Below are 113109 nucleotides of genomic sequence, written 5' to 3' on the forward strand. Positions count from 1 at the left end.
TCGCGTCCACCTCGGGTGCCGCGTTCGCGTCCGAGCACCACGACGGCGGCCACGAGAAGGCCTCGTCCGGCTGCTCCAACCTCGTCAAGGCCGACAACTCGAACGGCACCGGCAAGGTGACCCTCGGCGGCGTCCTCGGCGGCAGCCAGAACGTGTCCCCGAGCAACGTCTGCGACAACTTCTCGGGCAACTCGTTCCTCAACGGCAACAACCTGGCCGGTGGGGACATCACCAACGGCGACACCGAGTCGGTGAGCATCAACAAGGCGGAGTCCACGAGCATCGTCAAGACGATCACCGCGAGCATCCTCTAGAGCTCCCGCCGCGGCGACGTCGGCCGCCGGCCCGCTCCGACTCCCCCCGAGCGCCGGAGCGTCGATGGCCCCACGTCTCCGGCCCGGCCGGGCTCAGCCCCGGTCGGGCTGTCGCACGTTCCCGATCCGATGCCCGTCGGCAGCCGACTCCCATACGGCGCCCGGACACCCGTGATCGACCCACTTCACTTCGCTCACCAGGAAGAGTGACCATGTCGATGCTCCGCAAGACCGTCCTGACGACCGCCATCATCGGTGCGGGCCTCGCCTCCACCACGGGCGCCGCCTTCGCCGGCGACTGCCCGACCGACAGCGGCAAGAGCCACTCGTCGCACGACTCGCACGGCAAGTCCCACGAGGGCTCGAAGGGCGGCTGCTCCAACGCCGTCGACGCCCACAACTCGAACGGCTCCGGCGACATCCTCGGCGGCATCGTCACCGGCGGCTCGCAGAACGTCTCGCCGAGCAACGTGTGCGGGAACTTCAGCAACAACCAGTTCCTCAGCAACAACAACGTGTCCCTCTTCGGGAACGTGCACAACGGCGACACCAAGGAAGTCTCGAAGACCGACTCGAAGGTCAAGATCATCGACATCGCGAAGTCGTTCTAGGCTGACGCCTGCACGACACCCTCGACGGCCGGTCCGGAGTCACGCGCTCCGGGCCGGCCGTTCGTCGTCTCAGGCGAAGATCCTGTTCCGCCGAGCGAGGTGGGGCGGGGACCGATCGGTCCGCTCCCCCTCGTCGGGATCTTGGGCCGCGGGGACACCTCGAGCGGGCCCTGGGGGCTGCCGCAGGGCCCGCCGAATAGCTCTGGGTGCCCGTTCGCCCGTGGGACCTCCCGTTGTCAGTGGCATCGCGCGCTCTCGTGGCTGCGCGATGCCACTGACGTCAGCGCCCGCCGGTGAGCCGCCGGCCGATCGACGGTGGCGTTCCACTCCCACCGCATGCGTGCAGGGCGCCATCGTCACCTCGCGAGCGGCGAGTGACCGGACGCTTCATTAGGACGCCCCGTCAGCAAGCCGCCGGGCCGGATCGACGATGGCGTTCCACTCCCACCGCATGCGTGCAGGGCGCCATCGTGATCTCGCGAGCGGCGAGTGAGGGACCGGACGCTTCACCTGAAGATCCCGGACGAGTGACGCAGTGTCATCGCCGCCACGATCGCCCCGCCGGGCCACCAGGGCAGACGAGGAACATCGTCGCAGGTCAGCGATTCGTTGCTCCACGAACGGGCGAAGGTCGTGACGGAGCCGTGACCTCGCTTCGTCCCCCCGCGTTGAGCGGACTGTGACCGACCGGCGCACAGCGTCTCGCTGCGGCCGGACCGAGAGCTCCACGATTCGGGGGAATCCTGAGATGCAGATGTTCCGCAAGGCCGCCGTCGCCACCGTCATCCTGGGCGCCGGGCTCGCCTCCACCGCGGGTGTCGCGATGGCCCACGAGCACCACGGCGACGCCGGCAAGAGCTGCTCCAACGCCGCCGCGGCCAAGAGCAGCAACGGTGCCGACAAGACGCTGGGCGACACCACCGGTGGGGACCAGGACTTCGCCCTGGACAACACCTGCGACATCCTCAACGGCAACGAGATCCTGAGCGACAACAACGCCGCCACCGCTGGCACGATCACCAACGGCGACACCACGACGGTGGACGAGACCTCGACCGACACCTCCTCCTCCAGCATCGTCACGACCCTCACGGGCCTGCTGGGCTGAGCGAGCCTCCTCTCGTCGGGCCGGACCACCACGCACTGCCCCGGGTGCCCCCGGGGCTCAGCTCCCCAGCTGCGTGAGGGTCCGGCCCTTCGTCCGTCCGTCACTCTTTCGGCGGGCCTTGCAAAAATCGCGTACAACGCCGCCGTGATGCGGCGATACCCCTCACGAGACCGGAACGCGATCTGCTTTCCGGGCAGAGCCGGAACTCGTGGGGGAACAGTCATGCAGAACATCCTCGGTCGTGCCGCCGTCGCCGCCGCCGTGGTCGGTGTGGGAATCGCCTCGACCGCCGGAATCGCGAGCGCGGCGCCGTCGGGATCGTGCTCGAACTCGGTCAAGGCCGTCTCGAAGACGTCGGTCGGTCGCACGCTGGGCAACGTCACCGGCGGGTCGCAGACCATCAACGTCTCGAACTCGTGCCACAACGGGAACGGCAACGTCTACGGCAGCGGGAACAACACCGCGTCCGGGGGCGGGACGATCCGCAACGGCGACCAGACCACGATCAACCGCACCATCACCCGGACCACGTCCATCGACGCGTTCTTCGGGCCGGGCTTCCCGTTCAACTGACCCACTGCACGACGATGGCCGGTACCCGCACTCGCGGGTGCCGGCCATTTCTCGTTCGGGCGAAACGCGCTCGGACTTCGTGACGGCGGGCGGCGCGGTCCCGTTGGGCCGGACGATCCCGCCGTCCGCCCGGTGCCCCCGAGCGCCGCGGAGGCGGGGACGTCCGTACCGACGACCCGGGGGTTCCACCATCATGTCCGTCTTCCGCAAGACCGTCCTGGCCAGCGCGATCCTGGGTGCCGGCCTCGCGTCGACCGCGGGCGTCGCGACCGCGCACGAGCACCACGACGCGGGCAAGAGCTGCTCCAACGCCGCCGAGGCCGCCTCGAAGAACTCCTCGGGCAAGTCGCTCGGCGACACCACGGGTGGCGACCAGGACCTCGCGGCCTCGAACACCTGCGACATCCTCAACGGCAACCAGATCCTGAGCGACAACAACGCCGCGACCGCCGGCACGATCGTCAACGGCGACACGACCGACATCACGCGCACCCGCACCAGCTCCGACACGAGCACCACGACGACGGCGAGCTGACGCAGGTCCCCACCGCGCCACCCACCGGGCCGGTGTCCGATCCCCACCGGGGGGCGGGCACCGGCCCGTCGTCGTCGCACGGGAAGGGTGTCCGAGAAAAGCGTGGAGAAATAGGCCGAAAGCGCAGAGGTCTCGACGTGGAATTCACGAACGGGCGAACGTCGTGATTGTCCCGTGACCCGGCAATGGGCCATCCGTTGACTGCGACGTGGCCGATCATGCGTCGCATGGAACGGCGCACGACGACCGACGACGACCTTCGGGGGAATACCACATGTCGATGCTGCGCAAGACCGTTCTCACCACCGCGATCATCGGGGCCGGCCTCGGTTCCATGTCCGGTGCCGCCTTCGCGTGGGACAACCACGGGCACGGCGACGCCAAGGGCTGCTCGAACGAGATCGCCGCGGCGGCCGAGAACGGCTCGGGCGACTCGCTGGGCGACACGACCGGCGGCGACCAGGCCCTCGACGCCAGCAACGTCTGCGACATCCTGAACGACAACTCGATCGGCAGCGAGAACAACGTCGCGACCGCCGGTGGCGCCATCCGCAACGGCGACCTGACCGACATCACGCGGACCTCGACGTCCACCTCGACCGAGACCACCGACACCACCGCCCCCGCGCCGGCCGCCCCGGCCGCCCCGGGCGGGCTGGACCTGGGTGGCCTGCTCGGTGGCCTGCTCGGCTGAGTCCGGGGCCCTGCCCGTCCGTCTCGCTCCCTGGGAGAACCTCATGTTCCGCAAGACCCTGATCGCCACCGCCGTCGTCGGCGCCGGCCTCGCCTCCACCGCTGGTGTCGCGATGGCCCACGAGCACCACGACGCCGGCAAGAGCTGCTCCAACGCCGCCGAGGCCGCCTCGAAGAACTCGTCGGGCGACTCGCTGGGTGACACCACCGGCGGTGCGCAGGCGCTCGACCTCAGCAACACCTGCGACATCCTCAACGGCAACAAGATCGGCAGCGGCAACAACGTCGCGTCGGCGCTCGGCACGATCGTCAACGGCGACACGACCGACATCACGCGCAGCTCGACGACCACCGACACGTCGGACGAGTCGACGACGGTGACGCCGCCGGCGCCGGCTCTCTAGTCGCACTCCCCGGACGGGTTCGCCCCGTTCGGAGCAGGAGGGTGGGCCGGCGACCGCCGGCCCACCCCGCTCCCCTCCGCCGTGGGTGCCCGCACCCACTGCTCCGTTCACTCCGCCCGGTCCCCGACCCCGGGCGCCTCACCCAGACCAGGGAGAACCCATGTCCATGCTGCGCAAGGTCGTCGTCTCGACCGCCCTCCTCGGTGCCGGCCTCGGCTCGCTCGCCGGTGTCGCCTCCGCCCACGAGTCGGCCCCGGCCCAGGGCTGCTCGAACGTCGCGAAGGCGTCCGCCGAGAACGGTGCCGGCAGCACCCTCGGCGACACCACCGGTGGCGACCAGGACCTCGGCCTGTCGAACACCTGCGACATCCTGAACGGGAACGAGATCCTCTCGGGCAACAACGTCGCGACCCTCGCGGGCGTCATCACCAACGGCGACACCGTCACCGAGACCTCCTCCGAGGAGACCACCACGGAGTCGTCGATCGTCGAGACGCTGACGGGCCTGCTCCCGCTCTGAGTCCGCCACACACCGGGCAGCCGGTGTCCCCTCCTCATCACCGGGGAGGGGGCACCGGCTGTTCGTCGTCCCGGGGTCCGTGCACCGGGAGCGCGTCGATCCACGGGTCCGTCGGGCCGTCCCAGTCCCAGCGCCGCATCTGGTCGCGGCTCCGGCGGCTCTGCAGGCCGCGGTAGAGCTCGTAGAGATCCACACTGACCACGCTGCGCACCGTGTCCGGCGCCGCGTCGTCGGGGCTGCGCCACTCGGTGCCGCCCGCGCGCACCACCAGGGTCTCCCGCCCGCGGATGCCCTTGATCACCTGGCGCACGAGGACGGACGCGGTCGACGCCCAGCCGTCCCACGGCGGCTGCGGGGCACCCAGGGACTCCGCGAGGTCGCCCTCGTGCACCAGCAGGTCGCCCAGCACGGTCACGGGTACCCGGCGGTCCTCGAGCGCGTCGGCGGTCGCGTCCACGTGCCGGTCCCACTCCGCGAGCAGGGTCGGGACGTCGACGCCGCGCCGGGCCGCCACGTGCGCGGCGGTCCAGTCCGGGCCGGCCAGGCCGGACGTGCGCCGGGCGGTCACGTCGGCGGCCGTCCCGACGAGGTGAGCGAGCAGGTCGCGCACCGTCCAGTCCGGGCACGCGGGCACGACGCGCCCCGACCGGTCGTCAGGAAGATCCTCGACGAGCTCGACGACGCGGGCACGACCGGAGCGGTAGGCGTCGGCGAGCACGGGCCCAGGCTTCCAGACGGCGGGTCGGGCCGCGGACGGGTTCCCCCGTCCGCGGGAGGAGCCGGGCCGGCGGCGTCTCGGTAGGTTCCGCACCCATGCTGCTCGTCGTCGACCACCCGCTCGCCCGCGTGCGCCTGGCCGCCCTGCGCGACGCCCGCACCGACCGCGCCGCCTTCCGCGCCGCGGTCCGGGACCTGACGACGATGCTCGTCTACGAGGCCCTGCGCGACGCCCCGGTCACCGACGTGCGGGTGACGACGCCGGTGGCCGACACGACGGGCGCCGCGCTCGTGGCCCCGCCGGTCCTGGTGCCGGTGCTGCGGGCCGGACTCGGGATGGCCGAGGCCGCGCACGCCCAGGTGCCCGGCGCGCTCATGGGCTTCGTCGGCGTCGCCCGCGACGAGGAGACCCTGCAGCCCACCCCCTACATGGAGTCGCTGCCCGCCGACCTCGCCGGCCGTCCGGTGTTCGTCCTCGACCCGATGCTCGCCACGGGCGGCTCGATGGCCCACACCATCGACCTGCTCACCGCGCGCGGCGCCGACGACGTCACCGCCGTCTGCGTCGTGGCGGCCCCGGAGGGGGTGGAACGGCTGCGCGCCGCCCACCCCGACGTGCGCGTGGTGACTGCCACCGTCGACGAGCGGCTCAACGAGTACGGCTACATCGTCCCGGGCCTCGGCGACGCGGGGGACCGGCAGTTCGGAGCGATGTGACCGCCGTGTAGCCCGATCGGAAGCGGCTCGACGTCAGCGGGACAATGGAATCATGAGCGAGTCCGTGCTGACCGCCGTCGCGTGGCCCTACGCGAACGGCCCCCGGCACATCGGCCACGTGTCCGGCTTCGGTGTGCCCTCCGACGTGTTCTCCCGCTACCAGCGGATGGTCGGCAACCGGGTGCTCATGGTGTCGGGCACCGACGAGCACGGCACCCCGATCCAGGTGCAGGCCGACGCCGAGGGCACCACGCCGCGCGAGCTCGTCGACCGGTACTCCCGGGTGATCCAGGACGACCTGGTGGGCCTCGGCCTGTCCTACGACCTGTTCACCCGCACCTCCACCGACAACCACCACCGGGTCACCCAGGAGCTGTTCACGGCCCTGTGGCGCAACGGCTACGTCCTGCCGGAGACGACGCTCGGCGCGATCAGCCCGTCGACCGGACGCACGCTGCCCGACCGGTACATCGAGGGCATCTGCCCGATCTGCAACTACCCGCAGGCCCGCGGCGACCAGTGCGACAACTGCGGCAACCAGCTCGACCCGGCCGACCTCGGCGAGCCCCGGAGCCGCATCAACGGCGAGACCCCCGAGTTCCGCGAGACCGAGCAGCTGATGCTCGACCTCCCGGCGTTCTCGCAGTCGCTGCACCGCTGGCTGGACACGCGCACGCAGTGGCGGCCGAACGTCCTGAACTTCAGCCGCAACCTCATCGACGACCTCCGGCCGCGCGCCATCAGCCGCGACATCGACTGGGGCGTGCGCATCCCGCTCGACGGGTGGCGCGACGCGCCGATGAAGCGGTTCTACGTCTGGTTCGACGCGGTCATCGGCTACCTGTCGGCCTCGGTGGAGTGGGCCGAGCGCTCCGGCGACAAGGACGCCTGGAAGCAGTGGTGGCACGACCCGGAGGCCTCCGCCTACTACTTCATGGGCAAGGACAACATCACCTTCCACTCGGTGATGTGGCCCGCGATCCTGCTGGGCAACAACGGCGCCGGCGACCGGGGCGGCAGCCCGGGCGAGCTGGGCACGCTCAACCTCCCGACGGAGGTCGTCTCGAGCGAGTTCCTGACGATGTCCGGGTCCAAGTTCTCGACGAGCCGCGGCACCGTCATCTACGTCGGGGACTTCCTGCGCGAGTTCGGTCCGGACGCGCTGCGCTACTTCATCGCCGTGGCCGGGCCGGAGAACCAGGACACCGACTTCACCTGGGAGGAGTTCGTCCGGCGCACGAACTTCGAGCTCGCGAACGAGTGGGGCAACCTGGTCAACCGCTCCGTCTCGATGGCGGCGAAGAACGTCGGATCGGTGCCGGAGCCGACCCGGCCCGAGCCGGCAGACGCCGAACTCCTGGCGCAGTCGCGCGCGGCGTTCTCCACGGTGGGCGCCCACCTGGGCCACTCGCGCTTCAAGCAGGCGATCGGCGAGGCGATGCGCGTGGTCGGCGCGGCGAACGCCTACCTCAGCCACGAGGAGCCGTGGAAGCGCAAGGACGACCCGGAGCGGCGCGACACGATCCTGCACACCGCGCTGCAGGTCGTGCAGGACGCGAACACGCTCCTGACGCCGTTCCTGCCGCACGCCGCGCAGAAGGTCCACGAGGCCCTCGGCGGCACCGGCGTGTGGGCCGCCCAGCCGCACCGCGAGGACGCGGGCGAGACCGGCATGGGCACGACGCACTCCGTGCTCACCGGCGACTACGCCGGCGAGCAGGCCCGCTGGGAGTCGACCCCGATCCCGGTCGGGCGGCCGCTGTCCCGGCCGACGCCGCTCTTCGCGAAGCTGGACACCGCGCTGGGCGAGACCGGGCCGTCCTGGGCGCCGATCAAGCCCGGTGAGTAGGAAGGACCGGGTCCCGCCGCCGGTCCCGGAGCCCATCCCGGGCGGGGTGGTGGACGCGCACACGCACCTCGACGCGTGCGGGGCGACCGATCCCGACACGTTGAGTCAGGTCCTCGACCGCGCGGGCACGGCCGGGGTCACGGCGATGGTCACGACGGCGGACGACCTCGCCTCCGCGCAGTGGGCCGCCTGGGCGGCCGGGACCGACCCGCGGGTGTTCGCGGCGGTCGGACTGCACCCGACCCGGTCGAACGACCTCGACGACACCGCTCGGGCCGAGATCGAGCGGCTGACGACGCTGCCCCGGGTGGTCGCGGTGGGGGAGTCCGGGCTGGACGACTACTGGACCACCCGCCGGGAGGACTGCGCGCCGCTGGAGGTCCAGCGCGAGGCCTTCGCGTGGCACGTCGACCTCGCCAAGCGGACCGGCCTGCCGCTGGTGGTGCACGACCGCGAGGCGCACGACGGCATCGTCGACGTCCTGCGCGCCGAGGGCGCCCCGGAGACCGTGGTGTTCCACTGCTTCTCCGGCGGCCCCGAGCTGGCGCGCGTGTGCGCCGAGCAGGGCTGGCTGATGTCGTTCTCGGGCACCGCGACGTTCCGCAACGCGAACGCCGCCGACCTCCGCGAGGCGGCCGCCCACGCCCCGGCGGAGCTCGTGCTGACCGAGACCGACGCCCCGTTCCTCACGCCGCACCCGTTCCGCGGTAGGCCGAACGAGCCGTACGTGATCCCCCATGTGGTGCGAGACCTCGCGGAGCTGCGTGACGAGGCGCCCGAGGAGCTCGCGGCGGCGGCCACCCGGAACGCCCAGCGGACCTTCCGACTGGACGAACACCCTCAGCCGTGACGCTGTGTCGACCGAAAGAGCACGCGGTGACCGCGTTCGTCGTCGCCGGGCTGCCGTTCGGCGCACCACGTTCGTGTCGCCTTGATGGTGCTGACACCCGAGTCGTTACCGTGCTGTGACTCGCCGGGATGGAACCAACCCCCGGCATCCGGGATGACCCGGAACTCTCCCCAGGGTTCCCGGTCGGGGTCCGACCCGGATGCGGTTCCTGCCCGGACGCACGGATGAAGCGGATTTCTTCTGTGGCTCTACTGTGCTCGCTCCCCAGCGGCTCCCCGTTAGCGCTGACTGCTCACCCGGCGACGGTCGCCCGATGAGCACCGACTCGACGCGTACCGCGGTCCGGGACGACGAGCAGGCCGACACCGGCTGGTTCGACGCCCTCGAGGAGCGTTGGACCGACGACGGCTGGGACGGCCTGAACGCCAGCACCGCCGAGTGGCAGGCCCGTCGCGGCGCCACCCACCAGACGGGTCCGCTCCCCACCTGGGCCGATGACATCACCGGCCCGCTGCCGGTCGCGGGGCCGGGCTGGGCAGCGCCCGGCTCCGCGGCAGGGGCGGCGACGACCGGCGCGCTGGCCGTGCCGGACCTCGACGACTGGAACGACCTCGAGTCGCGGACCGGGTTGACCGGCACGCAGGCCACCGCGACCGCCGAGCCCACGCTCGCCGCGGCACCGGCCGGGCTCGACCCCCAGACCTACCGCGAGCGCGACCTCACCGACACCGGTCGCTACTCGCTGGCCGTCAAGGGCGGCGTGGCGGCGGCCCTCATCGCCGTCGCCGCCGGTGGCAGCACCGCGGTCGCCCTGGACAAGGAGGTCACGGTCACGGTCGACGGCGTCGACCAGGTCGTGCACACCTTCTCGGGCACCGTCGCCGGCGCCCTCGAGTCCGGGGACATCGAGGTCGGCCCGGCCGACCAGATGTCGCCCTCGCCGAACGCGGAGATCCGCGACGGCGACCGGCTCGTCGTCAACCACTCGCGCCAGGTCAACCTCGTCGTCGACGGCAAGCCGCAGACCATCACGACGACCGCGGCGACCGTCGCGGAGGCCCTCGGCCAGCTCGGCATGCCGACCCAGGCCCTCGCCGCCTCGGCCCCGCTGGGCTCGCTCATCCCGTCGACCGGGATGAACCTGTCGGTCCAGCTCCCGAAGAACGTCACGTTCATCGACGGCGGCGGCGCCCCGCAGACGCTGAGCACCACGGCCGCGTCCGTGCAGGAGTTCCTCGCCCAGCGCGGTCTGCAGATGGGCCCGCTGGACACCGTGAACGCCGGCGGCCTGGCGGACGGCGCCGCCATCACGATCGTCCGCAACGCGGTCACCCAGGTCACCGAGACCAAGCCGATCGCCCCGCCGATGCAGACGATCGACGACCCGACGCTGGACGCCGGCAAGACCCGGGTCGAGCAGCCCGGTCAGGCGGGCGAGCAGGTCCAGAACTTCACCATCAACACCACCAACGGCAAGGAGACCGGGCGCGTCGCCACCGGCGCGCCGACGGTCACCAAGCAGGCCGTCGGCGGCGTGATGCGCAAGGGCACCAAGAAGGCCGAGCCCGCGATCGGCAACACCGCCAAGTGGGACCGCATCGCCAAGTGCGAGTCCGGCGGCAACTGGTCGATCAACACCGGCAACGGCTACTACGGCGGCATCCAGTTCGACAAGCAGACCTGGAACGCCTACGGCGGCGGGCAGTACGCGTCCCGCCCCGACCTGGCGTCGAAGGCCGAGCAGATCGCCGTCGCCGAGAAGGTGCGTGACGACCGCGGGGGCTACGGCGCCTGGCCGGTCTGCGGCAAGAAGTAGGCGCGCCGCCGCCACGGCGCGCGGGCGGGCCCTGGGATCATGGACGACGTGATCCCGGGGCCCGACCAGGGCGAGCGCAGCGACGGGAGAGCCGTGCGTCTGCTCGGGGCCGGTGAGATCCGGGCGCTGGCCGCGGAGCTCGACGTGCGGCCCACCAAGAAGCTCGGTCAGAACTTCGTCCACGACGCCAACACGGTGCGCCGCATCGTCCGGCTGGCCGACCTGGCCCCCGACGACGTCGTCCTCGAGGTCGGCCCCGGGCTGGGCTCACTGACCCTCGCGCTGCTCGACCGGGCCGCGTCCGTGGTGGCGGTGGAGATCGACCCCGCCCTGGCCGGTCGGCTGCCCACGACGGCGGCCGAGCACGCCCCGGACCGTGCCCTGCACGTCGTCACCGCGGACGCGCTGCGGATCACCGCGGCCGACCTGCCGCAGGCGCCCACGGCCCTCGTCGCGAACCTGCCGTACAACGTCGCCGTGCCGGTGGTGCTCCACCTGCTCGCCGAGCTGCCGGACCTGCGGCGCGGCCTGGTGATGGTGCAGTCCGAGGTCGCCGACCGGCTCGCCGCGCGGCCCGGTGACGCGGCCTACGGGGCGCCCAGCGCCAAGCTCGCCTGGTACGCCGACGCGCGCCGGGCGGGCCCGGTGCCGCGGGGCGTGTTCTGGCCCGTCCCCGGCGTCGACTCGGCCCTCGTGGCCTTCACCCGCCGCGCCACGCCGTCCGGACGGCGGGAGGACGTGTTCGCGGTCGTCGACGCGGCCTTCGCGCAGCGGCGCAAGGGCCTGCGGGCCGCGCTGGCGGGGTGGGCCGGCTCGCCCGCGGACGCCGAGCGTCGACTGCGCGCGGCCGGGATCGACCCGACCACGCGCGCCGAGCGGCTCGGGATCGAGGCGTTCGCGGCCCTCGCGGCGACCCCGCCCACCGGTTGAGCGAAGGGCCCCTTCAGTCGGATAGACGGGCCGTGGGCGCCCTTCGCCAGTGGCACGGACCCGCCGTCGGGACCGAGCGAAGGGCCCCTCCGCTCGATCTACTCGAGCGAAGGGGCCCTTCGGTCAGCACGCGACGGCCGGCGGAGGCGCCTACGCCGGCGCCGGCAGCAGCCGCTCCACGAGGTCCGAGAGCGTCAGGACGCCGAGCGTGCGCTCGTCGTCCTCGACCAGCGCCAGGTGCGCCCGGCGCTCGCGCATCGTCGAGACCGCGGTCTGCAGCGGCGTGTCCGCCGGCAGCCGCAGCAGCGGGCGCATCAGCGAGCGGGCTGCGGTCGACGGGGCCGCGGTGAGCGTGTCGCGGACGTGCACGAACCCGACGGCGCGGCCGTGCTCGGTGACGACGAGCCGGAGGTGCCCGCTCTGGCGCGCGGCCGCGCGCACGGCCGCCACGTCGGCGTCGGCGTCCACCCCGTCCGGCTCGCGGGCCAGGTCGCGCACCGGGGTGCGCTCCAGTTCGAGCGCCGCGAGGAGCTGGTCGCGCCGCTCCGGGTCGAGGGTGCCGGCCTCCGCGGAGTGGTCGATCAGCTCGCGGAGGTCCTCCGGGCCGCGCCCGGCCGCCATCTCGTCGACCGGCTCGACGCCGATCGCCCGCAGGCAGCGGTTGGCCGCCCCGTTGAGCACGACCAGCAGCGGCCGGGTGACGACCATGAACGCCCGCATCGGCAGGGCCAGCAGCACCGCCGACCGCTCCGGGTGCGCGATGGCCCACGACTTCGGTGCCATCTCCCCGACGACGAGGTGCAGGAAGGTCACCACCACCAGCGAGAGGACGAACGACGCCACGCCCGCGACGGCGGACGGCACGCCCCACCCGGTCAGCAGCGGGTTCAACGCCTCGTCGACCGCGGGCTTGGTGATCGCACCCAGCGCCAGGGTGCACACCGTGATCCCGAGCTGCGACCCGGCGAGCAGCAGTGAGAGGTCCCGCGCGCTGCGCAGGGCGGCGCGCGCCGAGGCGCTGGACGCGGCCCGCTCCTCCAACCGGTAGGTCCGCGCCGCGACCAGCGCGAACTCGACGGCCACGAAGAAGGCCGACAGCGCGATCAGGGCGATCGAGACGACGATCTCGACGAGACTCATCGGACGCTCTCCTCGCGGTCCTCGGCGTTCCAGCGCAGGTGCACCGCGGACGGCACGCGCCGCTCCACCTCGCGCACCGTGACGGTGAGCGTGCGGTCGGCGGCGTCGGGGTCGTCGTCGACGATCGTGACGACGACCGCGTCGCCCGGCTCCGGCAGCCGGGCGAGCTCGGCGACCACGAGGCCGCCGATGGTCTGGTACTCGCCCTCGGGCAGGTCGGCGTCGATCAGGCGCCCCACCTCGTCGACGTGCCGATCGCCCGGCACGAGCCACCCGTCGTCGGCGGCGCGGGCACGATCGGCGTCGGCGGGGTCGTGCTCGTCGGTGATCTCGCCGAGGAGCTCCTCCGCGATGTCCTCGACGGTGACGATGCCCGCGAGGTCGCCGTACTCGTCGAGCACGCAGGCCAGCTCCTCGCCCTCGGCGCGCAGGGTGGTGAGCACCTGCGGCAGGGGCAACGACGACGGCACGAGGACGGGTGGCCGCATCAGGGTGCTCACCGCCGCGGAGGGCTCGCCGTCGTGCGCGAGGACGTCGCGCAGGCAGACGACCCCGACGAGCTGCGGCGCGACGCCGTCCGCACCCTCGTCCTCGAGCACGGGGTGGCGGGAGTGGCCGCCGGCCATCAGGGCGACGAGGTCGGCGACGGTGTCGTCGGTCCGGACCGTGCTCACCCGAGGCCGGGGGATCATCGCGGCCCGTGCGGTGCGCTCGGAGAAGTCCACGGACCGGTCGAGCAGCGCGGCGAGCTCGGGGTGCAGGTCCCCGGAGTCCCGCGAGTCGTCGATGATGGCCTCGAGGTCGCGGGGCGTGGCGGAGTGCTCCACGTCGTGCACCGGCTCGATGCGCAGCGCCTTGAGCAGGGCGTTCGAGGCGGCGTCGAAGACCCGGATCAGCCACCCGAACAGGCCGAGATAGACCTTGGTGGACAGCGCCAGGGCCCGGGCCACCGGCTCCGGGCGGGCGATCGCGAGGTTCTTCGGGAACAGCTCGCCGAACACCATCTGCACCACGGTGGAGAGCAGCAGGGCGAACACGGTGCCGATCGCGATGCCGACCGCCGCGGGCACCCCGGCCACCCCGAGCAGCTCGCCGACCCCGTTGCCGATCAGCGGCTCGGCGACGTACCCGACCAGCAGGCCGGTGACGGTGATCCCGAGCTGGGCCCCGGAGAGCATGAACGAGGTGCGGCGGGTGATGTCGAGGGCGCGCGTGGCACCGGCGTCGCCGTCGGCGGCCCGGGCGCGTAGCCGGGCCCGGTCGACGGCCATGTAGCCGAACTCCTGCGCGACGAAGTAGCCGGTCGCGGCCGTGATCAGGACGACTACGACGATGCCGAGCAGGATGCCGAGGATCGTGGCGATCATCGGGGGGTCACCGCCCGTCGGTCGGGCCGGGCGGTGTCGGGACTGTGACTCGGGTCCATGGCTCCTTGCCTGGGGGATCTCGGGCCGTCGAGAGGGACAACGTGCGCCCGGTTCGTCGGGTTCCCGGACCCCGGGCACCACACCGGGGGGTCACACCGCCCGGGTCCGTACCCTGGACGGGTGCTCTCCGCCGTCGGGCCCCCGGTGACCGTCCGTGTCCCGGCCAAGATCAACCTCCACCTCGCGGTGGGCGACCTGCGCCCCGACGGCTACCACGACCTCGTCACCGTGTTCCAGGCGCTGAACCTGTTCGACGAGATCTCCGTGGTGTCGACGCACACCGGCCGCGGTCCGGTCGACCGGATCGGGCCCGGCGCGCCCGGCATCGAGCTGCTCGGCGACGTCACGGACGCCCAGCGCGCGGACGTCCCGCTCGACGCCTCCAACCTCGCCTGGAAGGCCGCCGTCGCCCTCGCCGAGGTGGCGGGGCGGGAGCCCGACGTGCGGATCGGCCTCCGCAAGTCGATCCCGGTCGCGGGCGGCATGGCCGGCGGCAGCGCGGACGCGGCGGGCACCCTGCTCGCCCTCGCCGCGCTCTGGCGGCTCGACCTCGGCCGCGAGGCCCTCATGGAGGTCGCGGCCGGGGTCGGCAGCGACGTCGCGTTCGCCCTGCACGGCGGCACCGCGCTGGGCACCGGCCGCGGCGAGAACCTCGTGCCCGTGCTCTCCCGGCACACCTTCCACTGGGTGGTCGCGCTGCAGGACCACGGCCTGTCCACCCCGGCGGTGTTCGGCGAGCTGGACCGGCTGCGCGCGACGTCCGCGGCCGACACCCCGGTCAAACGGGTCGGCAGCGTCGAGCCGGTGCTCGAGGCGGTGGCGTCCGGGGAGGCGCGGTCGCTCGCGCTGCTGCTGGGCAATGACCTGCAGGCGGCGGCGGTCAGCATGGACCCCGGCCTGCGCCGGACCCTGCGCGCGGGCGTGACGGCGGGTGCGCTCGCCGGGGTGGTCTCCGGATCCGGCCCGACCTGCGTGTTCCTGTGCGCCGACGGCCCGTCCGCGGTCCGCGTCGCCGCCGAGCTCTCCGGCGCCGGGGTCTGCCGCACCGTGCGGGTGGCGCACGGCCCGGTGCCCGGCGCCAAGGTGATCGACGGCGATCCCGCCCGCCCGCCCCGCGGCCCCGGCGGCCCGCCCGCGCCCGACCCCGGGCCGAACATGTACGCCTGACACCGCCCCGGCCCCGCCCCGTCGTCGAGAAAGAAGCTCGTGCCCAACCTCGTCAACCTCGAGAACGTCGCCATCGCCTTCGGTGGCCCGAAGCCCGTCCTGGACGGCGTGTCGCTCGGCGTCGACACCGGCGACCGCGTCGGTGTCGTCGGCCGCAACGGTGGCGGCAAGTCGACGCTGATCTCGATCCTGGCCGGGCGGCTCCTTCCCGACGACGGGCGCGTCAGCCCGGTGCGCGGGCTGCGGATGGCGTCGGTGACCCAGCAGTCGCAGCCCACCGGAGCGACCGTGCGGGCGTCGGTGCTCGGCGGCGAGATCCCCGACCACGAGTGGGCCGCCGACGCCCGGTCGAGGACCGTGATCGAGGGGCTGCGCCCGGGCGGCGACCGCGGCCTGGACGCCTCGGTGCAGGGCCTGTCCGGCGGCGAGCGCCAGCGGATCGCGCTCGCGGCGGCACTGGTCCAGGAACTCGACCTGCTGGTCCTCGACGAGCCCACCAACCACCTCGACGTCGAGGGGGTCCGCTGGCTCGCCGAGCACCTGCTCGCCCGCCGGACCGCGCTCGTCGTCGTCACCCACGACCGCTGGTTCCTCGACACCGTCGCCTCGCGGACGTGGGAGGTGGTCGACGGGAAGGTCGAGCAGTACGAGGGCGGCTACAACGACTGGATCTTCGCGCGGGCGGAGCGGGCGCGGCTCGCGGACGCCGCCGAGCAGCGTCGTCGCAACCTCGCTCGCAAGGAGCTGGCCTGGCTGCGCCGCGGCCCGCAGGCCCGCACCTCCAAGCCGCGCTACCGCGTCGAGGCCGCGGAGGCCCTGATCGCGGACGTGCCCGAGCCCCGCGACTCGGTCGAGCTCGTGACGATGGCCCGGCACCGCCTCGGCCGGACCGTGATCGAGCTCGAGGACGCGACCCTGCGCCTGCCCGACGGCCGCACGCTCGTCGACCGCCAGACCTGGCGGATCGGCCCGGGGGACCGGATGGGCATCGTCGGGATCAACGGCTCGGGCAAGACGACGCTGCTCAAGGCCCTGGCCGGCGAGCGGGACCTGGACGCCGGGAACCGGGTGCAGGGCACGACCGTGCGGCTCGCGCACCTCTCGCAGGACCTCTCCGACCTGCCCCTGCACCGTCGGGTCCTGCAGGCCGTCGAGGACATCGCGGAGCGGGTGTTCATCGGTGGCCGGGAGCACACGGCGTCCGCCCTCGCGGAACGCTTCGGGTTCCCGGCCGCGCGCCAGTGGACGCCGGTCTCCGACCTCTCCGGCGGCGAGCGACGCCGGCTGCAGCTGGTGCGCCTGCTGATGACCGAGCCGAACGTGCTCATGCTCGACGAGCCCACCAATGACCTCGACGTCGACACCCTCCAGCAGCTCGAGGACATCCTCGACGGCTGGGCGGGCACGCTCGTCGTCGTCAGCCACGACCGCTACCTCACCGAGCGCGTGTGCGACCGGGTGGTGGCGCTGTTCGGCGACGGGCGGATCACCGACCTCCCCGGCGGCATCGAGGAGTACCTGCGCCGGCGGGACCAGCAGCTCGAGACGTCCGCCGGGCCCCGCCCGGTGGCCTCGTCGTCGGCGTCGTCGGCGTCCGGCACGAGGGAGGCCGACAGGCGCGCGGCCCGCAAGGAGATCGCCCGCATCGAGCGACGGATCGAGAAGCTGGACTCCCGGGAGAAGCAGCTGCACACGCTGCTCGCCGACGCCGCGAACGACCCCGGCCGGCTGCTCGACCTCGACGCCGAGCTGCGGGCCCTGGTCGCGGAGCGCGAGGGCCTCGAGGAGCAGTGGCTCGAGGCGTCGGTCGACTAGCCCGTCGGGGTCAACTGGACCACCGGGATGGCGCGCTCGCCGGCCCAGGTCCGGTAGCGCAGCCAGCCGGGGTTGAGCTCGACGGCCCGTGCGAACCAGTGGTCCCGGTCGTCGCCGGTCAGCTCGACCGCGTGGTAGCGCCGTGACCGACCGTCGACCGCGACGTCGACCTCCGGGGTCGCGCGGACGTTGTGGTACCAGGCGGGGTGCGTGGTCTTCCCGAAATTCGCCGCGAGCACGATCAGCGCGGCGCCGTCCGGGATGCCCAGCACCGGGGTGGTCCGGGCGAGCCCGGTGCGGGCGCCGGTGGTGGTGAGTAGGACGACGGGCAGCCCGGAGACCCAACCGGAGAACGTGCTGCGGCCGTTCGTCGCCCGCACCACGACGCCGTCGATGCGGTGCAGGACCCGGGCCGACAACCAGGCCAACGGTCGGCTGGTCGTGGCCGTGCGGATCGCGCGCCGCACCGGGTCGGCGTCCACGTAGCGGATCATCACGCTCCTCGTCGTCCCTCCTGACGCTACGCACGTGATCGTCGAGGCGGCATCCCGGGCGCGCCTGCGCCGCGGGGCGCCCGGAGGAGGCCCGCGATCCCGTCGGACCGCCGTCACCAGCGTTCGAGCCCGCCCCGTCGGACGAGCTGCGAGGCGATGACCCCCTGCTGGATCTCGTTGGTGCCCTCCCCGACGATCATCAGCGGGGCGTCGCGGAAGTACCGCTCGACGTCGTACTCGGTCGAGTACCCGTAGCCGCCGTGGATGCGCACGGCGTCCAGGGCGACCTCCATGGCGGTCTCGGAGGCGAACAGCTTGGCCATGCCGGCCTCCATGTCGCTCCGCTTCCCTGCGTCGTAGCGCTCGGCGGCGTGCAGGATCAGCTGCCGCGCCGCCGTCAGCTTCGTGCCCATGTCGGCGAGGTGGTTGCCGACCGACTGGTGCTGCCAGATCGGCTTGCCGAAGCTCTCGCGCTCCTGGGCGTAGCGCAGGGCGTCCTCGAACGCGGCCGTCCCCACCCCGAGCGCCCGGGCGGCGACCTGGATGCGGCCGGTCTCCAACCCCTTCATCATCTGCGCGAAGCCGCGCCCCTCAGTGTCGCCGAGCAGGGCGTCGGCGGGCACGCGCATGTCGGTGAAGGCCAGCTCGCAGGTCTCGACGCCCTTGTACCCGAGCTTGTGGAGGTCCTTCGAGACCTCGAGCCCGGGACCGTGCTCGACCAGCAGGATCGACACGCCGCGGTGCCGGGGCTCGGCGTGCGGGTCGGTCTTGCACATCAGCGCGATCAGCCCGGATCGGCGGGCGTTCGAGATCCAGGTCTTCGAGCCGTTGACGACGTACCCGTCACCGTCACGGCGGGCCGTGGTCGTCATGGCCTGCAGGTCCGACCCGCCGCCGGGCTCGGTCAGCGCCATCGTGGCGCGCAGCTCGCCGGTCGCCATCCGCGGCAGGTAGCGGTCCTGCTGCTCCTGGGTCCCGAAGGCCAGGATCAACTTGGCGACGACGGTGTGGCCGCCCATGGCGCCGGCCAGCGACATCCATCCGCGGGCCAGCTCGGCGGTGACGAGCGCGTAGCAGGGCATCGAGACCGGCGCCTCGCCCCAGGGCTCCGGGACGGCCAGCCCGTAGATCCCCATCTCCTTCATCTGCTCGATGAGGTCCTCGGGGTAGGTGTCGGCGTGCTCGAGCTCGTTGACCTGCGGCTTGACCTCCTTGTCGACGAACTCGCGGACGAGGTCGACGACGGCCTGTTCCTCGGTGTCCAGCGTGGGCATGGTGACTCTCCTCAGGCCGTGGCGCGGACGTCGGTGCGTACGTCGCTCAGCGCGCGGTGTGCGGTCTCGGGCAGGACCTTGACCAGGACGAGCCCGACGACCAGGGCGATGGTGGCCAGGTAGAGCGCCGGAGCGACGGTGCTCCCGGTGCCCACGGCGAGCGCAGCCGCCACGAGCGGTGCGGTTCCCGCGATCGGGCCGACCCCGAGGCTGTAGGCGAGCGCGGCGCCGCTCGACCGGGTCCGCGCCGGGAACAGCTCGACGAGCACGATCGACGACATCACGTTGAGGCCGGCCTGCGGCACGGCGAACAGGCATATGCCGAGGAGTGCGAGCGCGGGTGACCCCGAGCCGACCAGGTACAGGACCGGGACGGCGAGCACGGCATGGCCGAGCGCGCCGCCGATGTAGACCGGTCGCCGTCCGATCCGGTCGGACAGACGCCCGGCGAGGGGACACAGCGCGACGTAGACGAGCAACGCCACGGAGGCGACCCACAGGGCGGTGGTGCGGGAGCCGCCGACGGACATCGCGTTCGCGAAGTAGGTGGCCAGGTAGTAGAAGCCGACCCCGGTGATCGAGGCGCACGCGAAGGCGATCCACATCGTGCGACGGTCGGTGCGCAGGGCCTCGCGCAGCGGCCGGGCCGGCACGTCGTCGTTGCGGCGCAACTCCTGGTAGACCGGCGTCTCGTCGAGGCGTAGCCGGAGGTAGAGCCCGACGAGACCCAGAGGTGCGGCGAGCAGGAACGGCAGCCGCCAGCCCCAGGCCTGCATCTGGGCCGGCTCGAGCAGCGCCTCGAGCGCGAGGACGGTCACCGTCCCCACGACGATGGCGAGTCCACCGGAGGCGGACACGAGGCTGGCCCGGGCGCCTCTCCGACCGGCCAGGGCGTACTCGACGAGGAACGCGGAGGCGCTGGTCCACTCCCCGCCGGCCGAGATGCCCTGGACGCAGCGCAGGAGGATGAGCAGCACGGGCGCGGCGATCCCGATCGCGGCGTAGGAGGGGAGGAGGGCGATGAGCGTGGTGGCCCCGCTGATCCCGAGGACGGCGACCGAGAGCGCGACGCGCCGGCCGAAGCGGTCCCCGATCGAGCCGAGGACGGCGCCGCCGAGCGGGCGGAACACGAACGCCACGCCGAAGACGCCCAGGGAGGCGAGCAGCGAGGCCGTCGGGTCGACGGAGGGGAAGAAGACGCGGCCGAGGGTGATGGCGACGGCGCCGTAGACGGCGAAGTCGAACCACTCGGTGAAGTTGCCGATGACGGTGGCGACGACGACCGAGCGAGGGGTGGTCGAGGACATGGGGGTGCTCACTTCTCGAAGTCCAGGACGCCGCGGATGATCTTGCCGTCGCGGAGGTCCTGGTAGCCGTCGTTGACCTGGTCGAGCGTGTAGCGCGCGGTGACCAGCTCGTCGAGCTTCAGGCGGCCGGCGTCGTAGAGGCGCAGCAGGCGGACGATGTCGTACTGCGGGTTCGAGGAGCCGAACAGCGTCCCGCGGACGGTCTTCTGGTTGTAGACCATCGCCGACCCGGACAGGTGCACGGTGAGCTTCTCGGGATTCGCCACCCCGGTGATCACGACGGTGCCGCCCTTGCCGACGACGTCGAAGGCGTCGGTGACCACCTGCTCGTCCATGACGCCGACGACGCACAGCGCCTGGTCGGCGCCCTGGCCCCACGTCAGCTCCGCCACGGTCGCCGCGGCCTCGGCGGCGTCGGCGAAGACGTGGGTGGCCCCGAACTCCAGGGCGGTCTCGCGCTTGAAGGCGACCGGGTCGACGCACACCACGTACTTGGCGCCGGCGTGCACCGCGCCCTGCACGGCGTTCATCCCGACGCCGCCGACGCCGTAGATCACCGTGGTGTCGCCGGGGCGCACCCCGCCGGCGTTGACGGCGGTGCCCCATCCGGTCGGGACGCCGCAGCCGACGAGGACCGCGGTGTCGAGCGGCAGCCAGGGGTCGACCTTGACGCAGGAGGCGTCGGAGACGGTCGCGTACTCCGAGAAGGAGCCCAGCATGCAGAAGGCCCCGACCTCGCCGAGTCGCTCGTGGCGCATCCGGAAGGTGCCGTCGGGCATGCTCCCCTCGAGGATCGTGGCGCCCATGTCGCAGAGGTTCTGCCGGCCCGTGGAGCAGTAGCGGCAGATGCCGCAGGACGGGGTGAAGCTGCAGACGACGTGATCGCCGGGGGCGACCTTGGTGACGGCCGAGCCGACCTGCTCGACGACGCCGGCGGCCTCGTGGCCCCCGACGATGGGGAACCGGACGATGTTGTCCCCGTCGATCATGTGCAGGTCCGAGTGGCACAGGCCGGACGCGGACATCTTGAGCAGGACCTCGTGGGGCCCAGGCTCGTCGAGCTCCAGCTCGACGATCTCGAACGGCGTGTGCGGTCCGGGGAGGACGGCGGCGCGGGTCTTCATCGACTCCTCCTGATCTGATCTTTGATACAAACACCGCACCAGCGAGTCGACCTTGAATGGGCGATGAAGAGGCACGACGTCCGTGCTGGTGACACCGAGCACCATCGCATGGTGACAAACTTGTATCAAGGATTTAGTTTGAGGGGAGCGTCGAGCTCGGACGCTCGAGTCAGGAGGAGCGATGTCCACTACCACCACGGTCGACCGCCCGTTCCGGGCCGACCTGCTCACCCTCGATCCACCGCGTCTGCTCGGATCGCGGTGCTCGGCGTGCGGAACCACCACGTTCCCGCCCCGCGGCTTCTGCCCGGGATGCCGGTCCGGCGCGGAGCTCGAGACGGTCCCGCTGACGACCGAGGGGCGCATCTGCTCCTTCACGGTCGTGCGGCAGGCGCCTCCGGGCGTCGAGGTGCCGTACGTCCTCGCCCAGGTGGACCTGCCCTCGGACGAGGTGCGCCTGATGGCGACCGTCGTCGGCGTCGCCCCCGAGCGGGTGGCCCTCGACCAGCCGGTGGCGCTCGAGCTCCACCCCGTCGGGACCGCCGACGACGGCACCACGCTGCTCGGTTACCGCTTCCGGGCGCACCCCGAGGAGGTGGCGGCGTGACGCTCGCGCCCGCCCACGTCGCCGGCGTCGGCATGATCCGGTTCGGCAAGTACCCCGCGGACGTCACGCTCGAGGGCATGGCGGTCCGCGCCGCCCGTGCGGCGCTGGAGGACGCCGGCGCCGGTCTCGACACGGTCGACGGCCTGTACGTGGGTCACGTCTTCGGCGGCCCGGTCGCGGGGCAGCGCATCGCCGCGCAGCTCGGGCTCGACGGCCGACCGGTGTCCAACCACGAGAACTACTGCGCCAGCGGGGCCACCGCGGTCCGGGAGGCGTGGGTGGCCCTCGCCGCCGGGCTGCACGACGTGGCCCTCGTGATCGGCGTCGAGAAGATGACCGACCGGGTCGCCGGCGGCGTCCGCCCGGACCCGGGGGACCTCGACGCCGCCGTCGGGTACGTCATGGCCGCCGGGCACGCGATGAGCGCCCGCCGGTACATGGCCGACCACGGCGCCACCCGCGACCAGATCGCGGCGGTGGCGGTGAAGAACCACGCGCACTCGGTGCACAACCCCTACGCGCAGTACCAGAAGCCGATCGACCTCGCGCAGGTCCTCGACGCCCGCCCGATCGCCGAACCCCTGGGCCTGCTCGACTGCAGCCCGATCTCCGACGGCGCGGCCGCGGTGCTCCTGTGCAGCCCCGCCGGCCTGCGCCGGCTGGGGATCACCGCGTCGACCCCGCGGGTGCTCGGCGTGGGGCTGGTCAGCGGGTCGGTCCAGGCCGGGCTCGGGGACCCGAACGCCGAGGACGTCTCCCGCCGGGCGGGCGAGCAGACGTGGGAGCTCTCCGGCGTCGGTCCGGACGACGTCGACCTGGTGGAGATGCACGACTGCTTCACCATCGCCGAGATCGTGCGCATGGAGGGCCTCGGCCTCGTCCCGCGCGGCGAGGGCGCGGCCTGGACGGCCGCCGGGCACACCGGACTCGGGGGCCGGCTGCCGGTCAACCCGTCGGGCGGCCTGCTGTCCCGCGGTCATCCGGTGGGCGCCACCGGAGCAGCACAGGTGTGCGAGCTGACCTGGCAGCTCCGCGGCGACGCGGGCGGCCGGCAGGTCGAGGGCGCCCGCACCGGGCTCGCCTACTGCAAGGGCGGCACCGTGAACGGGACGGACGGGGGCTCGGTGACCACCGTGGTGATGAGCCGATGACCGGCATGCTCGACGACCGCCGCGACCTCGTCGCCGGCGTGCTGGGCGACGGTGCCCTCGTCCCGACCGTCCGGGAGGCGCTCGGGGGCGTGAGCCCCGGCCTCGCGCGGGCGTTCTGCGTCGTCCCCCGGGTCCCGGGCCCGGCACCCCTGAGCGAGCTGGACGACGAGCGACTCGACCGCGAGGTGGGCGACGCCCTCGTCGACACCCTCGAGCAGGTGCAGGGGGCGGTGGGGGCGCTCACCGCCGGCGGGCGGCTCGTGCTCGTCCTCCCGCACGCCCCGCTGATGGGCCTCGCGCACGGGGCGGCGGCCTCGGCGGTCACGAACGGCGTGCTGTCGATGGCCCGCACGCTCGCGATCGAGCTGGCGCGCGACGGGATCACCGTCAACGTCCTCGCCGTCGACGCGGAGGCGCCGTCGGTCCGGGCACTCGCCGCCGAGCTCGACGCCCTGCTGGTCGAGGGCGGCGCGGACGTCACCGGCCAGGAGATCTCCCTGACCGCCGGCACCGACCTGGGGAGGCTGCGGCCATGAGCACCCACGCACCCGTCGCGCTGGTGACCGGAGGGGCCGGCGGCATCGGCCGGGCGATCGTCGCCCGGCTCGCCGGGAGCGGTCACCGCGTCGTCGTCGCCGACCTCGACCGGCAGGCGGTGCACGACACCGCCACGGCGGTCCCCGGCGCCGTCGGCGTCGTGCTCGACGTCGCCGACCCGGAGTCGAGAACCGCGGCGATCGGGGCCTGCGCGGACCTCGGCGGCCCGCAGGTCCTCGTGAACTGCGCGGGCGTCCTGCGCGACGCCCGGGTGGCCAAGCTCGACCCCGCCGACTTCCGGCGGCTGCAGGAGGTCAACCTCCTGGGCCCGCTGGCCCTCACCCGGGTCGCGGCCCGCGAGATGGCCCACCGGGGTGGGGGAGCGGTGGTCAACCTCGCCTCGCGGGCCTGGCTGGGCACGTTCGGATCGACGGCCTACTCCACCGCGAAGGGCGGGCTGGTGGGCGCCACCCGCAGCCTCGCCATCGAGCTCGGCCCGCAGGGGATCACCGTGAACGCGGTCGCGCCGGGCTTCGTCGAGACCCCCATGACCGACGGCCTGCCCCCCGAGATCCGGCGCCGGACCCTCGACGCCATCCCCGTCGGCCGCGCCGGGCGCCCGGACGACGTCGCGGACGCCGTCGCCTACCTGGCCGGCGCCTCCTACGTCACCGGCCAGGTGCTCCCGGTCTGCGGCGGCCGCAGCGTCGCCGACCCGTACGCCGCCTGACGCCGGCCCCAGCCGGCTCTGTCCGGCCCTATCCGAAGGAGAAGTCATGCCCGGACCCCTCGACGGGATCCGTGTCGTCGAGTTCGGCGGTCTCGGCCCGGCCCCGTTCGCCGCGATGGTGCTCGCCGACGCCGGCGCCGACGTGGTGCGGATCGACCGACCGGCCGGACCGGTCGACGGCGGCGCGCTGCTGCGCGGACGACCGTGGATCGGGCTCGACCTGAAGGCCGACGCCGGTCTCGCGACCGCCCGCGCCCTCGTCGACCGCGCCGACGTCCTCCTGGAGGGCTTCCGGCCGGGCGTGATGGAGCGGCTCGGTCTCGGACCGGAGCCCTGCCGCGCCGCGAACCCCGGGCTCGTCTACGGGCGCATGACCGGGTGGGGCCAGGACGGCCCCCGCGCCCACCAGGCGGGACACGACATCAACTACCTGGCCCTGACCGGCGCGCTGCGCTCGATCGCCCGACGGGGCGAGGCGCCGGTGCCGCCGCTCAACCTCGTCGGTGACTACGGAGGCGGCGGCATGCTGCTCGTGGTCGGGGTGCTCACGGCGCTGCTCGCCCGCGGCCGCGACGGACGGGGCCAGGTCGTCGACGCCGCGATGGTCGACGGCGTCAGCCTGCTCATGACCGGCGTCTGGAGCCGGGCCGCCCAGGGCCGGTGGCAGGGCGAGCCCGGGACCAACGACATCGACACCGGCGCCCCCTTCTACGACGTCTACGCGACCGCGGACGGGGAGTACATGGCCGTCGGCAGCATCGAGCCGGCGTTCTGGCGGGCGCTGCTCGAGGGGCTCGGGATCGACCCGGCCGAGGTCGGGGAGCAGTGGGACCGCGCGCGGTGGCCGCACACCAAGGAGCGGCTCGCCGCCGCCTTCGCGACGCGGACCCGGGCCGAGTGGACGGAGCGCTTCGATCGGGTCGACGCCTGCGTCACGCCCGTCCTGCACATGGCCGAGGCCGCACGCGACGAGCACCTGACGGCGCGGGGGACCCTCGTGCCCGACGGCGACGGCCACCCCGGGCCGGCACCGGCGCCGCGCCTCGGCGGGACACCGCTGGCTGCCGTGGAGCCGGCGGACCTCGACTCTGTGCTCCGACGGTGGGACGTCGCGACGCCGGTGGGTGCCGCGTGACCGCCGACCGGACGCCGACGATGCTGATACGTTATCCGGATCGTGGCGGGCGGGAGGCGGACGTGACGGGACGCCGGCGCGACCGACCGGTGATCCAGCGGCGGCGCAGCGGGCTCGAGGTCGCGGAGTACATCCGCAGCATGATCTTCGACGGCACCCTGGCCGGCGGTCAGCGCGTCCCCCAGGACACGATCGCCGCGGACCTGGGGGTGAGCCGCCTCCCGGTGCGGGAGGCCCTCATCGCCCTCGAGGACGACGGGCTGGTGGCCTCCGAGCCGCACCGCGGCACCTACGTGGTCCCGATCCGCGCCGAGGACATCGAGGACCACTACCGCATCTACGGCATGGCCCAGGGCCTGGCCGCGGCCGGCGCCGCGCGGCGCATCACCGCCCCGGTCCTCGAGCGACTGGACGACCTGCACGCGCAGATGGTCGCCAGCGAGGACCACGAGCTCCTGCACGACCTGAACTGGGAGTTCCACTCCCTGATCAACCACACCGGGGCGAGCCGGCGCACCCTCTCGGTCCTGCGCCACCTCTCACGGAACCTGCCCCGCGAGGTCTACAGCCTGCCCGCGGCCGCGAGCCGCCAGGCCAACGAGGAGCACGCCGCGATCGTCGCGGCCCTGCGCGCCGGGGACGCGCGCGAGGCGGACCGGGCCAATCGCGAGCACATGCAGCACGAGGGCGACCAGGTCGTGGCCGCGCTCAAGCGCTCCGGCGTCCTCAGCGACTGACCGGCGCCTCCGCGCGCCGCCCGAACCCGAGGAAGATCCATGATGACGCACGCCCGGCCGCCGGTGGTCGACACCGCGGCCCCCCACGCGACGCTCGTCGCCGCCCTCGACGCGGCTCCCGCCCACGACGAGGCCGTGGTCGGCGGGGAGGGCCGGCTCACCTACGGCGAACTGCGGGACCGGACCGCGCAGCTCGCGGCCGACCTCCTCCGGCGCGGCCTGCACCGGGGGGACCGCGTGGCGGTCCTGCTCCCCAACGGGGTGCGGTGGATCGTCGCCGCGCTCGCCGCCCACCGCGCCGGGCTGACGGTCGTCCCCCTCAACACCTGGTACCGCGCGGCCGAGCTCGAGCACGTGATCGAGGAGGCCGCGGTGTCGCTCGTCGTCACCGACCACGCCGTGTTCGGCCGGGACACCGTCGCGGAGCTGCGCGGCGCGGGCTTCCCCGTTCCCGGCCAGGACGTGCTGGTCTGGGCAGCAGAGGACCCACTCCCGGACGGCCTGCCGGGGGACGGGCCGACGGCCGACCTCTCCGGCCCGGAGCCCGGGGACCTGGCCTGGATCCTCTTCACCAGCGGCAGCACGGCCCGCCCCAAGCCGGTACCGCTCGAGCACGGCACGCTGATGGCGAACACCCGGGAGATCGCCCGCCGTCAGCACCTGCGCCGCGGCGACCGGCTCTGGCTCGGCGCCCCGCTGTTCTTCGGCTACGGGTGCTCGAACGCCCTGCCCGTCGCCCTCGGCGTCGGGGCCACCCTGTGTCTCGAGCCGCGCATCGACGGCGAGGAGTCCCTGGCGTTCATCGCCCGGGAGCGCTGCACGGTCTACTACGGCTTCGGAGCCGCCACCCGGGTGCTGCTCGCCGCCCCCTCGTTCGGCGAGCACGACCTCTCCTCGTTGCGCACCGGGACGACGGGCTTCAGCGCCGAGGAGAAACGCCTGGTCATCGACGAGCTCGGCGTCGCCGAGGTGTGCAGCGTCTACGGCCTCTCCGAGGCGTACGGACACTCGGCCATGTCCGACGCGCACGATCCGCGCGAGGTCCGGCTGCAGACCAGCGGGACCGCCCTCCCGACCCAGGAGCTCCGCGTCTGCGACGAGGCCGGGACCCCGCTGGCCGCCGGTGCGACCGGCGAGATCGAGGTCCGCGGCGCCGTCATCGGCGGCTACCTCGACCGCCCCGACCTCGACGACGGTGTGTTCCGGCCCGGCGGCTGGATGCGGACCGGCGACCTCGGCGTGCTGGACGACGACGGCCGCCTCGCGGTGGTCGGCCGGCGCAAGGAGATGCTCAAGGTGAAGGGCATCAACATCGCGCCGCTGGAGGTCGAGGACCTGCTCGTCGGCCACCCCGACGTGAGCGAGGCGTACGTGGTCGGGCTGCCGGACGCGGCGGGCGACGAGGTCATGGTGGCGGCGGTGATCGCCTCCCGGGACGTGCCCGACCTCCCGGACGCCCTGGTCGCGTGGATCCGCGGCCGGGCGGCCAGCTACAAGGTCCCGTCCCGCATCGTGCTGCTCGCGACCGGGGACGTCCCGCTGACCAGCACCGGCAAGGTCAGCAAGAAGCTCCTGCGCGAGCAGCTGGGGGGTGCGTGATGACGGTCCACACCCTCGCCGAGGGCATCGGCTTCACGGAGGGCCCCCTGGTCACCCGCGACGGGCGGCTGTTCGTGGTGTCGCTCTCCCGGGGACTCGTCGTCGAGATCGACCCCGACGGCGGCGTGCTCACCGAGACCGAGACCGGGGGCGGCCCGAACGGGCTCGCCGAGGACGCGGACGGCCGGATCTGGGTCGCGCAGAACGGCGGCGCGGTCCGCCCGAGCCGCTCGGAGCGCCCCACCCGGCCGGGCCTGCAACGCCTCGACGGACCCACCGTCGTCGACGTCCCGATCCCCGGGACCAGGGCCCCGAACGACCTCGTCGCCGGCCCGGACGGCCGCCTCTGGTTCACCGACCCCGGACCGCCGGGCGACACCGGGCATGGACGGGTGCTCGCGCACGACCCCGTGGGCGGCACCACGGAGACGTTGCTGGACGAGCAGGACTTCCCGAACGGGCTCGTCTTCGACGCCACCACGGACACCCTGCACCTGGCTCACACAGACACCGGGCTCATCACCGCCCACCACTGGGACGGCGCTCGCCTGCGCCCGACGGGCACGTCGGTGGCGCTCCCCGAGGTCGGACCGGACGGGCTCGCCCTGGACGCCCGGGGGCTGCTCTACGCCGCGGCTCCCGCCGCCAACGCCGTGTTCGTGCTCTCCGTCGACGGGCACCTGCACCGTCGGATCGACTTCGACGGGCCCACCTTCCCGACGAACCTGTGTCTGGCCGGCCCCCGTCACGACCGGCTGGTGGTCACGGCGGCCAAGGGCGGCCGGGTGCTGGCGCTCCCGGTCGACCCGGCCGGGTGAGGGCGGCGCCGGCCAGCCACGCGGTCGGAGAGCACCAACCGGGACGGCGGGTCGCGTCCAGCGCGGACCTGGACTGGGCGGCGCCCCTGGTGCAGGTCGTCGACCAGCCCGCGGCCGCGGCGGAGTTCGAGACGACCCCGACCCCCGACCTCGGTGTCGTCATGGTGCTGCGGGGCACGTTCCGGCTCGAGTCGCGGACCCGGGGGCGGTGGCGGTCGGCGCGGTACCGCCCGGGCGTCGTCGGGGTCACCGCGCCGGACCGTCGGGACGTCCTGCGCTGGCGGGACTCCGAGGGTGGGCCACGGACCACGCTCCACGTGCACGTGCCCGTCGAGCTGCTCGAGGAGATCCGCGAGGGGCTTCCCCGGCGCGCGAGCACACGCCCGGTCGCCGACCTCGACGTGCTGGCTCTGGTCGACCCGGTCGTCTCGGCCACGCTCGGGACGCTGGACACCGCGCTGCGACGCGGTGCCGGGTCGGTGGTGGCCGAGTCGCTCGCCCAGGCGCTCGGGGCCCAGCTGCTGCTCGGGTCGTCGGGCGACGCGCGCGACGTCGGCCCTCCGGGCCGTTTGTCGGCGAGGACGCTCGGGCGCGTGGTGGACCACCTGCACGCGCACCTCGGCGAGCGGGTGACGCTGGACGACATGGCGCGGCAGGCGAACCTGAGCCGGTTCCACTTCCTGCGCCTGTTCGCGGCGACGACCGGGACGACGCCTCATCGCTATCTGACGGACCTGCGCATGGAGCGGGCGGCCGAGATGCTCCGCTCCGGCCGGTACGGCGTCGCGGCCGTCGCGGCGAGCTGCGGCTACGCGAGCACCAGCCGGTTCACCGCCGTCTTCCGGGAGCGGTACGGCTGCACACCCGGGACGTTCGCGGGCTCCTGACCGGGCGCTCAGCCCGGGTCGGTCCCGCCCCGCAGCGCCAGCTCCTCGACGTCGAGCTCGCTCTGGACACGGAGCAGGACCTGGTCGTCGATCACGGCGGCGTCGCGCAACCGGAGCAGGGTGCGTCGTCGCGCCCGGACCAGGGCGAGCCGCAGGTCGTGCTCGCCGTCGGCACCGACCGGCACCGGCGGGGGCCGGCGCCTGCGCTCCTCCTCGGCGCGCAGGCGGGTCACGACGTCCTCGGGGACCCCGCGCTCCTCGGCGAGCCGGGGCAGGTCGGCCAGCGCCGCATCCGCCATGCGCTCGTACGCCAGCGCGATCTCGTCGTCGACCGCGGTGTCCGGGTCGTACCGGGCGGCGCGGACGACGGCGGGGAGGGTCAGGCCCTGTCCCACCAGGGTCACGAGGATGACGCCGAAGGTGACCACGAGCAGCAGGTCGCGGTGCGGGAACGGGGCTCCGTCGACCGTCGTGAGCGGCACGGCGAGGGCGATCGCGAGCGACACCGCGCCGCGGAACCCCGCCCACGCGAGGGGGAGGCGTTGCCGCGCTCCGATCCTCCGGCCGCGCTGGGCCGGTCGGCGGTCGAGCGCGCGCACCAGGTACGGGACGACGTTCATCCACACCAGCCGCGTCACCACGACCACGGCCGCCACGAGCGCGGCCGCCGCCAGGGCGAACCCCGGGGTGGCGGACACCGTGGCGAGCGCCGCCGGGAGCTGCAGCCCGATGAGCAGGAACAGCGTGGCGTTGAGGAGGAAGGTGACGATCTGCCAGAAGGCGTGGGCCTGCAGCCGGGTGTCCGCGCCGATGGACCGCGGGCCGAGCCGGCTGAGGGCCAGGCCACAGACGACGACGGCGAGGACCCCGGACGCGTGGACCTCCTCGGCGAGCAGGAAGGCCGCGAACGGGGTGAGCACGCTGACCACGTTCTCGGTGAGCGCGTCGGTCGCCACGCGCCGCGCGAGCATGGCGAGCCGGGCCAGGAGCACGCCGATCGCGATCCCGCCGAGGTAGGAGAGCGCGAAGTCCCCGAGCACGTTCGGCGTGGAGAACGGCTCCGCGCCGCTCGCGACGGCCACGGCCGCCGCGAAGAGCACGAACGCCGTCCCGTCGTTGACCAGGCTCTCCGCCCGCAGCATCGTCAGCTGCCGACGAGGCAGGTGGACCCCGACCGCGGCGACCGCGGTCGCGTCGGTCGGGGCGACGATCGCGCCGAGGACGAAGCCGACCGGCCAGCTCAGCCCGAGCACCACGTGCGCCGCGGCCGCCACGGTGCCCGCGGTCGCGAGCACCAGGAAGATTGACGAGAGCACGACCGACCGCAGGTCGGCGCGGATGGCCTGCAGGGACGTGGTCAGCGACTCCCAGTACAGCAGCGCCGGGAGGAAGAGCAGGACGACGAGCTCGGGCGGGACGCGGAGTGCCGCCGTTGCCGGGACGGCAGCGAGAGCGGCGCCGGCCACGAGCAGGAGGATCGGTCCGTTGATGCCGGTGCGCCGGGCGACGACCTGCGCGACCAGGATGGCGACGCCGAAGAGCACCAGGACGGTGAGCCCCGCCGGGTCGTACACGCGTGCCCTCCCCGGAGTCGTCCCGGGCGGACCCTAGGACGGCGGGGACGGGCACGGACCTCCCGATCGTGCTCAGCAGGTGCTCGCTGTTGCTGCGTCGTCCCACGACGACGACGCCCGCGGGAACCTCGACGACGTGGTGCGCAGGCGCGACCGCAATGACCACTACGCCGTGTACGTCCTCAACGCTGACCGCGCCCCGCCCGCACGCGACAGTGTTGCCGTCCCGATCGGCGGCCGATGCCGCCCGGGCTGCCAGACGGAGGGGAGTATCCCCGGAACGCCTGCGAGCGCCTCGTCAGCACGACAGCCGGAAGATGTCCGGGGTGCTCGGTACCGCCCACGTCCGCGGCGGTGGCGGGAGAGACCTCCGGTGTGTGCGCCGAACGCTCGTCACCGGAGGAGAATCCGTTGTCGTTCCCCGCTGTGTCCGTTCCGTCTGCGGCCGATCCGGCCGTCTCGCTCGCGCTGACCGACGGCGAGCCCCTCTGGGTCTGGGCCCTGACGCTGGCCGGACTCGCCGCGATCTTCGCGGTCGACCTGTGGGCCGGTCGTCGGCCGCGCGAGGTCACGATGCGTGAGGCAGGGCGTGGGGTCGCGATCTACGTCGGCCTCGCCGCGCTGTTCGCCGGCGGCCTGTTCGTCCTCGGCGGGCCGGAGAAGGGCACCGCGTTCGTCGCGGGCTACGTCACCGAGTACTCGCTGTCGGTGGACAACCTGTTCGTCTTCCTGCTGATCATGTCCGCGTTCGCGGTCCCGAAGGCCTTCCAGCACCGGGTCCTGCTCGTCGGCATCGTGATCGCTCTCGTCATGCGCGGCGGGTTCATCCTCGCCGGCGCCGCGGTCATCGAGCGCTTCTCGTGGGTGTTCTACCTGTTCGGCGCCTTCCTCGTGATCACCGCGGTCAAGGTCTGCCTGGAGACGAGCGACGACGAGGAGGAGTTCCGGGAGAACGCCGTGCTGCGCCTGGTCCGCCGGGTCGTCCCGGTCACCGACACCTACCGCGGGAGCGCGCTGACCGTCGTCGAGTACGGGAAGCGCTGGATCACCCCGATGCTCATGGTGATGATCGCGATCGGGCTCACGGACCTGCTGTTCGCCCTGGATTCCATCCCGGCGATCTTCGGGCTCACCAAGGACCCCTACATCGTCTTCACCGCCAACGCCTTCGCCCTGCTCGGGCTCCGCCAGCTCTACTTCCTGCTCGGCGGGCTGCTCTCCCGCCTCGTGTACCTGCAGTACGGCCTCGGGGTCGTTCTCGCGTTCATCGGCGCCAAGCTCGTCCTGGAGGCCCTGCACACCAACTCGCTGCCGTTCGTCAACGGCGGCGAGCCGGTCGACGTCCCGCTGATCGGCATCGAGCTGTCGCTCGGCGTCATCATCGGGGTCCTCGCCGTCACCACCGTCGCAAGCCTCGTCCGCACCCGCGCCCGGCAGGAGGACCGCGCGCTCGAGGAGATCGACTGACCCGGTCCACCGCTGCGTCCGTGCCGGAGGTGCCCACGGCGCGGGGCGTTTCCTGGCGTTCCGGCGCGGGCTACAGTGCGCGATAACGTCGTTCGGGCCGGCCGGCGGTCCCGTAGCGCAGGCGCACCTCGGCCCGCCCGGTGTCGGCGAAGAACTCCAGGTAGCGCCGGGCGCTGACCCGCGAGATGCCCACCCGCTCGGCGGTCTCCGAGGCGGAGACGTCCTCCTCGGCGGCCCGCAGCGCGGTCCGGACGAGGTCGGCGGTCTCCGCCGACAGGCCCTTGGGCAGCGACGCCCGGGGGCCGGACCGCGTCCCGGGCGCCGACGGCGCGGGCGTCGGCCGCCCGGCGCCGAACAGCTGGTCCACCGCCGACTGGTCGGCCTCCTGGTCGGCTGGGAGGGCCCGGCGTCCGGCGGCGTACTGCAGGAGCCGGTCGCGCAGGTCCTCGAACCCGAACGGCTTGATCAGGTAGTGCACCACCCCACCCCGGACGGCGGCCCGCACCGTCTCGGCGTCGCGCGCCGCGGTGACCATGAGGACGTCGACGTCGGGCAGCTCGGTCCGCAGGTCGGCGAGCACGTCCAGGCCGCCGCGGTCGGGCAGATAGAGGTCGAGCAGTACGAGGTCCGGGCGCAGCTCGACCGCACGGCTCAGCGCCTCCGCTCCGGTGTGGGCGACCCCGACCGGGCGGAAGCCGGGCGTGCGGGCGACGAATCCGCCGTGGACCTTCGCGACCATGAAGTCGTCGTCGACGACCAGCACCCGCAGGGCGCCCTCGGCCTGCGACGTGGAGCCACGGGTCATCAGGACGTCCTCTCCCTCGGCAGCCTCGCCGTGAACACGGCACCCTCCCCTGGCCGCGAGGTCACCGCCACCTCGCCGCCACGGCGAATGCACACCGCCCGGACCAGCGCCAGCCCGATCCCGCGGCCGTCGCCCTTGGTGGACACCCCGCGCCCGAACACGGCCTCGGGCGGGTCGGTGCTCACGCCCGGCCCGGTGTCGGAGACCTCGACCCCGACCGGGCCCTCCGGGTCGGGGTCGGTGACGTCGACGCCGACGGTGCCGCCTCCCCGCGTGGCGAGCACGTCGAGGGCGTTGTCGACCAGGTTGCCGACCACTGTCACCAGGTCCGCGGACAGGTCGTCGGACACGCGCCCGAGCGCGCCGGTGACCTCGAGGACGACGCCGCGCTCGCGGGCCAGCCGGGCCTTGGCCACGAGCAGCGCCGCCAGCGACGGGTCCCCGATCCGCCCGGTCACCATCGCGTCGTCCTCCGCCGAGCCCTCCAGCGTCCCGACGTAGCGCACCACCTCGTCGTACTCGCCGATCTCGATGAGCCCCGAGATCGTGTGCAGCCGGTTGGAGAACTCGTGGGCCTGCGCGCGCAGCGTCTCCGTGGTGCCCCGGGTGGTGCCGAGCTCGCGTTGCAGGGCGGCGAGCTCGGTGCGGTCGCGCAGGGTCGTGACCCATCCCCGCACCGCGCCCTCGACGACGAACGGCCGACGGTTCGCGACGACGACCGCGTCCGCACGCGGGATGATGGCGTCCTCGGCGTCGCTCGTGTCCTGCCCCGCACCGCCCAGTACGGCTCGCACCTCCGGGTCGACGCCCAGGTCGATCAGCGTGCGTCCCACCGCGGCGTCGGGCAGGTCCAGGAGCTCGCGCGCGGTGTCGTTGACCAGGACGACGCGGCCCTCGGCGTCGACGCCGAGCACACCCTCGCGGATGCCGAGCAGCATCGCCTCCCGGTGCTGGACGAGGGCGGTGATCTCCCGCGGCTCCAGGCCGAGGGTCTGGCGCTTCACCCGGCGGGCCAGCAGGAGCGACCCGAGGACGCCCAGTGCGGTCGCGAGGCACAGGTAGGTCAGCAGATCCGGTGCCGAGGCGGCGAGGCGGGTGAGGACGTCGGGCAGGTTGCTGGTGACCGCGACGGCGCCGAGCCGCCGGCCGTCGGTGGCCAGGACCGGGACCTGGGCGGCGACGGCGAGCGGGGCGTCCGGCATCAGCCGGAGGTAGCCGGTCCAGCTACGGCCCTCCGCCACCCGGCTCGGTGACCCGCCGTCGGCGTCGAGGGTGGTGAGGGTGGTGCCGACGAGGGCGAGGTCGGTGGCGGTGACGACGGTCAGGTCGGCGTCGGCGACCACCACCGCCGACGTCGACGAGACGGCTCGGGCGTTGTCGGCGACCGCCGTGACCGGGTTGCGGGTCGTGACGGCGGGCGCGCCGAGCGCCTGCCGCACGACGCCGTCGACCGCGACGTCCTCGGCCACGGCCAGCACCCGCCGGCTCTCGGTCCGCGTGAACGACGCCAGGGACTGCGTGACGCTCACGGCGGCGACCGCGACGAGGACGAGTGCGACCACGCCGAGCTGCAGCGCGAGCGCCTGCCCGGCGAGCGTGCTGCGCCGACCGGCCCACGACCACCGCCGGACCGCAGGTCGCTCCTCCGTCGGATCGGTCACCGCAGCAGTCTGGCGCCTCGATCCGTGGGATGGACCCGAGCCGGATGGGACAGTAGGCGTCGTGCGGCGAGCGGGCCTGGTCCTCGGCGTGCTGGTGGCGCTCCTCGCGAGCTGCAGTACCGGCACCGGTGACCTGCGCCTGCTCGTCCCCACCGAGGTCGGCGGCGGCTACGACCTCACCGCGCGCACCCTGGCGGCCGCGCTCGCGGAGCGGGAGGGCGAACCGGGACCCGCCGTCGTCGTCGTGCCCGGCGACGTCGGCCGGGCCGCGCTCGCGCGCCTCGCCGCAGCGAGCGCCGAGCCGGACCTGCTGATGGTGATGGGCCTCGGCCTGCTCGCGGCGGTTCCCGACGGCGGGTCGGATCCCGGTGGGCTCCGGGCGACGCCCGTGGCCCGATTGATCACCGAGCCGGAGCTCGTCGCGGTCACCGCGGACTCGCCGTACCGCACCCTCGGCGAGTTCGTGGCCACGTGGCGGGCCGATCCCGCGCGGGTGGTCGTCGGCGGGATCTCCGCCCGCGGCGGCCCGGACTGGCTGGTGGCGGCGCGGCTGGCGGCCGCGATCGGGATCGCGCCCGGTGCCCTGCGCTACGCCGCGCTGCCCGGTGACGCGCTGCTCCCCGCGCTCCTGCGCGGCGATGTCGCGGTGGCGGTCACCGGGCTCGCCGAGACGGCCCCGCAGACCGACCTCGGCACCGTCCGGACCCTCGCAGTCACCTCGGCCGCCCGGTCGCCGCGGGTGGACGCCCCGACGCTGCGCGAAGCCGGGGTCGACGTGGTGTTCGAGAACTGGCGCGGCGTGCTGGCCCCGCCCGCCTTGTCGCCGGACGATGTCGCCGGACTCGCCGCCCTCGTCGACGGGGTGCGCTCCACCGCGACGTGGCGCGCCGCCCTCGCCCGCAACGGGTGGACCGACGCGCCGCTCGCGGGTCCGGGGTTCGCCGCGTTCCTGGACGCGGAGCGCGCCCGGGTCGAGGAGGCCATGGCCGGATCCTGAGGGCTCGGTGATCGGCAGGAACGGCCTCGCAGCGTCCACCTCACGCACGAAGGGCCTCTCCGGTCGAACTGATCGACCGGAGAGGCCCTTCGCTCGGGATCGGGGTGTCCTCAGACCAGCTCGTCCTCCCGGGCGGGCTCGACCGGACGCCGGCGCCGCAGCACCAGGGGGATCACGAACAACAGCACGATCACCGTGTAGACCGTGATCGACAACGGCGTCGAGAGCAGCGTGGTGACGTCGCCGTCGGCGATCTGCAGGGCCCGGCGCAGCTGGAGCTCGGCGTCGGGACCGAGGATCACCCCGATGATCGCCGGGAGGACGGGGAGCCCGAAGCGGCGCATCAGGAAGCCGATGCCGCCGATGGCGAGCAGGACGACCAGGTCGACCGGCGAACCGGACACGGCGTAGGCCCCGACGCAGGCGAAGAACAGGATGCCGGCGTAGAGGTAGGGCCGCGGGATGCGCAGCAGCTTCGCCCACATCGGCGCGAGGGGCAGGTTCAGCGCGAGCAGCATGACCAGGCCGATGAACAGGCTCGCGATGAGCGTCCAGACCAGCGCCGGCTCGCGCTCGAAGAGCAGCGGTCCGGGCTGGATCCCGAACTGCTGGAATGCGGCGAGCATGATCGCCGCGATGGCGGTGGTCGGGAGCCCCAGCGTCAGCATCGTCGCGAGCGTGCCCGCCGACGACGCCGAGGCGGCCGACTCCGGAGCGGCCAGCCCCTCGATGGCACCCTTGCCGAAGTCCTTCCGGTTCTTCGAGAGCCGCCGCTCGGTCACGTAGGCCATGAAGGTCGACATCTCAGCGCCGCCGGCCGGGATCGAGCCGAACGTGAACCCGATGAACGGGCCTCGGAACCACGGCTTCCAGGCGCGGCGGACGTCGTCGCGGGACAGCCACGGCCGCCCGACCGGGATGACCTCGGTCGGTTTGCGGCGCAGGTGTGCAGCCACCCACAGCGCCTCGCCGACCGCGAAGAGCCCGACGGCCACGATGACGACGTCGATGCCGTCGGCGAGCTGCGGCACGCCGAAGGTCATGCGCGGCTGGCCGGAGATCGGGTCGAGGCCCACGAGGCCGATCGTCAGCCCCAGGACGAGTGCGGCGAACCCGCGGACCCGGGAGGCGCCGAGGACGCCCGTGACGGCGACGAATGCGAGGACCATGATCGCGAAGTAGTCGGGCGCGCCGATGTCGACCGCGACGGAGGCGATCAGCGGGGCCACGAGCACGAGGCCGGTGACCCCGACCATCCCGCCGACGAAGTGCCCGATGGCGGCGGTGGCGAGCGCCTGGGCGCCCCGGCCCTGCTTGGCCATCGGGTTGCCCTCGACCGCAGCCATCACCGACGCGCTCTCGCCGGGGGTGTTGAGCAGGATCGAGGTGGTCGAGCCGCCGAACATCGCACCGAAGTAGATGCCGGCGAACATGATGAAGGCGCCGGTGGGCTCGAAGGCGTAGGTGACGGGCAGCAGTAGGGCCACCGCCATCGCCGGGCCGATACCCGGCAGCACGCCGATCGCCGTGCCGAGCAGCACGCCGATCGCGGCGAAGAGCAGGTGGGTCGGGGTCAGCGCGTTGGCGAACCCGTCGAGCAGACCGAAGTCGTTCATCCCAGGACCCCCATGAGCGGACCGCCGGGCAGGTCGACGCCGAGCAGGCTGTCGAACACCACCCAGGTCGCGAGCGAGACCGTTGCGGCCACGGCGATGTCGACCTCGAGCCGCCGCGACCCGAGGGCGTGTGCGGCGCCGGCGAACAGCACGGTGCCGGCGATCGGCCACCCGAGCACGGGGATCAACGCCGCGGTGGCGATCAGGACGCCCGCGAGCATCCCGACGGTGCGCAGGTCCATCGGCGTCTCCAGGTCGACGTCCTCGCCGGCCTCGGCCTCGCCGTGTCCACCGCGCAGGACGTCGACGGTGAGCAGGGCGGCGAGCACCACCAGGGCCGCGCTCAGCACGAGCGGCACGACGCCGGGCCCGATCGGGTCGGAGTCCGAGCCCGCGGACAACGTCCCCTCCGCGACCGTGTCCACGGCCACGAGCACTCCGACGACCGCGAGGAGTGCCGCGACGCCCAGCTCCGCGTGCTCGGACCACCAGCTCCGTCGCGCCGGTTCCACACCCGTCGTCATGCCAACCCCAGTTCCCGCAGGACCCCTGCGACCCGCTCGTCCTCGGCTGCGAGGAACGCCCCGAAGGCGTCCCCGGGCAGGTAGGCGTCCTGCCAGTCGTTGCGATCGAGCGCTGCGCGCCATTCCGGGCTCGCGTGCAGCGAGTCGGCGGCCGCGACGAGCTCGATCCGCTGCTCGGGCGTGAGGCCCGGCGGCGCGACGATGCCGCGCCAGTTGGTGAACTCCACGTCGACCCCGGCCTCACGCAGGGTCGGTGCGTCCACGCCCGGCACCCGTGCTCCGGCGGTGACCGCGAGCACCCGCAGGTCGCCCGAGGCGATCTGGTCGGAGAACTCGCCGAGGCCGCTCACCCCGAGCGCGACCTTGCCGCCGAGCACGGCCGCGAGCAGGTCGCCGCCGCCGTCGTAGGGCACGTAGTTGACGGCCTTCGGGTCGATGCCGGCGCCCTTCGCGGTGAGCATCGGCGCCAGGTGGTCGGGTCCGCCGATCGAGGAGCCGCCGCCGACCGGCAGCGCGGCGGGGTTCGCGCGCCATGCGGCGAGGAGCTGGGGCAGGTCGCGATACGGCGAGTCAGCGGGGACGACGAGGATCTCCGTCTCCTCGGTCAGACGCGCGATCGGCGTGGTCTGGCGCAGGGTGACCGGGGAGTCGTTGGAGTAGACGCTGCCGACCACCCCGAGCCCCATCGACATGAGCAGCCGCGCGTCGCCCTCGTCGTTGACCAGCCGGCGCAGGCCGACCGTGCCACCGGCGCCCGGCAGGTTGAACACCTCGACGGCCCCGGTCACCCCGGCCCCCTCCGCGGCGCTCGCGGCAGCCCGGGCCGTCACGTCGTACCCGCCGCCAGGGCTGTTGGGCACCATGACCTGCAGGCCCTTGAGCTGGTTGCCGTCACCACCGCCGGCGAGCGAGCCGATGGCGGGCGGCACCAGGAGCAGCGCCGCTGCCACGGTGACCAGCACCAGGAGGGTGGCCATCCGCCGGGGCCGAGCGGGAGGGGGAGTACCGACACGAGTCGGTGGGGGATCGGTGGCAGTCGACGACACGAGGACTCCTGAGCACGTCTGTGAGCTGTATCGCTCGTCAGCGTGCGGTCCCGGTCACTGCGATCGACAGCATCCGGGCGTAGCGGACGTTGTGTGCGTTGTGGTCGAGCCGGGGCGCCGCGGGGAGCGGAGCGGTCCGGGCGCGCTCGCGGGTGAACTCGGTGACGGGGCGGACGACCGTTCTCCTCCGGTGACGGTCGAGGTGGTCAGGCGTCGTGGTTCGCGATGACGAGCTCGGCGACGAGGTCGTCGCGCAGCGCGAAACGGTAGTCGAGCTCGGCGACGCCGCCCGGGAACGTGCCCTCGAGCCGCACCGTCACCACGGCGTGGGTGTCGTCGACGCGGCGGGCGCCGATCTGCTCGGTCGTGTACCGGAACTCGGACCCGGCGTCGCGCAGGAACGCGTGGGCCTGCTCCCGGCCGCGGACGGTCTCGCCCTGGTCGACGAGCACCACGTCCTCGGCGAGGAACGAGGAGGCCGTGTCGGCGTTGCCGGCGACATGGGCGGCCATGAAGTCGCGGACGGTGGTCGGGAGCGTCTCGGACGGGAGGTCGGTGTGCTGTGTCATGAGCCCACCGTGCGAGCTCGCGGCGCGGGAGGGTCAAGCCCTCGACCCTCTCCCGGGGAGAGGGTCCAGGCTGCAGGGGTGCTGACGATCGGGGAGTTCTCGCGGCTGACCCACCTGAGCGTGCGGACCCTGCGCCGGTATCACGAGGCGTCGCTGCTGGAGCCCGCCGTGGTGGACGAGGGCACCGGGTACCGCTACTACGGCGTCGACCAGATCCCGACCGCGCAGGTCATCCACCGGCTCCGCGAACTCGACGTCCCGCTGGACGACGTGCAGCGCATCCTGCGGACCCCCGACCACGATGTCCGGGCGGCCCTGGTCGCGGACCACCTGCAACGCCTCGAGGCGCAGCTCGACCGCACCCGGACCGCGGTCGTGTCGCTGCGCCGCCTGCTCCGACCCGACCCCGCGCCGATCGACGTCGAGCTGCGCGCCGAGCCCGCCCGGACGGTCGCGGCGGTGGAGGGCGTCCTCGGGGCCCACGAGGTGGAGAGCTGGTTCGCCGGCGCGGTCGCCGAGCTGGACGCGGCCGTGGGTCCCGCCGCGGCCGGGCCCCTCGGCGGCACCTACGACAACGCCCTCTTCGAGCAGGAGCGCGGTCACGCGCTGCTCTACCTGCCGACCGACGCGCCGCCGCGCACCGGGCGTGTGCACCCCGCGACGCTGCCGGCCGTCGAACTGGCCGTCGCCACCCACGTCGGCGAGCACGACGGCGCGGACGTCACCTACGGCGAACTCGGGACCTGGGTGGTGGAGAACGCGATGGCGGTGGCCGGGCCGGTGCGCGAGCGCTATCTCGTCGGCCCCCGTGACACGCGCGATCCCGCCGCGTGGCGCACCGAGATCGGCTGGCCGGTCTTCCGGGTCGGCTGACCGGGCGCCCGCAGGGGTCGGGGTGACGGACGTCGCGACGCGCCCCGGTCATCCGCCGAAGTGACGGGCCAGGCGACGGTGACGGTGCCGGAAGAACGCGGCGATGGCGGTCCGCAGGACCGGGCCGAGGCCGACCAGGGCCGCTCGTGGAGCGAGGACGATCCGGTCCTCGACGACGGTGCCGCCGCCCGGGGCCGGGGACACGGTCCGCTCGTGGACCCACCGCCGCATGCTGAGCATGGTGGACTCCTCGCGGAACCGGCGGCCGGGCTCCAGCTCGACGATGCTCAGGTGGTCGTAGTCGACGGGCACGACACCGCCCAGTCGCAGCCATGCGCGTCCGATCGGCTCCCCGAGGCGCACGGTGTCGATGCTCAGCTGCTCCTGCCCGCGCGGTGGAGACATCGTCAGCCATGGGCGCATCTCGTCGTTGATGCCCGCCGGGCTGATCACCCGCCGCCACACGGCATCGACGTCGGCGTCCACGACGGACCGGTGGGTGAACCCCCACTCCCGGTTCACGAGCGGAGTGCGACCTCGTAGGTCTCGAGGAGCATCGACGACAGCACGGCCGCGGCTCCGTCCTCGCTCCGGATCCCGTTCGGCTGTGCCTGCGCCACCGCCTCCATCTGCTCCCGGGTGGTCCACAGCGAGATGACGACGACCTTGCCGCTGTCGGCGTCGGTGAGCACGTAGTAGCCCTCGAAGCCCGCCTGCCGGTCGGCGTCCGCGAGCTGCTCGCGGGCGAAGACCAGGAAGTCCTCGATCCCTGCGGACCCCGCCTCGCCCGTGATCACCCGTGCGTACACGGAATCCAGGTTCACGAGTGCGCCCGCCGGGCGCAAGTCCGCCCTGAGTTGCGTGGGTCCAACCCAGAGGTCACTCTGACTTGTGTCGACGCAAGTCAGATGTCGACGGCCCGCCTCCGGAGGAGCGATCATGACCCTGTCCAGCCGATGCACCGCCCCCGTCCACGACGGTGCGGCCTCCGCCCTGTCCGCGGCCCGCGACCTCGCCGGCCTCGTCACCGCCCGCGCCGAGCAGGGGGAGAAGGACGGCGCGGTCCCGGACGACGTGGTCGGTGCGCTCTCCGACGCCGGGCTCCTGCACCTGCTCGTGGCGTCGGAGCTCGGCGGCTCCGGGCTCGAGATCGACGCCTTCGGCGAGGTCGCCGAGGAGATCGGCCGTGCGGACGCGTCGACCGGCTGGTGCTACATCGCGAACGCGGTGGTCACCGGCCTCGTCGCGGGCCATCTCGACGACGAGGGCGCGAGTGCGCTCTTCGCCCGGGACGGGCGGGCCGTCGCGGCGGGGATGCTCACGCCGCGCGGCACCGTCACGGCGGTCGACGGAGGTCTGCGGGTCGGCGGCGAGTACTCCTTCGCCAGCGGCTCCCGCCACGCGCAGTGGATCGGTGCCGCGGGCCTGCTCGCCAGCGCTGAGCGGCCCACGTCGCGGGTCTTCCTCCTCCCGCGCGCCGACGTCGAGTTCCGCGGCAACTGGGCGGTCCTCGGGCTGCGTGCCACGCACAGCGTCGACTACACCGTGCCGCCCCGGTTCGTGCGGTCCGCATTCACCTTCGACCCCGCCTCGTGTCGCCCGGCGCGCGGGCAGGTGAGTCTGCGCCTGGGAACGGTGGCGTTGAGCGCCGCCGGGCACGCCGCGGTCGCCCTCGGGACCGCCCGGCGTGCGCTCGAGGAGATCGTCCGCATCGTCGGCGCGGGCAAGGTGCGTCCGCCCATGCCTCCGCTGCGCGACCAGTCCGGCTTCCGGACCGACTTCGCGGAGCTCGACGGCCGCTACCGGGCCGCGCGCGCCCGCCACCACGAGGTCCTGCGGGACGCCGTCGCCGCGGCAGCGAGCCCGGAGCCAGTGCCGGAGGTGGTGACCCAGCGCATCCGGCAGACCGCCACGATCACGGTCGACACCTGCCTGCACGTCGTGTCGCGGTGCTTCGAGTGGTCGGGGAGCACCGGGCTGCGTGACCCGCACCCCCTGCAGCGGTGCCTGCGCGACATGTACGCCCAGAAGCAGCACGTGCTGGTCGACGCCAACTCCCTCGCCCCGACGGCGCCGGCCCTGATGGAGCAGCTGCGCACGGGGTGAGGGGTCACGTCCGACGGCGGTCGATCCCGGCGCCGAGGTCGATGTCGTGGGCCGCGGCGTGCCGGCGGACGACGCTGCTGAGCAGCGCGGAGAGTCGGTTGCGGTCGCGCTCGCCGAGGTCCTCGGCGAGGGTCGTGAGCTGCTCCCCGACCGCGGCGACGAAGTCCTGCGCGATCCGCCGACCGTCGTCGGTCAGCAGCACCTGGAACGAGCGGCCGTCGCACGGCGACGCGGCGCGGCGCACCAGGCCGCGCCGCTCGGCGCGGTCGACCAGGCCGGTCGTGCTCGACTTGTCGAGGTCCAGCAGTCGGCGGACGTCGGCCATGGTCGGTTCCCGGTCCCGGAGCACGCCCAGGAGGCGCGCCTGCAGGGGTGACAGGTCGTGGGCGGCTGCGGCGTCCGCGAAGACGGCCTGGACGAGCATCGAGGTCTGGACGAGCCCGTCGACGAGGCCGAGGTCCTCGGTCCGGGCGGGCGTGCTGGCGCTCACATCCCGATCCTAACGGTGGCGTTCGGTACGTGGCACGTACTAACTTGGTACGTGCTACGTACTGAATGGAGGCTCGGATGAGCTCGCAGACGTTGACCTCCCCGCCGGGAGAACCGGTGGAGGGGCCTCCGGCGCCACCCGTGCACCGCCCGCTCGTGCTTGCGCTGACCTGCACGGGCGTGCTGCTGGTCGGGATCGACATGACCGCGGTGAACGTCGCCCTCCCCGCGATCGGGCGCGAGTTCGGCACCGGCGCCTCGGGGCTGTCGTGGACGATCGACGCCTACACGCTGGTCCTCGCCGCGACGTTGATGGCCGGGTCCTCGGCGGCCGACCGGTTCGGGCGCAAGCGGGTGTTCTGCCTCGGCCTGACCGTCTTCGCCGTCGCGTCCGCGCTGTGCGCGCTCGCCCCCGGCCTCGGGTGGCTCGTCGCGTTCCGCGCGCTCCAGGCGGTCGGCGGGTCGATGCTCAACCCGGTCGCCATGGCGATCCTGAGCTCGATCTATCCCGGACGCACGGAGCGGGCCCGGGCGCTCGGGGTGTGGGGCGGGGTCACCGGGCTCTCCCTGGCCGTCGGACCGATCGTCGGCGGGGCCCTCGTCGACTCCCCTCTGGGGTGGCGGTGGATCTTCCTGATCAACGTCCCCATCGGCCTGCTCGGCATGGCCCTCACCCGCCGCTTCGTGCCCGAGTCCCGCGCCGACCGGCCCCGTCGCTTCGATCCCGTGGGACAGGTGCTGATCGCGGTCGCCCTGACCGCGCTGACCTTCGGCGTCATCGAGGGTCCGCACCTCGGCTGGGCCTCGCCCGCCGTCGTATGCGTGTTCGTCCTCGCGGTGCTGGCGGTGGCCGTGTTCGTGGCCTACGAGCAGCGCCGTCGGGAACCACTGCTCGACCTGCGGTTCTTCCGCAGCGTGCCGTTCTCCGGCGCCAACGTTGTCGCGATGGTCGGCTTCGCGTCCCTCGGCTCGTTCCTCTACCTCTCGAGCATCTACCTCGAACAGGCCAGGCACTTCTCGCCGCTCGAGACCGGCCTGATCCTCGTCCCCCTCGCCGCGGTCAGCGTCGTGTGGGGACCGGTCAGCGGCCACGTCCTCGCCCGCTGGGGCGCGCGGCCGTGCCTCGTCGTCGGCGGGGTGTCCTACGTGGTCGCCGGGCTCCTGCTGTCCACGGTCACGACGACCACCCCGATCTGGCTGCTGCTCCTCGCGGCCGCCGCCATGGGCCTGGGCAACTCGAGCATCAGCGGCACCGTCACGAACGCCGCGGTCGCGGGGATGCCCGCCGCGCAGGCCAGCGTCGCGGCCGGGGTGGCCGCCACGACCCGGCAGATCGGTCAGACGGTCGGTGTCGCGGTCGCGGGCGTCACCATCGCGCACGTCGCGCTCGACCAGGTCGAGCAGCTCGCCGCGAGCACCCACGTCGGGTGGTGGCTGATCGCGGCCTACGGCGTCGCGATCGTCGTGCTCGGCGTCGTCAGCACCACCCGGTGGGCCCGCGCCACGGCCCGCCGCGCCACCTCCGGGAGCGCCTGATGGAACTCGGGATCTTCACCTTCGCCGACGTCGTCGCCGACCCCGTCACCGGGGACGCCCCGACCCCCGCCCGGCGTCTGCGCGACGTCGTCGACCTCGCCGTCCTCGCGGACGACGGCGGTCTGGAGGTCTTCGGGGTCGGCGAGCACCACCGGCGGGACTTCGCGGTCACCTCCCCGGCCGTCGTGCTCGGTGCGGTGGCCACCCGCACCCGCCGTCTCCGCCTGACCAGCGCCGTGACCGTCCTGAGCTCCGCCGACCCGGTCCGGGTCTTCGAGGACTTCACGACGGTGGACCTGCTCAGTGACGGGCGTGCCGAGATCCTGGCCGGCCGGGGCGCCTTCATCGAGTCCTTCCCCCTCTACGGCGCCGACCCCGCGGACTACGAGGCGCTGTTCGACGAGAAGATCGACCTCCTCCTGCGCCTGACCCGCGACGAGACGGTCACCTGGAGCGGGAGGTTCCGGCCGGCCCTGGACCACCAGCCCGTGTTCCCGCGTCCGGTCCAGCCCCGCCTGCCGGTCGGCGTCGGTGTGGGCGGGTCGCCCGCGTCGTTCCTCCGGGCGGGCCGGCTCGGGCTCCCGATCACGATCGGCATCGTCGGCGGCCGTCCCGAGGCCCTGGCGCCGCACGTCGTCGACTACCGCGCCGCCGCCGAGCGGGCCGGGCACGACGCGGCCGCCCTGCCGGTCGCGCTCACCGCGCACGCCTTCGTCGCCCGCACCTCCCAGGAGGCCGGCGACGTCTTCTACCCGCGCTACGCCGCCATGGCCGAGCTCGCGGGCCGCTCCCTGTCGCGAGAGCAGTTCGACCGGGCGCGGGGCCTCGACGGCCACCTGGTCGTCGGCAGCCCCGCCGAGGTCACCGAGAAGCTCCTCCACCAGCAGGAGATCTTCGGCCATCAGCGCTTCCTCGCGCAGATCCCGCACGGCCCCCTCCCGCACAAGGACGCCATGCGCGCGGTCGAGCTCCTGGGTGCGGACGTCGCCCCGCACCTGGCCCCCTGATCCACGAATCCCACGAATCCCACGGAAGAGAGGAACGACGTCATGAAGCTCGAGATCATCATCGCCAGCACCCGACCGGGCCGCATCGGTCCGACGGTCGCCGAGTGGATGCACCGGGAGGCGGTCGAGCACGGCGGCTTCGACGAGGTCGAACTGGTCGACCTGGCCGAGGTGGACCTGCCGTTCTTCAACGAGCCCAAGCACCCGCGTCTGGGCGACTACGTGCACGAGCACACGAAGGCGTGGAGCGCGATGGTGGCGTCGGCCGACGCGTTCGTCATCGTGATGCCCGAGTACAACTTCGGGTACAACGCCGAGCTCAAGAACGCCCTCGACTACCTGCACGCCGAGTGGAGGTACAAGCCGGTCGGGCTGGTGAGCTACGGCGGCGTCTCGGCCGGCACGCGCGCCGCCCAGATGCTCAAGCAGGTGCTGACGACCCTGCGGATGACACCGGTGTTCGAGGCGGTCTCGCTGCCCTTCGTCAACCAGATGATCGCCGACGGGGAGTTCGTCCCGAACGAGATCGCCCTCGGCGCGGCGAAGGCGATGCTCGACGAGCTCCTGCGGACCGCCGACGCGCTCGCACCCCTGCGCGCGTGACCGCACCACCACGACCACGAGAGCGTCGCCCACGGCGTGACGACGTCGATGTACTACGAGGACCCCGACGGCAACTTCGTCGAGATGCAGATCGACCTCTTCGACGACCCCGACGACGCGACCGCGTTCCTGGTCGGGGCCGAGTTCGCGAGCGACCCGGTCGGGCCGCCGTTCGACCCGGAGGCGATGGTGGCGGCGCGCCGGGCCGGGGCATCGGTCGACGAGCTGACCACGCAGGAGTGGGCGTCGCACACCGTCGGGCCCGACCCGATGACCGCGCTCGGTGGGAACTGAGGCGTGGTCATCGGCCTCCCCCGATCGACCGGCGGGCGGTCTCCAGCTCCACGGCGACCAGCGTGGCGCCGAGCCGGGGCGGGGTGAGGCTGCCGGGCCCGAGCAGGGCCTCGATCCGGTCGAGGCGCTTGTAGAGGCTCTGGCGCTGGAGGTGCAGGGCGTCGGCCGTCGCGGTCTTCCGGCCCAGGTGTCGCAGGTAGACGGTCAGGGTCTCGAGCAGGCGCCCGTCCCCGTCGTCGGCGGCGAGCAGGTCCCCGAGCTGGTCGTCGACGAACCCGGCGACCACCTCCGACCGGTCCAGCCCGACGAGCAGCCGTTCGACCGCCAACGCCCCGGCGTCGACGACGGCGGGGGTCCCGGCGGGCAGGCGCAGGTCGTGCACCCCGGAGGCGGCGACCAGCGAGCGGGCGAGGGCGGGCGCGTCGTCGGCGAGCGGCCCGACCACCAGGCGGGCGCCCTCGGGCAGGGTGACCGCGGCCAGCTCGGCGAGCAGGTCCGCGCGGGCCCCGGCGCGCGCGGGGAGCCCGACGACGGCGAGGTGCCGGCGGTCGCGGACCTGCGCGAGGACCCGTCGTCCCCGCCGGCGCAGGGCGGTCTCGACGAGCAGGGCACGCGGGGTCGCGGAGGCGAACGTGGTCACCACGGCGACGTGGGCGCCGTCGTCGAGCCCGAGGCGGTCGGCGAGCTCGAGGTAGCGCGGTGACGCGGTCTCGCCCGCGAGCGCCAGGGTCAGCAGATCGCGCTCGGCGTGGTCGAGGGCGGTCGGCGGACGGCGACGCATGAGGGCCAGCCCGATCGCCTCGGGGGCCTTCTCGACGGCGGCGTCCAGCACAGCGGCCTCGGCACGCTCGCGGGGTCGCAGCGTCAGGATCGCGATCGTCATGCCGGTCACCGTGATCGCGGCGGACCAGACCTCCCCGTCGACCGGGCGGCCGTCCCGGCTCGTGTCGCCGGGAGCCGCGGCGACGACGTCCCCGGCCAGCGACGTGACGTCGACGTCCGCCGCGGTCTCGACGGCGAGCAGCTCGAGCAGCTCGTCGAGCTCCGCCCCGGCCCCGAGCGCCTCGACCAGGGTGTGGGAGATGCGGTCGAGCAGCTGCAGCCGGCGCACCGACGCGTGCGCGAGCTGGCCGTTGACGGTGCGGCACACCTCCACGAACGGCACGACCCGGCGGAGCTCGAGCAGCGGGAGCCCGAGCCGGTCGGCCTCCTCGCGCATCTCCGTGGGGACCTCCGGCAGCGCGTCGCCGGTCTCGACGGCGAGCGCGGCCACCGCACGGGCCGCGAGGTCGCGGACGTAGCGCCGACGCGTCGCGGCGCCCGCCGTCGCGAGCACGACGCCGCCGACGAGGAGCAGCTCCCCGCCGTGCAACAGGTCGGCGATGTTGAGCACCTCGCTGGTGTGCACCCACGAGACCGGGGCGGACGCCCCGGAGCCCGTCGGGTCGCCCGCCACGACCACCGGGTCGGCCGCGGCGAGGCTCGGATCGCGAAGCACGTGTCCCAGCGGTAACGACATGACGGAACGTCACCTCATCTCCTGGCGTCGGGGACATTCTGTCCCTCCTGACGACGAGGTGGCGAGGGCCACGCTCATCGGGTCACCAGCCGTGGGAGGCCCCGATGAGTACGACCGAGCACGTCCCGCCCCTCGACCGCGAGCAGGCCCTGCACCCGATCCCGGAGAGCGAACGCACCACCGACGTCTCCGCCCAGTTCTGGATCTGGGCGGGCGCGAACATCGCCCCGATCAACTGGGTGCTCGGTGCCCTCGGGATCACCCTGGGGCTGTCGCTGGCCGACACCCTGATCGTGCTGGTGCTCGGCAACCTCGTCGGGATGGCGCTCTTCGGGGTGTTCGTGCTGATGGGTCAGCGCACCGGGGTGACCGGGATGGTGCTCTCCCGCGCGGCGTTCGGGCGGCGCGGCGCCTACCTGCCCTCGGTCGTCCAGGCGTGCCTGGCCGTCGGCTGGTGCGCGGTCAACACCTGGATCGTCCTCGACCTCGTCATGGCGCTGCTCGGACGTCTCGGGGTCGTCGACCCGGAGGCCGCGAACATCGGCTGGCGGCTCGCGGTGGCGGCGGTGATCATGGCGATCCAGGTCGCGATCTCCTGGCTGGGCTACCGCGCGATCGCCGCGTTCGAGCGGTGGACGGTCCCGCCGACGATCGTCGTCCTCGTCGCGATGTCGGTCGCCGCGTGGTTCTTCATCGGCGTCGACTGGAATTACGCCGGCCCGGCCGGAGCGGTGCTCGTCGGGGGCGAACGGATCGCCGCGATGACGGGCGTGATGACCGCGATCGGCATCGGCTGGGGCATCACGTGGTTCACCTACGCCGCGGACTACTCCCGGTTCGTGAGCCGGACGATGCCGCGGCGTCGGCTCTACCTCGCGAGCACCCTCGGACAGTTCCTGCCGGTGGTCTGGCTCGGCGTGCTCGGCGCGACCCTGGCGACCCGCAACGGCGAGGTCGACCCCGGCCAGCTGATCGTCGAGAGCTACGGCGCGCTCGCGATCCCCGTGCTGCTGCTCGTCGTCCACGGCCCGATCGCGACGAACATCCTGAACATCTACACCGTGTCGGTGGCCGTCCAGGCCCTCGACGTCAAGGTCTCGCGGCGCACCCTCTCGGTGCTGGTCGGGATCGTGGCGATGGCCGCCGTGACGTTCTTCGTGTTCCAGAGCGACTTCGCGACGGTGCTCGACACCTGGCTCGTGGGCATCGTCGCCTGGATCGCGGCGTGGGCCGGCGTGATGCTCGTCCACTACTTCCTGGTCGCCCAACGGGAGATCGACCCGGCCGACCTCGTCGCTCCCGTCGGCGCGCGCCGGCTCCCGGTGGTGAACGGCGCGGCCATGCTCGCGTTCGCCGTCGGGGTGCTCGCGACGTGGCTGTTCATGGCCGGGCAGGTCCCCGCCCTGCAGGGCCCGCTCGCGACGGCGATGGGCGGGGTCGACCTCTCGTGGCTCGCGGGCGGGCTCTCGGCCGCCGCGGTCTACGCCGCGATCGGACCGGCCGCCCGCCGTCGCTTCCTGGCACGGCGGGACGGGGCCGGGTCGCCGTCCGTCGCCCCGGCCCGCCGTCCGGACGAGGACCCGGTGGTGACGTCGTGAGCGACCTCGGGTTCTCCTGGCCGGCGGGGCGTCGCGCGGCCGCGGCCTTCACCTTCGACGTCGACGCCGAGTCGTGCGCGCTGGCCCACGACCCGTCGTCGGCCGACCGCATGTCGCTGATGACCCACCAGTCCTACGGTCCGCGGGTCGCCGTGCCCCGGCTGCTCGGCATCCTGGCCGACCACGGCGTGTCCGCCACGTTCTTCGTCCCCGGCTACACCGCCGAGCAGCACCCGGGGATGGTCCGGGCGATCGTCGAGGCCGGCCACGAGATCGGCCACCACGGCTACCTGCACGAGAACATGCTCGGGCTCGATCCCGCGGCCGAGGCGGCGGTGCTCGACCGTGGACTGGACGTGCTGCGCGACGTCGCCGGTGTGGTGCCCACCGGCTACCGCGCGCCCTGGTGGGAGATGAACTGGCACACGCCGGCGCTGCTGGCCGATCGGGGCTTCGTCTACGACTCGAGCCTGCTCGACGGCGACCGCCCGTACCGGATGGCCGCCGGCGCAGGCACGCTCGTGGAGATCCCCGTCGACTGGGCGCTGGACGACTGGGAGCAGTACGCCTTCTTCCCGGGCTGGACCGGCAGCGGCGTCATCGAGGACCCGGCCAAGGCCCGCGACCTGTGGGCCGGCGAGGCCCGGGCCCACCACCGCCTCGGCGGCTGCTTCGTCCTCACCAACCACCCCTTCCTGTCCGGTCGTCCCGGCCGGGCGACGGCGCTCGACGAGCTGATCGACCTCGTCGTCGGGTTCGAGGGGATGTGGGTGACCACGCTCGGCGAGATCGCCGAGCAGGCCCGCCGCACCTGCACCGACACCTGGACCCACCACCGGCCGGAGCTCCCGGCCCCTGCGGGCGTCGTCCCGCACCGAGAGGAGAACCCGTGAACCTCGAGCGGCTCAAGACGATCCACAACGGCGCGAAGGCCGCGCCGACCTTCTCCCGCGAGGAGATGGACCGGCGTCTCGGCGACCTGCGCAAGTCCCTGGCCGACGCCGGCCTCGACGCGGCGCTGTTCACGAGCTACCACAACGTGAACTACTACAGCGACTTCCTCTACACCGCGTTCGGTCGGCCCTACGGACTCGTCGTCACCCACGACAGCCACACCACGGTGTCGGCCAACATCGACGCGGGCCAGCCGTGGCGGCGCAGCCACGACGAGAACGTGGTCTACACCGACTGGCGGCGCGACAACTTCCTGCACGCGGTCCGGGAGACGCTGGCGCGGGCCGGCGTCCGCGAGGGTCGGCTCGGGATCGAGGACGACACCGTGCCGCTGCGCCAGCGCGAGCAGCTGGCCGAGGCGCTCGGAGGCGAGCTCGTCGACGTCTCGCAGGAGGTGATGCGACACCGGATGATCAAGTCCGAGGAGGAGATCGCGCTCATCACCGAGGGCGCCCGGATCGCCGACCTCGGCGGCGCCGCCGTCGTCGGGGCGGTCCGCGAGGGGGTGCCGGAGTACGAGGTCGCACTGGCCGGCACCGCGGCCATGGTGCGGGAGATCGCGCGGTCGTTCCCGGACGCCGAGCTGCGCGACACCTGGGTGTGGTTCCAGTCCGGGATCAACACCGACGGCGCGCACAACTGGCCGACGTCGCGCACCGTGCGCCGCGGCGACGTGCTCTCGCTGAACTGCTTCCCGATGATCGCGGGCTACTACACCGCGCTGGAGCGCACGCTGTTCCTCGGCGAGCCGGACGCCGCGACGCTGCGGCACTGGGAGGTCAACACCGCCGTGCACCGCCGCGGCCTGGAGCTGATCCGGCCGGGCGCGGTCTGCGGGGAGATCGCCGCGGAGCTCAACGAGATCTACGCGGCGGAGGGTCTGCTGGCGAACCGCACGTTCGGCTACGGGCACTCGTTCGGCGTGCTCTCGCACTACTACGGCCGCGAGGCCGGGCTGGAGCTGCGCGAGGACATCACGACGGTGCTCGAGCCCGGCATGGTCGTCTCGATAGAACCGATGATCACCGTTCCCGACGGCGAGCCCGGTGCCGGGGGCTACCGGGAGCACGACATCCTCGTCGTCGAGCAGGACGGAGCCCGGAACATCACCGGCTTCCCGTTCGGACCCGAGCACAACGTGCTCGGCTAGAGGCGCGATCCCGGCGGCCCGCAGCGGGCCGCCGGGTCACCCCAGCTCGCGCGCGATGCGCTCGGCGGTGGCGGTCAGCTCGCCGACCCACCCGGCGAGGCGGTCGCGTCGGAAGCGGGCGGTGGGCAGGGCGATCGAGAGGGCGGCGCCGGCCGGTCCGGGCACGGCGACGCCGATCGCGGTGAGGCCCTCCTCGGTGCGCCCGTCGTTGACCGCGAACCCCTGGCGGCGGAAGCGCCGCAGGTCGCGCAGGAGCGCGTCGAGGTCGGTGACCGGGGAGTCCGGGCGGGAGTAGCGCGCCCGCACCTCGTCCTCGGGCAGGCCCGCGAGCACGGCCCGGCCGCCCGAGACCAGGTGTGCCGGCAGCACTCGTCCCTCGCGCTCGCCGACCCGGAGCACGTGGGTGCACTCGACCGACGCGACGAACCGCACGTCCTCGCCGTCCACGACCATCGCGTTCGTCGTCTCGGCCACCGTCTCGGTGAGGGCCCGGAGGTGGGGGAGCGCGATCCGACGGAGCTCGGCGACCGGTTCGCTCGCCCGCGCGCCGCGCAGCACCGGGCCGGCGCGGTAGCGGCGGTCGGGGTCCTGCTCGGCGAACCCGCGGTAGACCAGCATCGTGAGCAGCCGGTGCGCGGTGGAGCGGGCCACCCCCAGCCGTTCCGCGGCCTCGGACGGGCTCAGCGATCCCTCCTGCGCCAGGATCGCGGCGAGGTGCAGGGCGTGGTCGACCGAGCGGATGCGGTACACCGGCTCGTTCTGCACGTCAGAACCGTACGGGGCATCCGGCAGAACCGCCGTAGCGTCGCCGGCGCATCCGCAGGTGACCCCGGGGAGTGGGAAGTGGCGCAGTTCTACGTCGACGGTTACCAGCCGGGCGACCCGTTCACGGCCGAGCCGCACCCGGCGACGCGGGATCGCCCGGCGGGCCTGCCGGACACCGTCGACGTCCTCGTCGTCGGGTCGGGACCGGCCGGGTCCGTCCTAGCGGCGCAGCTCGCGGCGTTCCCGGAGCTGCACACGCTCGTCGTCGACCGTCGCGACGGCCCGCTCGAGGTGGGGCAGGCCGACGGGATCGCGTGCCGGTCGATGGAGATGCTCGAGGCGTTCGGGCTCGCCGGGCGGGTGGCCGAGGAGGCCTACCGGGTCAACGAGGTCACCTTCTGGCGTCCGGACCCGGAACGCCCTGCGCACGTCACGCGGACCGGGCGCATCCCCGACGTCGAGGAGGGCCTGTCGGAGATGCCCCACCTGATCGTCAACCAGGCCCGCATCCTGGCGTTCCTCCGCGAGTACGCGGCGCGGTCGGCGGCACGCCTCGCACCGCGGTACGGCCTGCAGCTCGACGACCTGCGCATCGAGGACACCGGGGAGCACCCCGTCGTGGCGACCCTGCGCGACGGTGCGGGCACGACGTCCACCGTCCGTGCCCGCTACGCCGTGGGCTGTGACGGCGCTCGCAGCCGGGTCCGCACGGCGATCGGCCGCGAGCTGCGTGGCGACTCCGCGAACCAGGCGTGGGGCGTCATGGACGTGCTCGTCGACACCGACTTCCCGGACATCCGACTCAAGAGCGCGATCACCTCGTCGTCGGGAAGCCTGTTGATCATCCCGCGCGAGGGCGGGTACCTGGTGCGGCTCTACGTCGAGCTGGACGGCGTCCCCGAGCGGGGCACCGTCACACCGGAGACGCTCACCGGGGCCGTCAACCGCATCCTCGCGCCCTACACGCTCGACGTCCGTGACGTCGGGTGGTGGTCGGTCTACGAGGTCGGGCAGCGGCTCTGCGACCGCTTCGACGACCTTCCCGACGACAGGTCGGGTCGGGTGCCGCGGGTCTTCATCGCCGGCGACGCCTGCCACACGCACAGCGCGAAGGCCGGGCAGGGGATGAACGTCTCGATGGCCGACGGCTGGAACCTCGGCTGGAAGCTCGGGGCCGTGCTGCGCGGGACCGCCCGCCCGGAGCTGCTGCACACCTACTCCGCGGAGCGGCAGCAGGTCGCGCAGGAGCTGATCGACTTCGACCGCGAGTTCGCCGCGCTGTTCAGCGACCACTCCGGCGGGGCCGACCCGTCGGTCTTTCAGCGCTACTTCCGCGACCACGGCCGCTACACCGCGGGCTTCGGCGTCCGCTACGGCCCGTCGACGATCACCGCGGCCGTCCCGCAGCAGGACCGCGCGAAGGGCTTCGAGGTCGGCGCGCGGTTCCACTCCGCGCCGGTGGTGCGGCTCGCCGACGCGAAGCCGATGCACCTCGGCCACGTCGCCCGGGCCGACGGGGCGTGGCGGCTGTACCTGTTCGCCGACCGCGACGGGGCCGGGCTCCGGGCGCTCGCCGACCGGCTGGCCGTCCTGCTCCCGCGGTTCACCCCGGACGGCGCCGCCCCGGACGCCGTCATCGACGTCCGGGCGGTGTTCCCACAGCACCACCACGAGCCCGTCGACCTGCCTGCCGTCGTCCGGCCCCGGAAGGGAGCGCTCCAGCTGGTCGACCACGAGAAGGTGTTCTGCGCCGACCTGTCCGACGACGTCTTCGACCGGCGCGGTATCGACCGGGACGGCGCGATGGTGCTGGTGCGCCCCGACCAGTACGTGGCGCATGTGCTCGCTCTGGACGAGGACGAGGCCCTCGAGGCCTTCCTCGACGGGGCGCTGCGCCGGAGGTGAGGGTCAGTCCTCGTCCGAGAGCAGGTGCCACCAGCTCTCGGTGAGGACGTCGAGCATGCGGTCGAGCTCCTCCCGGTCCCGTCCGTGGGCCCACGTCCGCGCGACGTGGTCGAGCTGGGCGAACGCGAGCACGCCGCGCATGTGGCGCGTGCCGGGCTCGAAGCGTCCGGCGGCGTCGAGGCCCTCCTCGACGTCGCCCGCGACCTCCTCGATCCACCGGTCCACGAGCCCCCGGAGCTCGGGGTCCACCGCAGCTGCCTCGAACGCGGCGACGGTGTAGGGCCGGATCGCCTCCCACTGCTTCGAGCGCTCGACGAGCCAGGCGCCGATCGCGTCCCGCGACCCGTCCCGTACCGCGGTCACCAGGTCGTGCGCGGTGGAGCCGTGCTGCTCGGAGGCCGTGCGCTCGAGGATGCCGTTGAGCTCCGCGATCAGCGCCCGCATCAGGTCGCTGCGCGACGGGAAGTACGCGTAGAAGGTCACCCGGGTGGTGCCCGCGGCGCTGGCGATGTCGTCGACCGTCGTCGCCGCGTAGCCCTTCGCCTCGAAGGTCTCCAGCGCCGTCGTCAGCAGCAGGCGCCGCGTCATCTCCTTCTGCGCCGCTCGTAGACCCGCCACGTCAGCTGGTCCTCGCCCCGTGCTTCACGGCGACCACGATAGGTGACGAGGCGGCTCGCGAGACGTGACGGCATGAAAGAATTCTTGACACGCTGCAAAGCAAAATGACACTGTGACAGCCATCGCCGTGGCTGCTGCCTCCCCGGCGCTCCTCCCCACCACCTCGTCCGCGTCGCGCCGCCGCGCGTCCGGGACCGGTGGTGTCCCGTCCTGCTCGAAGGAGAGCCATGTCGCCGGACGATGCCGTCGCGACCTCGGGATCGCGCCCACCCACCCCGTCGCGGGCCCGACCCGCCGTCGGGACCCTAGCCGCCGCATGTGTCGCGGTCCTGGTCGCCCAGATCGCGAACGCCCTCCCGGCGTCGCTGAACGGGCTGTTCCAGGCGGACCTGGGGACCACCGGGGCCCAGCTGACCTGGATCACCGCGTCGTTCATGATCGCGGTCGTCGTCTTCGAGCTGACCTTCGGCGTCCTCGGCGACCTCTACGGGCGCCGCCGGCTGCAGGCCGCGGGCGGCGCGGTGGTGGTCCTCGGCTCGCTGGTCTCGGCCCTCGCCCCCACCGTGCAGGTCCTCTGGGTCGGGGCCGCGCTCAACGGCCTCGGGGCCGGAGCACTGTTCCCGGCGTCGTTGGCCCTGGTCGCCGCGGTGACCAGGACGACCGAGGGACGCGCCCGCGGCATCGCCCTGTGGGCCGGGTTCCTCTCGGCCGGAGCCGCCGTCTCGCCGCTGCTGGGCGGCGGGTTCGCCGAGATCGGCTCCTGGCGCGGCTCGTTCGGCATCGTCGCCGGGCTGGCCGTCGTCTCCGTCGTCGTGACCCTGGTGCTCTCCGCGGAGTCGACCGCCCCCGAGGGTCGCGGACTGGACGTCCCGGGCCAGGTCACCTTCGCGATCGGCCTGATCGCCGTCCTCTACGCGCTCGTGCAGGGCGCCGAGGACGGATGGGGCAGCCCGCACATCGTCGCGGCTCTCGTCCTCGGCGTGCTCTTCCTGATCGCGTTCGTCGTGGTGGAGCGCCGCGCGGCGACCCCGCTGCTCCACCTGGACCTCTTCCGGATCCGTGCCTTCGCGGTGGCCTCCGTCGTCACCGTGGTCGGCATGGTCGCCTTCCTCGGGTCGGCCTTCGCCTTCAGCATCTGGCTCGGGGCGGTGCAGCAGCAGGCCCCGGCCCGCGTCGGGGTCCCGCTGCTGCTCATCCAGGCCCCGGCGTTCCTGCTCATCCCCGTGATCTCGCGGCTGCTGGCGCGGGTCGGCGCCCGCTGGCTGCTCACCGCCGGCTTCGCCGTCATGGCCCTCGGCGCCTGGCTCGCCGCCGGCCTGGACGTGGCGGACCCCTCGCTCGCCCCGATGGTGACGCCGGCCCTCCTGATCGGCGTCGGCTTCGCGCTGTCGGTCAGCTCGTTCACCGCCGTCGCCATCAACACCGTCCCGCACCACCTCGCCGGGATGGCCAGTGCGACGACCAACCTGCTCCGCGACCTCGGCTTCGCCCTCGGTCCGATCGTGGTCGGCGCCGTGGCCCTCGGCGGTGCGGCCGAACGGCTCGGCGCCGCCCTCGCCACCTCGACCCTCCCGGGTGCCGACGCGGCGACCGCCGCGTTCCAGGCGGGCGGTCCGCTCGCGGTCAACTCCCTCCCGCCGGACGCGCCCGGAGCAGCGGTGCAGCCGCTCGCCCGGGCCGCGCTCGGAGCCGGCTTCCAGACGGCGTTCGCGGTGTGCGCCGTGCTCGCCCTCGCCGCGGCGCTGCTGACCCTCGTCGGCCTCGGCGGTCGCGCCGCACCTTCGGACGCCGACCTCGCGCCGGCCGGCGAGTCCTCCTCCGACGTCCGGATCGCGAGGTGATCACCGTGACCAGTGACGACATCGACCTCTTCGACGACGAGGTCCTGCTCGACCCGTACCCGCACTACGCGCGGCTCCGCGAGCTCGGCGGGGTGGTGCACCTGCCCGCCAACGACGTCCACGTCCTCACGCGCTACGACGTCGTCCGGAGGGTGCTCGGCGACCCCGGCACCTTCTCGTCGCGCTCCATCGGCTTCAACCCGATGGTCAACGAGGCGCTGGCCGGCACCTCGCTTGCATCGGACCCGCCCGACCACGCCGCGCTGCGGGCGACGCTCGCGCGCAACCTGTCGCCCCGGGCCCTGCGCGGGCTGGGCGCCACGATCGAGACGAAGGCCCGGGCGCTGGTCGACGACCTGGTCGAGCAGCGGTCGTTCGACGCCGTCGACGCGCTCGCCCGGGCCTTCCCGCTCGAGGTCGTCGCGGACCTGATCGGCTTCACCGGGTCGGTCCGCACGAACATGCTCCGCTGGGGCCGGGCCGCGATGCAGGTCATCGGCCCGCTCAACCACCGGACCGCCGAGAGCTTCCCGATCGCGGGCGAGCTCTACGGCTGGTGCTCCGCGGTCACCGCCGACGACCTGGTATCGGGGTCCGTGGGCCGCGGCATCGTCGACGCGGAGGCCCGCGGCGACATCCCGCCCGGGACCGCGGGCCACATCATCCACCAGTACCTGGGGGCCGGCGTCGACACGACGGTCGCCGCACTCGGCAACGTCGTCGCGCTGTTCGCGGCACATCCCGAGCAGTTCGACCGCATCCGCGAGGACCCCGCACTCGCGCCGTCCGCGTTCAACGAGGTGCTCCGGTACTGGGCGCCCGTGCACGCCTGGGGACGCGTGGTCACGCGCGACGTCGAACTCGACGGCGTCGTCCTCCCGGCCGGCGCCCAGGTCGCGATCCTGTTCGGCGCGGGCAACCGGGACCCGCGCCATTACGACGCCCCGGACGAGTTCCGGGTCGACCGGAACCCGGTCGACCACCTGTCCTTCGGCTACGGCCCGCACGGCTGCGCCGGCCAGGGCCTCGCCCGGCTCGAGGCGCACGCCGTCATCACCGCCCTCGCCGAGCGCGTGGGCCGCATCGTCCTCGGCGACGCGCACCGCGTCCCGCACAACATCACCCGCGGCTTCGAGCGGCTCGGCGTCCTCGAGCTGGTGCCCGCATGAGGATCGTCGCCGACCACGGCCGCTGCGAGGGCCACGGCCTGTGCGCCGACGTCGCCCCCGAGGTCTACGACCTGGACGACGAGGCGGTGGTCGTCGTCCGGCACGAGACCGTCCCCGAGGGCCTGCGTCGGCCCGCCGAGAACGGGGCCCGTGTGTGCCCGGTCGCCGCCCTGCGGGTCGAGCCGTGACCATCCCGCCGAGAACCGAGAGGACCCCTGCCGTGAGAACCGTCCACACCGTGCTCGGCCCGGTGCCCGCCGACCAGCTCGGGGCCGTCGCGGTCCACGAGTCGCTGCTGTCGGTGCTGCCCGGGGCGGAGCACGCCTTCGACGTCACGATCGACCGCGCCGAGATCTTCGAGACGCTCGCGAAGAAGCTCACCGACTTCCGCAACGCCGGCGGCGGCACCGTCGTCGACGTCACCGGCATGTTCCACGGCCGTGACCTGCCGCTGCTCGAGGCGCTGAGCCGCTCGACCGGCGTCCACGTCGTCGCCTCCACCGGGATGGGGCCCGAGGAGCTGCTCGGCGGCTACTTCCTCACGCCGCAGACCAACCCGCCCACGCCCTGGCCCGCGGACCGGTTCGCCGCGCTGTTCGGCGCCGAGGTCACGGCGGGCATGGCCGTCCCCCGCGTCGAGCGTCGTGCCCCGGCCGGCCTCGTCGTCACGGCCGTGACCAGGATCGGCCGCACGGCCACCGACGAGAGCCTGCTGCGCGGCGCCGCCCGCACCGCCCGCGCAACCGGCGTGCCGGTCGCCGTGTGTCCCGGCGACGACGCCCTCGGCGACCTGGAGATCGTCCTGGAGGAGGGCGTGGCCGCCGAGCGGGTGGCCGTCGCCGGCCTCGACCGCCGCGACGTCGCCCGCGAGACGGTCCTGGCCGTCGTGCGGCGCGGGGCGTCCGTCGTGCTCGACCACGTCGGCGCCGACGACGACGAGCACCTGACCGACCGCGAGCGGGCCGACCTCGTCCTCGCGCTGGTCGCCGACGGTCACGCCGGCCGGGTCCTGCTCTCGACCGGCGCGATCGGCGTCGCGAAGGGCCTTCCCGACGACGAGCGCCCGCTCGCGGCCGTCCTCGAGGGACTCGTCCCGCTGCTGCGGTCGAGCGGGCTCGACGAGCCGACCGTGCACCGGCTCGTCGTCGAGAACCCGCGCGACCTCCTGACCGTCCGTCCCGGAGAGGAGGCCTGATGTCCCGCGTCAACACCGTCCTCGGCGCGATCCCCGCCGCGGAGCTCGGCGTCGTCGCCGTCCACGAGCACATCGGCTACGGCATGCCGGGCTCCGAGCTCGACTCCACGTGGTGGAAGATCCCCGAGGAGCGCTACGCCGAGACCGTCCCGAAGCTCCGGGAGTTCCACGAGCACGGCGGCGGCACGTTCGTCGACGTCACCGGCATCTGCAACGGCCGCGACGTCGACCACTACCGCTCCCTGTCCGCGAAGACCGGCGTGCACATCGTGGCCTGCACGGGCTTCGTCGGCGGCGACACCGCGCTGCCCCACTTCGCCCGGGCCACGGTCGAGTACCTGGCCCGGCACTTCGTCCACGAGATCACGGTGGGCATCGGCGGCACCGGCGCGCGAGCGGGGGTGATCAAGGTCGGCGTCAGCCGCGGTGGACGGATGACCGCGCTCGACCGGCGCATCTACCGCGCCGCCGCGCGGGCCGCCGTGCAGACCGGCGTCCCGATCCTGACCCACCTGGCGATCGACCCCGAGCCCGCCGTCGCGATCTTCGGCGAGGAGGGGCTGCCCCTGGACCGCGTGCTGTTCGGGCACGCCGACGACGGGCCGAACTCGTCGATCACCCCGCACGAGTGGCTGCTCGCGCGCGGCGGCCGGATCGGGTTCGACACCTTCGGCTACGAGACCGAGCTGCCCGACCCGCCGTTCTGGGCCCGGCCGCGGAAGGAACGGCTGGACCACTTCCTGAGCCTGCTCGAGCGGGGTCACCTCGGTCAGCTGCTCGTCTCCGCCGACGCGAACTGCAGCCCGCTGGGCTGGCCCGGCGTCAAGGGCCACACCGTCAACTACCTGTTCACCGACCTGATCCCGGACCTGCGGGACGCGGGTGTCGACGATGCCGTCATCACGACGCTGCTCGTCGACAACCCCGCCGACTTCCTGTCGATCCGGAGCTGAGGACCACCATGGACATCACGGACCTCACCGTCGCCGTCGTCGGCGCGGGTTACGGCGGCGCGGCCGTCGCGAAGGGACTGAGCCTGCTCGGCGCCGACGTCACCGTCCACGAGCAGGCCGGCACGACCCGCGAGGTCGGCGCAGGCATCGGGCTGCGGCCCTCGACGATGGACCGTTTCCGGCAGTGGGGCGTCTTCGACGCGATCGACGCCGTGAGCTCCCCGAGCGACTACTTCGAGATCCTGACGGCCACCGGCGAGCCGATCGTCAAGGACTCGTGGCCGGGGATGGACGACTACGACGTCACGACCCACACCCATCTGATCCACCGCGGCGACTTCATCGAGGCACTGCTCGGGGTGCTCCCCGAGGGCATCGTGCAGCTCGGTCGCAAGCTCGCCGACGTCGACGACTCCGGCGACCGCCCGGTCCTCTCCTTCGCCGACGGGACCACCGCCACCGCCGACCTCGTGATCGGCGCCGACGGCATCCGCTCCACGGTCCGCCGGCAGCTCTTCGGAGGCGGCGAGCCGGTGTTCGCCGGAGAACACGCCTACCGCGTCGTGATCGGCGTCGGCGACGCCCACGGGACGGTCGTCGACGACAACCTGCGGATGTACATCGGCCGCGGCACGAAGGTCTACCTGCTGCCGCTGCGCCACCGCGACGGGCTCTCGTTCGACATCACCTGCCTGAATCCGGACGGGTCCTGGTCGCCCGCGGTGAGCAAGGACGAGCTCGTCGCCACCGTCGAGGGCTTCGACGAGCGCATCGTGGCGATCGCCCGCGGCCTGGACATGGACGCCGTCAACATCCGCGCCGTGTACGACATCGAGCCGGTCCCGCACTGGCACACCGACGCCGTGGTCCTGCTCGGCGACGCCGCGCACGCGATGCTCCACCACCAGGGGCAGGGCGCGAACTCCGCGATCCTCGACGCCGGCGCGCTGGTCGACGCCCTGCGCGACGAGGACACGGTCCCGGCCGCGCTGGCCGCGTACCAGGCGACCCGCAAGCCGGTCACCGACGAGCTGCAGCGCATCTCGCGGCAGGGCTGGAGCGAGGACGAGCTCGACGACGTCTTCCCCGGCCAGAAGCGCGGGGCCTGACCCGTGGCCCTGCACCCCCGCATCGCCGAGGCCCTCGCCGACCTGCCCCGCCCGCCGTCGGGCCCACCCGATCCGATCGCCCTCCGCGCGGCCGAGGAGGACCAGGTCCCCGCGCCCGGGGACCGGACGCCGGTGCACGCGGTCGACGATCTCGTCGTGTCCGGGCCGGAGGGCGAGGTGCCGGTCCGCGTCTACACCCCGGACGGGCGCGACCGCCACGGACTGCTGATCTTCCTGCACGGGGGCGCGTTCTTCCTCGGCAGCCTCGAGACCCACGACCACGTCGCCCGTGCGCTCGCGGCCGCGACCGGACTCACGGTGCTCGCCGTCGACTACCGGCGCGCTCCCGAGGCGCCCTTCCCTGCCGGGCTCGAGGACTGCCTGGCCGTCGTCGCCTGGGCTGCGGAGCACGGCGACGAGCTGGGGTGGGACGGCACGACCCTCGCGGTCGCCGGTGACAGCTCCGGCGGCAACTACGCCGCGGTCGTCGCCGCGACGGACCAGGACGCCGGGGCCGCTCACGTGACCCACCAGGTGCTGTTCTATCCGTCGCTGGACCTCGACTTCGACGTCGACCGGTACCCGTCGTTGCGCGAGAACGCGGTCGGGTACGGGCTCGAGACGGCGGGCCTGGCCCCTTTCAATGCCTTCTACCTGCGCAGCGGCGCCGATCCCGACGATCCGCGGGTCTCCCCGGTCAAGCGCGCGGACCTGACCGGGCTGCCGCCCGCGCTCGTCGTGACCGCGGAGCACGACCCACTCCGCGACGAGGGCGAGCTCTACGCCCGACGGCTGCAGGAGGCCGGCGTCGAGGTGTCGGTCCGTCGGTACCCCGGCGCGGGCCACGGCTTCGTCCAGCACTTCTCCTGGCTGCCCGAGTACGCGCAGGTCTTCGAGGAGACCGCCGCCTTCCTGGGGCGCCGATGAGCGCCGTGGACGTGCACCCGGTCGTCTCGCCGTGGGGCCGGTTCGGGCTGTACAGCTTCTTCCTCGACGCCCCCGAACCGGCGGTGATCGACACCGGCATCGCGACGTCCCCGGCCGAGGGGCTGGCGCCGGCGCTGGCGGCGCTCGGCCGCGACGTCTCGGAGATCCGCTGGATCCTGCTGACCCACGGTCACATCGACCACCTCGGCGGTGCCCACGCCCTGTGGGAGATGACCGGGCGGCGTGCCCGGGTGGTCATCCACGAGGCCGATGCGCCGCTGCTGCGCTCTCGGCGCGCTCACGCCGACCTCTACGCCGCCGTCCGGCACCGGTACCTGCGCGATCCCGAGGGCATCGAACGGGAGGCACGGACCGCCGAGGCCGTCATCTCCGGGGAGATGGAGCCGACGGTGCTGCTGCGCGGCGGCGAGTCGCTGCCCCTCGGCGGCGGGGTGTCGGTGTCGGTGCACCACACGCCCGGCCACACGGCCGGGTCGGTGGCCTACGTCGTCGACGGTCAGGACGACGTGTTCGTCGGCGACGCCGTGCAGGTCTGCGGCGCCGCGAACGGCTTCCCCGGCTACGCCGACCCGGACGCCTACCGCGCGAGCCTGGAGTCCCTGCGTGACGAGGTCCGTCCCCGTCGTCTCTTCCTCGGGCACCCCTACCGCGACGCGGGCGGCGTGCCCTACGGCGTCGAGCTCGACGCCGGTCAGGCGCGGCGGGCGCTGGGGGAGAGCCTCGAGCGCGAGGCGAGCATCGCCGCCTCCGCCGCGAGCTGCCTCGCGGCAGGCCTGCACGACACCGACTCCGTGTACTCCCCGTTCGAGCCGGTCGCCGCGGACCTCGCCTACGACCAGGACCCGCGTCGCGACCCGTCCCCGTTCTTCACCACCCTGCACGGCTACCGCCGGCACCACGAGCGAGGAGCCGCTCATGTCCGATGACCCGCGCCGGCTGGACACCCACCCCGGCATCACCGTCCGCAAGGACCTGCGCGTCCCGATGCGCGACGGCGTCGTGCTCGCCGCCGACGCCTACGCCGGGACCGACGACGAGCCCCGGCCGGCGCTGGTCGCGCTGAGTCCCTACGGCAAGGAACTGCAGGCCCTCGCGCTGACGATGCCCCCGCAGCTCCGGCCGAGCCCGCTGTGGGACGGCTGCATCGAGGCCGGCGACATCGCCCGGGTGGTCGCCGAGGGCTACGTGCACGTCATCGGCGACGTCCGCGGCTCGGGCGCGTCCGAGGGTGAGCACGTCGGCAACTACAACGCCGGCGGGGTGTCCCTCGGCGAGGACGCGTACGACGTCATCGAGTGGGTCGCCGCCCAGCCGTGGTGCGACGGCAACGTCGGGATGATCGGCATCTCCTACTTCGGCTCGATGCAGATCCTCGCCGCCGCCGAGCGGCCCCCGCACCTGAAGGCGATCTTCGTCAGCGGCGGCCACTACGACTTCTACGAGACCACGTACCACGGCGGCATCCTGTGGTTCATGCCGCGCGCCGCCCGCGAGGGCCGGGGCGGTGACTCGGGCTGGGCGTTCACCGACCGGATGCGGTCGCGGATGCTCGAGGCGTACTCGCCCGAGGAGATCGCGAAGCGCGTCGCCGAGCGCCTCGCCGATCCCGACATCGCCGCCTGGCCGAACCTCGTGCATCTCCTGCACTACCCGACCCACCACGAGGCCTGGTTCGACATCGTCCTGAACGAGGTCGACGGCGACTGGTACGAGGAGCGGAACCCGGTCAACCTCGCCCGCGACATCGACGTCCCCGTGTACCTGCAGATCAACCAGGGCCGGGGCTGGACGGTCGACGGCCACCTCGAACTCTTCGAGGTCCTGCAGGGCCCGAAGAAGCTCGTCGTCGGGCCGTACCCGCCCATGCAGTCGCGCCCCTGGGTCGAGGAGCACGACGAGATGTTCCGCTGGTACGAGTACTGGCTCAAGGGCGTCGACAACGGCGTGATGGACACCCCCGCCGTCAGCGTGTCCGTCGAGGGCTCGCCGGAGGTGGTCACCGCCGAGCAGTGGCCGCCGAAGGAGATCGACTACCGCTCGCTGCACCTACGGCCCCGTGGGGGCCTGACGCCGGAGCCCGAGCCGATGGGCCCCGACCACGCCGCCCCGGACGGCTTCTACCAGGCACCGCTCACCGTCACCAACCTCGTCGAGGTGATCAGCTGGCGGACCGCCCCGTTCCGCGAGGCCACCGAGATGATCGGGACCGGGGCCGCACACCTCTTCCTCGAGATCGACCAGCCCGACACCAACATCATCCTGCGGCTGTTCGACGCCGCCCCGGACGGGCACCGGCAGCTGGTCACCACGGGCTACCTCAAGGCGTCGCACCGCGAGCTGGACGACCGGACCACCGAGGGCGACCCGTACCACCCGCACACCCGGGCCGTGCCGGTCGAGCCCGGCGTGGTCGAGGAGTACGTGGTGCGGCTCTACCCGTTCGCGACGGTGTTCCGGCCCGGGCACCGCCTCGTGGTGGAACTGTCCAACGCCGAGCCGCTCGCGGACGCCCACAACGCGCTGCTGCCGCCGGACGCGTTCCACCTGCCCGTCGGTCGCCCGGTGACCCACCGGGTCCACCGCGACGCCCGGCACCCGTCGCGGCTCGTCCTGCCGTTCACGACGGGAACGTGAGACGGGCCCACGGCCGGGGAACGCCCGGGGTGACGACGGGCGAGGAGGTCCGATGACGGACGCGATGCTGGACGGGATCGACGGGCTGCTGGACGGCGCGCGGGAGTTCTACACCGACCTGCACGCGCATCCCGAGCTCTCGATGCGCGAAGAGCGGACCGCCGGCCTCGCGGCGGCGCGCCTGTCCGACGCCGGCTTCGAGGTCACCACCGGGGTCGGGACGACAGGCGTGGTCGGGGTGCTGCGCAACGGCGACGGGCCGACCGTCGCCCTGCGGGCGGACATGGACGCGCTGCCGGTGCGGGAGGCCACGGGCCTGCCCTACGCGAGCACGGCGACCGCGACCGACGACGACGGCCGGGAGACCCCGGTGGCGCACGCCTGCGGGCACGACATGCACGTCGCGTGGCTCGCCGCGGCGGCCGCGCAGCTCGCGGCCCGGCGTGACGCCTGGTCGGGCACCGTCGTCGCGGTGTTCCAGCCGGGGGAGGAGATCGGCGCGGGGGCGCAGGCGATGGTCGACGACGGCCTCGTCGACCGCGTCCCGACCCCGGACGTCGTCCTCGGCCAGCACGTGATGCCCGCGCCGGCCGGCGTGCTGAGCACCCGGCCCGGCATCATCACCTCGGCCTCGGACGTCTGGCGCATCCGGATGTTCGGCCGGGGTGCGCACGGCTCGATGCCGGAGGCGGCGGTCGACCCGGTCGTCGTGGCCGCGTCCACGGTGCTGCGGCTGCAGACCGTCGTGTCCCGCGAGCTCGGGATGAACGAGCCCGCCGTCCTCACGATCGGGATGCTGCAGGCCGGCAGCAAGGAGAACGTCATTCCCGACGACGCCGTCATCGGGCTGAACCTGCGCTGCTACGACGAGGGCGTGCGGACCCGGGCCCAGCAGGCGATCCGTCGGATCGTCGCCGCGGAGGCCGAGGCCGCGGGTGCGCCGCGCGAGCCGGAGATCACCCCGGTGGAGACCTACGAGCTCACCGACAACGATCCTGCGGCCGTCGACCGGGTGCTGGAGTCCTTCCGCGAGAACTTCGACGACTCGCGGGTGCAGTCCACCGGCCCGTCGTCGGCCAGTGAGGACTTCGGTGTGCTCGGCCGGGCCTGGGGTGCGCCGTCGGTGTTCTGGTTCGTCGGCGGCCTCGATCCGGAGACCTACGCCGAGGCGGCCCGCGACGGGCGGCTCGGCGAGCTGCCCACCAACCACAGCCCGCAGTTCGCGCCCGTCCTCGACCCCACCGTCCGCACCGGCGTCGAGGCCCTCGTGACGGCGGCCGGAGCCTGGCTGGCGCGCTGAGCCCCGGGCACTCGACGGGGTGTCATCGGCACCGGGAGGTCAGTGGAACCGGTTCTGTGCCGGTTCGAGTCCCTCGGTGAGCAGCGCCTCGACGGCGTCGGCCGCGACCTCGAGCGAGACGTCGAGCTCCTTGCGCTCGGCCCCGCTCCACCGCTTCAGGACGTAGTCCGCCGGGTCCTGGCGGCCGGGCGGGCGGCCGATGCCGAAGCGGACCCGCAGGTAGTCCTTGGTGCCGAGGGACTTCGAGATCGAGCGCAGGCCGTTGTGGCCGCCCTCGCCGCCGCCGCGCTTGAGCCGGACGACGCCGAACTCGAGGTCGAGGTCGTCGTGCACCACGACCAGGTCCTCGGTCGGCACGGAGAAGAAGCGCAGGGCGTTCGTCACCGGGCCGCCGGAGAGGTTCATGTAGCCACGCGGCTTGACCAGGACCGCCCTGCGCCCGACCAGGCGGCCCTCGGCGACGTCCGCGCCGGACTTGCGGTGCGCGGAGAAGCGGCCGCCGACGCGCCCGGCGAGCACGTCGGCGACCGCGAACCCCACGTTGTGCCGGGTGCCGTCGTACTCGGCCCCCGGGTTGCCCAACCCGGCGACGAGCACCGGGCCCGCCGGACCCGTCGTCGGGAAGGACATCAGCTCTCGTCGGAGGTCTCGTCGGAGGTCGCGCCCTCGGTGGCCTCGGCGGACGCACCGGACTCCGAGTCCTCGGCGGCCTCGTCCTCGGGGGCGTCCTCCTCGACACCGGCACCCTCGGTGTCGAGCTCCTCCTCCATGGCGTCCTCGGTCGGCGCCTCGGTGACGTTCACGACGAGGAGCTCGGGGTCGGAGAGCAGCGTGGAGCCGTCGGGCAGGCGGATGTCGCCGGCGAGGAACTGCGTGCCGATCTCGGCGTCCTCGATGACGACCGAGATCTCCTCGGGGATGTTCAGCGCGTCGGCCTCGATGGACAGCGTGTCCTCGTTCTGGAACACGAGGGTGCCCGCGCCGGCCTCGCCGACCGTGACGACGCGGACGTCGACGGTGACCTTCTCGCCGCGACGGACGACCACGAGGTCGACGTGCTCGATGTAGCCCTTGATCGGGTCGCGCACGACGCTCTTGGTCAGCGCGAGCTGCTCCTTGCCGACCCCGGTCACGGTGAGGACGGCGTTGCGGCCGTTCTCGCGCATGACGGCGGCGAACTCGACGGTGTCGAAGGAGAGGTGCACCGGGTCGGTGCCGTGCCCGTAGAGGACGGCGGGGACCCGACCCGACCGGCGGGTGCGGCGCGCGGCGCCCTTGCCGAACTCGGTGCGGTTCTCGGCGGCGATCTTGACGTCGGCCATGGCTTCTCGTAGCTCCTGCGATGGTGCGGCACGGCGGACGACGCCGGGCACCACGGCGGATCACGCCGGGATGCTCACCGCGTCGATCACGGCCGGGTGGTCCCGGCCCTCGCCGAAGTGGATCGGGAACAGTCTACGGGTGGGTCAGGCGTTGCCGTCGAAGAGGTTCGTGACCGACCCGTCCTCGAACACCTCGCGCACCGCGCGGGCGATCAGCGGGGCGATCGAGAGCACCGTGAGGCCCGGGAACCGCTTCTCGTCCGGGATCGGCAGGGTGTTGGTGACGATCACCTCGCGGGCCCCGCAGCTGGAGAGCCGCTCGACGGCGGGTCCGGAGAGCACGCCGTGGGTGGCGGCGATGACGACGTCGGAGGCACCGTCGGCGAGCAGGGCCTCGGTGGCCTTCGCGATCGTGCCGCCGGTGTCGATCATGTCGTCGACGAGGATGCAGCAGCGCCCCTCGACGTCACCCACGACCCGGTTCGCGACGACCTCGTTCGGACGGGTCTTGTCGCGGCTCTTGTGGATGAACGCCAGCGGGACGCCACCCATGGTGTCGGCCCACTTCTCCGCGACCCGCACGCGGCCGGAGTCGGGCGCGACGACCGCGAGGTCCTCGCCCGAGTAGGCGTCGCGCAGGTGCTCGGCCAGGACCTTGTTGGCCAGCAGGTGGTCGACCGGTCCGTCGAAGAAGCCCTGGATCTGGTCCGTGTGCAGGTCGATCGTCATGATCCGGTCCGCACCCGCGGTCTTGAGCAGGTCGGCCACCAGACGCGCCGAGATGGGCTCGCGGCCGCGGTGCTTCTTGTCCTGACGCGCGTAGCCGTAGAACGGCACGACCGCGGTGATCCGCTTGGCCGACGCCCGCTTCAGCGCGTCGATCATGATCAGCTGCTCCATGAGCCACTGGTTGATCGGCTGAGTGTGGCTCTGCAGCACGAACGCGTCGCAGCCGCGCACGGACTCCTCGAAGCGGACGAAGATCTCGCCGTTGGCGAAGTCGTACGCCGACTGCGGGGTGATCGTGACGTCGAGCTCCTTCGCGACCTCCTCGGCGAGCTCCGGGTGGGCCCGCCCCGAGAAGAGCATGAGGTTCTTCTTCGGGGTCGACGACACTGCGCTCACGTCTACTGCTCCTCCTGGTCACGGCGGTCGGGCGCCGATGCCGACCCGCCCGGTCCCCCTGCGGACGGATCCGCCTGCGTCCGGCCCGCGGCCTCGGCCGCCGCCGTGCCGGGACGCCTGCGTTCCACCCAGCCCTCGATCGTCCGTTGCGGTCCCGACGACACCGCGAGGGCGCCCGCGGGGACGTCTCCGCGGACCACGGTGCCCGCCCCCGTGTACGCGCCGTCACCGATGCTGACGGGCGCCACGAAGGTGTTGTCGCTGCCGGTCCGGACGTGGTCGCCCACCACGCTACGGTGCTTGGCCACCCCGTCGTAGTTGACGAAGACGCTGGACGCGCCGATGTTGCTGCCCTCGCCGATCGTCGCGTCGCCGACGTAGGTCAGGTGCGGCACCTTGGAGCCGCGCCCGATGCTGGAGTTCTTGACCTCGACGAAGGTCCCGATCTTGCCCCGCTCGGCCAGCTCCACGCCGGGGCGCAGGTAGGCGAACGGGCCCACGGAGGTCTCCGGCCCGACCGTCGAGTTGCTCCCGTGCGTGCGCACGACGGAGGCCCGGGCCCCGACCGTGACGTCGGTGAGCGTGGTGTCCGGGCCGACGGTGGCGCCCTCGGCGACCACCGTCGTGCCGTGCAGCTGGGTGCCGGGCAGCAGGGTGACGTCGCGCTCGAGCCGGACGCCGACGTCGACCCACGTCGTGTGCGGGTCGATCACGGTGACCCCGGCGCGCATCGCCCGCTCGACCACGCGGCGGTTGAGCTCCGCGCCGAGCGCCGCGAGCTGCACCCGGTCGTTCACCCCGGCCACCAGCCACGGGTCCTCGAGCTCCACCGCGCCCACTCCGAGGCCGTCGCGGTGCGCCGTGGCGACGACGTCGGTGAGGTAGAGCTCGCCCTGGGCGTTGTCGGTGCCGAGCTCGGCGAGTGCGGCGCGCAGCACCTCCAGGTCGAACGCGTACACCCCGGAGTTGACCTCGGTGATCGCGAGCTGGTCGAGCGAGGCGTCGGCCTGCTCGACGATCGCCGTCACGCCGCCCTTCTCGTCGCGCACCACGCGGCCGTAGCCGGTCGGGTCCTCCATCTCGGCGGTGAGCAGCGTGACCGCGTGGCCGGCGTCGTCGTGCTCGGCGACCAGGGCGCGCAGCGTCGACGCGTCGAGCAGCGGGACGTCGCCGTAGGAGACCAGGACGGTGCCGGAGGCGGACGCGGGGAGGGCGTCGACGCCGCAGGCCACGGCGTGCCCGGTGCCCCGGCGCCGGTCCTGCACCGCGGTCCGGACGTCCCGCCCGAGCTCGGCGCCGACCTGCGCGCAGTGCGTGCCGACCTCCTCGCGCCCGTGCCCGACCACGACGACGAGGTGCTCGGGCGCGGCGCCCGCGGCGGCGTGCAGCGCGTGCCCGAGGAGGCTGCGACCGCCGACCGGGTGCAGGACCTTCGGCGTGGCCGACCGCATGCGGGTGCCCTCACCCGCGGCGAGGACGACGACCGCGGTGGGGGTCGGCGGCATCGGCTCTCGGCTCCTGTGGGGGCGGCGGGGTGCTGGTCGACGGGCACGGTGCCCGGGCACCGGCTCCTGGATTCTCCCACCCGGCGCGCGTCCGGGGACCCACGGGGTCGGCGCTGCGCCGTCGACCGATCAGCCGCCGACGACCAGCCCGTCCGCGGGCGTGTCCGTGCTCTCGTCGAGGATCACCGCGTTCCCGCCGCCCCGCTTGGCCTCGTACATCGCGCGGTCCGCGCGGGCGAGCAGGGTCCCCGGGGTGATCCCGGAGTGCACGGTGCCCGCGACCCCGACCGACAGCGAGACCTGCGACCCGTCCCCGACCGGCACGTCGGCGACCGCGCGGGCGGCCCGCTCGAGGGCGGCCCGCGCGTCGGACTCCGAGCTCCCGGGGAGGACGACGACGAACTCGTCGCCGCCGTAGCGGGCCACGAGGTCGTCCGCGCGCAGACAGCGCCGCAGGGTCTCGGCGACCAGACGCAGCACCTCGTCGCCGCGTGCGTGCGAGACCCGGTCGTTGATCGTCTTGAACCGGTCGACGTCGACCATCGCGATCGCGAGCGCCGAACCGGCCCGGCTGGCGACCGTGGTCAGGTGGTCGGCGAGGGTGTCGTCGAGCGCACGCCGGTTCGGCAGCCCGGTCAGGGGGTCCGTCCGGGCCTGGGCGGCGACCTCGCCGTGCTCGCGGCGAAGCTGCTCGTGGGCGATGCGGGTCCGCAGCGAGAGGACCCGCGCCTGCTGCAGCGTCCACAGCTCGCGCTCGAGGTCGGCGGTGTAGTCCCGCAGCGCCCGGCGACCGGGCACACCGCCGAGGTGGTCGGTCGCGACGTGCACGAGTTCCCGGCTCACGGCGAGCGCGAGGCCGGGCTCGCCGCGCGGCCGCCGGTCGCGCACCGCGGCGAGGCCGGCCGCGGCCTCGTCGGGGCGTCCGGCGAGCACGAGGGACCGGGCGCGGGCGAGCGCCACGAGCAGGTGGTCGGACAGCCCGGCGCACGACCGGTCGGCGGGACCGAGGGCCTCGACGTCCCCGCGGGCGCGGGCCGCGGCCTCCGCAGGCGTCCGGAGCCGGGGGCCGGTGTGCCGCACGAGCGTGACGACCGCGCGCAGCGCCCGCCGGTGCTCGGGGCCGAGCAGGGCCGGCTCGGCGTGGAGGGCCCCGGCGCGGTGGCCGGCCTCCTCGAGCAGCGGTGCCCCGTCGCGTCCGGCGCGCTGCAGCCGCAGGCCCCAGGCGGCCAGGACCCGGATGAGCTCGTGCTCGCAGCGCGCCGCGGCGATCAGGTCGCCGTCGTCCTCGGCGATCACCCGGGCCCGCGTGAGCAGCGGCTGGGCGTTCTCGTGCAGACCGAGGGCGGCGAGCGTCGAGGCGACCAGACGGTAGGTGTCCTGCAGGTTCCCGCGGTGCTCGCGGGCGGTGGGCGCGTGGTCGACGGCGGACTGCTCGTCCAGGCTCGTGAGCGCGCGGGTCGCCGCCGCCAGCGCGGACTCCTCGTCGTCGGCGAGCAGGGCGCGGCGGGCCAGCAGCGCCTCGGCGTCCACCGCGAACAACGTCAGCCCGTGTTCGGACACCACGGCGACCAGCTCGTCGAGGGTCCGCTCCGCCGCGTCGGTGTCGACGGGGGAGGGTCCGCCGTCGTCGAGGGTGCCGGACCCCGTCGGGCTGGGGTCGTCGCCGCCGCCGCGGACGGCGAGCAGGGCGGCCGCGGTCTCGCGCAGGAGCACCGCCCGCGTGGCCGGGTCCCGTCGCCGGCTGCTCCGCACGAGATCGACGAGGGTCGCGATGTCGGTCCCGCGGCCGGGGTGCGGGACCCGGGCGGCCCGGGCGCCCACGGCGCGCGCATGGGCGATCACGCTCTCCCGTGGGGCGTGTTCGGGCCGCGCGAGCGCGCCCGCGAGGACCGCACCCGCCGGGGAGGGGCGGTCACGACCGTCCGTCCGTGTCACCCGCACCCCCTGGACCCCCACCGGCGTTACCCCTCCGGGCTCCGCCGACCGTCCGGTCACGGAGCGCAGAGGAGTCGTCGCGCGTCGTCACCCCGGATTCTGCACATGCGGACGCCGACGGCTCCCGCCGGGTCCGGGACACGAGCAGAGAGGGGTCGAGCGTTGGCGAACGGTCGTACCGAGGTCGGTGATCGGCTGATCCCGGGGAGCGCCCGCCGGGCCGTCGCCCTCGTCGTCGGGACCGGCATCGTGGTCGTCGGTGCGCTCGCGGTCCACGCCGCGGGCCGGGACGGGCCCGGCCGGACCGACCGCGCGCTCGCCGCGCTCGTCCCGATGCACCACGGACCCGCGGCCGTCGTGGGCGACGCGCTCGGCGCGCTCGGGGATCCCGTCCCGGTCGCGCTGCTGCTCCTGCTCGGTTCCGCCGCGGCCTGGCGGACCCGGGGCGGGCGCGGACTCGCGCTGGTCCTGGTGGCCCCGCCCGCGGCGATGGTGACCACCTCGCTCGTCCTCAAGCCCATCGTCGGCCGCACGCGCGGCGGGGAGCTGGCCTTCCCCAGCGGACACACCACCGCTGTCGCCGCGCTCGCGGGGGTCGCGGCCGTGCTCGTCCTCTCCGCGGTTCAGCTCGCGCGCCGCACCCGGGCGACCGCGGTGACGGCGCTCGGCCTGCTGGTGGTGGCCGTCGGGGTGAGCCTGGTCGGCCGCGACGTGCACGACCCGAGCGACGTGCTGGGGGCCCTCGGGGTCGTGGCGGCCGTCGTGCCCCTCGCCGCGCTCGCCGTGGACGCCTTCGCCGATCTCGCCGAGCCCGAGCACACGCCCGACGACGAGATCACCCGGCGGCTGCCCGCCCTGCGCTGATCCCCACGTCGGTCCGGTCGTCAGGCCTGGGCGGCGGACCGCTCGTGCGCCCCGGACGGCAGGCGGCGCCGCAGGGTGACCACCGTGCCCGGTTCGCCGCGGTCCACGCTGGTCTCGGCGAGACGCTCCATCATCGCGAGGCCCCGGCCCCGCGAGCTGGGTCCCGACGGTGGCTCGCGCCACTGGCCGTGGTCGGTGACCACCACCGCGACCGTGCCGTCGCGCAGCTCCGCCCGCAGCGACATCGCGCCGGGCTCCCCCCGGGCGGCGTAGGCGTGGTCGACGACGTTCTCGAGCGCCTCGCTGGTCGCGAGGACCAGGTCGTCGGCCAGGTCGGCCAGCTCGTCCTCGGTGCCCGGGTCGGGCCCGGCGGAGTCCAGGGCCTCGCCGAGCCACCGGCGCAGCGCACGGCGGAAGGCGCCGACCTGCGGCGGCGCGGCCTCGGCGGTCAGGTCGAGGTCGGGCGGGGCCTGCGAGGACACTGAGCTCTCGACTCCCGAGGGGCACGGAGTGACGGAGTGACCCCGTCTACTACCCCGGCCCGTCGGTGGGGAAACCGCGGTCCGCTCACGTGCCCGTCGTCCGCACGCGCTGCTCCACGGGCAGGTAGCCGGTGCGGTCGTCGAGCGGGGTCCGCACGTCGTAGCGGCACTCGTCGTGGACCACCGCCGGCCCCCACACCCACAGTCGCGGCGCCTCGCGCGGCGCGAGGCCCACGACGCGCACGGTGCCGTCGGCGTCCGGGGTGACCGCGCGGGCGCAGACGGGGCAGCGGGTGGCGGAGGCCCCGGTCAGGCGGGCGGGCGTGCTCATCGGCGACTGCTCCCGGCGCGGCTCGGCGCCCCCCGACGGCGGGCGTGACCCGATCAGGTTGCCCGCGACCGATCGGCGAGGCAAGAGCCCGTCCGGTCGGACGGCCGTGCGCCGGGGTCAGGCCCCGGCGGCCCGCTGCTCCTGCAGGGTGGTCGCGGCGCGGAGCCGCTCCGCGAGCTCGTCGAGCCGGCCGCGCAGGTCGGCGAGCTCGGGGGCGCTCATCCCGGTCGCGCGCTCGACGTCGCGCTGGACGAGCCGGGCCCGGTCGTAGAGCTCGCGGCCCTCCTCGGTGCAGGCGATCTCCAGCGTGCGCTCGTCCTCCGGGCGCCGACGGCGGGTCACCCGGCCCTGCTTCTCCAGGCGCTTGAGCAGGGGCGAGAGGGTGCCCGAGTCGAGGTGCAGCTGCTCGCAGAGGAACCCCATGGACACGGCCTCGTACTGCCAGAGCACCAACATCACGGCGTACTGGCTGTAGGTCAGCCCGAGGGCGTCGAGGCCCTGGCGGTAGCAGGCGGTCATCGCCCGGGAGGCGGAGTGCAGTGCGAAGCACAGCTGCCCGTCGATCGTGAACGGTTGCGTGCCCGTCCCAGCCTCGGCCGTCGTCATCCCACCAGGGTAAACGCAGTCGGGCCGATCCGGGGCGCGCTCACGGTCCGAATCCGTCCGGAAACGGAAGGTCACCGTTCGGGCAACAGTCCTGCCCTCTCGAGGATGCCGAACAGATCCGTCGTCAGCTCGAGGGTGCCCATCTCCGCGCGGGTGAACCACGCGGCGTCCGCGGCGTCGTCCCCCGCACGCAGCTCCCCGCCGACGGCGGTGGCGACGAAGTCGTGGATCTCGAAGACCACACCGTCCGGCCCCGGTCGCTCGAGGACGAGCCACTCGCCGCCGACCTCCACGACGATCCCGGTCTCCTCGGCCACCTCGCGGGCCGCGGCGGCAGCGGGCGACTCGCCGGCCTCGACGCGTCCGCCCGGGAGCGTCCACCGGCCCGCCTGGGGCGGGCGGCCGCGCCGCACCAGCAGGAGGCGCCCCTCGGCGTCGCGGACCACCGCGCCGGCCGCGGGCACGCGGCGCCGTTCCACGGCGCCACCTCCTCGTCGTCCTCGCCCGGCGCGTGGCGTACCGCTCCGCCGCCTGGATTCGAACCAGGATCATCGGAACCAAAATCCGAGGTGTTGCCCTTACACCACGGCGGACCGGGCCCACGCCGTCGGGCCCGGTCCCATGGTGACACGCCCCTCACCCGGGCTCCGGCGGGACGCCGCCGCCGTCGTCGTGCCCCATCCGTGACCTCACGTGACGTCATCGTTGCGTCACGCGCCGTCAGTGGACCGGGGGACCGTCGTCCGAGGAGCGTGACCAACACCACCGTCAGCCGTCCGGGCCCCCAGCAGCGGCGTCGGCGCCGCGCCCACCGGGCGCTCGTCGTCATCGCCGTGATCGCGGTCGCGGTCGTCGTCGCCGTCCTCGCGGTCGGCACGCACGTCGTCGGCCGCACCGTGCGCTACCCGGACGTCTTCGGGCCGATCCCGGAGAGCTCGCGCCCGGCGCCCGCCCCGGACGGCGCGCAGACCTACCTGCTCGTCGGCACCGACGGCGGGTCGCCGACCCGTGCGTTCCTCGGCAGCCCGATCGCGGGGCGGACCATCCAGGTGGTGCGCGTGGCGCCCGACCGCGCGAGCGCCCAGGTGATCGGGATCAGCGCCGACTCCCTCGCCCCCGTCCCCGGGCGGGGTCCGGGGCCGCTGGGGTCGGCCCTCGTGAGCGGGGGGCCGACCGGGCTCGTGCAGGCCGTGGAGGGGCTGACGGGCGTCCGCGTGGACCACTTCGCGACCGTCGACTTCCCCGGCTTCCGCAGCCTGGTCGACCGGTTCGGCGGGATCGACGTCGGCGTCGCCGCCCCCACCACCGGCGGCGCGCCCCTGGTCCACCTCGACGGGGCGCAGGCCCTGGCCTACCTCCGGGTGGCCGACGAGCCCGGCAACGAGGCGAGCCGCGTGGCCCGGGAGCAGAACGTGCTGCGCGGCCTGCTCACCGGCGCCGCCCACGCGAGCCCGTTCGCGCTCCCGGGCACGATCGTCGACCTCTCGGGGTCCGTCGGCTTCGACGACAGCATGGGTGTCTGGTCGATCCTGCGGCTCGGGACGGACATCGCGACGATGCGCGGCGACACGATCACCTTCGTCACCGCGCCGATCGCGGCCGCGGGCGCACCGGGCGACCAGGGCCGTCCGACGCAGCTCCTCGCGCCGTCCGCGACGGATCTGTTCGCGGCGCTGCGCGACGGGCGGGTGGGCGACTGGCTCGCGCAGAACGGGCCGTCGCAGGCGGTCACGGCGCCGCGCTGACCCGTGACCGCGGGCGGCCCCGGTCGTTGATCCCCGTCAGGAACCGGCCGGTCCCGGCATGACCTGTTTCACGCCCGGGATCGGCGCGCAACCCGCCCGGCGCACGCGCGTCCTTCGTGGTGGAGGACCCGATCCGCCTGCCGAGGGCGGACGCCGTGCGAAGGAGGTGGGCGGGTGGACGAGGCACGAGGGACGCGTCCCGATCACCCGTCCGACCTCCCACACCACCGCACGGGCGACGAGCGACGTCGGGCGACGGGCACGCGGTCGGTGGGCCGCGTCCCGGCGCTCAGAACAGGGGCGAACGCGTGAGCGGTACCGAGCTCGACGGTCGGACCGATCCGGGTGACACCGGGGAGATCCCGGCGGGACCGAAGACGCAGCGGAGCGGAGCTCGACCCGCGGGACCGGAGACGCAGCGGAGCGGAGCTCGACCCGTAGGCACCGTCGGGGCGACGGCCTCGCCGACGGCGGCCGGGGAGGCGACGCCGGCACCCGAGCCGTTCGTCGACCCGGACCCGACGGCACCGGGCTTCATCCGCATCTGGGACGACGAGGCCCCCGGTCAGCCGGGCAGCGTCGCCACCGCCACGAGCTGGCAGTCGAAGTTCGCGCTGTCGGTCGCCGCGAGCGACCTGCTGGTGCTCGCGATCTGCGCGGCGCTGGGCGCCCTGGCGAACTTCGGTGCGGGCACCGGCTCCTCGGGCACGAACCCGTGGGTCCTCGCCGGGGTCTGCATGGTGCTCGTGCCGATGGCGATCGGCGCGGCACGCGCGTGGGACCCCCGGGTCCTCGGTCAGGGCTCGGAGGAGTGGAGCCGGCTGATGCGCGCGTACGTCAGCGCGGCGATCATCCTGGCGCTGGCCGGACTCGTGCTCGAGCGCACCGGCGTGCGGCCGTGGGTCTTCGGGATCCTGCCGGTCGCGGGCCTGCTGTCCATGGCCGGCCGCTACACCCTGCGCCGCTGGCTGCACCAGGCGCGCAAGCGCGGCCGCGGGTTGCTGCCGGTCCTCGCGATCGGCACCGAGGAGTCCGTCCGCGACCTGATCGAGCGCACCCGCCGGGTCGCGCACATCGGCTGGGTCGTCACCGGTGCCTGCACCCCGACCGGACTGGGTGAGGAGGGGCAGGGCCACGTCGCCGGGGTCCCGGTGATCGGCGACCTGGACTCGCTGCCCTCCTCCGTGCGCACCGGCCGCTTCGGCGTCGTCGCGGTCGCCCAGACCCCCGGCTGGAGCCCGAAGCGGCTGCACCGCCTCGCCTGGGACCTCGAGGGCACCGGTTCCGAGCTCGTCGTGGACCCCGGTCTGATGGAGGTCGCCGGACCCCGCCTGCACGTCGCCCCGGTGGACGGGCTGCCGCTGCTGCGCCTCACCGAGCCGCGCCTCTCGGGCGTCCCGCGGATCGGCAAGCTGCTCTTCGACCGCGCCGCGTCGACCGCGCTCGTGCTGGCCCTCGCGCCCGTCTTCCTGCTCATCGCGCTGTTCGTCAAGCTCGACGGCGGCCCGGTGTTCTACCGGCAGACGCGCGTCGGGCTGCGCGGCCGGACGTTCCGGATGGTCAAGTTCCGCTCGATGGTCCCGGACGCGGACCGGTTGCGTGCCCAGGTCGTCGCGGGCGGTAACGACGGGTCGGGCCCGCTGTTCAAGCTCCGCCGCGACCCCCGGGTGACGCGCATCGGCTCGATGCTGCGCCGCTACTCTCTGGACGAGCTCCCGCAGCTGTTCAACGTCGTCGGGGGCTCGATGTCGCTGGTCGGGCCCCGCCCGCCGCTGCCCGGAGAGGTCGACGCCTACTCCGACGCCGCCAAGCGCAAGTTCCTGGTGCGGCCGGGCATGACGGGTCTGTGGCAGGTCAGCGGCCGATCCGATCTGTCGTGGGAGGAGTCGGTCCGGTTGGACCTGCGCTACGTGGAGAACTGGTCGCCCGCCATGGACCTGGTCATCCTGTGGAAGACGGTCTCGGCCGTCTTCCGGGGTGACGGGGCCTACTGACACGGGCCTGGGATTCTGGACGAGATGACTGCCGCCCCCGCACTGTCCTGTCGCCTCTGCGGGTCGACGGAGCTGGAGAGCTTCGTCGACCTCGGGGCCACGCCCCCCTGTGAGCTCTTCCTGACGGCGGAGGCGCTCGAGGCCCCCGAGCCGACGTTCCCGCTGCACCCCCGGGTGTGCCGGAACTGCCTGCTGGTGCAGCTGCCCCCGCTGATCGACCCGGACGAGACGTTCACCGAGTACGCGTACTACTCGTCGTTCTCGACGTCGTGGGTGGAGCACGCACGCCGCTTCGTCACCGCCGCGACCGCACGGGCCGGGCTGACGTCCGACTCGCTCGTGGTCGAGGCCGCGTCCAACGACGGCTACCTGCTCCAGCACGTCGTCGCGGACGGGATGCGCGCGGTCGGCGTGGAGCCGAGCGTGAACGTCGGCCAGGCCGCCCGGGACAAGGGCGTCCCGACCGTCACCGCGTTCCTCTCCCCGGAGACCGGCGCGGCCGTGCGGGCCGAGCACGGGCCGGCCGCGCTCGTCGTCGCGAACAACGTGTACGCGCACATCCCCGACGTCGTGGGCTTCACGAAGGGCCTGCGCGCGATGGTGGCCGACGACGGCTGGGTGTCGATCGAGGTGCAGCACCTGCTGACCCTCGTGGCCCTGCGCCAGTTCGACACGATCTACCACGAGCACTTCCAGTACTACACGGTCGGCACGGCGATCCGGGCGCTCGCGTCCGGCGGCCTCGACCTCGTCGACGTCGAGCTGGTCCCCACCCACGGCGGGTCCATCCGGCTGTGGGCGCGCCCCAGCGAGCTCGCGGAGCCGGCCTCACCCGCCGTCGCGCAGGTCCTGGCCGAGGAGGCGAAGGCGGGGCTGGACACCGTCGAGGGCCACGCCGGGTTCGCCCGCGAGGTCTCGCGCATCCGGAACGACCTGATGCGCTTCCTGATCGACGCCGCCGACGCCGGCAAGACCGTCGTCGGCTACGGGGCGCCGGGCAAGGGCAACACGCTGCTGAACTACTGCGGCATCCGTCCCGACCTGCTCGGCTACACCGTGGACCGGAACCCGTACAAGCACGGGCGGTACACGCCCGGCACGCGGATCCCGATCCACCCGCCGGAACGCATCGACGCCGACCGGCCCGACTACGTGCTCGTGCTGCCGTGGAACCTCCGCGACGAGATCACGGCCCAGCTGGCGCCGGTCGCGGACTGGGGCGGCAAGCTCGTGTTCCCGATCCCGACCCTCGAGGTCGTGGAGCCCGGCAGCACCTCTGCCTGAGTCGACGGAGAAGGAAGTAACTGCAGTGAAGGTCGTCCTGTTCTGCGGCGGATTCGGCATGCGGATGCGGGATGGGGACTCCGACGTCCCCAAGCCGATGCAGATGGTCGGTCCGCGCCCGCTGATCTGGCACGTGATGCGCTACTACGCCCACTTCGGGCACAAGGAGTTCATCCTGTGCCTGGGCTATGGCTCGCACCACATCAAGGACTACTTCCTCAACTACCGCGAGACGGAGTCGAACGACTTCGTCCTGCGGGAGGGCTCGATCGAGCTCGGGGGCTCCGACATCGCGGACTGGACGATCCACTTCGTCCACACCGGCCTCGAGTCGCCCATCGGTGAGCGGCTGCGGCGGGTGCGCCACCTCGTCGACGGCGACGAGATGTTCCTCGCGAACTACGCGGACGTCCTCACCGATGCGCCGCTGGACCAGATGGTCAAGCGGTTCTCGGACTCGGACGCCGAGGCGGCGCTGCTCGCCGTGCTGCCGCAGGCGGTGTTCCACATCGTGGAGTCCGGTGAGGACGACCGCATCACCTCGATCCACCCGGTCACCGACATGGGCGTGCGGGAGAACGGCGGCTACTTCGTCCTGCGGCCGTCGGTCATCGACCGCATCCCGGAGAACGGCGACCTGGTCGGCGACGCCTGTACCGCGCTGGCGGCCGAGGGGAAGCTGATGGGCTACCCGTACGAGGGCTTCTGGCTCCCGGCGGACACGCTCAAGGAACGCAACCAGCTCGAGGCCTCCTACCGCGCGGGCACCCGGCCCTGGATGCTCTGGGAGAAGGAGCCGGACATGACGCCGCTGGAGAGCCTCGTGACCCAGGAGCTGCAGACCTGATGCGTCGCCTGGTCCCGGACGGGCTCGACGAGCTGGTGCTGCTCGGCGCGCACTGCGACGATATCGCGATCGGGGCGGGCGGCACGGTCCTGACGATCTGCCGGGCCCGGCCCGGCATCCGGGTCCGCGCGCTCGTGCTGTCCGGGGCCGGCACCGACCGGGAGGCCGAGGAGCGCAAGGCGCTCGACGCGTTCTGCCCGGCCGCCGACCTCGAGGTCACGGTGCTCGACCTGCCCGACGGCCGGCTGCCGCACCACTGGCAGTGGGCCAAGGAGGCCCTGGAGTCCTTCCGGCGGTCCTGCGAGCCCGACCTCGTGCTCTGCGGGCACCGCGCCGACGACCACCAGGACCACCGCGAGCTCGCCCGGCTCGTCCCCACGGTGTTCCGGGACCACCTCGCGCTCGGCTACGAGATCCTCAAGGCCGAGCCGGACCTCGCCCAGCCCCCGCTGCTGTGGCCGCTGTCGCAGGAGGCGGTGGACGACAAGATCCGCCTGCTGCACGAGCACTACCCCTCGCAGACCGGCCGGACCTGGTTCGACGACGAGGCGTTCCGCGGTCTCGCGCGGATCCGCGGCGTCCAGGCCGGTGTCCGCTACGCCGAGGGGTTCCACCCCACCCGCCTGCTGGTGGGTGTCTGACCGTCATCGATCGGAGCTGTCCACCGTGCGCGTCCTCCTGACCGGCCACCAGGGCTACCTGGGCACCCTCGCCGCCCCCATGCTCGCCGCGGCGGGCCACGAGGTGACGGGGCTGGACTCCGGCCTGTACGCCGACTCGATCCTGGGCGAGCTCGAGCAGCCCGACCCGCCGGCGCTCGCCGTCGACCTGCGCGACGTGACCGTCGAGCAGCTGCAGGGTTTCGACGCCGTCATCCACCTCGCGGCGCTGTCCAACGACCCGCTCGGGTCGCTCGCCCCGCAGCACACCTACGACATCAACCACCACGCCTCCACGCGGCTGGCGCGGCTGGCCAAGGAGGCCGGCGTCGGCCGCTTCGTCTACGCGTCGACCTGCTCGGTGTACGGCGCGTCCGGCACCGACGACGTGCTCGACGAGGAGGCGCGGATGAACCCCGTGACCCCCTACGCGGAGTCCAAGGTGCGCGTCGAGGCCGACCTGGTGGACCTGGCGTCGGAGGAGTTCGTGCCGGTGTCGATGCGCAACGCGACCGCGTTCGGGTTCTCCCCGCGGCTGCGCGCCGACATCGTGCTGAACAACCTGGTGGGGCACGCCGTGCTCTCCGGGCGGATCCTCGTGATGAGCGACGGCACGCCGTGGCGCCCGCTGTGCCACGGCCGCGACATCGTCTCCGCAGCGATCGCGGCGATGGAGGCCCCGGCCGACGTCGTGCGGGCCCAGGCCTTCAACGTCGGCCGCACCGACAACAACGTGCAGGTCCGTGACATCGCCGAGGCCGTCAAGGTCGCCGTGCCCGAGGCCGAGCTGATCGTCACCGGCGAGACCGGCGGCGACCCGCGCTCCTACCGCGTCGACTTCACCAAGATCGAGAAGACGTTGCCGGAGTTCCGCTGCGCCTGGTCGGTCGCCGACGGTGCCGCGGAGCTGCTGCGCGAGTACCGCGCCCGCGGGCTCACCCAGGAGACGTTCGACCTGCGCTTCACCCGGCTCGCCGTGCTGCACGCCCGGCGGGAGGCCGGGACGCTGGACGAGACCCTGCGCCCCGTCTGAGGACCTCTCACAGGCTCGCGAGCAGGTCCTTCCACGAGCCGGCCGTGCGGTCGCGCTCCGAGATCGCGGTGACCTCGACCGGCCAGGAGATGGCCAGGTCGGGGTCGTCGTGGGCCACCCCGAGGTCCTCGCCGGGCGCGTGCGGCCGGTCGATCCGGTAGCAGACGTCCGCGTCGGTGATCGCCTGGAAGCCGTGCAGCAGGCCGGCGGGGACGTAGAGGTGGTGGAAGTCGACGTCGTCGAGCCGGAAGGACGCGACGGTGCCGAACGTCGGCGACTCCCGGCGCGCGTCGACGAGGACGTCGTGCACCGCGCCATGGGCCACGCGGACCAGCTTCGCCTCGCCGGCGCCGCGGCGGCCGTGCATCCCGCGGATCGTCCCCGCCCGCGACCGCGACTGGCTGTCCTGGGCCAGCGCTCCCAGGTCGACCCCGTGCTCCGCCCCGATCGCCGCGTCGAACGTGCGGGTGAACAGCCCGCGGTCGTCCCGGTGCGGGGTCGGGACGAACACCAGGACACCCTCGATCGTGCTCGTGCGAACCTCCATGCCCGTCAGCCTCCCAGGAGGCACCGACCCGTCGTCAGGAAGGACCCCATGACCCGCGAGGTCTCCGAGCCAGTGACCTGCCGCTGGTGCGGCTCCACCGAGGGCACGCTCGTGCTCGACCTCGGCGACCAGCCCGCCGCCGACCACTTCCCGGCCGCGGACGACCCCGGCCCCGACCCGGTGCACCCGCTGCGGATGTGGCAGTGCGCGCAGTGCGGCCTGGCGAACCTCGCCGAGGACCCCACCACCCCCGAGGAGCCCCGCGGCGCCGAGCCGCAGGCGATGGTCGACCAGGCGCGGGACGCGGTCGCCCGGGTCCAGGCGGCGGGCCTGCTGGCCGGACCGGACGGCGCTCCGCGGCGCACGGTCACCGAGTTCGGCAGCCCCCACGGCGGGTCGTGGCTGGACCTCCTCGACGCCGTGGGGCTCGCCCCGCTGCCCGAGGGGGAGGGCGCGGACCTCGTCATCGACTGCTTCGGCCTCATGCACGACGCCGACCAGGCCGCCGGCCTGGAGCGGCGCGCGGCCGCGGTGGCCCCGGAGGGCACGCTGCTGCTGCAGTTCCACACGCTCGCCGCGATCGTCGCCGACGGCGGTTGGAACGCCCTGCGGCACGGGCACTTCGCCTACTACTCCACCCCGGTGCTGGTGCGGATGCTCGCGGCGATCGGGTTCGAGACGACCCACGCCTTCCGGTTCGACCTGTACGGGGGCACGGTGCTGCTCGCCGCGCGGCGAACGGGCGTCGCGGGGCCGACGGACCTCCCGTCGGTCGAGACGCTCGTGGAGGCCGAGCTCGCGGCCGGGGTGCTCGACCCGCGGGTGGTCGGGGGCCTCGAGGCCGCGACGGCGGCGAGTGCGGACGCCCTCGCCGAGCACCTGGCCGCCCAGCGCGGCAGCGGCCGTGCGGTGCTCGGGTACGCGGCCGCGTCGCGCGCGGTGCCGCTGCTCAACCGCGCCCGGATCGGGCCGGACCTGCTGCCCGCCGTGGCCGACGGCTCGCCCGGCAAGCAGGGGCGCCGGTTCCCCGGGGTCGGCGTCCCGATCGTCGGGGTGGACGAGGTCGCCCGCCGGCGCCCGGACGAGGTGGTCCTGTTCGTCACCGACCTGCTCGAGGAGATGCGGGGGCGCCTCCCGGAGGTCGAGGCCGCGGGCGGGCGGTGGGTGGTCGTGGACCCGGTCGTCCGCGTCACGGAACCACACCCGTAGGTGAGACCCAGGTCACCGTCGGGGCACCCGCCGGACCGGCGCGGCGTCTTGCGGGGAGCGGGCCGGGATCGGCCCGGGACACCGGCGGGTGACGAGACCGTCGGGGGTCCGCCCTAGACTCCCCGGGCGGGAGTGGCCGACGGAGCGGGGCCGGGCGTCCGGGGAGGGCGCGTCGAGCCGTGTGACGGAAACCGTACGGCCGGCCGCAGACGATCGAAGGATGGGACGCGACGGATGACGGCAGTCGAGGCCCCTCGGGCCCCGGGCCCCCCGCCCGGGCAGCGGGTCCCGCCGCAGCAGGGCGGTGCCCCACCCGGACGGCGCCGGACTCCCCATCTGCGCGTGGCGGCCGCCGTCGTGATCCTGACGACGCTGATCGCCGGCGGTGCCACCTTCGCGGGGGTCTTCGCCTCGACCGGTCGCTGGCAGAGCACCGCCGAGGTCGTCTTCAACAGCTCGATGCCCAACGACGAGAACATCGCGCGGGGCTCGCGGTACGTCCAGGACCGCCTCACGACGTGGGAGGCGCTCGGCGGCAGCGAGGCGGTCGCCCGGCGCGCCACCGAGATCGGGGCGCGCCCCGGCGCGACGCCGTTCGACCCGACGCGCGTCTCCGTCACCTCGAAGCACCTCACCGCCACCGAGATCCTCGAGGTCACGGCCACCTCGGACGACTCGGGGACCGTCTCGGCCGACGCGGGGACCGCGGCGCAGGCGCTCGCCGACGTCGTGGTCGCCAGCGAGCGCTATCCCGGGTCGACGAACTCCAAGGTCACCGCGCGGGTGGTGAGCGGGGGCGGGCCGGCCGTGGACCACGGCGTCCAGGTCGCCCGGTGGTGGGGGATCCTCGGAGCGGTCGCCGGGTTCGTCGTCTCGCTGCTGGCCTGCTCGCTGCTCCGGCCCGGTCGCTGGTCCCGGGATCTCGCCCCGTTCACGATCCGCTCCCGTCGCCGCATGGTCGAGCTGAACCAGGCGGTGATGCACGAGGCGCTGCGGGACCTGGTCGTCAACGGTCTCCGCTCGCCGCCGGGCAAGATCGCCGTGGGAGTCGCGGCCGTCTCCGTCGCGGGCTACGGGATCACCGGCCTCGCCGTGTTCCCCCTGATCCCCGTGCTCGCCGCCGCGGTGTGGACGTGGAAGAAGGCCGATCCGCGCTGGTCGTCGGCCGCGCTGCTGTTCACCGGCATCGGCGTGTTCCCGGAGAAGGTCGACCTGGTCAAGCTCGGGCCGGTCACGCCCACCGTGCTCGAGGTGGCGCTGCTCCTCGCGTTCGTGCTGCTGCTCCGTGGCCGCGGCATCGCCCGGTCGCCCCGGCCGGTGTTCACCTGGCCGGTGATCGGGATCCTGGTCGCCGCGACGGTCGGCGGCGTCGCCGCCCTGGCCGTCGGCGGCGAGTTCAGCCTCATGATCGACAACTACCGGGCGCTGCTCATGGTGGCCGCGTTCTTCCCGGTGTACTTCGCCTTCGCCCGCCGGCCCCACCAGCTCATCGCGGTGCTGCTCTCGATCGCGGGCGTCTGCAGCTCGATCGTGCTCGTCGCGGCGGCGGCGGGCTGGTCGCGCCTGCTGGTCGACGAGCGCAACTCCATCATCACCGGCTCGGACACCTCGGACGTCTCCCGGCTGTCCGGCCCGTCGCTCGACATGTGGGCGCCGCTGCTGATCCTGCTGCTCTCGGCGCTCATGCCGCGCAAGCCCCGGTGGCTGTGGGTCGGGCTGGTGCTGATCGGCATCGCCCACGAGGCCGCCAGCTTCAACCGGTCGACGTGGGCGCCGCTGATCCTCCTGGTGGTCGCGGTCGCGGCCGTCACCCACGGCCCCAAGGGCCTGGTGCGCCGGGCCGCCGTGCTCGTCGTCGTCGGGGCGATCGGGCTCAGCCTCGCCCTGACCGGGCTGGCGGGCGGCCAGGCGAAGGCGATCGCGCTGCGCGCGACGAGCGTCGTCACCGGGCAGGCCTACGGGGAGGACAGCCTCCCGGACCGGTTGCGGGAGAACGCGGCCGCGTACGCGACGCTCGAACGCCAACCCTGGGTCGGGGTCGGCGTGGGCCAGTACTACGGCGGTGAGCTGCCGCAGTACGACAACGACCTGAGCCGTCCGTACGTCGACCCGCGCCCGTACATCCACAACCAGTACCTGCGCATCTGGCTGTACATGGGCGTCCTGGGGCTGTTCGCCTACGCCTTCGCCGGGACGCGCATCCTCTCGGCGACCCTGTTGTCCTGGCGACGACGATCTCCCGGCGCGCCCATGGTGGTCGTCGTCGGGATGGGTCTGGCCTGCCTCGCGGCCCAGTCCAGCCTGCAGACCATGCTCGTCGACCGACCGGCGATCATCACCACGGTCGCGTTGATGGCGGCGCTGTCCGCCTTCGCCTCGTGGTCGCCGTGGCCCGTCCGCCGCCCCGCCCCGCGCCGACCCGGCGCCCCTGTGGGGAGTGCACCGATGCGCCCCGTGCCGGGTCCACCGCGACGGCCTGCGGCCCCCGCAGGCACCATGGAGGAGTGAGCTCACCGATGACCGTGACGTCAGCGCTGCGCAAGGCGTGGTGGGTGCTCGTGCTCGGGGCGGTGCTCGGCGCCGTCGTGGGGCTCGTCGTCGACCTCCGGGTCTCGGGACAGGGGTACACCTCGTCGTCCCAGGTCCTGATCTCCGGCGGCGGGGGCCAGGATCCGGACGAGATCTACACGGCGAACCAGTACGTCAACCAGCGGATGTCGACGTACGCGGAGTTCGTGACGAGCGACCAGGTGCTCGGCCCGGCCGCCCAGCAGCTCGGGATCGCCGAGCCGGACCTCGCGTCCCGCGTCACCGCGAACGCCGGCAGCGAGACGACGGTGCTCACGATCGACGTCCAGGGCGCCAGCCCGGACGACGCGGTCCGCTCCGCGCGGGCCGTCACCGAGTCGTTCACCCAGGCGGTCGGGGTGTTGGAGTCCCCGGCGCCGGGTCAGCCGCCGCGCATCACGACCGACGTGACGGGCGACCCGTCGACCCCGACCCAGAGCCAGTCGAGCTCCGTGCTCCGGGTCGCCGGAGGTGCGATCGCGGGTCTGGTCCTGGTGCTGATCGGTGTGGTCCTCTACGGCTCGCAGTTCGTGCGTCGCACCGGCAGCAGGGTCTACGCCTGGATCTCCTCGGACCCCGACGGTGCGCGCCCCCTGATGGGGCCGCCGACGGGGGCCAACCCGGCCGTCGGCCCGCCGCCGGGCTACTTCCCGCCCCCGGGGCGCCCGCTCCCGCCGCCCCCACGGCCCGCGGCGACGCAGGTCCCCGGTCCGGCCGTCGACCCGACGCCCACGACCCCGGTCTCCGCGGCCATGCTCGCCGAGGCCCGGGCCGCCGGCGGCCTCGGCTCGTCCGAGGCCACCCAGCGGGTGCAGGGACGCGAATCCGAGGCCGGTTCGCCGGCGGCGTCGTCGGCGCCCGGCTCCGGTGACGCGGGCGGCAAGGCCGCCGGTCCGGCCGCGGCAGGCGCTGCGGGTGCTGCTGCCGGAGCGTCGGCCGCCTCGGGCCCGGCGTCGGCGGGCCCCGCGTCGAGTGGCCCGCAGGGCGGTACCAAGCCGGCACCGTCCCCCGGGGCCACGAACGGACGCCCCGGGCCCGGTGCCTCGTCGCCGAGCGGCCCGCAGGCGAAGCCGACACCCGGCGGCGCGGGGGCCGCGGTCAAGCCGTCCCCCGGTGCGCCGGCGAAGCCGTCCCCGGGCGGCCCGAACAGCGCGGCGCCGGGTGCGGCCGCGGCGGCCGCCGCCGGTGCGGCCGCGGGTGCGGCCGCCTCCCGGGGCCAGGGGCCCTCGGGCGGCTCCACCGCCGGCGGTCAGAAGCCCGCGGGCCAACAGAGCGGTGCGGCGGCGGGCCAGAAGCCCGGCCAGACCTCCACTCCGAGCCCGGGGAGCCAGGGGCAGGGCGGCCAGAGCAAGCCCGGCCCCGGTCAGGCAGGTCCGGGTGGTCAGAACAAGCCCGGTCCCGGCCCGGCGGGCCAGAAGAAGCCCGGTCCGGGCCAGACCGGTCAGCAGGGCTCCGGGCAGGGGCAGCAGGCTCCGCAGGGCAAGCCGGGTCCCGGCCCGGCCGCCCAGCAGGCCTCGGGCGGTCCGGCCCCCTCGGGTCCGGGGCAGCAGGGACAGCCGAGTCAGGGCAAGGGTCCCGGACAGCCGGGCCAGCAGAACTCCGGTCCGGCCAAGCCCGGTCCGGGGCAGAGCGGCCAGCAGGCGTCCGGGCAGGGCGGTCAGGGAGGACAGGCGGCGCAGGGCCAGGGTCCGTCGTCGCAGGGTCCGTCGTCCCAGGGGCCGCAGTCCCAGGGGCCGCAGTCCCAGGGCCCGACGCCGAAGTCGGCGGCCGCGTCCCCGACGCCGAACGGGGCCGGTGCGTCGAACGGTGCCGCACCGTCCGGCCAGAACGGCCAGGCGAAGCCGGCTCCGGGTGCGACCGGAGCGAACGGCGCGGCTGCCGGTGGGTCGAAGGCGACCACGAACGGCGCCGCGGCGAACGGTTCCGGCCCGAAGCCCGGGTCGCCCGCCGACGCGCCGACCACCACGGTCGGGGCGGCCCGCTCGTCGTCCTCACCGACGCCGCGGCGACCCTCGCCCGGGAAGCCGGTGTCGATCAAGCCCAAGGGATCGTCGTCGACCCCGACCGTCGCGTCGGGCGGGCACACACCGCCGGCGCGGAACGGTGGTCTCGACGCCGACACCGTGGCCGTCGACATGCGGCGCAAGGGTGGGCCGAGCCCCACGCCGCGGCCGCGCGCCAACGGGACGCCGAATCGCGTCGGTTCCGCGGCCTCGAGCGACACCGACCGAGGTGGCTCCCGCGACAGCTGATCGCACCCCGACGAAGGCCCGGCAGCGGACTCCGCTGCCGGGCCGTCGTCGTCTCCGGCGTCCGCGAGTGCGACGTGGTGCAGGTTCTGTGGCGCGTTGACCTGCGTTGCGTCGCACTGGCGGGCGGGTCGGTGTCCGAGCCGGCGGCGGGTTCTGCGAGTGCGACGTCGTGCAGAGTCCGTTGCGAGACGCACACGGGCGGCGGAGTTCGCCCAGCGAGGGCGGTCTGTTGCGCGACGCACACGCCTGCGTTGGTCGGCCCCGGAGCCGATGACCGTTGCGTGGCGCAACGCGGCGGTGGGACCGGGCGAACTCGGCCGGCCGTGTGCGCGCCGCAACGGGGCCGTCGGGATCGACGAACTCGGCCGGCCGTCTGCGCGCCGCAACGGTGTCGTGGCGCGGGCCACGGGGTGATACCGGCGGGTCCGCGAGTGCGACGTGGTGCAGGTTCTGCGGGGCGTCGACCTGTGTGGTGTCGCTCTCGTGAGCGGGCCCGAGGGCTCAGGCCGCGGCGCGACGACCGGAGACGCGCCAGAACACCCGGCCCCAGGACTCGGCCGCACGGTCGGCGGCGAAGTGGGCGAGGTAGTGCTCCCGGGCGGAGGCACCGAGGGCGGCGGCGGTCGTCGGGTTCGCGAGGCGCCCGAACGTCGCGGTGAGGCCGGCGACGTCGTCGACCCCGAGCGGCGGCAGGGAGGGCGGGCAGAACTCGGGGAGACCGCCGGAGTCCGACACGATCGTCGGGATGCCGAGCTGCATCGAGAGGACCTGGACGCCGCTCTGGGTCGCCAGCCGGTAGTGCGCCAACGAGCCCTTGGCGCGGGCGAGGTCGGGGAGGACGTCGGCGTAGGCGAAGTGCTCGCGGCGCCACTCGACGTGCTCGGGCAGCGTCACCGACTCGAGCGGCCCGTTGCCGAGCAGCAGCAGGCGGTCGCCCCGGAAGTCCGCCGACGCGACGTGCGCGGCCCAGGCCTCCAGGGCGACACCGACGTTCTTGTACGGCGACATGCGCCCGAGCAGCACGAAGTCCCGCCGCTCGACCGACGGCACGGGCGGGAGCGCGGACTCGGGGACGTCGGAGGTCAGCGGCACGACGTCGACCCGGCGCCCGAACCGCGCCGAGAGCACCGCGGCCACGTGGGCGCTGGGGGCGACGACGGCGGCCGCCGAGCGCGTCTGGTGGTCGAGGACGGCGCGGCGGTGCCACGGCCGTTCCTCGGTGGCGTCGTGCGGGCGGTCGTCGTGGACGACCTGGACGAGCGGCGCCAGACGGGTCATCGGCAGCCAGCGCGGGTCGTGCATGAGCTCGGAGACCACGACGTCGGGCCGGAACCGCCGGGCCTCCGCCGTCACCCGGGCGAGCGCGGGGACCGTGCGCGGGTCCTTGATCGAGGGGTCGAGCACGCGCTCGTCGGCGCGCGCGGCGACCTTCTCGTAGTGCTGGTCGGTGGTCACGACGAGGCACTCGTGTCCGGCCGCGGACAGCGCGTCGACCTGCACGCGCGTGAGCGTGCGCAGCCACGGCGAGAGCCAGAGGACCCTCACAGCACGTCCGCCGGCTCGGACGGGGCACCCGGGATCGGGCGCTCGAGCAGGCGCCCGAACGCCCGCTGGTAGGCGTCGGCCATGGCGGCGTCGGTGTAGTGCGCCAGCGCGCGCTCCCGGCCGGCCTCGCCGAGGGCGGCCAGGCCGTCACGGTCGTCCAGCGCGGTCGTCAGGGCGGCCGCCCAGGACTCGACGGTCGCGGGGGAGACCACGACACCGGCCGCCCCGTGGTCGAGCATCTCGGGCACGGTGCCGCTGGCGGACGCCATGACCGGCACCCCGCGCGTCATCGCCTCCACCATCACCAGCGGGAACGCCTCGAAGTCGCTCGGCACGCAGAGCACGTCGGTCTCGGCGAACGCCGCGGCGGGCCCCGAGACCTGCCCCCACCATCGCACCCGGTCGCGCAGGGCGGCGGGGGTCCGCGGCTCGAGGGCCGCGCGGTCCGGGCCGTCGCCGAAGATGTCGAGGGTCCAGTCGTCGCGGCCGAGCGACTCGAGCGCGCGGATCAGCAGCAGCGGGTTCTTGTACTCGAGGATGCGGGTCAGCATCGCGAGGCGCAGCGGGCCCGTGCGGGCCCGGAAGGTCAGCGGGTCGGCGGCCGGGATCCCGTTCGGGGCGGCCATGACGAGGTCGGTGAGCCGCTGGTGGCGGGTCAGGTCCGCGTGGTGCTGCGCGGAGAGCACCAGCAGCCCGTCCGCGCCGCGCAGGGCGGCGGCGACCGTGCTGGAGTAGGTGGGCCGGTCGAGCCGGGCCGGGTCGTGCGTGGCGGGCATCCACCGGCGGCGTTGTCCGGCGGCCCGGCCCAGCGCCCGCCAGGCCCGCGCGAAGGCGACCTCGGTGTTGGTGACCCCACCCACCACGATCGCGTCGTCGCCCGCGACCTCCACCGTCGGCTGCCACCACGGCACGAACGCGAGGCGCACCCGCGGGTCGAGCTCGGCGGTGTAGAGCCCCAGCCCCTGCAGGCACACCAGTGTCACGGGGTGCCCCCGGTCGACGAGGGCGTTGGCCAGCAGGACCCGCTGGCGCTCGGCCCCGCCGAGGGTGAGCTGGTTGGTGGTGACGACGATGCCCGGCCGCCCGGCCGCGCGCTCGGTCTGGGCGACTCGACGACGACGGCGGTCCGACCGCTTGGAGCGCTGGACGCGGTCGAGCACGGCGGAACCGAGCGAGAACACCGTCCCCGGGCCGCGGTTGCCGGCGTTGCCGAGCGCCATCACCTGCGCGGCGCGCAGCAGGTCGTCGCCGCGCTGCGAGGCCAGCGGGTCGTCGGTCTGGGTCCCGGCGGCGGTGTGGCGGACCTGCGGGCCGTCGTCGTCGACCAGGTGGAGCGTCCAGCCCGCCCGACGGGCCGCCGGCTGCCACGTCGCGTCCTCGCCGTAGACGAAGAACCGCTCGTCGAAGGGCCCGAGCGCGTTCCAGGCGTCGCGGGCGACGAACAGGCAGCAGCCCGCCATGTAGCCGTCGACGTCGTGCGGGGCCGAGGGGTAGAGGTCCGAGAGCCAGGACAGGCGGGGGTGTTCCCGCAGCCGCTTCGCGTAGCCCGCGGCGTTGAGCAGGTTGCGCAGCACGCTCTGCTCGCGGTGGGCGACGTCCCAGGGCAGCTCCCGCCCCTCCGGGTCGAGCACCGGCGGGGACACCGCCGCGACCCGTGGCCGCGCGATCGCCGCGCGGGCCGCCGTCAGCGGGCCGATCAGCTCAGCGTCGGGGTTCAGGTGGAGCATGTCCGCGTCCGGGCACTGCGCCGCGAGGCGGTTCATCGCCGCGATGTAGCCGAGGTTGCTCTCGCAGAACGTCCAGCGGACGTCCGGGTACGCCGCCGCCAGCTCGCGCACCTGCGGTGAGCCCGAGGACGCGTTGTCCCAGACGTACGTGGTCGCGTCGGGCAGGTGCTTCTCGACGCTGCGCAGCGCGCGGTCCAGCAGGTCGGCCCGCCGGTAGGACACGATCAGGACCGCCAGCTCACGCACCGCCACGACGTGCCGTCTCCTTCGCCGTCCACCACGATCCGGACACCGCGATCGTGGCACGGCGCCCGGAGTGACCCGGGCCCGCCCCGGCCGGTGTAGTCGTCAGCCCTTGCGGATGACGCGCATCTCCACGAACTTGCCCTGCTGGCGCATGCGGATGGTCTGCAGCGCGGCCATGTCGAGCTCCATGGTCGGCACGTCGGTGATGTCGGAGAGGTCGCGACCCCGCCCGGCGCTGCGCGTGCCCGCCGCGACCGTCGGACGCAGCTGCGTGGTCTCGGCGTCCAGCGCGTTCTGCTCCTCCGGGACGCGGGGGCCGGGGAGGACGGTGGTCGCGGCGTCGAGCCCGACGCCGGCCGGGTCGATCCGCGGGTCGACCTCGGGCGCGGACGGGGCGACGCCGAGGCCCTCGTCGTCCGGGTGGGCCGCGGCCTCGGCCTCCATGCGGTCGAGGCTCTTCGGGCGCAGGGCCCCGAGCAGGGCGTTGCGCATCGCCGGCGGGATCGCACCGACGAGCAGCGCCCCGCCGAAGTAGGCGATCCCGCCCGCGGCCAGGGGGACGATCAGCGGCAGGTCGTAGGTCAGCCAGATCGCCCCGAGCGCGAGCAGGCCGGCGGGGACCAGCCGGGCGAGGTAGCCGAACGGCAACGGGTGCACCCCGTGCCGGCGCAGCCGCCACTGCGAGGCCAGGACGCCGATCGTCTCGGTGACGATCAGCATGATGCCGCAGGCCACGGCGCCGAGGCGGGGCACCAGGATGATGTTCCCGACGATGTTGATGATCAGGTTGATCGTCGACATCGTCGTCAGGTAGCGCTGCTCGTGGGCAGCGATGAGCCCGTCCGAGACGATCGCGGACAGGAACGTCATGGCGACCGCGATGAAGAAGAACTGCAGCGGCGGCCCGGCGAACGCGCCGACCCCGTCCTCGCCGCCGACGATGTCGGCCATCCGCTGGGCCAGCGGCCAGCCGATCACCGCGATCGGGAGGCCGACGAGCAGCAGGAAGCGGTAGCCCTGGTCGACGGCGCGGGCGAACCGGTCACGGTCGGAGTTGTAGGTCTCGTTGATCGTCGAGAGCACGGAGCGCTCGAACACCTGTGAGATCAGGGTGAGCGTGAACGCGATCTGCAGGGCCGCGTAGTAGCCGCCGATCTGTTCGGAGGTGCCGAGGATCGACAGGATCAGGCCGTCGGCGCGCCAGTAGAGCACCGCGATGATCGAGATGATCGTGAGCGGGAACGCCTCCTTGAGGAGGCGCCACATCTGCGGCCAGTCGACCACCCAGCTCAGCTCGGTGAGCCGCCGCGCGCCCCACCACTGGATCACCAGGCGCAGGGCCTGCGGGATGATCTGGACCGCGCACATCGCGAGCAGACCCCAGTCGAAGTACGCGACCGAGGCGGCGGCGGAGAGCGTGAGCACGCGGGAGAAGAACTCGGCCGAGGCCGCCGAGGAGTACCGCACCTTGACGTCGAACACCGGCTCGTAGCACGACGAGACCGTGGTGAAGATCAGTCCGACGGCGAGCACGCAGACGGCGGCCTGCTGCTCGACGTCGCCCCAGTAGACCCCGATGCCCGCGATCCCGGCGATGATCGCCAACGGGAGCGCGTACACCGTCGAGAACGAGATGTTCATCCCGACGAGGCGTTCGAGGTTGCCGCCCAGCCCCGCGACCCGGCGCACGATGATCGTGCCGATCCCGAGCTCAGTGAACGCCTCGAAGGTCTGCGCGAAGACGACGGCCGCGGCGAGGACGCCGTAGCCGTCCTCGCCGAGGTATCGGGTGGCGATGCCGAGGGTCACCATCGAGAGCGGCAGCGCCGAGAACTTGGCCAGCACCTGGATGACGACGCCGCGCGCGATCGCCGTGGACCGGGTGCTCATCGTCGCCGATGCTACTCGCGCGTGCCCGGACGGATTCCTGGCGCACGCCCTGCTCGGAGGCCTCCCGGAGCCGGTCGACGGCTCCGTCGGGGCCGCTGACTAGGGTGACGTCCCGATGGACGCGCGGGCCCTGCGGAATGTGACGACGTGAGCACCTGGCTGCTCACCGGCGGCGCCGGCTACATCGGCTCCCACGTGCTCGCGGCCCTCCGCGCGGCGGGGCACGACGCGGTCGTCCTCGACGACCTCTCGACGGGGCTCACCTCGCGGCTCCCCGACGACGTCGAGCTCCTGCGCCACGACCTGCTCGAGCCCGGCCTGCCGGACGTCCTCACCGACCTCACCCGCCGCCGGGACGTCGACGGGGTGGTGCACCTCGCGGCGAAGAAGTCGGTGCCGGAGTCGGTCGCGGTGCCGCTGGACTACTACGAGCACAACGTCGGCGGCACGGTCGCCATGCTGCGGGCGGCGGCGACCGCCGGCATCGGACGGTTCGTGTACTCCTCGAGCGCGGCGGTCTACGGCGAGACCTCCGCCGAGCCGGTCGCCGAGGAGCACCCCACCCTGCCGACGAGCCCCTACGGCGAGACGAAGCTGGCGGGGGAGTGGGCGGTGCGCCGGTACGCGGAGGCCGAGGGCCTCGTGTGGACGGCGCTGCGCTACTTCAACGTGGCCGGCTCGGCCTCCGCGGCGCTCGCCGACCGGGGCGCCACGAACCTGTTGCCGCTGGTGATGCGGGCCGTGGACACGGGCCGGCCGGTCCAGGTCTTCGGCGACGACTGGCCGACGCCGGACGGCACCTGCCTGCGGGACTACGTGCACGTGGAGGACCTCGCCGAGGCCCACGTCGCCGCGGCGGCCGCTCTGCTCGAGGGCCGCTCGCCGGGCGCACTCAACGTCGGGCGCAACGAGGGCACCAGCGTCCTCGAGGTGATCCGGGCGGTCGAGGAGGCCCGCGGCCGGCCGGTGCCGTACGAGATCGTCGCGCGTCGCCCCGGCGACCCGGCCCGCGTGGTCGCCGACGCGTCGCGGATCGCGACGGTCCTCGGGTGGCGGGCCTCCCGCGGCATCGCCGCGATGGCCGGCTGAGCGGTCCCCGACGCCGATCGGCGCCGAGGACCGCGGCGCGTCAGCTGCCGAAGGTCCCGTCGGCGTTCAGCTTGCGGTAGTAGCCCGAGAGGTCCATGCGGCGCTTGGCGTTGACGGTGGACTTGCCCTCGTCGACGAACAGGCGCAGCGGGATCGCGCGGAAGTCGAAGCTCACGCGCGAGGTGTCGGTGTCGTTCGGGTAGTTGCCGTGGCGGTTGTTCACGGCGTCGAACCGCCACACCTCGCCCGGGTCCACCACGACCGGCGAGAACGTGTCGCCGCCCGGGCTGTCCTCGATCCACATCGAGTTGGTGCCGTAGGCGCGGGTCAGCGGCAGCCAGTAGTTCAGCGTGGCCGGCTGGTGGTTGTAGTCGGAGTCCTTGTGGAACTCGGACACCGCGACGCTGCCCGGGCGGTGGACCCGGAAGGTGGGCACGCGCTGCACGGCGAGGTCCTCGCCGTACTGCGGCAGGATCCACTCGACCAGGAAGCGGTCGTAGAGGTCGCGCACCTGCTCGTACTCGCGGTAGAAGATCGAGTGGTCGTCGGAGTCCTGGTCGTGGTTGTCCACGTCCGCACGGCGACCCAGGTCGTGGATCTTCTCGAGGTCGGGGGTGTCGAGGATCTTCGCGACCACCGTCGAGAAGGGGAACTCGATCGGGTCGTACGTGAGCACGGTGCCGTGCTCGCTGCGGTCGGCCATCGGAACCTTCCTGTTACGGGGAGAGGAGTTCGCGGTAGAGCCCCACGAGGCGGTCCGCCCAGACGGCGGCGCCGTACGGCGTCACGCTCTCCCGGGCCCGGGCACCCAGGTGGACCCGGACCTCGTCGTCGGAGAGCAGCTTGTCGAGGGCCGCGGCGAGCGCGGCCGGGTCGTGCACGCCGACGACGACCCCGTTGTCGCCGTCACGGACGAGGGTCGCCAGTCCGCCGACGGGGGTGACGACGGGGCACAGGCCCCACGCCATCCCCTCGAGGACCGACATCGGCAGCCCCTCCCACCAGCTCGGCAGGAGGAGGAGCTGGGCGTCCCCGAGGAGCTCGTCCCGCTCCTCGGGCCCGATCCAGGTGCGCACGTCGACGGTGCGCTCCAGCCCGGCCTCGGCGACCGCACGGCGCACCGCGTCGACGTCGCCGTGCCCGGCCAGGGTCAGGTGGAGGCGCTCCCGGTGGTCGGCCTGCAGCGCCGCGACCGCCTCGATCAGGTCGAAGACGCCCTTGCGGTCGATGAACCGACCGAGGAACACGCCGCCGACGTGCTCGGCGTGCGGGTCGCGCTCCGGGATCGCGGGGGGCAGCTCGACGGGGTTCGCGAGGACGACCACGCGGTCGTCGGGAAGCCCGAGCCGGGAGGTGTAGACCGCGCGGGCGTCGGGCGCGAGCACGACGACGCGGTCGGCCCACAGCAGCCGCGCGACGAGGGCGCGGACCGGCCGGGGCAGGCCGTCGAACCACTCGGCGAAGGCGCCGGCGTGGGTGTGCAGCACGGTCGGGATCCCGACGGCCCGCGCGGCGGCGACCAGGACGCCCTTGCGCAGCGCGGACAGGCCCTTGGCCACGTGCAGGTGCACGACGTCGACCCGCCGACCCACGATGAGCGTCAGCGCCCGGGCGATCCCGCCGACCATCAGCCGCAGCCGGCGGGCGAGGCCGACCTCGTCGTAGGTGGTGACGACCCGCACCGCCACGTCCTCCCGCGCGTCCAGGAAGCGCACGTGCAGACGCTGGACGGACGAGATGCCGCCCGGGGTCCCCGCGGCCTGGCCGACGACCAGGACGCGTAGCGGAGCGGAGCCGGACCCGAGGTCGGCGCCGCGCAGCGGTCCGGAGGACGTCACCGGGAGGCGACCGCCGGGTCGACGGTGCCGTAGGCCGCGAGCAGGGACAGCTGGGAGTGCGACCAGGACAGGGCGCCGGCGACGCGCTCGCGGCCGACCTCCCCCATCTGCTTGCGGCGCACCGGGTCGTCCAGCAGGTCCGAGACCAGGGCCGCGTACTCCTCGACGTCGTTCGGCCGGGCGAACAGCGCGGCGTCGCCGGCGGAGACCCGGCTCTCGGTGAGGTCGAACGAGACCATCGGCAGGCCCATCGCCATGTACTCCATGATCTTGTTCATGGTGGACACGTCGTTGAGCGGGTTGAGCGGGTCCGGGGCGAGGCCCAGGCACGCCGTCGAGAGGTAGCGGCGCACGTCGGGGGTGTCGGCCATGCCGGTGAAGGTGACCCGGTCGTCGAGCCCGAGGCGGTGCGCGAGGTCGACGACGTCGTCGAACGCGTCTCCGCCACCGAGGAAGGCGGCGTGCCAGTCGTCCCGGCGGTCGGCGAGCTGCGCGAGGGCGCGGACGGCGTAGTCGACGCCGTCCTGCGGGCCCATCACCCCGAGGTAGACCAGCAGGTGCTCCTTGCCGTGGGCCAGCTCCGGCTCCGGCGGGACCTGCTTGAAGCGGTCCAGCGCCGGCGCGCTGCGCACGGTGAACGCGCGCTCCCCGCGGACCCGGCCCCGGCCGACGGCCTTCGACCGGTAGCTCTCGTTCGTCGAGATGACGACGTCGGCGGTGCGGTAGGTGAGGAACTCCATGAGCCGCAGGCCCCAGTACAGCGCGTCCCGCTTGGGCCGGAAGCGGGACAGGTAGAGCTCGGGCACCAGGTCGTGCTGGTCGAAGACGACCTTCGTGCGCCCGCCGCTGAGCACCTTGAGGACCAGGGCGACCAGGAACAGCAGGTCGGGCGGGTTGCACAGGTGGACGACGTCGACGGGCTCGCGACGGTGGACCGCACGCGCCAGGCGCACCGAGTGGAACAGCGCGGTGGCGTACTCCTTGAGGTAGCCCTGCGGTCCCCCGGACGCCGCCTGCAGCGGGTAGCGGTGGATGCGGACCCCGTCGACGGTCGCCCGACGCTCGGTGTCCCGGTCCGTGCCCCGCGGGCAGATCACCTCGACGTCCCAGCCGTGGTCGCGCAGCGTCGTGGCCTCCTGCCAGACGCGGCGGTCGAACGGCACCGAGAGGTTCTCGACGAGGATGAGTGCTCTTCCGGGCAAGATCCTGTCTTCCGTCCTGTCGGGGGCCAGGGCCGGCCCGAGCGGGAACCCGTTCGGGCTCGGACCACGGTAGCGATGCGGTGTCGGCGCCCCGTCGGGTGCCCGGCGCACCTCCGCGCGTCACTGTCCAGGAGACGTCCGGGGGCCGTGTGGGTTGCGGGCGGGCCCGGACGAACGCCGACGGAGGCCGGGACGGGCGGAATCGGTACCGTGCGCACGGCCCCCCGAACGGTGGAGTCGATTCCGATGCGGGAGTGCGGGAGACGAGCATGCACGTGCACGTGGAGCTGCCCGAGGAGCTCGACGTGGAGTCCTACCGGCTTCGCAACGCCCGCGGCGAGATCCCGGACCACACCCCCTACGGCCTGCACCACATCGGTGACGACGGCGACGTGGTCACCTTCCGCCGTCCGGCGCGCGGCGCGCTGGCGTACGTGTCACGCAAGGTCCGCAACCGGCTCGACGGGTACGAGGCGGTGACCGCCGTGACCGGCGCGCCCCAGCGCCGCGGCGCCGACGCGATCCTGTGCATGGACGAGCGGACCGGGGTGCCGGCCCTGTTCACCTCGCCGCGGCGCCCCGTCGTGACCGGGATCGGCTGGTTGGAGCGCCCGGACATGCTCCCGCCGGCCGAGCGCCGTGCCACCACGCGCGCCCTGCGCCGGTGTGCCGGCATGTTCAGCCAGTCGCCCGGCGTCGTCCCGATCCTGCGCGAGCACTGGGGCGTCGACCCGGAGCGGGTGCACGGCGTCACGCTCGGGATCGACCCGGAGTTCTATCCCGAGCAGCCCTGGGACGGGCGGGACCCGGGCGGGGTGACCGTCACGAGCGTCGGCGACGACCGCAACCGCGACCACCCCACGCTGATCGCGGCCGTGGAGCAGGTGCGGGCCGGCGGGATCCCGGCGTGGCTGGAGCTCGCCACGACGATCCCCGTCACCCTGGCCCCGGACGCCGGCGTGGTGCACGCCCGGCGGATGAACGCGGCCATGCGCGGGCTGTACCAGCGCTCCACGGTGGTGGCGATCGCGCTGCGGTCGAACCCGGTCGGCGCCGGCCTCACGGTCGCGCTCGAGGGCCTGGCGAGCGGGCGCCCCGTCGTGGCGACGGACAACCCGGGCATGGACCACTACGTCGACCACGGCCGGACCGGCCTGCTGGTCCCGCCGGACGACCCCGCCGCCATGGCGGCCGCCATCGGTGAGCTGCTCGCCGACCCGGAGCGGGCCGCCGCGATGGGCGCGGAGGGCCGCAAGGACGTCGAGTCGCGGTTCACCTCCGCGCACATGGCGCGCGAGCTCGCGACCATCGTCCGCAACGCGCTCTGAACCTTCCCGACGGCAGGTGGCCTCACCTGCCGTCGGGAAGGGGGTTCAGGACGCGACCAGCGCGCGCCCGGCGTCGGTGGCGACCATCTCCACGCCCTCGACGACGTCCTCGCCGCGCATGACGCGCAGGTAGGCCGCGCGCAGACGGGCCAGGACCCCGTCGACGGGGAACACGAACCCGTCGATCTCGGAGACCAGCGTGAGCTCGGAGATCGTGCCCGCGATCCCGACCTCCTGGGCGGCCAGGAGCTCGGTGCGGTCGACCGGGCGGCGCACGAGCCGGACGCCGTCGCGCTCGCAGAGGCGCTCGAGGATGCGGACGGTCAGGCTGTCCAGCGCCCCCTCGGACGACGGCGGCACCACGACCTCACCGTCGACGACGGCCAGGACACAGGCCCCGGTGGCCTCCGCGACGCGTCCCTCGCGGTTGAGGAGGATCGCGTCGTCGTAGCCGAGCCGGCGTGCCTCGATGCGCGCCAGGCGGGCGACGACGTAGTTCGCGCTGCTCTTGACCCTGGTGGGGAGGTCCACGTCGGTGCCGCGCCGCCAGGTGGAGACGCCGAGGCGCATCGGCTCGCCGGACTCCTTCTGCTGCGTGAACGCGGTGATCACCAGCGAGGCCCGCGTGCCCTCGCCCCAGTGGCCCTCGGTCACGTAGAGCGTGGGGCGGAACCAGAGGTCACGCTCCCGGACGAGGAGTTCGGCGGCGAGCTGCTCGAGCCGGCGCAGGAACTCGGGATAGTCGAAGTCGACCGGGATGTGGAACAGCTTCGCGGAGCGGAGCAGGCGCTCGTAGTGCTCGCGGGGCGAGCGGATCGAGAACGTCTCCGACGACGGGTCCCAGTAGCCCTTCACGCCCTCGAACACCGACAGCGCGCGGGTGAGCGCCTCGGCGGAGATGTGGATCCGCACGTCGGAGTACGGCACCAGCTGGCCGTCGACGGACGCCCACGGCGGCGTCTGGAGCTGCGAGAGCGACGCGATGTGCGCCATATGTCGTGTTCCTCCCCGAATGAACCACTGCCGGACGTTCGGTGATCGAATTCTATCCGTGGTGGCCCGGACGAATTGCTTTCGGGTACCTCGGTGAACCCGGTCGGACAACCTGTGACTACCGTGCGACGTCCTGGGCCGGAGGAGGTTCTCCTGATGTGGGGAGAACCCGGCGCGAAGGGGGCCGATGTGACCAACGTTCTCTCGAACCCGTCGTTCGACGACGCGACGCGACGGGACGCCCTCTACCGGGGCGACGTCATGGTCTACGGCGCGACGCCGGCGACGCTCGCGCTCGTCCAGTTCACCCGCGACCTCGTCGAGGAGGCCTTCGCCGGCCGGGACCCGCAGGTGGCGCAGTACGAGATGGACGTGACGGAGTTCGCGGCGCTGCTCGCGGACCTCAAGCCGCGCTTCATCCACCACCCGCGGTGCAAGGAGCTCCTCCCCGCGATCCTCGAGGAGCGCGGCTGCGACCTCGAGCGGACCTACTTCGACGTGCCGCGCCTGCGCACCTCGACCTCGGACGACTACCTGACGACGGGGATCGCGTTCGCCTTCCACCCGCACCGCGACACCTGGTACTCGGCGCCGATGTGCCAGACGAACTGGTGGATGCCGGTGTACCCGGTGACGCCGGACAACGTGATGGCCTTCCACCCGAAGTACATGACGGAGGGCGTCCGCAACGGCTCCCGCCGCTACGACTACGACGAGTGGAACCGCACCAGCCGGTTCGTCGCCGCGTCGCAGATCGGCCGGGACACCCGCGACCAGCCGACGCCCGAGGAGCCGGTGGAGCTCGACCCGCAGGTCCGGGTCGTGCCGGAGGTCGGCGGGATGATGGTGTTCTCCGGCAACCAGCTGCACTCGTCGGTGCCGAACACCTCGGGGCGCACCCGGTACTCGATTGACTTCCGCGTGGTCGACATCGACGACGTGGCCGCGGGCCGCGGGTCACGCAACGTCGACTCGGAGTGCTCCGGGACGTCGCTGCGCGACTTCCGTCGCTGCACCGACCTCGCGCCCATGCCCGAGGAGCTCGCCGCGCAGTACGACGGTCGGGCGGTCGTCGGGGTCTGAGCGCTCGTCAGCGCCGTCGCGGGGCGGCGTGGGTGCGCAGGGCCGGCGCGACGGGGCGTCCCTCGAGCAGACCCGCCGTCGACCCGTGCTCGATCGCCTTGCGGTAGGTCGGCAGCGCGTCCGCGACGGCCTGCACGGTCTGGTCGACGTCCGCGTCGGTGTGTGCCGCGGACACGACGAACGACTGCCCGAGCACCCCGCCGCGCAGCAGCTCGGCGAGGAAGAGCGTCCGGAACTCCTGGGAGGGGAGCCCGTCCGGACCGCGGGTGAGGAAGACCAGGCAGTTCGGGTGCCCGGCGACGCGCAGGTACTCCTCGAGGCCCTCGGCCTCGATCGCGGCGTTCGCGCCGGCGGCGAGACGCTCCCCGGCGCGGCGCATGGCCGCGACCGGGTCCCCGGTCCGGTAGGCCCGGGCGACCGCCCGGAAGGCGGTGAGCCCGACGGTCTCGGGCCCGTTGGTGGTGGAGAGCAGGAAGACCCGGGCGTCGTCGGTGGCCAGGCCACCGAGCTCCATCAGATCCCGCCGGCCCGCGAGCGCGGCGACCGGGAAGCCGTTGCCCATCGCCTTGCCCCAGGTGGACAGGTCCGGGACGACACCGTGGACCGCCTGCGCGCCGCCCGCGGCCCACCGGAACCCGGTGATCATCTCGTCGAAGACCAGCACCGTGCCCTCCGCGGTGCAGAGGTCGCGCACGGCGGCGAGGAAGCCCGGCTCCGGGGCGACCATGCCGGTGGCGGCCTCCATGAAGACCGCGGCGATCCGGCCGGGGTGCGCCGCGAAGAGGGCCCGCAGCGAGTCCAGGTCGTTGAAGGTGAACCGCACCGTGGCCGACCGGACGCCCTCGGGGATGCCGGCGGACATCCCCGTCGTGCCGATGAACCAGTCGTCGACCGAGAAGAACGGCTGGTCGGCGACCGCGACCAGCTCGCGACCGGTGGCGGCCCGGGCCAGGCGCAGGGCCGCCGTCGTCGCGTCGGAGCCGTTCTTGGCGAACTTGACCATGTCGGCGCCGGGGATCACCTCGAGGAGGTCCTCGGCGGCCGCCACCTCCAGCGTGGAGGGGCGGGTGAAGCTCACCCCGCGCGTCAGGACGTCCCGCACCGCGTCGACGACCGGCTCGTAGCAGTGACCGAGGGTCACCGCCCGCAGGCCCATGCCGTACTCGACGAACTCGTTCCCGTCCGCGTCCCAGACCCGCGCCCCGAGGCCGCGTTCGATGATCGGAGCCATGCCCTCGGGGTACTGGTCGTCACCGCGGGCGTAGGTGTGCGCGCCACCGGGCACCATCGTGTGCAGACGGTTCTGCAGCTCGGTCGAACGGGTGAAGATCGGCGCGGGCCTCTCCAACGGAGCACCTCCGGGTCGGGATGGCGGACGTCTTCGTCACGAACCGTGTTCAGAATCGGCGGCGTCGGACGGCGTCGTCCGTCACCGGATCGTTCTCGGTGGCTCCGGGAGAATAGACGATTCGTCCCGAGAAGTCCGGAGTGTCCCTCCGGTCCGTGCGGGGGAGGGCCGGCTCCCGGGGACGTCGTCCGTGCCGGTCGCTCGGTGGGGGAACGCTCCGTCCGCCCGTCGGTGACGCGGGCTCTCGACGCCCTCAGTTGTACGCTCCGTCACCGTTCGGCCGGGAACCCGGGGGTGGTGTCCGCCGTCTCACGGCCCGTCCGCCCTGATCGGCGGCTCGGGTGAGGGACGGCCGGTCGCGGGTCCGATATGGCGTGCGGCCGGTGGACGTACCCGCGGCTCCGAGGCAGGTCCCCCGACCGTGGTTGGCCTGAGGGGCTGCTCAGAATGGTCCACATGGCGGAGCGTGGTTCCTGCGAGGCGGGCAGTGACACCGTGGCGGCGGGGAGCGAGGTCGGCGAGGTGGGCGAGGTGTCGGGCATGGGCTCGGTGAGCCGGATGGTGACCCTGCGCTCGACGCCCCGTCGGGAGCCCGTGGCCGCGCCCGCGTGGGCCCCGGCGGGGACCGGCGCGTGGAGCCCGGAGTCGACCGGCGCGTCCTCGGTCCTCCCGGCGGGGGTCGAGGTGCCGTTCGCGCCGGACCCCGAGGCGGCGGCGTTCCTCAACGCGCCCCGGCGTCCCCTGGGCTTCTACGTGGCGCCCTTCGGCACCCCGCCGTTCGGCAACCCGCCCAGCCGTCCGGCGCCCGGGGGGTCCGTGGACGGGCCCGAGTGGGGTCCCGCCTACCCGGCCGGCGCCTGACACCTGTCGTCGGGAACCATCCGCGGGTGACCTCCCTCGCGGGACTGGTCGACCGGTTCACCGCCGCCCTGCGGATGGACGGTCCCCACCGCGCCCCCGACGCCGACGAGCGCCACGAGGCCGACGCCCTCGCCACGGCCCTCGCTGCAGGGCGGGACGTGGCACCGCACGCGGCCGCCCTCGGGTTCGCGGTGCACGAGGTCGCCGGTCGGAGGGTGCTGGCGGCGGATCCGCGGACCGAGCGGTCGTGGGGGCTGGTCGTGCTCCCGGCGGTCGAGCCGACGGTCGTCGTCGAGGTCCCGCACCCGGGCTCGGACCTGCGCACGGAGCAGGTCGGTGTCGCGGTGCTCGAGCGGTGCGCGGGGGCGCTCTACCTGCAGGCGGGGTCGCACCGTCGGGCCGGGGCACCGCCGGACGCGCACCGCCACGGCGACTTCCCGGGCGACGTCGCGCACCGTCCCGACTCGGTGTTCGCCCACCTGGCCGCCGGGCTGGCCGCGCACCGTGGGCTGGCGCAGGTCCAGCTGCACGGGTTCGCCGACCGGCCCGGCTTCGACGTCGTGGCCTCCGCCGGGGCGGCCGCGGGGTCGGCGTTGCTGGACGAGACGGTGCGGCGGCTGGAGTCGGCGGGGGAGGTCGTGCGGCGCGGGGGCGAGCCGGGCTGCGACGACCTGTCCGGGGTGCTCAACACCCAGGGCCGGGCGGCGGCGCGGCACGGAACGGTGTTCGTGCACCTGGAGCTGTCGCGCTCGGTGCGGCGCTCCGCCCGCCGTCGGGACGGGGTGGCGGAGGCGGTCGCCGGGGCCGTGGTGGCCGCCACCTAGCATCGGCGGGCATGGGCAACCGGCTCCTCGTGCTCGGCTGGCACAACATCGACCCGACGCCCGGCTTCCCGGACCCGCCCGGCGTCGGCCGGCTCGGGTTCGCCAAGCAGCTGCGGATGCTGTCGCGCTTCGCGAACGTGCTGCCGCTGCAGACCGCGCTGGGGCTCATGGAGGCGGGCGAGCCGCTGCCGTCGCGGGCGGTGGTGCTGACCTTCGACGACGGCTACCGGGACAACCTCGAACTCGGCGTACCGATGCTGGAGCGCCACGGCCTCCCGGCGACCTTCTTCCTCGTGCCCGGGTTCCTGTCCGGGACCGTCGGCGCCTGGTGGGAGGACCTGTCGTCGGCGTTCGACCGGGCCCGCGCCTCGTCGCTGGAGTTCGGCGGCACGGCGTACCCGCTGTCGACGCCGGCCGAGCGGGAGACGGCGCACGCGGCGGTGCGGGGCGCCCTGAAGACACTGGACCACGCGTCGCGGGTTGCCGAGGTGGCGCGGGTGTCCGCGTTGCTCGCGCCCGCCGAGACGTCCGTGGGCGAGGGCCTGTTCATGGACTGGTCGGGCGCGAAGTCCCTGCTCGCCGCGGGTCACGAGATCGGGTCGCACACGGTCTCGCACGCGATCCTGGAGCGGGAGTCCGAGTCCGGCCAGCGTGCGGAACTGGGCGAGTCCCGGGCCGCCCTGGAGTCCGGCCTCGGCATCACGGTCGACACGCTCGCCTTCCCCAACGGCTCGAGCGGCGACTACTCGGACGTGACCACCCGCGTCGCCGCGGAGGCCGGCTACCGCTGCGCGGTCACGACCACCGCGGGCCTGGCGTCGGGGAAGGACTCGCCGTACGAGATGCGCCGCGTCGTCGTCACGCCGACCACCGACCTCGCCAGCGTCGCCGAGAAGGGCTGGCGCAAGGCCCGGGGAGTCATCGGGCGTCGCGTCGCCGCGGTGTCCGCCCGCCGGTAGGTGCACCTCCCGGTCGTGGCGCCCCCACCGTGTCAGCAATGCGGCCATGCTGACACTGGACGTCACGATCATGGGGTGTATCAGCGGGCCCGAACCGGGCGAGGCTCGCCGTAGACGACGTTCGGCTCCGGCATCCGCGCGGCGATCTCCAGCCCCTTCTCGATCTCGCGGCGCACCCCTCGGGGATCGTTCCGCCGTTCGCTCGGCCGGGTGCTGACCACGTAGAGGTTGCGGTCGAACAGGCGCTGCCGCCGCCGCTTCGTCGCGAGGACCTGCTCCACGGTGGCGAAGTGCTCCTCCACCGAGTCGATCTCCCAGGCGAACCCGACGTCCCGGACGACGGCGTCCGGGACCGCGATCACGGACAGGTCGTCGGGGTCGAGCAGCGGGACGTTCCACTCGGCCGGGACGAGCCCCAGCGAGTCCCAGAATCCGAGGGCGTCGAACTCCGCCGGGGAGCGGACGCCTCGCCCCACGGCGCCGAGTACGGCGCGCGGAGCGGCCGTACCCCGCCGGCACCCGGTGTCGAGCTCCTCGCGGATCTCCTCCACACCGAGCAGCCGCCGTTGCACCGGCTCGGTCATCAGCGCCGAGATGGCGTTCTCGTGACGCAGCCGCCGCACCGCGTCGGTCAGACAGCGCACGAGGGGCGCGACGGCGAGCCCGTCCCGCTGCTCGGACGGAGGGAGCCGACTCGTCCGCTCGATCACCGCGAACCCGCTGCTCCGGACCTGCCGTGACCAGTCGACCAGGACGTGGACGGCGTCGGACTCCTCGGCCCGGCGCATGCCGTGGAGCCGCAGACCGCCCTGCCCGGTGATCATCGCGCCGTCGCCCGCGTGCAGCAGAGCGGCGATCTGCCGTTGCCGTCGGGTCGGCGGTCCACTGGTCAGCTTGAGGATGCCCGGCAGCAGGGGCAGCCAGGGCCCGTCCTCCTCGCAGCGGCGGTAGCTCGTGCGCTGCGGTACCCCGAGCGTCTCGAGTCGGCGTACCGCGATCACGTCGTCGTCGGCCGCGTCCCGGATGGCGGCCATGTCCCTGGCCCAGTCCCCACGTCTCATGGGCCGACGATGCGGTCACGGCCCGCTCGACGGCGACCACGTCGGTCGTTGCTGGGGACAGGTGTCCGTCTCGTGCCGGTCGGGACGGCCGAGGCGCGTTCGCCGCAACGACTTCTGCGACGAACGGCCCGACCCGCAGGGCTGAATGCACCTGCGGGGCGGGCCGGGTTCGTCGTACTCAGTGCCCTTGTGACGTCCAGTGTCAGCATGGCCGCACTGCTGACGCCACGACGCAGCGGGGAGCGAACTACCGCTTGATGCGGAAGATGCCCCAGGCGAGCTGGCCGGACCGCCCACCGTTGACCCAGTTGCGCAGGCCGGTCTTCATGTTGGAGATGTACTCCTCGGAGATCTTCCCGGCGAACGCCTTCTCCGCCTTCTCGAGCTCCTGCAGCACCCGGCCGTAGTGGGTCGTGAGCTGGTCGGTGTGGTCGTCGAAGACGTAGTCGTTGAACCCGTTCTTCGCGAACTCCGCCTTGTAGAACCCGGGCGAGCCGAGGGTGTCCAGGTGCAGTCGCGCGAGGATCGGCGTGAGGGCGGAGACGTCCGCGCCGTCGGCCGCCATCGGGTCGGTGAACACGATCTGGCCGGTCGGCACCAGGACGCGGGCGATCTCCGCGACGACCGTCGAGCGCTCGCCGGAGTGCAGGAAGGCGTCCTGCGACCAGACGAGGTCGTAGGCGTTGTCCTGGATCGGCATGTTCTCGAACGACCCGTCGACGACGTCGACGAGGTGGTCGAGGCCCTGCTCGCGGGTCTTCTCCCGGTTCCGCTCGTTCTCGACCTCGGAGAGGTTCAGGCACGTCACGCGGCAGCCGTACTTCTTCGCCAGGTGCCGGGCCGCTCCGCCGTAGCCGGCGCCCATGTCGAGGATGCGGGTGTCGGCGGTGATGCCGGCGGTCTCGGCCATCCGCTCGACGGTGCGCGCGGAGGCCGGGGCGATCGCCTCGTCCGGGGTCGCGTAGAGCCCGACGTGGATGTCCTCACCGCCCCACACCTCGTGGTAGAAGGTGTCGGCGTCCTCCGAGTTGTAGTAGTCGCGGGCGGTGTGGACCGCCGTCGAGTACGACTCGGTGAGCTCCTCGTCGGTGCGGTAGGTCTTCTCGGCCACGTGGATCCAGAAGTCGGGGGTGTCCTCGCCGTAGGTGTCCTGGAAGTCGCCGTAGGTGTCGATCTTCTGGAAACCGACCTCGCGCATGAGGCGCCGCACGTAGTCCTTGCGCAGCGGGAACATGTTCAGGTGGTACACGGACCCGTCGTCGTGGAACGTGTACCGGAAGCGCGCGAGGCCGTCGTCGAGGTACTCGGGCTCGGCGGTGACGGTGTCACCGCTGTAGTAGTACTTGTGCTTCGACGAGAAACCGTCGTCGAGGATCGAGTCGTAGTTGCGCTGGTCGAGGATCAGCACGCCGTCGTGCGACAGCATCGCGTAGAACTCGGCCAGGGCCTTGCGCCGGTCGCGCTCGGAGAACAGGTGCGTGAACGAGTTCCCGAGGCAGATGATGGCGTCGTACTCGCCGTGCACGTCGCGGTTGAGCCAGCGCCAGTCGGCCTGGACGACCCGCAGCACGTGCCCGCGCTCGCGGCCGTTGTGGAACGCCCGCGCGAGCATCTCGGCGCTGCCGTCGGCGGAGACGGTCTCGAAGCCCGCCTCCAGCAGCTGCACCGAGTTGAAGCCGGTCCCGGTGGCCACGTCGAGGACCTTCTCGACGCCCCGCGCACGGAGCTGGTCGATGAAGAACGATCCCTCGCTGGCGGCCCGTCCCTCCCAGCCGATGTAGTCGTCCCACTTGTCGACGAATCCCTTGATGTATTCGTCCTGGTAGTGGTTCGTGTCGCGCACCTCGTTCGGGTTCTCGCCGAACTCCTGGTGCACTTCCTCGGGGGAGTACGCGGCCTCGGTGTCGTCGAGGCCAGCCGCGGTGTCGGGGCTCCGGTCTGCGGCTGTCGTCATGTGGGTGTCCTCCGGACGTCGTTCGGTGACGCTTCCGGAGAGGAGACGCTAGAGCGGTCCGACCACGATGGACACCGCAACCGGTCACGCTGCGTGTCACGAACGATTCAGTAGACCGATTCGGAATCGGCCGTACTCGTCCGATCAGCCCTGTTGGGAGGGGTCGTCCGGCGCGCGACGACCAGGTTGCCGAACTGTGAAGAGATGCCGGTCACTGGCCATGCGGCGCGGAACGTGCTTCACGCCGTCGGGTCGACGATGACCTTCCGGTTCGTGGCCGCCGGCCCGGGCAGCTGCCGGCCGCCCGGCCCCACGTCGTTGACGTAGCCGGGGAACTGGCTCCCCACGCCCTTCGTCGTGATCCGGTCCGCCGCGGCCCCCAGTGAGACCAGCAGTCCCTTGACCGCCTCGGCCCGCCGCGTGGACAGGTCCACCTGCGAGGCGGGGCTCCCGGCGCGGGCGGTGGTGCCGGTCAGCGCGAGGCGGTGCGTCGGGCCCTGCTTGACGAAGTCCGCGAACGGCCCCAGCACCCCCCGCGCGGCGTTCTCGTCGCGGAACTCCGCGGTGTCCGGCCGGAAGCCGACCGAGCCGTCGTCGGGCAGGGCCGTGGACCGACCCGGCGTGATGGTCGGCGGCGGCGGCAGGGCCACGGTCGAGACCGGCGGGACGTCCGACGGGGCGTCCCCCGACCGGGGCTCGTCGACGACCGCGACGCACGATGCGCCACCGGCCTCCGCGATGCCCCTCCACAGCGCGACCAGGGACGCGCGCTGCGAGGTGTCCAGCGGGCCCTGGGGCTCCGCGACGTCCCCGATCCCGGCCAGGACCACGGTCGCGCCGTTCAGGGACGGCAGGGCGTTCGCGTCGCGCAGCGAGCTCACGACGTCCTGGACGGGCGCCGCGAGCAGGCCCTCGGTACGGAAGTCCAGCGGGGCGACCGTGGAGAGCCCGGAGTCGACCAGCACCACCGTGCCCGGCCGCGACCCCTGCACCGACCGGCCCGCGAGCGTGAGCGCGCCGAGCGTGTCGGCCTCCGGGGTCTGCGCCCGCAGCTGCGAGATCGCGTCACCCAGCCCGGACAGGAACGCGTTCTGGTCGTCCTGCGCGGCGATCGCGTTCCCCGCGTCGGTGCGGTAGGTGTCGCTGCCCGCCACCGTGGGCCGGCCGTCCACGCTCACGACGGTGAACTTCGGCTGTACCTTCTGGTCGGCGGCGCCGGAGACGACCGTGATCGCCGCCTGCTGGACCGCGCCGGGCAGCCCCGGCTCCGGCTCGTTGGCCCGCCCGCCGACCGCGATCGCCATCGGGCCGACGGGGACCGGGCACGACAGCGGCGCGCCGCCGCCCCCACCGGACGCGAAGCCGCCGGAGGAGTCGTCACCCGAGGAGCACGCTCCCAGCACCAGCACCGCCGCAGTGGCCAGGGCGAGTGCGAGGCGACGGCTCAAGAGTGCTCTCCGTTCGTGGTCGGGGCCCGGTGGTGCCCGTTGCGGTGCCCGTTCACGACGGCGGGTGCGGGCGCCCGGTGCGCGGGCGGATCGTTCCGCACCGGCGGGCGCGCCTCGCGGCCGGGCTCGATCGCGCGGGCCGGGGTGAACAGCGGGTACGGCGCGGAGTTGGTGAGCCCGTCGGTGACCGAGGGGTTCTGCATCTTCGAGGCCATCAGGTTGCGGGCGTAGTTCTGCAGCTCCAGCATCTCGGCGGCCACCTGCTGGCGGGCCGCGACCCACCGCTGCTCCTCGCGGTCGCGCTCGTTCTGCTGCTGGCGCAGCGCCTCCCGCGAGCGCTCCAGCTCGGCCCGGCTCGCCCGCTCCGCGGCGGTGGCCTCCTCGAGGCGCCGCTCGGCCCGGCGCAGCGCCCCAGCGACCGGGTTGAACGACACGAACGTCGCCACCATCGCCGCCACGCCGCTCGCGAGGAACAGCGCGCCGAAGAGCATCGCGGGCAGCACCGCCGAGGAGTCCAGCGCGGCCGACGACCCGGAGCCGAACCCGCCGCCGGAGCCCGAGCCGAACCCGGAGCCGCCGCCCGAGCCGAATCCGGATCCCGACGACGAGCCGAACGGGTTCGACGAGGTCGACGACGGCGTCAGCAGCCGGGTGACGAACGAGGCCACACCCAGCACGAGCCACGTCAGGAAGGCCGCGACCGTGAGGAGGACCGAGGCGCGCGGGTCGCCGCAGCGCCGGCGGGCCAGACCTTGGCCGACGAGGTGCGCGAGCCCGACCGAGGCGGCCGCGAACCCGACCGTGCCGATGACGATCAGGAACGTCGAACCGCGGAAGACCCGGGCGAGGACCACGTAGAACGCGGCGATGTCGCCGCCGATCGCGAGGACGATGATGCCGAGCGCGAGGTAGTCCTCCCGCGAGCGGTTCACCAGCATCGTCGAGTCGCGGTAGGAGCCGACCGTGCCGGGCCGGGGGCCGCGGCGCAGGGAGAGGCGCGGGGTCATCGGGTCTCCTGCTCGGTGGCTGCGTCCTCGACGGCGGGCCCGGTTCGCACCCGCAACGGGCTGGTCAGGGGCTCGTCGTCGGGGATGTCGGGGCGTCGGACGGTCAGCGCCTGCCGCGCCGCCCGGGGGCCGCGGGACGCACTGCGCCGGGGGTCGTCGGCGACGGTCTCGTCGTCCTCGGCCACGCCGGGGCGCACCGCGGGGCTGCGCGGGGTCTCCATCAGCCGGTCGCGGGCGTCGGCGTAGTCGCGGCGGGCGATCTCGAGGGCCCGTCGGTCGCGCTCGTGGTTGGCCTCGGCGTCGGCGAGCTGCTGGCGGGCGCCGCCGACGAGCCGGTCGATGACGGCGTGGTGGTCGGCGTGCTCGGAGTCGATGCGGGCCAGCCACCCCGACGCCCAGGAGGCGATCAGCGGGTCGAGCGCCGCGCCGGTGCCCTCGTCGACGGCGTTCGGGAGCAGGTCGTTGACCAGGCTGCGCACCCGCCCGCGGGCCGCGGCGACGTCCGGCGAGGCCTGGTTCGGGTAGGGCATCGGGCCGACCCGGTCCTCGGCGTAGACCTGGGAGAACCGCTTCTCCTCGGGGGTGCCGGGCCTGCGCAGACCCGGGCGCGGTGGGGTGTCGGTGGTGGTGCCGCCCGCCCGGTGCGTCGGAGTCCGGCCCGGTGCCTCCGGGTCGTCGGAGCGCCGACGGCGCGGGAACGGGAACATCACGACTCCTCGACGGGACGGTCGACCGGGCCGGCGGAGAGCTGGCCCTCCTCGGCGGTGAACACCCAGCCCGGGATCCGGGGGTGCCGGGCGACGAGCCACGGACCGATCCGGTCGCCCTGCGGGTGGTGGCGCACCAGGTGGCTCTCGTAGGCCGAGATGCGGCGCATGGCGAGCGCGTGCAGCCGGCGCACGCGCGTCGCGCCGACCACCTCCCGGGCGCGGATCGCGGCCCGCACCCGCGCGAGCTCCTCGCGGGCGGCCGCGCCGGTGCGCTCCAGCCGGGTGATCTCGTCGACCATCGGCCGGCGCAGCGCCTCGTACTCCCGGGCGCGGCGGGCGCGGACGACGTCGTCGGCGGTCAGGGTCTCCCCGCCCCGGCGCAGGCCGAGCTGGTCGGAGTCCAGCAGCACCGGCCAGGACGCGACCCGGCCCTCGGCGCGCTCACGGGCGGCGTCGGTCTCGTCGATGCGGACGACCAGGGTGGCCACGGTCTCGAGCAGCGGGGCGAGCTCGACGTCGAGACGCAGGCGCTCGCGGTGGCTGCGGGCGAGGAAGTCCTGCGCGAGCTCCTCGAGGGTCGGGGTGCCGGACTCCGCGCTGGGCAGGCCGGCCCGGCCGTCCGCGCGGGCGCGTCGCCGGTCGGCCAGGCGGTTCGCGAGCGTGTACGGCGGCATCGAGCCCGTCGAGGCGTCGGCGGGCCGGATGCGGGGTGACGACGGGGCCGGGGGCGGCCCCGCGGTCGGAACGGCCGGGGGTGCCGGACGGGGGGCGGGGGCACCGATGACGGGCGTCCCGGCCGCCGGGGTGCCGGGCTCCGGTCCGCGGACGCGCCGGGTCGCCGGGGGCTCGGCGTGCCGGGGGAAGGGAGCGGACGGCACACCGGTGGCGGTGTCGCCGCGACCGGGGTGGCCGGTGCGACCCCCGTCGTCCGACCGGGACATGGGACCTCCTGCTCGCGGTCCGCCGGTGCCTGGCCGGGGCCGTTGCCTCCGCGACGCCCCCTCGCGCCGCCCGCGCGAGGGCCCGCCACCGGACCCTCGGACGGGAGTGTAGGTGGCCCCCGTGCGGGGGTGACCCGCGCGGGCCCCTCCGGCCCTGCCGGACCGGACGGGCCGCCCCTCCGGGACACGGCGGCGACACGCCGACGATCGGGTCACTCGACGGCGTGAAAGTCGCGTCGCGGTGACGCGGCTCGATGCGGTGGCACGCACGCTCCGACCTGCAACTTCTCCCACCGCTACGCCATTCGGCCGCGAAGCGAAGGGGTTAACTGTTGC

At 73.8% G+C, this 113109-nt stretch carries 106 protein-coding genes and 1 tRNA gene (1 of these 107 only partly in view); 62 read left to right on the top strand and 45 right to left on the bottom strand.

The genetic code is table 11. The annotated features are described in order from the left end of the window. From QRT03_RS06425 to QRT03_RS06460, 8 genes are all read left to right on the top strand, one after another. Positions 1–314 carry the 3' portion of a hypothetical protein gene (locus QRT03_RS06425; RefSeq protein WP_286051660.1) on the top strand. It extends 52 nt beyond the left edge of the window, so the window shows 314 of its 366 coding nt (coding positions 53–366); its start codon lies beyond the left edge, outside the window; the stop codon is at positions 312–314. 212 nt (positions 315–526) lie between these two features. Continuing rightward, complete coding sequence (locus QRT03_RS06430; RefSeq protein WP_286051661.1) at positions 527–925, top strand: hypothetical protein; 399 nt, start codon at positions 527–529, stop codon at positions 923–925. A gap of 748 nt (positions 926–1673) precedes the next feature. Further along, positions 1674–2033: a hypothetical protein gene (locus tag QRT03_RS06435; RefSeq protein ID WP_286051662.1), complete on the top strand. Its 360-nt coding sequence runs from the start codon at positions 1674–1676 to the stop codon at positions 2031–2033. Between the two features lie 222 nt (positions 2034–2255). Continuing rightward, positions 2256–2606 carry a hypothetical protein gene (locus tag QRT03_RS06440; protein ID WP_286051663.1) on the top strand — a complete coding sequence of 117 codons (351 nt, stop codon included), beginning with the start codon at positions 2256–2258 and terminating at the stop codon, positions 2604–2606. Between the two features lie 193 nt (positions 2607–2799). Continuing rightward, entirely contained in the window at positions 2800–3141 is a 342-nt protein-coding gene (locus QRT03_RS06445) for a hypothetical protein (protein ID WP_286051664.1), read from the top strand. A 280-nt stretch (positions 3142–3421) separates the two neighbouring features. Then, positions 3422–3835 (top strand): hypothetical protein, encoded by a 414-nt coding sequence (locus QRT03_RS06450; protein WP_286051665.1) that lies wholly within the window; start codon positions 3422–3424, stop codon positions 3833–3835. A gap of 43 nt (positions 3836–3878) precedes the next feature. Next, complete coding sequence (locus tag QRT03_RS06455; protein WP_286051667.1) at positions 3879–4238, top strand: hypothetical protein; 360 nt, start codon at positions 3879–3881, stop codon at positions 4236–4238. A 160-nt stretch (positions 4239–4398) separates the two neighbouring features. Beyond that, complete coding sequence (locus QRT03_RS06460) at positions 4399–4758, top strand: hypothetical protein (protein WP_286051668.1); 360 nt, start codon at positions 4399–4401, stop codon at positions 4756–4758. Positions 4759–4795: 37 nt separating this feature from the next. Here QRT03_RS06460 and QRT03_RS06465 read toward each other — a convergent pair whose 3' ends face one another. Further along, the gene (locus tag QRT03_RS06465; RefSeq protein WP_286051669.1) at positions 4796–5476 is read right to left on the bottom strand and encodes a maleylpyruvate isomerase family mycothiol-dependent enzyme; all 681 of its coding nucleotides are present in this window, start codon (positions 5474–5476) and stop codon (positions 4796–4798) included. Positions 5477–5571: 95 nt separating this feature from the next. Here QRT03_RS06465 and upp point away from each other — a divergent pair, with 95 nt between their 5' ends. The 5 genes from upp to rsmA all read left to right on the top strand — a co-directional run bounded on the left by upp (position 5572) and on the right by rsmA (position 11637). Then, the gene (upp, locus tag QRT03_RS06470) at positions 5572–6192 is read left to right on the top strand and encodes a uracil phosphoribosyltransferase (RefSeq protein WP_286051670.1); all 621 of its coding nucleotides are present in this window, start codon (positions 5572–5574) and stop codon (positions 6190–6192) included. A gap of 52 nt (positions 6193–6244) precedes the next feature. After that, positions 6245–8041, top strand: coding sequence for a methionine--tRNA ligase (gene metG, locus QRT03_RS06475; RefSeq protein WP_286051671.1), 1797 nt, complete (start codon positions 6245–6247; stop codon positions 8039–8041). Continuing rightward, complete coding sequence (locus tag QRT03_RS06480; RefSeq protein ID WP_286051672.1) at positions 8034–8891, top strand: TatD family hydrolase; 858 nt, start codon at positions 8034–8036, stop codon at positions 8889–8891. Before metG ends, QRT03_RS06480 begins: the two co-directional genes overlap by 8 nt. Before the next feature lie 313 nt (positions 8892–9204). Beyond that, the gene (locus tag QRT03_RS06485) at positions 9205–10707 is read left to right on the top strand and encodes a resuscitation-promoting factor (protein ID WP_286051673.1); all 1503 of its coding nucleotides are present in this window, start codon (positions 9205–9207) and stop codon (positions 10705–10707) included. 39 nt (positions 10708–10746) lie between these two features. Then, complete coding sequence (gene rsmA / locus QRT03_RS06490; protein WP_286051674.1) at positions 10747–11637, top strand: 16S rRNA (adenine(1518)-N(6)/adenine(1519)-N(6))-dimethyltransferase RsmA; 891 nt, start codon at positions 10747–10749, stop codon at positions 11635–11637. A 150-nt stretch (positions 11638–11787) separates the two neighbouring features. Here the strand turns inward: rsmA and QRT03_RS06495 are convergent, their stop codons facing one another. Continuing rightward, positions 11788–12777, bottom strand: coding sequence for a CNNM domain-containing protein (locus QRT03_RS06495; RefSeq protein ID WP_286051675.1), 990 nt, complete (start codon positions 12775–12777; stop codon positions 11788–11790). Next, on the bottom strand, positions 12774–14144 hold the full coding sequence (locus tag QRT03_RS06500; RefSeq protein WP_286051676.1) for a hemolysin family protein: 1371 nt from the start codon (positions 14142–14144) through the stop codon (positions 12774–12776). Before QRT03_RS06500 ends, QRT03_RS06495 begins: the two co-directional genes overlap by 4 nt. 180 nt (positions 14145–14324) lie before the next feature. On the opposite strand from QRT03_RS06500, the gene QRT03_RS06505 reads away from it, so the two are divergent. After that, positions 14325–15371 (top strand): 4-(cytidine 5'-diphospho)-2-C-methyl-D-erythritol kinase, encoded by a 1047-nt coding sequence (locus QRT03_RS06505; RefSeq protein ID WP_286051677.1) that lies wholly within the window; start codon positions 14325–14327, stop codon positions 15369–15371. Between the two features lie 39 nt (positions 15372–15410). Beyond that, entirely contained in the window at positions 15411–17186 is a 1776-nt protein-coding gene (locus tag QRT03_RS06510; protein ID WP_286051678.1) for an ABC-F family ATP-binding cassette domain-containing protein, read from the top strand. Here QRT03_RS06510 and QRT03_RS06515 read toward each other — a convergent pair. The 4 genes from QRT03_RS06515 to QRT03_RS06530 form a co-directional block, all read right to left on the bottom strand. After that, positions 17183–17680 carry a nitroreductase family deazaflavin-dependent oxidoreductase gene (locus tag QRT03_RS06515; protein WP_286051679.1) on the bottom strand — a complete coding sequence of 166 codons (498 nt, stop codon included), beginning with the start codon at positions 17678–17680 and terminating at the stop codon, positions 17183–17185. The genes QRT03_RS06510 and QRT03_RS06515 overlap by 4 nt on opposite strands. Before the next feature lie 113 nt (positions 17681–17793). Then, a complete protein-coding gene (locus tag QRT03_RS06520; RefSeq protein ID WP_286051680.1) occupies positions 17794–18954 on the bottom strand; it encodes an acyl-CoA dehydrogenase family protein in 1161 nt (386 codons plus the stop codon). 11 nt (positions 18955–18965) lie between these two features. Beyond that, the gene (locus tag QRT03_RS06525) at positions 18966–20261 is read right to left on the bottom strand and encodes an MFS transporter (protein WP_286051681.1); all 1296 of its coding nucleotides are present in this window, start codon (positions 20259–20261) and stop codon (positions 18966–18968) included. Positions 20262–20269: 8 nt separating this feature from the next. Then, positions 20270–21385 (bottom strand): NDMA-dependent alcohol dehydrogenase, encoded by a 1116-nt coding sequence (locus QRT03_RS06530; protein ID WP_286051683.1) that lies wholly within the window; start codon positions 21383–21385, stop codon positions 20270–20272. 181 nt (positions 21386–21566) lie between these two features. On the opposite strand from QRT03_RS06530, the gene QRT03_RS06535 reads away from it, so the two are divergent. The 9 genes from QRT03_RS06535 to QRT03_RS06575 all read left to right on the top strand — a co-directional run bounded on the left by QRT03_RS06535 (position 21567) and on the right by QRT03_RS06575 (position 29586). After that, a complete protein-coding gene (locus QRT03_RS06535; protein ID WP_286051684.1) occupies positions 21567–21992 on the top strand; it encodes a Zn-ribbon domain-containing OB-fold protein in 426 nt (141 codons plus the stop codon). Then, a complete protein-coding gene (locus QRT03_RS06540) occupies positions 21989–23143 on the top strand; it encodes a thiolase family protein (protein ID WP_286051685.1) in 1155 nt (384 codons plus the stop codon). Before QRT03_RS06535 ends, QRT03_RS06540 begins: the two co-directional genes overlap by 4 nt. Next, on the top strand, positions 23140–23679 hold the full coding sequence (locus QRT03_RS06545) for an SDR family oxidoreductase (protein WP_286051686.1): 540 nt from the start codon (positions 23140–23142) through the stop codon (positions 23677–23679). The genes QRT03_RS06540 and QRT03_RS06545 overlap by 4 nt, the downstream gene beginning before the upstream one ends. Then, complete coding sequence (locus QRT03_RS06550; RefSeq protein WP_286051687.1) at positions 23676–24410, top strand: SDR family NAD(P)-dependent oxidoreductase; 735 nt, start codon at positions 23676–23678, stop codon at positions 24408–24410. The genes QRT03_RS06545 and QRT03_RS06550 overlap by 4 nt, the downstream gene beginning before the upstream one ends. Positions 24411–24456: 46 nt before the next feature. After that, positions 24457–25545: a CaiB/BaiF CoA transferase family protein gene (locus QRT03_RS06555; RefSeq protein WP_286051688.1), complete on the top strand. Its 1089-nt coding sequence runs from the start codon at positions 24457–24459 to the stop codon at positions 25543–25545. Positions 25546–25607: 62 nt separating this feature from the next. Continuing rightward, on the top strand, positions 25608–26282 hold the full coding sequence (locus tag QRT03_RS06560; RefSeq protein ID WP_286051689.1) for a GntR family transcriptional regulator: 675 nt from the start codon (positions 25608–25610) through the stop codon (positions 26280–26282). Positions 26283–26324: 42 nt separating this feature from the next. Next, on the top strand, positions 26325–27881 hold the full coding sequence (locus tag QRT03_RS06565; RefSeq protein WP_286051690.1) for a class I adenylate-forming enzyme family protein: 1557 nt from the start codon (positions 26325–26327) through the stop codon (positions 27879–27881). Further along, positions 27881–28699 carry an SMP-30/gluconolactonase/LRE family protein gene (locus QRT03_RS06570; RefSeq protein ID WP_286051691.1) on the top strand — a complete coding sequence of 273 codons (819 nt, stop codon included), beginning with the start codon at positions 27881–27883 and terminating at the stop codon, positions 28697–28699. Before QRT03_RS06565 ends, QRT03_RS06570 begins: the two co-directional genes overlap by 1 nt. Continuing rightward, positions 28696–29586 carry a helix-turn-helix transcriptional regulator gene (locus QRT03_RS06575; protein WP_286051692.1) on the top strand — a complete coding sequence of 297 codons (891 nt, stop codon included), beginning with the start codon at positions 28696–28698 and terminating at the stop codon, positions 29584–29586. The genes QRT03_RS06570 and QRT03_RS06575 overlap by 4 nt, the downstream gene beginning before the upstream one ends. 8 nt (positions 29587–29594) lie before the next feature. On the opposite strand, the gene QRT03_RS06580 is transcribed toward QRT03_RS06575, so the two are convergent. After that, positions 29595–31160 carry a Na+/H+ antiporter gene (locus QRT03_RS06580; RefSeq protein WP_286051693.1) on the bottom strand — a complete coding sequence of 522 codons (1566 nt, stop codon included), beginning with the start codon at positions 31158–31160 and terminating at the stop codon, positions 29595–29597. 426 nt (positions 31161–31586) lie between these two features. Between QRT03_RS06580 and QRT03_RS06585 the strand changes: the two genes are divergently transcribed. Then, positions 31587–32627 carry a TerC family protein gene (locus QRT03_RS06585; protein WP_286051695.1) on the top strand — a complete coding sequence of 347 codons (1041 nt, stop codon included), beginning with the start codon at positions 31587–31589 and terminating at the stop codon, positions 32625–32627. Between the two features lie 70 nt (positions 32628–32697). Here the strand turns inward: QRT03_RS06585 and QRT03_RS06590 are convergent, their stop codons facing one another. Both QRT03_RS06590 and QRT03_RS06595 read right to left on the bottom strand, forming a co-directional pair. Beyond that, positions 32698–33432 carry a response regulator gene (locus QRT03_RS06590; protein ID WP_286051696.1) on the bottom strand — a complete coding sequence of 245 codons (735 nt, stop codon included), beginning with the start codon at positions 33430–33432 and terminating at the stop codon, positions 32698–32700. Beyond that, complete coding sequence (locus QRT03_RS06595) at positions 33432–35093, bottom strand: sensor histidine kinase (protein WP_286051697.1); 1662 nt, start codon at positions 35091–35093, stop codon at positions 33432–33434. Before QRT03_RS06595 ends, QRT03_RS06590 begins: the two co-directional genes overlap by 1 nt. Before the next feature lie 61 nt (positions 35094–35154). Here QRT03_RS06595 and QRT03_RS06600 point away from each other — a divergent pair, with 61 nt between their 5' ends. Then, positions 35155–36090 (top strand): Bug family tripartite tricarboxylate transporter substrate binding protein, encoded by a 936-nt coding sequence (locus tag QRT03_RS06600; RefSeq protein WP_286051698.1) that lies wholly within the window; start codon positions 35155–35157, stop codon positions 36088–36090. Between the two features lie 110 nt (positions 36091–36200). On the opposite strand, the gene QRT03_RS06605 is transcribed toward QRT03_RS06600, so the two are convergent. The 4 genes from QRT03_RS06605 to QRT03_RS06620 all read right to left on the bottom strand — a co-directional run bounded on the left by QRT03_RS06605 (position 36201) and on the right by QRT03_RS06620 (position 39845). Beyond that, positions 36201–37706, bottom strand: coding sequence for a tripartite tricarboxylate transporter permease (locus QRT03_RS06605; protein WP_286051699.1), 1506 nt, complete (start codon positions 37704–37706; stop codon positions 36201–36203). After that, complete coding sequence (locus QRT03_RS06610) at positions 37703–38230, bottom strand: tripartite tricarboxylate transporter TctB family protein (RefSeq protein WP_286051700.1); 528 nt, start codon at positions 38228–38230, stop codon at positions 37703–37705. The genes QRT03_RS06605 and QRT03_RS06610 overlap by 4 nt, the downstream gene beginning before the upstream one ends. After that, entirely contained in the window at positions 38227–39207 is a 981-nt protein-coding gene (locus QRT03_RS06615; protein ID WP_286051701.1) for a Bug family tripartite tricarboxylate transporter substrate binding protein, read from the bottom strand. Before QRT03_RS06615 ends, QRT03_RS06610 begins: the two co-directional genes overlap by 4 nt. Positions 39208–39482: 275 nt before the next feature. Then, positions 39483–39845 carry a nuclear transport factor 2 family protein gene (locus QRT03_RS06620; protein ID WP_286051702.1) on the bottom strand — a complete coding sequence of 121 codons (363 nt, stop codon included), beginning with the start codon at positions 39843–39845 and terminating at the stop codon, positions 39483–39485. Positions 39846–39923: 78 nt separating this feature from the next. Here QRT03_RS06620 and QRT03_RS06625 point away from each other — a divergent pair, with 78 nt between their 5' ends. Beyond that, positions 39924–40718 carry a MerR family transcriptional regulator gene (locus QRT03_RS06625; RefSeq protein WP_286051704.1) on the top strand — a complete coding sequence of 265 codons (795 nt, stop codon included), beginning with the start codon at positions 39924–39926 and terminating at the stop codon, positions 40716–40718. Between the two features lie 48 nt (positions 40719–40766). Here QRT03_RS06625 and QRT03_RS06630 read toward each other — a convergent pair whose 3' ends face one another. Then, positions 40767–41240 carry an SRPBCC family protein gene (locus QRT03_RS06630; protein WP_286051705.1) on the bottom strand — a complete coding sequence of 158 codons (474 nt, stop codon included), beginning with the start codon at positions 41238–41240 and terminating at the stop codon, positions 40767–40769. After that, positions 41237–41527 (bottom strand): antibiotic biosynthesis monooxygenase, encoded by a 291-nt coding sequence (locus tag QRT03_RS06635; RefSeq protein WP_286051708.1) that lies wholly within the window; start codon positions 41525–41527, stop codon positions 41237–41239. Before QRT03_RS06635 ends, QRT03_RS06630 begins: the two co-directional genes overlap by 4 nt. 130 nt (positions 41528–41657) lie before the next feature. Here QRT03_RS06635 and QRT03_RS06640 point away from each other — a divergent pair, with 130 nt between their 5' ends. Continuing rightward, positions 41658–42824 carry an acyl-CoA dehydrogenase family protein gene (locus QRT03_RS06640; RefSeq protein ID WP_286051709.1) on the top strand — a complete coding sequence of 389 codons (1167 nt, stop codon included), beginning with the start codon at positions 41658–41660 and terminating at the stop codon, positions 42822–42824. A 4-nt stretch (positions 42825–42828) separates the two neighbouring features. Here the strand turns inward: QRT03_RS06640 and QRT03_RS06645 are convergent, their stop codons facing one another. Continuing rightward, the gene (locus QRT03_RS06645) at positions 42829–43314 is read right to left on the bottom strand and encodes a MarR family winged helix-turn-helix transcriptional regulator (RefSeq protein WP_286051710.1); all 486 of its coding nucleotides are present in this window, start codon (positions 43312–43314) and stop codon (positions 42829–42831) included. A gap of 77 nt (positions 43315–43391) precedes the next feature. On the opposite strand from QRT03_RS06645, the gene QRT03_RS06650 reads away from it, so the two are divergent. From QRT03_RS06650 to QRT03_RS06665, 4 genes are read left to right on the top strand one after another with little or no spacing between them, the layout of a single operon-like run. Continuing rightward, positions 43392–44849, top strand: coding sequence for an MFS transporter (locus tag QRT03_RS06650; protein ID WP_286051711.1), 1458 nt, complete (start codon positions 43392–43394; stop codon positions 44847–44849). After that, positions 44849–45856 (top strand): LLM class flavin-dependent oxidoreductase, encoded by a 1008-nt coding sequence (locus QRT03_RS06655; RefSeq protein ID WP_286051712.1) that lies wholly within the window; start codon positions 44849–44851, stop codon positions 45854–45856. The genes QRT03_RS06650 and QRT03_RS06655 overlap by 1 nt, the downstream gene beginning before the upstream one ends. A 42-nt stretch (positions 45857–45898) precedes the next feature. Then, positions 45899–46459 carry an NADPH-dependent FMN reductase gene (locus QRT03_RS06660; RefSeq protein WP_286051713.1) on the top strand — a complete coding sequence of 187 codons (561 nt, stop codon included), beginning with the start codon at positions 45899–45901 and terminating at the stop codon, positions 46457–46459. Between the two features lie 36 nt (positions 46460–46495). Then, positions 46496–46753, top strand: coding sequence for a VOC family protein (locus QRT03_RS06665; protein ID WP_286051714.1), 258 nt, complete (start codon positions 46496–46498; stop codon positions 46751–46753). A gap of 7 nt (positions 46754–46760) precedes the next feature. Here the strand turns inward: QRT03_RS06665 and QRT03_RS06670 are convergent, their stop codons facing one another. Beyond that, positions 46761–48272, bottom strand: a complete 1512-nt coding sequence (locus tag QRT03_RS06670; RefSeq protein WP_286051716.1) for a PucR family transcriptional regulator — start codon at positions 48270–48272, stop codon at positions 46761–46763. A 104-nt stretch (positions 48273–48376) separates the two neighbouring features. On the opposite strand from QRT03_RS06670, the gene QRT03_RS06675 reads away from it, so the two are divergent. From QRT03_RS06675 to QRT03_RS06685, 3 genes are read left to right on the top strand one after another with little or no spacing between them, the layout of a single operon-like run. Continuing rightward, positions 48377–49870: a purine-cytosine permease family protein gene (locus tag QRT03_RS06675; protein ID WP_286051717.1), complete on the top strand. Its 1494-nt coding sequence runs from the start codon at positions 48377–48379 to the stop codon at positions 49868–49870. Further along, positions 49867–50763 (top strand): polysaccharide deacetylase family protein, encoded by an 897-nt coding sequence (locus QRT03_RS06680; protein ID WP_286051718.1) that lies wholly within the window; start codon positions 49867–49869, stop codon positions 50761–50763. Before QRT03_RS06675 ends, QRT03_RS06680 begins: the two co-directional genes overlap by 4 nt. Beyond that, positions 50760–51974, top strand: coding sequence for an aminopeptidase P family protein (locus QRT03_RS06685; RefSeq protein ID WP_286051719.1), 1215 nt, complete (start codon positions 50760–50762; stop codon positions 51972–51974). The genes QRT03_RS06680 and QRT03_RS06685 overlap by 4 nt, the downstream gene beginning before the upstream one ends. A gap of 36 nt (positions 51975–52010) precedes the next feature. Here the strand turns inward: QRT03_RS06685 and QRT03_RS06690 are convergent, their stop codons facing one another. Then, on the bottom strand, positions 52011–52739 hold the full coding sequence (locus tag QRT03_RS06690; protein ID WP_286051721.1) for an IclR family transcriptional regulator: 729 nt from the start codon (positions 52737–52739) through the stop codon (positions 52011–52013). 78 nt (positions 52740–52817) lie between these two features. Here QRT03_RS06690 and QRT03_RS06695 point away from each other — a divergent pair, with 78 nt between their 5' ends. After that, positions 52818–54644, top strand: a complete 1827-nt coding sequence (locus QRT03_RS06695; protein WP_286051722.1) for an FAD-dependent monooxygenase — start codon at positions 52818–52820, stop codon at positions 54642–54644. Between the two features lie 3 nt (positions 54645–54647). Here QRT03_RS06695 and QRT03_RS06700 read toward each other — a convergent pair whose 3' ends face one another. After that, positions 54648–55262: a TetR/AcrR family transcriptional regulator gene (locus tag QRT03_RS06700; protein WP_286051723.1), complete on the bottom strand. Its 615-nt coding sequence runs from the start codon at positions 55260–55262 to the stop codon at positions 54648–54650. A 227-nt stretch (positions 55263–55489) separates the two neighbouring features. On the opposite strand from QRT03_RS06700, the gene QRT03_RS06705 reads away from it, so the two are divergent. The 10 genes from QRT03_RS06705 to QRT03_RS06750 are packed head-to-tail and all read left to right on the top strand — an operon-like array spanning position 55490 to position 66411. Further along, positions 55490–57103 (top strand): MFS transporter, encoded by a 1614-nt coding sequence (locus QRT03_RS06705; protein WP_286051724.1) that lies wholly within the window; start codon positions 55490–55492, stop codon positions 57101–57103. Positions 57104–57108: 5 nt separating this feature from the next. Further along, entirely contained in the window at positions 57109–58272 is a 1164-nt protein-coding gene (locus QRT03_RS06710; RefSeq protein ID WP_286051725.1) for a cytochrome P450, read from the top strand. Continuing rightward, a complete protein-coding gene (locus QRT03_RS06715; RefSeq protein WP_286051726.1) occupies positions 58269–58460 on the top strand; it encodes a ferredoxin in 192 nt (63 codons plus the stop codon). Before QRT03_RS06710 ends, QRT03_RS06715 begins: the two co-directional genes overlap by 4 nt. Before the next feature lie 32 nt (positions 58461–58492). Next, positions 58493–59467 carry a phosphotriesterase family protein gene (locus QRT03_RS06720; RefSeq protein ID WP_286051727.1) on the top strand — a complete coding sequence of 325 codons (975 nt, stop codon included), beginning with the start codon at positions 58493–58495 and terminating at the stop codon, positions 59465–59467. Beyond that, the gene (locus tag QRT03_RS06725) at positions 59467–60420 is read left to right on the top strand and encodes a phosphotriesterase family protein (RefSeq protein WP_286051728.1); all 954 of its coding nucleotides are present in this window, start codon (positions 59467–59469) and stop codon (positions 60418–60420) included. The genes QRT03_RS06720 and QRT03_RS06725 overlap by 1 nt, the downstream gene beginning before the upstream one ends. Before the next feature lie 8 nt (positions 60421–60428). After that, on the top strand, positions 60429–61529 hold the full coding sequence (locus QRT03_RS06730; RefSeq protein ID WP_286051729.1) for an FAD-dependent oxidoreductase: 1101 nt from the start codon (positions 60429–60431) through the stop codon (positions 61527–61529). A gap of 3 nt (positions 61530–61532) precedes the next feature. Further along, the gene (locus QRT03_RS06735) at positions 61533–62456 is read left to right on the top strand and encodes an alpha/beta hydrolase (RefSeq protein ID WP_286051731.1); all 924 of its coding nucleotides are present in this window, start codon (positions 61533–61535) and stop codon (positions 62454–62456) included. Next, complete coding sequence (locus QRT03_RS06740) at positions 62453–63403, top strand: MBL fold metallo-hydrolase (protein ID WP_286051732.1); 951 nt, start codon at positions 62453–62455, stop codon at positions 63401–63403. Before QRT03_RS06735 ends, QRT03_RS06740 begins: the two co-directional genes overlap by 4 nt. Beyond that, a complete protein-coding gene (locus tag QRT03_RS06745) occupies positions 63393–65111 on the top strand; it encodes a CocE/NonD family hydrolase (RefSeq protein WP_286051733.1) in 1719 nt (572 codons plus the stop codon). Before QRT03_RS06740 ends, QRT03_RS06745 begins: the two co-directional genes overlap by 11 nt. Before the next feature lie 52 nt (positions 65112–65163). Further along, positions 65164–66411 carry an amidohydrolase gene (locus QRT03_RS06750; RefSeq protein WP_286051734.1) on the top strand — a complete coding sequence of 416 codons (1248 nt, stop codon included), beginning with the start codon at positions 65164–65166 and terminating at the stop codon, positions 66409–66411. A gap of 39 nt (positions 66412–66450) precedes the next feature. Here the strand turns inward: QRT03_RS06750 and pth are convergent, their stop codons facing one another. The 5 genes from pth to QRT03_RS06775 all read right to left on the bottom strand — a co-directional run bounded on the left by pth (position 66451) and on the right by QRT03_RS06775 (position 72298). Continuing rightward, on the bottom strand, positions 66451–67041 hold the full coding sequence (gene pth / locus QRT03_RS06755) for an aminoacyl-tRNA hydrolase (RefSeq protein ID WP_286051736.1): 591 nt from the start codon (positions 67039–67041) through the stop codon (positions 66451–66453). Then, a complete protein-coding gene (locus tag QRT03_RS06760) occupies positions 67041–67733 on the bottom strand; it encodes a 50S ribosomal protein L25/general stress protein Ctc (protein WP_286051737.1) in 693 nt (230 codons plus the stop codon). The genes pth and QRT03_RS06760 overlap by 1 nt, the downstream gene beginning before the upstream one ends. A 144-nt stretch (positions 67734–67877) precedes the next feature. Next, positions 67878–68858, bottom strand: coding sequence for a ribose-phosphate diphosphokinase (locus QRT03_RS06765; protein WP_286051738.1), 981 nt, complete (start codon positions 68856–68858; stop codon positions 67878–67880). A gap of 2 nt (positions 68859–68860) precedes the next feature. Next, a complete protein-coding gene (gene glmU, locus QRT03_RS06770; RefSeq protein ID WP_286051739.1) occupies positions 68861–70363 on the bottom strand; it encodes a bifunctional UDP-N-acetylglucosamine diphosphorylase/glucosamine-1-phosphate N-acetyltransferase GlmU in 1503 nt (500 codons plus the stop codon). Between the two features lie 129 nt (positions 70364–70492). Continuing rightward, a complete protein-coding gene (locus QRT03_RS06775; protein WP_286051740.1) occupies positions 70493–72298 on the bottom strand; it encodes a diguanylate cyclase domain-containing protein in 1806 nt (601 codons plus the stop codon). A 162-nt stretch (positions 72299–72460) separates the two neighbouring features. Between QRT03_RS06775 and QRT03_RS06780 the strand changes: the two genes are divergently transcribed. Continuing rightward, positions 72461–73162: a phosphatase PAP2 family protein gene (locus tag QRT03_RS06780; RefSeq protein WP_286051741.1), complete on the top strand. Its 702-nt coding sequence runs from the start codon at positions 72461–72463 to the stop codon at positions 73160–73162. A 20-nt stretch (positions 73163–73182) separates the two neighbouring features. Here QRT03_RS06780 and QRT03_RS06785 read toward each other — a convergent pair whose 3' ends face one another. From QRT03_RS06785 to QRT03_RS06805, 5 genes are all read right to left on the bottom strand, one after another. Next, a complete protein-coding gene (locus QRT03_RS06785; protein ID WP_286051742.1) occupies positions 73183–73644 on the bottom strand; it encodes an ATP-binding protein in 462 nt (153 codons plus the stop codon). An 85-nt stretch (positions 73645–73729) separates the two neighbouring features. Continuing rightward, positions 73730–73975 (bottom strand): hypothetical protein, encoded by a 246-nt coding sequence (locus QRT03_RS06790; RefSeq protein ID WP_286051743.1) that lies wholly within the window; start codon positions 73973–73975, stop codon positions 73730–73732. Positions 73976–74092: 117 nt separating this feature from the next. Continuing rightward, positions 74093–74581 (bottom strand): MarR family winged helix-turn-helix transcriptional regulator, encoded by a 489-nt coding sequence (locus tag QRT03_RS06795; protein ID WP_286051744.1) that lies wholly within the window; start codon positions 74579–74581, stop codon positions 74093–74095. A gap of 71 nt (positions 74582–74652) precedes the next feature. After that, positions 74653–75060 (bottom strand): NUDIX domain-containing protein, encoded by a 408-nt coding sequence (locus QRT03_RS06800; RefSeq protein WP_286051745.1) that lies wholly within the window; start codon positions 75058–75060, stop codon positions 74653–74655. Between the two features lie 43 nt (positions 75061–75103). Continuing rightward, positions 75104–75174: transfer RNA gene (locus QRT03_RS06805), tRNA-Gln, on the bottom strand. A gap of 159 nt (positions 75175–75333) precedes the next feature. Between QRT03_RS06805 and QRT03_RS06810 the strand changes: the two genes are divergently transcribed. From QRT03_RS06810 to QRT03_RS06835, 6 genes are all read left to right on the top strand, one after another. Next, positions 75334–76326, top strand: coding sequence for an LCP family protein (locus tag QRT03_RS06810; protein ID WP_286051747.1), 993 nt, complete (start codon positions 75334–75336; stop codon positions 76324–76326). 308 nt (positions 76327–76634) lie between these two features. Then, positions 76635–78320, top strand: coding sequence for a sugar transferase (locus QRT03_RS06815; protein WP_286051748.1), 1686 nt, complete (start codon positions 76635–76637; stop codon positions 78318–78320). 24 nt (positions 78321–78344) lie between these two features. Further along, entirely contained in the window at positions 78345–79604 is a 1260-nt protein-coding gene (locus tag QRT03_RS06820; protein ID WP_286051749.1) for a class I SAM-dependent methyltransferase, read from the top strand. A 25-nt stretch (positions 79605–79629) separates the two neighbouring features. Beyond that, positions 79630–80451: a sugar phosphate nucleotidyltransferase gene (locus QRT03_RS06825; protein ID WP_286051750.1), complete on the top strand. Its 822-nt coding sequence runs from the start codon at positions 79630–79632 to the stop codon at positions 80449–80451. Continuing rightward, a complete protein-coding gene (locus QRT03_RS06830) occupies positions 80451–81092 on the top strand; it encodes a PIG-L deacetylase family protein (protein WP_286051751.1) in 642 nt (213 codons plus the stop codon). The genes QRT03_RS06825 and QRT03_RS06830 overlap by 1 nt, the downstream gene beginning before the upstream one ends. Before the next feature lie 25 nt (positions 81093–81117). Then, the gene (locus QRT03_RS06835) at positions 81118–82143 is read left to right on the top strand and encodes an NAD-dependent epimerase/dehydratase family protein (RefSeq protein ID WP_286051752.1); all 1026 of its coding nucleotides are present in this window, start codon (positions 81118–81120) and stop codon (positions 82141–82143) included. A 7-nt stretch (positions 82144–82150) separates the two neighbouring features. Here QRT03_RS06835 and QRT03_RS06840 read toward each other — a convergent pair whose 3' ends face one another. Beyond that, positions 82151–82690 (bottom strand): dTDP-4-dehydrorhamnose 3,5-epimerase family protein, encoded by a 540-nt coding sequence (locus QRT03_RS06840; RefSeq protein WP_286051753.1) that lies wholly within the window; start codon positions 82688–82690, stop codon positions 82151–82153. Positions 82691–82738: 48 nt separating this feature from the next. On the opposite strand from QRT03_RS06840, the gene QRT03_RS06845 reads away from it, so the two are divergent. The 3 genes from QRT03_RS06845 (at position 82739) to QRT03_RS06855 (ending at position 88719) form a co-directional block, all read left to right on the top strand. Further along, on the top strand, positions 82739–83899 hold the full coding sequence (locus QRT03_RS06845; protein WP_286051754.1) for a class I SAM-dependent methyltransferase: 1161 nt from the start codon (positions 82739–82741) through the stop codon (positions 83897–83899). Between the two features lie 342 nt (positions 83900–84241). Further along, entirely contained in the window at positions 84242–86407 is a 2166-nt protein-coding gene (locus tag QRT03_RS06850; RefSeq protein ID WP_286051756.1) for an O-antigen ligase family protein, read from the top strand. 8 nt (positions 86408–86415) lie between these two features. Then, positions 86416–88719 carry a YveK family protein gene (locus tag QRT03_RS06855; protein ID WP_286051759.1) on the top strand — a complete coding sequence of 768 codons (2304 nt, stop codon included), beginning with the start codon at positions 86416–86418 and terminating at the stop codon, positions 88717–88719. A 501-nt stretch (positions 88720–89220) separates the two neighbouring features. On the opposite strand, the gene QRT03_RS06860 is transcribed toward QRT03_RS06855, so the two are convergent. From QRT03_RS06860 to QRT03_RS06870, 3 genes are all read right to left on the bottom strand, one after another. Then, positions 89221–90264 carry a glycosyltransferase family 4 protein gene (locus QRT03_RS06860; RefSeq protein WP_286051760.1) on the bottom strand — a complete coding sequence of 348 codons (1044 nt, stop codon included), beginning with the start codon at positions 90262–90264 and terminating at the stop codon, positions 89221–89223. Beyond that, positions 90261–92243, bottom strand: a complete 1983-nt coding sequence (locus QRT03_RS06865; protein WP_286051761.1) for a glycosyltransferase — start codon at positions 92241–92243, stop codon at positions 90261–90263. Before QRT03_RS06865 ends, QRT03_RS06860 begins: the two co-directional genes overlap by 4 nt. Positions 92244–92339: 96 nt before the next feature. Next, a complete protein-coding gene (locus QRT03_RS06870) occupies positions 92340–94127 on the bottom strand; it encodes a flippase (RefSeq protein ID WP_286051762.1) in 1788 nt (595 codons plus the stop codon). 147 nt (positions 94128–94274) lie between these two features. Between QRT03_RS06870 and galE the strand changes: the two genes are divergently transcribed. Next, positions 94275–95216 carry a UDP-glucose 4-epimerase GalE gene (galE, locus tag QRT03_RS06875; RefSeq protein ID WP_286051763.1) on the top strand — a complete coding sequence of 314 codons (942 nt, stop codon included), beginning with the start codon at positions 94275–94277 and terminating at the stop codon, positions 95214–95216. A 40-nt stretch (positions 95217–95256) separates the two neighbouring features. Here galE and QRT03_RS06880 read toward each other — a convergent pair whose 3' ends face one another. Genes QRT03_RS06880 through QRT03_RS06890 form a run of 3 tightly spaced genes read right to left on the bottom strand, consistent with a single transcriptional unit; the run spans position 95257 to position 98256 of the window. Then, positions 95257–95919 (bottom strand): hypothetical protein, encoded by a 663-nt coding sequence (locus tag QRT03_RS06880; RefSeq protein WP_286051764.1) that lies wholly within the window; start codon positions 95917–95919, stop codon positions 95257–95259. Positions 95920–95932: 13 nt separating this feature from the next. Next, a complete protein-coding gene (locus QRT03_RS06885) occupies positions 95933–97054 on the bottom strand; it encodes a glycosyltransferase family 4 protein (RefSeq protein ID WP_286051765.1) in 1122 nt (373 codons plus the stop codon). After that, positions 97051–98256 carry a glycosyltransferase family 4 protein gene (locus tag QRT03_RS06890; protein WP_286051766.1) on the bottom strand — a complete coding sequence of 402 codons (1206 nt, stop codon included), beginning with the start codon at positions 98254–98256 and terminating at the stop codon, positions 97051–97053. The genes QRT03_RS06885 and QRT03_RS06890 overlap by 4 nt, the downstream gene beginning before the upstream one ends. Before the next feature lie 269 nt (positions 98257–98525). Between QRT03_RS06890 and QRT03_RS06895 the strand changes: the two genes are divergently transcribed. Further along, positions 98526–99584: a glycosyltransferase family 4 protein gene (locus QRT03_RS06895; RefSeq protein WP_286051767.1), complete on the top strand. Its 1059-nt coding sequence runs from the start codon at positions 98526–98528 to the stop codon at positions 99582–99584. 45 nt (positions 99585–99629) lie between these two features. Here the strand turns inward: QRT03_RS06895 and QRT03_RS06900 are convergent, their stop codons facing one another. Further along, positions 99630–100577 (bottom strand): aminotransferase class IV, encoded by a 948-nt coding sequence (locus QRT03_RS06900; protein ID WP_286051768.1) that lies wholly within the window; start codon positions 100575–100577, stop codon positions 99630–99632. 189 nt (positions 100578–100766) lie between these two features. On the opposite strand from QRT03_RS06900, the gene QRT03_RS06905 reads away from it, so the two are divergent. Then, positions 100767–101660 (top strand): phytanoyl-CoA dioxygenase family protein, encoded by an 894-nt coding sequence (locus tag QRT03_RS06905; RefSeq protein ID WP_286051769.1) that lies wholly within the window; start codon positions 100767–100769, stop codon positions 101658–101660. 7 nt (positions 101661–101667) lie between these two features. Here the strand turns inward: QRT03_RS06905 and QRT03_RS06910 are convergent, their stop codons facing one another. Continuing rightward, positions 101668–103008 carry a glutamate-1-semialdehyde 2,1-aminomutase gene (locus QRT03_RS06910; protein ID WP_286051770.1) on the bottom strand — a complete coding sequence of 447 codons (1341 nt, stop codon included), beginning with the start codon at positions 103006–103008 and terminating at the stop codon, positions 101668–101670. A gap of 456 nt (positions 103009–103464) precedes the next feature. Between QRT03_RS06910 and QRT03_RS06915 the strand changes: the two genes are divergently transcribed. The 3 genes from QRT03_RS06915 to QRT03_RS06925 are packed head-to-tail and all read left to right on the top strand — an operon-like array spanning position 103465 to position 105652. Continuing rightward, positions 103465–103869 carry a hypothetical protein gene (locus QRT03_RS06915; RefSeq protein ID WP_286051771.1) on the top strand — a complete coding sequence of 135 codons (405 nt, stop codon included), beginning with the start codon at positions 103465–103467 and terminating at the stop codon, positions 103867–103869. Between the two features lie 26 nt (positions 103870–103895). Beyond that, a complete protein-coding gene (locus tag QRT03_RS06920) occupies positions 103896–104693 on the top strand; it encodes a hypothetical protein (RefSeq protein ID WP_286051772.1) in 798 nt (265 codons plus the stop codon). Positions 104694–104704: 11 nt separating this feature from the next. After that, positions 104705–105652: a polysaccharide deacetylase family protein gene (locus QRT03_RS06925; protein ID WP_286051773.1), complete on the top strand. Its 948-nt coding sequence runs from the start codon at positions 104705–104707 to the stop codon at positions 105650–105652. 80 nt (positions 105653–105732) lie between these two features. Here the strand turns inward: QRT03_RS06925 and QRT03_RS06930 are convergent, their stop codons facing one another. The 6 genes from QRT03_RS06930 to QRT03_RS06955 all read right to left on the bottom strand — a co-directional run bounded on the left by QRT03_RS06930 (position 105733) and on the right by QRT03_RS06955 (position 112773). Next, positions 105733–106713 carry a hypothetical protein gene (locus QRT03_RS06930; protein WP_286051774.1) on the bottom strand — a complete coding sequence of 327 codons (981 nt, stop codon included), beginning with the start codon at positions 106711–106713 and terminating at the stop codon, positions 105733–105735. Between the two features lie 247 nt (positions 106714–106960). Beyond that, on the bottom strand, positions 106961–108667 hold the full coding sequence (locus QRT03_RS06935; RefSeq protein ID WP_286051775.1) for a glycine/sarcosine N-methyltransferase: 1707 nt from the start codon (positions 108665–108667) through the stop codon (positions 106961–106963). 239 nt (positions 108668–108906) lie between these two features. Further along, a complete protein-coding gene (locus tag QRT03_RS06940; protein WP_286051777.1) occupies positions 108907–110115 on the bottom strand; it encodes an OmpA family protein in 1209 nt (402 codons plus the stop codon). Continuing rightward, positions 110112–111122: a hypothetical protein gene (locus QRT03_RS06945; RefSeq protein ID WP_286051778.1), complete on the bottom strand. Its 1011-nt coding sequence runs from the start codon at positions 111120–111122 to the stop codon at positions 110112–110114. Before QRT03_RS06945 ends, QRT03_RS06940 begins: the two co-directional genes overlap by 4 nt. Next, on the bottom strand, positions 111119–111829 hold the full coding sequence (locus QRT03_RS06950) for a hypothetical protein (RefSeq protein WP_286051780.1): 711 nt from the start codon (positions 111827–111829) through the stop codon (positions 111119–111121). Before QRT03_RS06950 ends, QRT03_RS06945 begins: the two co-directional genes overlap by 4 nt. After that, positions 111829–112773, bottom strand: a complete 945-nt coding sequence (locus QRT03_RS06955) for a hypothetical protein (RefSeq protein WP_286051781.1) — start codon at positions 112771–112773, stop codon at positions 111829–111831. Before QRT03_RS06955 ends, QRT03_RS06950 begins: the two co-directional genes overlap by 1 nt. Positions 112774–113109: the final 336 nt, after the last annotated feature.

This window comes from Actinomycetospora termitidis (assembly GCF_030286555.1).
GTDB classification, from domain to species: Bacteria; Actinomycetota; Actinomycetes; order Mycobacteriales; family Pseudonocardiaceae; genus Actinomycetospora; species Actinomycetospora termitidis.

Excerpts from the sequence above, each read along its gene's own strand:
- upp (WP_286051670.1), top strand. The coding sequence starts at position 5,572 with ATGCTGCTCGTCGTCGACCACCCGCTCGCCCGCGTGCGCCTGGCCGCC.
- QRT03_RS06900 (WP_286051768.1), bottom strand. The coding sequence starts at position 100,577 with ATGGCGCACATCGCGTCGCTCTCGCAGCTCCAGACGCCGCCGTGGGCG.
- QRT03_RS06590 (WP_286051696.1), bottom strand. The coding sequence starts at position 33,432 with ATGACCCGTGGCTCCACGTCGCAGGCCGAGGGCGCCCTGCGGGTGCTG.
- QRT03_RS06855 (WP_286051759.1), top strand. The coding sequence starts at position 86,416 with ATGACCGTGACGTCAGCGCTGCGCAAGGCGTGGTGGGTGCTCGTGCTC.
- QRT03_RS06715 (WP_286051726.1), top strand. The coding sequence starts at position 58,269 with ATGAGGATCGTCGCCGACCACGGCCGCTGCGAGGGCCACGGCCTGTGC.
- QRT03_RS06445 (WP_286051664.1), top strand. The coding sequence starts at position 2,800 with ATGTCCGTCTTCCGCAAGACCGTCCTGGCCAGCGCGATCCTGGGTGCC.
- QRT03_RS06790 (WP_286051743.1), bottom strand. The coding sequence starts at position 73,975 with ATGAGCACGCCCGCCCGCCTGACCGGGGCCTCCGCCACCCGCTGCCCC.
- QRT03_RS06670 (WP_286051716.1), bottom strand. The coding sequence starts at position 48,272 with ATGTCGTTACCGCTGGGACACGTGCTTCGCGATCCGAGCCTCGCCGCG.
- QRT03_RS06880 (WP_286051764.1), bottom strand. The coding sequence starts at position 95,919 with ATGGCCGACCGCAGCGAGCACGGCACCGTGCTCACGTACGACCCGATC.
- QRT03_RS06495 (WP_286051675.1), bottom strand. The coding sequence starts at position 12,777 with ATGAGTCTCGTCGAGATCGTCGTCTCGATCGCCCTGATCGCGCTGTCG.
- QRT03_RS06520 (WP_286051680.1), bottom strand. The coding sequence starts at position 18,954 with ATGCCCACGCTGGACACCGAGGAACAGGCCGTCGTCGACCTCGTCCGC.
- QRT03_RS06945 (WP_286051778.1), bottom strand. The coding sequence starts at position 111,122 with ATGACCCCGCGCCTCTCCCTGCGCCGCGGCCCCCGGCCCGGCACGGTC.
- QRT03_RS06535 (WP_286051684.1), top strand. The coding sequence starts at position 21,567 with ATGTCCACTACCACCACGGTCGACCGCCCGTTCCGGGCCGACCTGCTC.
- QRT03_RS06935 (WP_286051775.1), bottom strand. The coding sequence starts at position 108,667 with ATGACGACAGCCGCAGACCGGAGCCCCGACACCGCGGCTGGCCTCGAC.
- QRT03_RS06440 (WP_286051663.1), top strand. The coding sequence starts at position 2,256 with ATGCAGAACATCCTCGGTCGTGCCGCCGTCGCCGCCGCCGTGGTCGGT.
- QRT03_RS06515 (WP_286051679.1), bottom strand. The coding sequence starts at position 17,680 with ATGATCCGCTACGTGGACGCCGACCCGGTGCGGCGCGCGATCCGCACG.
- QRT03_RS06730 (WP_286051729.1), top strand. The coding sequence starts at position 60,429 with ATGGACATCACGGACCTCACCGTCGCCGTCGTCGGCGCGGGTTACGGC.
- QRT03_RS06485 (WP_286051673.1), top strand. The coding sequence starts at position 9,205 with ATGAGCACCGACTCGACGCGTACCGCGGTCCGGGACGACGAGCAGGCC.
- QRT03_RS06925 (WP_286051773.1), top strand. The coding sequence starts at position 104,705 with ATGGGCAACCGGCTCCTCGTGCTCGGCTGGCACAACATCGACCCGACG.
- QRT03_RS06500 (WP_286051676.1), bottom strand. The coding sequence starts at position 14,144 with ATGATCGCCACGATCCTCGGCATCCTGCTCGGCATCGTCGTAGTCGTC.
- QRT03_RS06430 (WP_286051661.1), top strand. The coding sequence starts at position 527 with ATGTCGATGCTCCGCAAGACCGTCCTGACGACCGCCATCATCGGTGCG.
- glmU (WP_286051739.1), bottom strand. The coding sequence starts at position 70,363 with ATGCCGCCGACCCCCACCGCGGTCGTCGTCCTCGCCGCGGGTGAGGGC.
- metG (WP_286051671.1), top strand. The coding sequence starts at position 6,245 with ATGAGCGAGTCCGTGCTGACCGCCGTCGCGTGGCCCTACGCGAACGGC.
- QRT03_RS06675 (WP_286051717.1), top strand. The coding sequence starts at position 48,377 with ATGAGTACGACCGAGCACGTCCCGCCCCTCGACCGCGAGCAGGCCCTG.
- QRT03_RS06930 (WP_286051774.1), bottom strand. The coding sequence starts at position 106,713 with ATGAGACGTGGGGACTGGGCCAGGGACATGGCCGCCATCCGGGACGCG.
- QRT03_RS06565 (WP_286051690.1), top strand. The coding sequence starts at position 26,325 with ATGACGCACGCCCGGCCGCCGGTGGTCGACACCGCGGCCCCCCACGCG.
- QRT03_RS06530 (WP_286051683.1), bottom strand. The coding sequence starts at position 21,385 with ATGAAGACCCGCGCCGCCGTCCTCCCCGGACCGCACACGCCGTTCGAG.
- QRT03_RS06615 (WP_286051701.1), bottom strand. The coding sequence starts at position 39,207 with ATGGCCACCCTCCTGGTGCTGGTCACCGTGGCAGCGGCGCTGCTCCTG.
- QRT03_RS06870 (WP_286051762.1), bottom strand. The coding sequence starts at position 94,127 with ATGAGCACCCGGTCCACGGCGATCGCGCGCGGCGTCGTCATCCAGGTG.
- QRT03_RS06820 (WP_286051749.1), top strand. The coding sequence starts at position 78,345 with ATGACTGCCGCCCCCGCACTGTCCTGTCGCCTCTGCGGGTCGACGGAG.
- QRT03_RS06895 (WP_286051767.1), top strand. The coding sequence starts at position 98,526 with ATGCACGTGCACGTGGAGCTGCCCGAGGAGCTCGACGTGGAGTCCTAC.
- QRT03_RS06525 (WP_286051681.1), bottom strand. The coding sequence starts at position 20,261 with ATGTCCTCGACCACCCCTCGCTCGGTCGTCGTCGCCACCGTCATCGGC.
- rsmA (WP_286051674.1), top strand. The coding sequence starts at position 10,747 with ATGGACGACGTGATCCCGGGGCCCGACCAGGGCGAGCGCAGCGACGGG.
- QRT03_RS06555 (WP_286051688.1), top strand. The coding sequence starts at position 24,457 with ATGCCCGGACCCCTCGACGGGATCCGTGTCGTCGAGTTCGGCGGTCTC.
- QRT03_RS06955 (WP_286051781.1), bottom strand. The coding sequence starts at position 112,773 with ATGTCCCGGTCGGACGACGGGGGTCGCACCGGCCACCCCGGTCGCGGC.
- QRT03_RS06610 (WP_286051700.1), bottom strand. The coding sequence starts at position 38,230 with ATGACGACGGGTGTGGAACCGGCGCGACGGAGCTGGTGGTCCGAGCAC.
- QRT03_RS06750 (WP_286051734.1), top strand. The coding sequence starts at position 65,164 with ATGACGGACGCGATGCTGGACGGGATCGACGGGCTGCTGGACGGCGCG.
- QRT03_RS06655 (WP_286051712.1), top strand. The coding sequence starts at position 44,849 with ATGGAACTCGGGATCTTCACCTTCGCCGACGTCGTCGCCGACCCCGTC.
- QRT03_RS06705 (WP_286051724.1), top strand. The coding sequence starts at position 55,490 with ATGTCGCCGGACGATGCCGTCGCGACCTCGGGATCGCGCCCACCCACC.
- pth (WP_286051736.1), bottom strand. The coding sequence starts at position 67,041 with ATGTCCTTCCCGACGACGGGTCCGGCGGGCCCGGTGCTCGTCGCCGGG.
- QRT03_RS06660 (WP_286051713.1), top strand. The coding sequence starts at position 45,899 with ATGAAGCTCGAGATCATCATCGCCAGCACCCGACCGGGCCGCATCGGT.
- QRT03_RS06570 (WP_286051691.1), top strand. The coding sequence starts at position 27,881 with ATGACGGTCCACACCCTCGCCGAGGGCATCGGCTTCACGGAGGGCCCC.
- QRT03_RS06740 (WP_286051732.1), top strand. The coding sequence starts at position 62,453 with ATGAGCGCCGTGGACGTGCACCCGGTCGTCTCGCCGTGGGGCCGGTTC.
- QRT03_RS06760 (WP_286051737.1), bottom strand. The coding sequence starts at position 67,733 with ATGGCCGACGTCAAGATCGCCGCCGAGAACCGCACCGAGTTCGGCAAG.
- QRT03_RS06795 (WP_286051744.1), bottom strand. The coding sequence starts at position 74,581 with ATGACGACGGCCGAGGCTGGGACGGGCACGCAACCGTTCACGATCGAC.
- QRT03_RS06640 (WP_286051709.1), top strand. The coding sequence starts at position 41,658 with ATGACCCTGTCCAGCCGATGCACCGCCCCCGTCCACGACGGTGCGGCC.
- QRT03_RS06745 (WP_286051733.1), top strand. The coding sequence starts at position 63,393 with ATGTCCGATGACCCGCGCCGGCTGGACACCCACCCCGGCATCACCGTC.
- QRT03_RS06620 (WP_286051702.1), bottom strand. The coding sequence starts at position 39,845 with ATGACACAGCACACCGACCTCCCGTCCGAGACGCTCCCGACCACCGTC.
- QRT03_RS06460 (WP_286051668.1), top strand. The coding sequence starts at position 4,399 with ATGTCCATGCTGCGCAAGGTCGTCGTCTCGACCGCCCTCCTCGGTGCC.
- QRT03_RS06840 (WP_286051753.1), bottom strand. The coding sequence starts at position 82,690 with ATGGAGGTTCGCACGAGCACGATCGAGGGTGTCCTGGTGTTCGTCCCG.
- QRT03_RS06545 (WP_286051686.1), top strand. The coding sequence starts at position 23,140 with ATGACCGGCATGCTCGACGACCGCCGCGACCTCGTCGCCGGCGTGCTG.
- QRT03_RS06550 (WP_286051687.1), top strand. The coding sequence starts at position 23,676 with ATGAGCACCCACGCACCCGTCGCGCTGGTGACCGGAGGGGCCGGCGGC.
- QRT03_RS06950 (WP_286051780.1), bottom strand. The coding sequence starts at position 111,829 with ATGTTCCCGTTCCCGCGCCGTCGGCGCTCCGACGACCCGGAGGCACCG.
- QRT03_RS06830 (WP_286051751.1), top strand. The coding sequence starts at position 80,451 with ATGCGTCGCCTGGTCCCGGACGGGCTCGACGAGCTGGTGCTGCTCGGC.
- QRT03_RS06435 (WP_286051662.1), top strand. The coding sequence starts at position 1,674 with ATGCAGATGTTCCGCAAGGCCGCCGTCGCCACCGTCATCCTGGGCGCC.
- QRT03_RS06650 (WP_286051711.1), top strand. The coding sequence starts at position 43,392 with ATGAGCTCGCAGACGTTGACCTCCCCGCCGGGAGAACCGGTGGAGGGG.
- QRT03_RS06455 (WP_286051667.1), top strand. The coding sequence starts at position 3,879 with ATGTTCCGCAAGACCCTGATCGCCACCGCCGTCGTCGGCGCCGGCCTC.
- QRT03_RS06845 (WP_286051754.1), top strand. The coding sequence starts at position 82,739 with ATGACCCGCGAGGTCTCCGAGCCAGTGACCTGCCGCTGGTGCGGCTCC.
- QRT03_RS06450 (WP_286051665.1), top strand. The coding sequence starts at position 3,422 with ATGCTGCGCAAGACCGTTCTCACCACCGCGATCATCGGGGCCGGCCTC.
- QRT03_RS06725 (WP_286051728.1), top strand. The coding sequence starts at position 59,467 with ATGTCCCGCGTCAACACCGTCCTCGGCGCGATCCCCGCCGCGGAGCTC.
- QRT03_RS06605 (WP_286051699.1), bottom strand. The coding sequence starts at position 37,706 with ATGAACGACTTCGGTCTGCTCGACGGGTTCGCCAACGCGCTGACCCCG.
- QRT03_RS06915 (WP_286051771.1), top strand. The coding sequence starts at position 103,465 with ATGGCGGAGCGTGGTTCCTGCGAGGCGGGCAGTGACACCGTGGCGGCG.